This window comes from Rhizobium anhuiense bv. trifolii (assembly GCF_024346605.1).
GTDB lineage: Bacteria > Pseudomonadota > Alphaproteobacteria > Rhizobiales > Rhizobiaceae > Rhizobium > Rhizobium anhuiense.
This window is the reverse complement of record NZ_CP098804.1, coordinates 115344-230686: the sequence shown is the minus strand read 5'-3', so window position 1 is coordinate 230686 and position 115343 is coordinate 115344. Positions and strand designations below refer to the sequence as shown.

At 60.1% G+C, this 115343-nt stretch carries 100 protein-coding genes and 4 pseudogenes (1 of these 104 only partly in view); 46 read left to right on the top strand and 58 right to left on the bottom strand.

Annotated features, from left to right (window positions below):
• A protein-coding gene (locus tag NE851_RS32865) for a DUF4440 domain-containing protein (RefSeq protein ID WP_127430845.1) crosses the window boundary here: on the bottom strand, positions 1-166 show its 5' end (the start). Its footprint begins 293 nt before the window's first position; only the first 166 of its 459 coding nucleotides appear in the window; its start codon is at positions 164-166; the stop codon falls past the left edge of the window.
• Positions 167-310: 144 nt separating this feature from the next.
• On the opposite strand from NE851_RS32865, the gene NE851_RS32860 reads away from it, so the two are divergent.
• The 4 genes from NE851_RS32860 (at position 311) to NE851_RS32845 (ending at position 4620) form a co-directional block, all read left to right on the top strand.
• Positions 311-1486 (top strand): sensor histidine kinase, encoded by a 1176-nt coding sequence (locus tag NE851_RS32860; RefSeq protein WP_244604815.1) that lies wholly within the window; start codon positions 311-313, stop codon positions 1484-1486.
• Positions 1483-2145: a response regulator gene (locus tag NE851_RS32855; protein ID WP_127430846.1), complete on the top strand. Its 663-nt coding sequence runs from the start codon at positions 1483-1485 to the stop codon at positions 2143-2145. Before NE851_RS32860 ends, NE851_RS32855 begins: the two co-directional genes overlap by 4 nt.
• Entirely contained in the window at positions 2142-4082 is a 1941-nt protein-coding gene (locus NE851_RS32850; protein ID WP_063474028.1) for a sensor histidine kinase, read from the top strand. Before NE851_RS32855 ends, NE851_RS32850 begins: the two co-directional genes overlap by 4 nt.
• A gap of 70 nt (positions 4083-4152) precedes the next feature.
• Positions 4153-4620: a response regulator gene (locus NE851_RS32845; protein WP_047616656.1), complete on the top strand. Its 468-nt coding sequence runs from the start codon at positions 4153-4155 to the stop codon at positions 4618-4620.
• Between the two features lie 158 nt (positions 4621-4778).
• Here the strand turns inward: NE851_RS32845 and NE851_RS32840 are convergent, their stop codons facing one another.
• On the bottom strand, positions 4779-5246 hold the full coding sequence (locus tag NE851_RS32840; protein ID WP_063474027.1) for a nuclear transport factor 2 family protein: 468 nt from the start codon (positions 5244-5246) through the stop codon (positions 4779-4781).
• 137 nt (positions 5247-5383) lie between these two features.
• Here NE851_RS32840 and NE851_RS32835 point away from each other — a divergent pair, with 137 nt between their 5' ends.
• On the top strand, positions 5384-5755 hold the full coding sequence (locus NE851_RS32835; RefSeq protein ID WP_047616653.1) for a winged helix-turn-helix transcriptional regulator: 372 nt from the start codon (positions 5384-5386) through the stop codon (positions 5753-5755).
• 16 nt (positions 5756-5771) lie between these two features.
• On the opposite strand, the gene NE851_RS32830 is transcribed toward NE851_RS32835, so the two are convergent.
• The gene (locus tag NE851_RS32830; RefSeq protein WP_127430847.1) at positions 5772-6740 is read right to left on the bottom strand and encodes a zinc-dependent alcohol dehydrogenase family protein; all 969 of its coding nucleotides are present in this window, start codon (positions 6738-6740) and stop codon (positions 5772-5774) included.
• 53 nt (positions 6741-6793) lie between these two features.
• Between NE851_RS32830 and NE851_RS32825 the strand changes: the two genes are divergently transcribed.
• The 4 genes from NE851_RS32825 to NE851_RS32810 all read left to right on the top strand — a co-directional run bounded on the left by NE851_RS32825 (position 6794) and on the right by NE851_RS32810 (position 10848).
• Positions 6794-7210 (top strand): acyl-CoA thioesterase, encoded by a 417-nt coding sequence (locus NE851_RS32825; protein WP_127430848.1) that lies wholly within the window; start codon positions 6794-6796, stop codon positions 7208-7210.
• A gap of 30 nt (positions 7211-7240) precedes the next feature.
• Entirely contained in the window at positions 7241-8764 is a 1524-nt protein-coding gene (locus NE851_RS32820; protein ID WP_047616648.1) for a class I adenylate-forming enzyme family protein, read from the top strand.
• A complete protein-coding gene (locus NE851_RS32815) occupies positions 8742-9947 on the top strand; it encodes a thiolase family protein (protein WP_097543297.1) in 1206 nt (401 codons plus the stop codon). Before NE851_RS32820 ends, NE851_RS32815 begins: the two co-directional genes overlap by 23 nt.
• Positions 9948-10098: 151 nt before the next feature.
• Positions 10099-10848, top strand: a complete 750-nt coding sequence (locus NE851_RS32810; protein ID WP_063474022.1) for a sensor histidine kinase — start codon at positions 10099-10101, stop codon at positions 10846-10848.
• Between the two features lie 99 nt (positions 10849-10947).
• Here NE851_RS32810 and NE851_RS32805 read toward each other — a convergent pair whose 3' ends face one another.
• On the bottom strand, positions 10948-11406 hold the full coding sequence (locus tag NE851_RS32805; RefSeq protein WP_047616642.1) for a carboxymuconolactone decarboxylase family protein: 459 nt from the start codon (positions 11404-11406) through the stop codon (positions 10948-10950).
• Between the two features lie 397 nt (positions 11407-11803).
• Here NE851_RS32805 and NE851_RS32800 point away from each other — a divergent pair, with 397 nt between their 5' ends.
• The gene (locus NE851_RS32800) at positions 11804-12568 is read left to right on the top strand and encodes an SDR family oxidoreductase (RefSeq protein ID WP_254962615.1); all 765 of its coding nucleotides are present in this window, start codon (positions 11804-11806) and stop codon (positions 12566-12568) included.
• A 43-nt stretch (positions 12569-12611) separates the two neighbouring features.
• Positions 12612-13025: a cupin domain-containing protein gene (locus NE851_RS32795; RefSeq protein ID WP_063474020.1), complete on the top strand. Its 414-nt coding sequence runs from the start codon at positions 12612-12614 to the stop codon at positions 13023-13025.
• Positions 13026-13074: 49 nt separating this feature from the next.
• Here the strand turns inward: NE851_RS32795 and NE851_RS32790 are convergent, their stop codons facing one another.
• The 5 genes from NE851_RS32790 to cysE all read right to left on the bottom strand — a co-directional run bounded on the left by NE851_RS32790 (position 13075) and on the right by cysE (position 20577).
• Positions 13075-14358: a cystathionine gamma-synthase family protein gene (locus tag NE851_RS32790; protein WP_047616636.1), complete on the bottom strand. Its 1284-nt coding sequence runs from the start codon at positions 14356-14358 to the stop codon at positions 13075-13077.
• Positions 14359-14431: 73 nt separating this feature from the next.
• Entirely contained in the window at positions 14432-15511 is a 1080-nt protein-coding gene (locus NE851_RS32785) for a YihY/virulence factor BrkB family protein (protein WP_097543293.1), read from the bottom strand.
• A 1259-nt stretch (positions 15512-16770) separates the two neighbouring features.
• Positions 16771-17067, bottom strand: coding sequence for a hypothetical protein (locus tag NE851_RS32780; protein WP_125853679.1), 297 nt, complete (start codon positions 17065-17067; stop codon positions 16771-16773).
• A 1355-nt stretch (positions 17068-18422) separates the two neighbouring features.
• Positions 18423-19334: a protein-L-isoaspartate O-methyltransferase family protein gene (locus NE851_RS32775; RefSeq protein ID WP_097543292.1), complete on the bottom strand. Its 912-nt coding sequence runs from the start codon at positions 19332-19334 to the stop codon at positions 18423-18425.
• Between the two features lie 394 nt (positions 19335-19728).
• On the bottom strand, positions 19729-20577 hold the full coding sequence (gene cysE, locus NE851_RS32770; protein ID WP_097543291.1) for a serine O-acetyltransferase: 849 nt from the start codon (positions 20575-20577) through the stop codon (positions 19729-19731).
• Positions 20578-20945: 368 nt separating this feature from the next.
• Between cysE and NE851_RS32765 the strand changes: the two genes are divergently transcribed.
• Positions 20946-22244 (top strand): FAD/NAD(P)-binding protein, encoded by a 1299-nt coding sequence (locus NE851_RS32765; protein WP_254962614.1) that lies wholly within the window; start codon positions 20946-20948, stop codon positions 22242-22244.
• 99 nt (positions 22245-22343) lie between these two features.
• Here NE851_RS32765 and NE851_RS32760 read toward each other — a convergent pair whose 3' ends face one another.
• Positions 22344-22487, bottom strand: a complete 144-nt coding sequence (locus NE851_RS32760; protein WP_179867815.1) for a hypothetical protein — start codon at positions 22485-22487, stop codon at positions 22344-22346.
• A gap of 431 nt (positions 22488-22918) precedes the next feature.
• On the opposite strand from NE851_RS32760, the gene NE851_RS32755 reads away from it, so the two are divergent.
• The 4 genes from NE851_RS32755 (at position 22919) to NE851_RS32740 (ending at position 25988) form a co-directional block, all read left to right on the top strand.
• Positions 22919-23758 (top strand): transporter substrate-binding protein, encoded by an 840-nt coding sequence (locus NE851_RS32755; protein WP_097543289.1) that lies wholly within the window; start codon positions 22919-22921, stop codon positions 23756-23758.
• 118 nt (positions 23759-23876) lie between these two features.
• Complete coding sequence (locus tag NE851_RS32750) at positions 23877-24539, top strand: amino acid ABC transporter permease (RefSeq protein ID WP_047613797.1); 663 nt, start codon at positions 23877-23879, stop codon at positions 24537-24539.
• Positions 24540-24545: 6 nt separating this feature from the next.
• A complete protein-coding gene (locus NE851_RS32745; protein WP_254962613.1) occupies positions 24546-25205 on the top strand; it encodes an amino acid ABC transporter permease in 660 nt (219 codons plus the stop codon).
• 12 nt (positions 25206-25217) lie between these two features.
• Positions 25218-25988: an amino acid ABC transporter ATP-binding protein gene (locus tag NE851_RS32740; RefSeq protein WP_063474013.1), complete on the top strand. Its 771-nt coding sequence runs from the start codon at positions 25218-25220 to the stop codon at positions 25986-25988.
• A 190-nt stretch (positions 25989-26178) separates the two neighbouring features.
• Here NE851_RS32740 and NE851_RS32735 read toward each other — a convergent pair.
• Both NE851_RS32735 and NE851_RS32730 read right to left on the bottom strand, forming a co-directional pair.
• Positions 26179-26571: pseudogene (locus tag NE851_RS32735) on the bottom strand (PIN domain-containing protein).
• Positions 26568-26699: pseudogene (locus NE851_RS32730) on the bottom strand (prevent-host-death protein); the annotation flags it as partial. The pseudogenes NE851_RS32735 and NE851_RS32730, both read right to left, overlap by 4 nt.
• A 211-nt stretch (positions 26700-26910) precedes the next feature.
• Between NE851_RS32730 and NE851_RS32725 the strand changes: the two are divergent.
• The 5 genes from NE851_RS32725 to NE851_RS32705 all read left to right on the top strand — a co-directional run bounded on the left by NE851_RS32725 (position 26911) and on the right by NE851_RS32705 (position 30554).
• Positions 26911-27654 (top strand): GntR family transcriptional regulator, encoded by a 744-nt coding sequence (locus tag NE851_RS32725; protein WP_063474012.1) that lies wholly within the window; start codon positions 26911-26913, stop codon positions 27652-27654.
• A gap of 3 nt (positions 27655-27657) precedes the next feature.
• Entirely contained in the window at positions 27658-28443 is a 786-nt protein-coding gene (locus NE851_RS32720; protein WP_063474011.1) for a transporter substrate-binding domain-containing protein, read from the top strand.
• Between the two features lie 80 nt (positions 28444-28523).
• Positions 28524-29195: an amino acid ABC transporter permease gene (locus NE851_RS32715; RefSeq protein ID WP_047616948.1), complete on the top strand. Its 672-nt coding sequence runs from the start codon at positions 28524-28526 to the stop codon at positions 29193-29195.
• Positions 29192-29851, top strand: coding sequence for an amino acid ABC transporter permease (locus NE851_RS32710; protein ID WP_063474010.1), 660 nt, complete (start codon positions 29192-29194; stop codon positions 29849-29851). The genes NE851_RS32715 and NE851_RS32710 overlap by 4 nt, the downstream gene beginning before the upstream one ends.
• Positions 29829-30554: an amino acid ABC transporter ATP-binding protein gene (locus tag NE851_RS32705; protein ID WP_047613813.1), complete on the top strand. Its 726-nt coding sequence runs from the start codon at positions 29829-29831 to the stop codon at positions 30552-30554. The genes NE851_RS32710 and NE851_RS32705 overlap by 23 nt, the downstream gene beginning before the upstream one ends.
• Before the next feature lie 70 nt (positions 30555-30624).
• On the opposite strand, the gene NE851_RS32700 is transcribed toward NE851_RS32705, so the two are convergent.
• Positions 30625-30798, bottom strand: a complete 174-nt coding sequence (locus NE851_RS32700; RefSeq protein ID WP_244604819.1) for a hypothetical protein — start codon at positions 30796-30798, stop codon at positions 30625-30627.
• Positions 30799-30846: 48 nt separating this feature from the next.
• Between NE851_RS32700 and NE851_RS32695 the strand changes: the two genes are divergently transcribed.
• The 7 genes and pseudogenes from NE851_RS32695 (at position 30847) to NE851_RS32670 (ending at position 36113) form a co-directional block, all read left to right on the top strand.
• Positions 30847-31728 carry an alpha/beta hydrolase gene (locus NE851_RS32695; RefSeq protein ID WP_063474008.1) on the top strand — a complete coding sequence of 294 codons (882 nt, stop codon included), beginning with the start codon at positions 30847-30849 and terminating at the stop codon, positions 31726-31728.
• Positions 31729-31855: 127 nt separating this feature from the next.
• Entirely contained in the window at positions 31856-32521 is a 666-nt protein-coding gene (locus NE851_RS32690) for a class I SAM-dependent methyltransferase (RefSeq protein WP_063474007.1), read from the top strand.
• 465 nt (positions 32522-32986) lie between these two features.
• On the top strand, positions 32987-33433 hold the full coding sequence (gene fabZ, locus NE851_RS32685; protein ID WP_174824469.1) for a 3-hydroxyacyl-ACP dehydratase FabZ: 447 nt from the start codon (positions 32987-32989) through the stop codon (positions 33431-33433).
• Positions 33433-33513, top strand: a pseudogene (locus NE851_RS35470) (NAD(P)-binding protein); the annotation flags it as partial. The gene fabZ and the pseudogene NE851_RS35470, both read left to right, overlap by 1 nt.
• 243 nt (positions 33514-33756) lie before the next feature.
• On the top strand, positions 33757-35025 hold the full coding sequence (locus tag NE851_RS32680) for a GMC oxidoreductase (RefSeq protein ID WP_244604824.1): 1269 nt from the start codon (positions 33757-33759) through the stop codon (positions 35023-35025).
• 73 nt (positions 35026-35098) lie between these two features.
• Positions 35099-35404 (top strand): hypothetical protein, encoded by a 306-nt coding sequence (locus NE851_RS32675; RefSeq protein WP_244604820.1) that lies wholly within the window; start codon positions 35099-35101, stop codon positions 35402-35404.
• On the top strand, positions 35388-36113 hold the full coding sequence (locus NE851_RS32670; protein WP_063474004.1) for an SDR family NAD(P)-dependent oxidoreductase: 726 nt from the start codon (positions 35388-35390) through the stop codon (positions 36111-36113). The genes NE851_RS32675 and NE851_RS32670 overlap by 17 nt, the downstream gene beginning before the upstream one ends.
• A 17-nt stretch (positions 36114-36130) precedes the next feature.
• Here the strand turns inward: NE851_RS32670 and NE851_RS32665 are convergent, their stop codons facing one another.
• Genes NE851_RS32665 through NE851_RS32655 form a run of 3 tightly spaced genes read right to left on the bottom strand, consistent with a single transcriptional unit; the run spans position 36131 to position 39611 of the window.
• Entirely contained in the window at positions 36131-37384 is a 1254-nt protein-coding gene (locus NE851_RS32665; protein ID WP_063474003.1) for an acyl-CoA reductase, read from the bottom strand.
• Positions 37368-38408 carry a LuxE/PaaK family acyltransferase gene (locus tag NE851_RS32660; RefSeq protein WP_127430870.1) on the bottom strand — a complete coding sequence of 347 codons (1041 nt, stop codon included), beginning with the start codon at positions 38406-38408 and terminating at the stop codon, positions 37368-37370. Before NE851_RS32660 ends, NE851_RS32665 begins: the two co-directional genes overlap by 17 nt.
• A 6-nt stretch (positions 38409-38414) precedes the next feature.
• Positions 38415-39611: a DegT/DnrJ/EryC1/StrS family aminotransferase gene (locus NE851_RS32655; protein WP_127430871.1), complete on the bottom strand. Its 1197-nt coding sequence runs from the start codon at positions 39609-39611 to the stop codon at positions 38415-38417.
• 492 nt (positions 39612-40103) lie between these two features.
• On the opposite strand from NE851_RS32655, the gene NE851_RS32650 reads away from it, so the two are divergent.
• Positions 40104-40988 carry a glycosyltransferase family 2 protein gene (locus tag NE851_RS32650; protein WP_028758662.1) on the top strand — a complete coding sequence of 295 codons (885 nt, stop codon included), beginning with the start codon at positions 40104-40106 and terminating at the stop codon, positions 40986-40988.
• Between the two features lie 60 nt (positions 40989-41048).
• Here NE851_RS32650 and NE851_RS32645 read toward each other — a convergent pair whose 3' ends face one another.
• The 5 genes from NE851_RS32645 to NE851_RS32625 are packed head-to-tail and all read right to left on the bottom strand — an operon-like array spanning position 41049 to position 45170.
• Positions 41049-42431 (bottom strand): AMP-binding protein, encoded by a 1383-nt coding sequence (locus tag NE851_RS32645; protein ID WP_127430872.1) that lies wholly within the window; start codon positions 42429-42431, stop codon positions 41049-41051.
• Positions 42432-42671: a hypothetical protein gene (locus NE851_RS32640; RefSeq protein ID WP_007637453.1), complete on the bottom strand. Its 240-nt coding sequence runs from the start codon at positions 42669-42671 to the stop codon at positions 42432-42434. It lies immediately after the preceding gene.
• A gap of 9 nt (positions 42672-42680) precedes the next feature.
• Positions 42681-43334, bottom strand: a complete 654-nt coding sequence (locus NE851_RS32635) for an LbetaH domain-containing protein (protein ID WP_127430873.1) — start codon at positions 43332-43334, stop codon at positions 42681-42683.
• Between the two features lie 11 nt (positions 43335-43345).
• The gene (locus NE851_RS32630) at positions 43346-44320 is read right to left on the bottom strand and encodes a transketolase family protein (RefSeq protein ID WP_127430874.1); all 975 of its coding nucleotides are present in this window, start codon (positions 44318-44320) and stop codon (positions 43346-43348) included.
• Complete coding sequence (locus tag NE851_RS32625; RefSeq protein WP_097543278.1) at positions 44313-45170, bottom strand: transketolase; 858 nt, start codon at positions 45168-45170, stop codon at positions 44313-44315. Before NE851_RS32625 ends, NE851_RS32630 begins: the two co-directional genes overlap by 8 nt.
• 312 nt (positions 45171-45482) lie before the next feature.
• On the opposite strand from NE851_RS32625, the gene NE851_RS32620 reads away from it, so the two are divergent.
• On the top strand, positions 45483-47627 hold the full coding sequence (locus NE851_RS32620) for a TonB-dependent siderophore receptor (RefSeq protein ID WP_127430875.1): 2145 nt from the start codon (positions 45483-45485) through the stop codon (positions 47625-47627).
• Positions 47628-47873: 246 nt separating this feature from the next.
• Here the strand turns inward: NE851_RS32620 and NE851_RS32615 are convergent, their stop codons facing one another.
• Both NE851_RS32615 and NE851_RS32610 read right to left on the bottom strand, forming a co-directional pair.
• Positions 47874-48044, bottom strand: coding sequence for a hypothetical protein (locus NE851_RS32615; RefSeq protein ID WP_164735943.1), 171 nt, complete (start codon positions 48042-48044; stop codon positions 47874-47876).
• Positions 48045-48453: 409 nt separating this feature from the next.
• Entirely contained in the window at positions 48454-48657 is a 204-nt protein-coding gene (locus tag NE851_RS32610; protein WP_127430876.1) for a hypothetical protein, read from the bottom strand.
• 127 nt (positions 48658-48784) lie between these two features.
• Between NE851_RS32610 and gcvA the strand changes: the two genes are divergently transcribed.
• Positions 48785-49756, top strand: coding sequence for a transcriptional regulator GcvA (gene gcvA / locus NE851_RS32605; RefSeq protein ID WP_127430884.1), 972 nt, complete (start codon positions 48785-48787; stop codon positions 49754-49756).
• 259 nt (positions 49757-50015) lie between these two features.
• Here gcvA and fhuB read toward each other — a convergent pair whose 3' ends face one another.
• The 8 genes from fhuB to NE851_RS32565 form a co-directional block, all read right to left on the bottom strand.
• The gene (gene fhuB / locus NE851_RS32600) at positions 50016-51986 is read right to left on the bottom strand and encodes a Fe(3+)-hydroxamate ABC transporter permease FhuB (protein ID WP_127430885.1); all 1971 of its coding nucleotides are present in this window, start codon (positions 51984-51986) and stop codon (positions 50016-50018) included.
• Positions 51986-52864: an iron-siderophore ABC transporter substrate-binding protein gene (locus NE851_RS32595; protein WP_127430877.1), complete on the bottom strand. Its 879-nt coding sequence runs from the start codon at positions 52862-52864 to the stop codon at positions 51986-51988. The genes fhuB and NE851_RS32595 overlap by 1 nt, the downstream gene beginning before the upstream one ends.
• 13 nt (positions 52865-52877) lie before the next feature.
• Entirely contained in the window at positions 52878-53672 is a 795-nt protein-coding gene (locus tag NE851_RS32590; protein WP_127430886.1) for an ABC transporter ATP-binding protein, read from the bottom strand.
• Positions 53673-53964: 292 nt separating this feature from the next.
• A complete protein-coding gene (locus NE851_RS32585) occupies positions 53965-54813 on the bottom strand; it encodes a sugar phosphate isomerase/epimerase family protein (RefSeq protein ID WP_047613837.1) in 849 nt (282 codons plus the stop codon).
• Between the two features lie 11 nt (positions 54814-54824).
• Entirely contained in the window at positions 54825-55811 is a 987-nt protein-coding gene (locus NE851_RS32580) for an ABC transporter permease (protein WP_063473989.1), read from the bottom strand.
• Positions 55811-56839 carry an ABC transporter permease gene (locus NE851_RS32575; protein ID WP_254962612.1) on the bottom strand — a complete coding sequence of 343 codons (1029 nt, stop codon included), beginning with the start codon at positions 56837-56839 and terminating at the stop codon, positions 55811-55813. Before NE851_RS32575 ends, NE851_RS32580 begins: the two co-directional genes overlap by 1 nt.
• Positions 56832-58346 carry a sugar ABC transporter ATP-binding protein gene (locus tag NE851_RS32570; protein WP_097595421.1) on the bottom strand — a complete coding sequence of 505 codons (1515 nt, stop codon included), beginning with the start codon at positions 58344-58346 and terminating at the stop codon, positions 56832-56834. The genes NE851_RS32575 and NE851_RS32570 overlap by 8 nt, the downstream gene beginning before the upstream one ends.
• A 125-nt stretch (positions 58347-58471) precedes the next feature.
• Positions 58472-59455, bottom strand: a complete 984-nt coding sequence (locus NE851_RS32565; protein ID WP_047616953.1) for an autoinducer 2 ABC transporter substrate-binding protein — start codon at positions 59453-59455, stop codon at positions 58472-58474.
• 244 nt (positions 59456-59699) lie between these two features.
• Between NE851_RS32565 and NE851_RS32560 the strand changes: the two genes are divergently transcribed.
• Positions 59700-60758 (top strand): LacI family DNA-binding transcriptional regulator, encoded by a 1059-nt coding sequence (locus NE851_RS32560; RefSeq protein ID WP_047616954.1) that lies wholly within the window; start codon positions 59700-59702, stop codon positions 60756-60758.
• 279 nt (positions 60759-61037) lie between these two features.
• On the opposite strand, the gene gfa is transcribed toward NE851_RS32560, so the two are convergent.
• Both gfa and NE851_RS32550 read right to left on the bottom strand, forming a co-directional pair.
• Positions 61038-61604 (bottom strand): S-(hydroxymethyl)glutathione synthase, encoded by a 567-nt coding sequence (gene gfa, locus NE851_RS32555; RefSeq protein ID WP_254962611.1) that lies wholly within the window; start codon positions 61602-61604, stop codon positions 61038-61040.
• Between the two features lie 93 nt (positions 61605-61697).
• Entirely contained in the window at positions 61698-62804 is a 1107-nt protein-coding gene (locus tag NE851_RS32550; protein ID WP_063473983.1) for an alcohol dehydrogenase catalytic domain-containing protein, read from the bottom strand.
• A 139-nt stretch (positions 62805-62943) separates the two neighbouring features.
• On the opposite strand from NE851_RS32550, the gene NE851_RS32545 reads away from it, so the two are divergent.
• The 7 genes from NE851_RS32545 to pntB all read left to right on the top strand — a co-directional run bounded on the left by NE851_RS32545 (position 62944) and on the right by pntB (position 70352).
• Positions 62944-63294, top strand: a complete 351-nt coding sequence (locus tag NE851_RS32545) for a DoxX family protein (protein WP_097543269.1) — start codon at positions 62944-62946, stop codon at positions 63292-63294.
• A 56-nt stretch (positions 63295-63350) separates the two neighbouring features.
• A complete protein-coding gene (locus NE851_RS32540; RefSeq protein WP_052213400.1) occupies positions 63351-63968 on the top strand; it encodes a TetR/AcrR family transcriptional regulator in 618 nt (205 codons plus the stop codon).
• A gap of 403 nt (positions 63969-64371) precedes the next feature.
• Entirely contained in the window at positions 64372-65226 is an 855-nt protein-coding gene (locus tag NE851_RS32535) for a hypothetical protein (protein WP_254962610.1), read from the top strand.
• Positions 65227-65245: 19 nt separating this feature from the next.
• A complete protein-coding gene (locus tag NE851_RS32530; RefSeq protein WP_097543267.1) occupies positions 65246-65830 on the top strand; it encodes a YceI family protein in 585 nt (194 codons plus the stop codon).
• Positions 65831-66230: 400 nt separating this feature from the next.
• Entirely contained in the window at positions 66231-67358 is a 1128-nt protein-coding gene (locus tag NE851_RS32525; RefSeq protein WP_168333712.1) for an S-(hydroxymethyl)glutathione dehydrogenase/class III alcohol dehydrogenase, read from the top strand.
• A 23-nt stretch (positions 67359-67381) separates the two neighbouring features.
• Positions 67382-68956, top strand: coding sequence for a Re/Si-specific NAD(P)(+) transhydrogenase subunit alpha (locus NE851_RS32520; RefSeq protein WP_127431895.1), 1575 nt, complete (start codon positions 67382-67384; stop codon positions 68954-68956).
• Between the two features lie 22 nt (positions 68957-68978).
• Entirely contained in the window at positions 68979-70352 is a 1374-nt protein-coding gene (gene pntB, locus NE851_RS32515) for a Re/Si-specific NAD(P)(+) transhydrogenase subunit beta (RefSeq protein WP_127431896.1), read from the top strand.
• 476 nt (positions 70353-70828) lie between these two features.
• On the opposite strand, the gene NE851_RS32510 is transcribed toward pntB, so the two are convergent.
• From NE851_RS32510 to NE851_RS32480, 7 genes are read right to left on the bottom strand one after another with little or no spacing between them, the layout of a single operon-like run.
• Positions 70829-71149 carry a 2Fe-2S iron-sulfur cluster-binding family protein gene (locus NE851_RS32510; protein WP_127431897.1) on the bottom strand — a complete coding sequence of 107 codons (321 nt, stop codon included), beginning with the start codon at positions 71147-71149 and terminating at the stop codon, positions 70829-70831.
• A gap of 34 nt (positions 71150-71183) precedes the next feature.
• Entirely contained in the window at positions 71184-72425 is a 1242-nt protein-coding gene (locus NE851_RS32505; protein ID WP_097545355.1) for an NAD(P)/FAD-dependent oxidoreductase, read from the bottom strand.
• Between the two features lie 2 nt (positions 72426-72427).
• The gene (locus NE851_RS32500; protein WP_254962609.1) at positions 72428-72982 is read right to left on the bottom strand and encodes a cupin domain-containing protein; all 555 of its coding nucleotides are present in this window, start codon (positions 72980-72982) and stop codon (positions 72428-72430) included.
• The gene (locus NE851_RS32495; RefSeq protein ID WP_183903967.1) at positions 72975-73643 is read right to left on the bottom strand and encodes a 4-carboxy-4-hydroxy-2-oxoadipate aldolase/oxaloacetate decarboxylase; all 669 of its coding nucleotides are present in this window, start codon (positions 73641-73643) and stop codon (positions 72975-72977) included. The genes NE851_RS32500 and NE851_RS32495 overlap by 8 nt, the downstream gene beginning before the upstream one ends.
• Positions 73644-73664: 21 nt before the next feature.
• The gene (locus tag NE851_RS32490) at positions 73665-74594 is read right to left on the bottom strand and encodes an ABC transporter substrate-binding protein (protein ID WP_254962608.1); all 930 of its coding nucleotides are present in this window, start codon (positions 74592-74594) and stop codon (positions 73665-73667) included.
• Positions 74595-74622: 28 nt separating this feature from the next.
• Complete coding sequence (locus tag NE851_RS32485; RefSeq protein WP_254962664.1) at positions 74623-75642, bottom strand: amidohydrolase family protein; 1020 nt, start codon at positions 75640-75642, stop codon at positions 74623-74625.
• A gap of 5 nt (positions 75643-75647) precedes the next feature.
• Complete coding sequence (locus NE851_RS32480) at positions 75648-76838, bottom strand: cytochrome P450 (protein ID WP_254962607.1); 1191 nt, start codon at positions 76836-76838, stop codon at positions 75648-75650.
• Between the two features lie 226 nt (positions 76839-77064).
• Between NE851_RS32480 and NE851_RS32475 the strand changes: the two genes are divergently transcribed.
• The 5 genes from NE851_RS32475 to NE851_RS32455 are packed head-to-tail and all read left to right on the top strand — an operon-like array spanning position 77065 to position 81665.
• On the top strand, positions 77065-77856 hold the full coding sequence (locus NE851_RS32475; RefSeq protein WP_254962606.1) for an ABC transporter ATP-binding protein: 792 nt from the start codon (positions 77065-77067) through the stop codon (positions 77854-77856).
• A complete protein-coding gene (locus NE851_RS32470; RefSeq protein ID WP_028757721.1) occupies positions 77853-78563 on the top strand; it encodes an ABC transporter ATP-binding protein in 711 nt (236 codons plus the stop codon). The genes NE851_RS32475 and NE851_RS32470 overlap by 4 nt, the downstream gene beginning before the upstream one ends.
• Positions 78563-79444 carry a branched-chain amino acid ABC transporter permease gene (locus tag NE851_RS32465; protein WP_063474715.1) on the top strand — a complete coding sequence of 294 codons (882 nt, stop codon included), beginning with the start codon at positions 78563-78565 and terminating at the stop codon, positions 79442-79444. The genes NE851_RS32470 and NE851_RS32465 overlap by 1 nt, the downstream gene beginning before the upstream one ends.
• The gene (locus tag NE851_RS32460) at positions 79441-80436 is read left to right on the top strand and encodes a branched-chain amino acid ABC transporter permease (protein ID WP_097545350.1); all 996 of its coding nucleotides are present in this window, start codon (positions 79441-79443) and stop codon (positions 80434-80436) included. The genes NE851_RS32465 and NE851_RS32460 overlap by 4 nt, the downstream gene beginning before the upstream one ends.
• Positions 80433-81665, top strand: a complete 1233-nt coding sequence (locus tag NE851_RS32455; RefSeq protein WP_097545349.1) for an ABC transporter substrate-binding protein — start codon at positions 80433-80435, stop codon at positions 81663-81665. The genes NE851_RS32460 and NE851_RS32455 overlap by 4 nt, the downstream gene beginning before the upstream one ends.
• Positions 81666-81871: 206 nt before the next feature.
• Here the strand turns inward: NE851_RS32455 and NE851_RS32450 are convergent.
• The 12 genes and pseudogenes from NE851_RS32450 to NE851_RS32395 form a co-directional block, all read right to left on the bottom strand.
• Positions 81872-81979: pseudogene (locus NE851_RS32450) on the bottom strand (3-oxoacyl-ACP reductase); the annotation flags it as partial.
• A gap of 417 nt (positions 81980-82396) precedes the next feature.
• On the bottom strand, positions 82397-83047 hold the full coding sequence (locus NE851_RS32445) for a TetR/AcrR family transcriptional regulator (RefSeq protein ID WP_179867923.1): 651 nt from the start codon (positions 83045-83047) through the stop codon (positions 82397-82399).
• 302 nt (positions 83048-83349) lie between these two features.
• Positions 83350-84216, bottom strand: coding sequence for a formyltetrahydrofolate deformylase (gene purU / locus NE851_RS32440; RefSeq protein ID WP_097545346.1), 867 nt, complete (start codon positions 84214-84216; stop codon positions 83350-83352).
• A 10-nt stretch (positions 84217-84226) separates the two neighbouring features.
• Complete coding sequence (locus NE851_RS32435) at positions 84227-85129, bottom strand: methylenetetrahydrofolate reductase (protein ID WP_254962605.1); 903 nt, start codon at positions 85127-85129, stop codon at positions 84227-84229.
• Positions 85130-85285: 156 nt separating this feature from the next.
• Positions 85286-86668 carry an aminomethyl transferase family protein gene (locus tag NE851_RS32430; protein WP_254962604.1) on the bottom strand — a complete coding sequence of 461 codons (1383 nt, stop codon included), beginning with the start codon at positions 86666-86668 and terminating at the stop codon, positions 85286-85288.
• A gap of 397 nt (positions 86669-87065) precedes the next feature.
• A complete protein-coding gene (locus tag NE851_RS32425) occupies positions 87066-88505 on the bottom strand; it encodes an HlyD family type I secretion periplasmic adaptor subunit (RefSeq protein ID WP_047613891.1) in 1440 nt (479 codons plus the stop codon).
• A complete protein-coding gene (locus NE851_RS32420) occupies positions 88502-90646 on the bottom strand; it encodes a peptidase domain-containing ABC transporter (RefSeq protein ID WP_047613893.1) in 2145 nt (714 codons plus the stop codon). The genes NE851_RS32425 and NE851_RS32420 overlap by 4 nt, the downstream gene beginning before the upstream one ends.
• A gap of 43 nt (positions 90647-90689) precedes the next feature.
• Positions 90690-90995, bottom strand: coding sequence for a hypothetical protein (locus NE851_RS32415; protein WP_047613895.1), 306 nt, complete (start codon positions 90993-90995; stop codon positions 90690-90692).
• A 67-nt stretch (positions 90996-91062) separates the two neighbouring features.
• Complete coding sequence (locus NE851_RS32410) at positions 91063-92283, bottom strand: GTP-binding protein (protein ID WP_063474718.1); 1221 nt, start codon at positions 92281-92283, stop codon at positions 91063-91065.
• A 22-nt stretch (positions 92284-92305) separates the two neighbouring features.
• On the bottom strand, positions 92306-97717 hold the full coding sequence (locus NE851_RS32405) for a DUF4082 domain-containing protein (protein ID WP_097545344.1): 5412 nt from the start codon (positions 97715-97717) through the stop codon (positions 92306-92308).
• A 182-nt stretch (positions 97718-97899) separates the two neighbouring features.
• Positions 97900-99084, bottom strand: coding sequence for a GTP-binding protein (locus tag NE851_RS32400; RefSeq protein ID WP_028757508.1), 1185 nt, complete (start codon positions 99082-99084; stop codon positions 97900-97902).
• A gap of 99 nt (positions 99085-99183) precedes the next feature.
• Entirely contained in the window at positions 99184-106212 is a 7029-nt protein-coding gene (locus NE851_RS32395) for a DUF4082 domain-containing protein (RefSeq protein ID WP_368411040.1), read from the bottom strand.
• A gap of 565 nt (positions 106213-106777) precedes the next feature.
• On the opposite strand from NE851_RS32395, the gene NE851_RS32390 reads away from it, so the two are divergent.
• Together NE851_RS32390 and NE851_RS32385 are read left to right on the top strand one after the other, a co-directional pair.
• The gene (locus tag NE851_RS32390; RefSeq protein WP_174824524.1) at positions 106778-108088 is read left to right on the top strand and encodes a polysaccharide biosynthesis/export family protein; all 1311 of its coding nucleotides are present in this window, start codon (positions 106778-106780) and stop codon (positions 108086-108088) included.
• Between the two features lie 79 nt (positions 108089-108167).
• On the top strand, positions 108168-109676 hold the full coding sequence (locus NE851_RS32385) for an O-antigen translocase (RefSeq protein ID WP_097545106.1): 1509 nt from the start codon (positions 108168-108170) through the stop codon (positions 109674-109676).
• Between the two features lie 76 nt (positions 109677-109752).
• Here the strand turns inward: NE851_RS32385 and NE851_RS32380 are convergent, their stop codons facing one another.
• Genes NE851_RS32380 through NE851_RS32355 form a run of 6 tightly spaced genes read right to left on the bottom strand, consistent with a single transcriptional unit; the run spans position 109753 to position 115284 of the window.
• A complete protein-coding gene (locus tag NE851_RS32380) occupies positions 109753-110970 on the bottom strand; it encodes a DegT/DnrJ/EryC1/StrS family aminotransferase (protein ID WP_254962602.1) in 1218 nt (405 codons plus the stop codon).
• Positions 110967-111938: an NAD-dependent epimerase/dehydratase family protein gene (locus NE851_RS32375; RefSeq protein WP_029868052.1), complete on the bottom strand. Its 972-nt coding sequence runs from the start codon at positions 111936-111938 to the stop codon at positions 110967-110969. Before NE851_RS32375 ends, NE851_RS32380 begins: the two co-directional genes overlap by 4 nt.
• Positions 111935-112654 (bottom strand): acyltransferase, encoded by a 720-nt coding sequence (locus NE851_RS32370; protein WP_097545104.1) that lies wholly within the window; start codon positions 112652-112654, stop codon positions 111935-111937. The genes NE851_RS32375 and NE851_RS32370 overlap by 4 nt, the downstream gene beginning before the upstream one ends.
• Positions 112644-113747: a DegT/DnrJ/EryC1/StrS family aminotransferase gene (locus NE851_RS32365; RefSeq protein ID WP_029868054.1), complete on the bottom strand. Its 1104-nt coding sequence runs from the start codon at positions 113745-113747 to the stop codon at positions 112644-112646. The genes NE851_RS32370 and NE851_RS32365 overlap by 11 nt, the downstream gene beginning before the upstream one ends.
• The gene (locus NE851_RS32360; protein ID WP_029733100.1) at positions 113744-114781 is read right to left on the bottom strand and encodes a Gfo/Idh/MocA family protein; all 1038 of its coding nucleotides are present in this window, start codon (positions 114779-114781) and stop codon (positions 113744-113746) included. Before NE851_RS32360 ends, NE851_RS32365 begins: the two co-directional genes overlap by 4 nt.
• Complete coding sequence (locus NE851_RS32355; protein WP_047619763.1) at positions 114778-115284, bottom strand: acyltransferase; 507 nt, start codon at positions 115282-115284, stop codon at positions 114778-114780. The genes NE851_RS32360 and NE851_RS32355 overlap by 4 nt, the downstream gene beginning before the upstream one ends.
• Positions 115285-115343 lie beyond the last annotated feature (59 nt).

Below are 115343 nucleotides of genomic sequence, written 5' to 3'. Positions count from 1 at the left end.
CGACCTCCTGAGGGCTCAGCGTCGCAAGCGAGGTATTCCAGCGATCGAAGAGCTTGGCGATTTCCGCCTCGCTTGTCGGCGCACAGGCTGCGGTTTCGGCAGCCGCCGCGGCCGACTGGACCTGAACGAAACCGAGAACGAGAGCGGCAGCAATGATGGTACGCATTTTGACTTTCCTATGTGGCGGTTCCGGCGGACATCGCATCGGTCAACCGCATGACCAGCAATTTAAGTATCCTGAGCTGCCGCCTCATCTGCCGGGTGGCTTCGATCCGATCTGCCGAACGGCATAGATGACATTCCCGCCGGAATGACTATCGTGCCGGCGTCATTCATCTTCGGAGCAGTCCTGTTGGGCATGGAGCACGATACAAGTCCGACGCATTCGCCAAACGTTGCGGAACTGCGAGCCCTTTACCGGGCGGCGGAAGCGCGAGCGGCACGTCTGCGTTTCATCATCGAAGTGCAGAACCTGCTCGATGCCGCGGCATTCGAAACGGCTGCCCGGGACGTTCTGTCCCGGCTTGCCGACTTCGCAGGAGCATCGCTCGCCAGGCTCATTTTCCCGTCATTGCAGGGAGAGGCGCCCGTGCAGCTGACGGTGGGTAAGTCGACGAGCCCGGTAAGCGACACCATCCTGTTTGCCTCTCAGGACGGCTCCGATCTCTGTTTGACGATCTTCGGCTCGTCGAAAGCGCGCGCCATCGATGCCGACGACCGGCAGACATTGGAGGTGGTGGCCGGGCAGCTCGCCGACGCCTACAATCTCAATCGGCAGGCAGCGGAAAATCAGGCGCTTCTCGGCGATCTCCAGCGGCAGCGAAGTGAACTCGCGGCCCTTGTCGCCCAGTTGATCCAGGCGCAGGAACAGGAGCGGCAGCGCGTGGCGCTCGATCTTCACGACGGCTCGGCGCAACTGGCCACCGGCCTCAGCTACCGCCTGCAAGACCTTGCGGCCCGCATCGGCGAGGCGCATGCCCTGAAGCCCGAGATCGACCAACTCGCTGCATTGGCGCGCCATTCCGTTGCCGATCTCAGGGCTGCTATCGCCGATCTTCGCCCGCCCGAACTCGATGATCTCGGTGTCGCCGCGGCGCTGCGCACGCGTCTCGATGCGATCGACGGTCTCGAAGTGATCGCCGACCTCGATGCCGCCTCCGATCGCTGGCCGACATCGACCGGCATCATCTTCTACCGCGTCGCGCAGGAAGCGATCACCAATGTGATCAAGCACGCCGAGGCAAGGCGGCTAGTCGTGCGTCTCTTCGAGGACGGCATGGGCGAAGCGCATCTCGAAGTGATCGACGATGGCAAAGGCATCGGCGAATTGCGCCATCCCCAGATGCGGGGCGGGCGGCTCGGCATCGTCGGCATGCGTGAACGGCTGGCGCTGCTCGGCGGCCGCATCGAGATCGGGGCCGGATCTTCGGGCGGCACGCATCTCCGCGCCGCAGCCCCCCTTATGCAGGAGACGCCATCAGAATGACGGCATCGATCCTTGTCGCCGATGATCATGACATCGCCCGCGCCGGCCTTATCGCCATGATCGGCGGCCAGGACGATTTCCATGTCGCCTGGGACGTGCGCGACGGCGTCGAGGCGGTGGAGACCGCAGCTCAGCACAAGCCGGATCTGGCACTCCTCGACATCCGCATGCCGCGCATGGACGGCCTCGCCGCAACGAGGGAGATCCGGCGCGTGTCGCCAGGCACACGCGTCATGATCATCACGATGCATGACAGCCTGGATTATCTGGAAGCGGCGATCGAAGTCGGCGCCACCGGTTATCTGCTCAAGGATGCCAGCCGGGAAGACATTCTCCGCACGATCCGGTGTGTCCTTCAGGGGGACGCCTTCTTCGACGGTCCGCTCGTCGCCAAGCTGCTGCGCCGCGCTGCCACCAAGCCGCAGACCAACAGCAGCGCTTTGGAGACGCTGACGATCCGGGAGCGCGAAGTCCTGTCGAAAGTGGCCGAAGGCCTGACCAACAAGGAAATCGCCAGGGCGCTGAAGATCTCGCCCGGCACCGTGAAGATCCACGTCGAGCGCATCATCGGCAAGCTGGATGCCGGGGACCGGACGCAGGCCGCGGTCATGGCCGTGCGCGGCGGGCTCGTCGCAACATCCCGGGAAGAGCAGCCATGACCGCCACGCGCCGGCGGGCGTTGCGTTTCGCCGACCTTCCGCTCAGAGCAAAGGGCATCGTCATCATCACGGTGCCGTTGGCGCTGCTGCTGGCGGCGCTGGCCTCGGTCTTCGTGGCCGACCGGCAAAGCCGGATTGCCGAGGATCAGGTGCGGGTGACGCTGGAGATCCAATCGGGCATTCAGGAGATCCACGCCTCGATCGCCGAAGCCGCCACCGCGATGCGCGGTTATCTGCTGACCGGCAGAAGTGATTTTCTCGATCCTTTCGACCGCGCCGAGGATAGGCTGCCCGTCGTGCTCGACGAGGTCGGCGGCCGATTGCGGGATGGGGAGCAAAAGATGCGCCTCGACCGCATCCGCGCCCTGGTCGACGCGAAAGTCGACCGTCTCCAACTCCTGAAACAGGCCGATACCCTGCGCGCCGGCGGACGCGAGGACCTTGCGGCCAAGCTCATCGAGGGCAAGCAGGTCCTCGATGAGCTGAGACAGGAGATCGACGCGATGAGCCGGCGGGAGGCGGATCTGCTTCACTCGAGAACCGAGGCCGCGGACCGGGTTCGCACTCTGTCGCGAAGCCTGATGATCGCCGCCGGCTTTCTTGGTTTTGCCGGCGCGCTCGTCGCCGTCTTCCTGTTTTCGGCAAGCATCGTGCGCCGTGTGCATGCGCTGAAAGCCGAGGCGCATCGGCTGTCGCAAGGCGAGGTCGTGACGGTGGCGGACCCCTTCCGCGATGAACTGGGGAGCCTCGGACAGGCGCTCGAAGATGCGAGCGTCCTTCTGAAAAGACGCGAGGCCGATCTGACCGAGAGCGAGGAGCGCTTCCGGCAACTGGTCGAAGGCGTCAGCGACTACGGCATCTTCGGGCTCGATACGACAGGGCGGGTCGTGAGCTGGAATGCCGGCGCCGAGCGGATCACCGGTTATGGCGCCGAGGAGATCGTCGGTCAGCATTTTTCCCGCTTCTATCCCACCGAAACCAGAGATAGTTTTCCGGCAGAAGAGCTTGCCAAAGCGACCCGTCATGGGCGCACCGAAGCGGAAGGCTGGCGCGTGCGCAAGGACGGGTCACAATTCTGGTCGCACGTCGTCGTGACCGCACTCCATGACGAGGCGGGCCGGTTGCGTGGCTTTTCCAAGATCACGCGTGACATTACCGAGCGCAAGCAAATCGAAGAGGCCCTGCTTGCCGCCCGCGAGGATGCGATCCGCGCGAGCAATGCCAAGAGCGAATTCCTGTCGCGCATGAGCCACGAGCTGCGCACGCCGCTGAACTCCGTGCTCGGTTTCGCGCAGCTTCTGGAAATGGACGTCACCGATACCGAGTCCAAAGAGAGCGTCGCGCAGATCTTGAGGGCCGGCCGACATTTGCTCAGCCTGATCGACGAGGTTCTCGACATGGCGAGGATCGAGGCCGGGCGCATGGATCTCGCGGTCGAAGCACAGTCCGTCGCCGAGGTGATCGACGAAGCCGTGTCGCTTGCAAGACCGCTCTGCGGCAAGCAGCAGATCACGATCGAGGTCGTCGAGCCGGCCGAGCCGGATCTTTCGGTGCTCGCCGACCGACGGCGGCTGCTGCAGGTGTTCCTCAACCTTCTCTCCAATGCGGTGAAATACAATCGTCCCCAGGGAAGCGTAACCGTCAGCCACCGCGCGATGGATGGCGGCTATATCCGCATCGAGGTCAGCGATACCGGCCCCGGCATTCCGGCCGAACGGGTCTCCCGGCTGTTCACCCCGTTCGATCGGCTGGGAGCCGAACGGATCAGCCAGGAGGGAACCGGTCTCGGGCTGGCGCTGTCGAAACATCTGACGGATGCCATGGGCGGAACGCTCGGCTTCAGCAACCGGGAAGGCGGCGCCACGTTCCATATCGATCTGCCGCGCGTGCCGGCGTCGGTAGAGGCAAGGCAGGCTGCGATGCGAAGCCCACCTTAATGGCATCGCCTTTGATTTGGCCGCGCCGCTTGATATCAGTTCGGCATCGCTTCAACGAAATATTGGGTCCATGACAGATTCCACCGATATCGTGCGAGGATCGACGATCCTGATCGTCGACGACGAGCCCGCCAATGTCTCGCTGCTGGAGCGCATCCTCAAGCGCGAAGGCTTTACCGCGCTGATCAGCACCACCGAACCGCGCGAGGCCTTGCGGCTTTTCCGCGAACATCCTGTCGATCTCGTTCTTCTCGATCTGATGATGCCCGATCTCGACGGCTTCGCCCTGCTGGAGACCTTTGCGAGGCTCATTCCCGAAAACAGCTATCTGCCGATCCTGGTGCTCACTGCGGATGCGACCCTGCCGACGCGCAGACGGGCGCTTTCGCTCGGTGCGAAGGATTTTCTGACGAAGCCCTTCGATGCGATCGAGGCGGTGCTGCGCATCTTCAACCTTCTCGAAACACGTATCCTGACACTGGAACTCGCCAAACACGGACTGGCGACGCCGAAATCGGAGCGTCCGCGGATTGATTGATCGGAATCGATTGATGGTGCCAGTTATCTTGGCGTATGGGCGTCAGGCCATTGGCGAATGTTGACCCAGCAGCGCAGCGGAAATCGGCAGCAATGAAACGGCTGAACCAGGCGCGTGGCGCCAATGACGGGGCCGGCCGCAAGCCGGCCCCCTAGAATTCAGAACATCGTGTTCTTGTTGGCAGCCTCGCTCGGAACCGCCTGGATCACGTCCCAGTGCTCGACGATCTTGCTGTCCTTGACGCGGAAAATATCGACGATGGCCTGGCCGCGGTCGTCGGCGCCGTTCGTCGCATGCACATGCAGCCAGACGAGATCGCCATCGGCGGCGCTGCGGACGATCTCCGCCTTCGATTGGGCATTGTCCTTGAAGAAGCCGGAGAAGAAGGAAATCAAAGGTTTCTTGCCGTCGGGAACCTGCGGATTGTGCTGCCGGTAGTCGTCGGCGACGACCGAGGCGGCTTCCAGATCGTGCTTGTTGAAGAAGCGGTCGTAGAACTCCACCACCAGCTTCCGGTTGGCTTCCTCGACCTTCAAATCCCGCGAGGCCGATTCAGCAAAAGCGCCGGCCGGCGCGGCGACGCCCGCCAGAATGACGAGTGCGAAAAGCAATTTCCCGAGTGTCATGTATCAAGCTCCTTGGTATGGATCGGCGATCTGGTCTAGAAAGCAGACTATGAGAACTGGTCTATGAAACCTCGACATGTCGAGCAAGGAGGCAGGTTTTGGTGGCAAGGTCAGCCGATAGTGACCGAGGAGGCAGCATGCCCAGGGAAACGGACGAGCCGAAACAGCGGCCTGGGGCGGGATGCCCGATCAGAGGCGTGCTCGATCGTATCGGCGATCAATGGAGCCTGCTCACCCTCGAGGCGTTGGAAGACGAGAAGAAGCGTTTCAACCAGCTGCTGCGTGAGATCGGGGACATCTCGAAACAGATGCTCTCCAAGACGTTGAGGCATCTGGAGCAGGACGGCTTCATCAGGCGCACCGTCTATCCGGAGGTGCCGCCGCGCGTGGAATATGAGCTGACGGAGCTGGGGCAATCCTTTCTCATCCCCATGAAAGCCCTGATCGGATGGGCTGAGCAGAACCACACGGCAATCAAGAGCGCGCGGCAGCGATACGAAACCCCTTAGCGGGGAAATCCTCCTGTCAGGCGAGCAGAACCTTTCCGCCGGTCCGGAACGGAAGGGCGGATTGCAGCGCCTGGCCGACCTTTTCCAGAGGAAACACCTCCCGCACCTCGGTCGCGATGACCTTCGAGGCGATCTGCGCCGCGATCTCGGAATAGGCGCGCTGGACCTCGCTCATCGCTTCGGAATGGACCCATTCCCGCAGATGGCAATAGGAAAAGGCGATATCGGGATGGGAGGCCCAGAAGGATGCCGGAATGCTCTGACCCGAAAGCAGGCCGTAGTGCACGAAATGTCCGCCCGGCTTCAGCGCATCGGCGAGAACGGAGGCGCGCGCACCGCCGACGCAATCGAGCACCGCGTCGAGCCCGTGCCGGCCGGCGAGGCCGGCGGCGAGGTCGCTGTCCGCCCTGTCGACGATGACCGTCTCGAGGCGGCCGCGCAGACGCGCGAGCGAGGCTTCGTTGCGGACGATGGCGATAGGCGTGACGCCCACGGCATTGGCGAGCCCGATCAATACCGATCCGATCGAAGAGGCGGCGGCATTGATGGCGATGCGCATGCCGGATCTCAGGCCGATCTTATTGTGCAGCATCAGCCAGGCCGTCATCGGGTTGACGTAGCTGGTCGCCGCCTCGAAGTCGGTGAGCTCATCCGGAACGCGAAGGCACCAGCCGGAATCGGTATCCTTGAACTCCTGCCATCCGCCGGCGCTGCGCACCGGCAGCACACGTGTTCCCGGTGAAAGCCCATGAACCTCCTCGCCGCACTGTTCGACCACCCCGAACGCCTCGAAGCCCGGAATGAAGGGCAAGGTCGTGCGCCCGGCATAGGCGCCTGAGATGGTGATGATATCGGAGGGATTGATCGACCGCGCCAGCAGGCGCACCCGGACCTGGTCGCGCCGCAGCGGCGCCAGTGCTACCCGCTCGAGCTCGACGACCTCCTGAGCCGGCCCGAATTTTCGCACGACCGCCTGATATTGCATTGCATCCCCCACACACTCCCGGTTAGATCACGCCTTCGAATTTGGGTGATCGAATGAGTGTTGACGACAGGCCTTTAGCATCCTTCCGGGTCTCGATGCGAGACATCGACATTTATGGCCATGTCCACAACTCCGTCTATCTCGATTATTGCGAGGATGCGGTCGTCGAGTTCCTGCGGCACCGGCAAATTCTCAGCCATTTCCGCCATACCTCCTCCGGCGTTGCCTATCACGTGAAGAAGGCGGAGATCACCTTCCACAGCCCGATCGACGTCGATGACGTCGTCGAAGCGAAGGTCAGCATCGAGAAAATCGGGCGATCGAGCCTCTCATTTGCAATCGAACTCTTTCGCCAGCGCGACGGCGCCCATTGCGCATCGGCTGGCCTCGTCTGGGTATGCGTCAGTCTTTCCGACAGCCGCCCGACACCAATACCGGACGCGACCAAAACCGCTTTGTCTCTGGGTTAGTCGCCGATCAATCAAGCCCAGTGGGTATTTATGCCGATCCATGCGCAGCTTCTTCGACATGCAACGGAGACACCGGACAAGCCGGCGCTGGTGATTGACGGGCATTCCCTGAGCTACGGCGAGCTTTATTCCCGCGCCAAGGCAATCTATCGGTTTCTCCAGAAGCTCCCCCGCTCGAACCGCCGCATGCTCGATCTACCCGGTGTGGACAAGCTTGCCGCTCTCAGCCTCGGCAACCATATCGGCTTTGCCGAATATTTTGCAGCTGCTACCGCCTTCCCGACTGCTTGCGCGGTGATCGATCCGATGATGCCGCCGGAAAGGATCGAACGCATTGTCGAGCGCCTGGCGCCGGACGTGCTTGTTGTTGACGATGCTGCAGGCCCAAGCGCCGAAATCGGCCGCAGGTTCGGCATACCGGTGATCACGGCCAGTGCGGAGCCCTTCGACCTCGCCGCGACGGGAGACGACCTGCCTGTCGATACCGACGGAATCTTCCTGATCGGTTTTACCTCGGGCACCACCGCCGAGCCGAAAGCCTATTATCGCTCACGCGAGCAGTGGCGCCGAAGCCTCGACCGGGGGCGCGTCGTTTTCCAACTGGAAGACGCACCCTCCACCATGTGCCCGGGAGCCCTCGCGCATGGGCTGGCGCTTTACGCCCTGGTCGAAGCCTTGGATGCCGGGGCGACCTTCCATTCGGTCAGGAAATGGGAACCCGGCACGGTCGCGCGTATTCTCTCTTCCGCGCAGATAGAACGGATGGTTGCCGTGCCGACGCATATAGCGGGCATCGCTCGGGCCTGGTCGACGGAGCCCGCTTTGACATCGCTGCGCGACGTGCTGACCGCCGGCGCAAAACTCGATGTGAACGGCGTCGACTCCATGCGCCGCCTCTTTCCGAAGGCGCGCATTCGCGAATATTACGGCGCCTCCGAGATCGGCTTCATGACGGTCTCGACCCTCGTTGGCGGCGCAGTCGATTTTCCGATCGACCGGGTTGGACAAGCCTATCCCGGCGTCGAAATCTCCATTCGTGATCCGAATGAAAACGACGTCGGGAGCGACGTGCCGGGCACCATTTTCGTCAGAAGCGACCTGATCGCCGATGGCTATCTCTGGGGCGACGACGGTCAGGCGTTCCGGGTCACGGAAGCCGGAGCGACGGTCGGAGATCTCGGCGAACTCGATGCAAACGGCATGTTGCGGGTGATCGGCCGGGCGGGCGGCATGATGATATCAGGCGGCAACAACGTTTATCCTGCCGAAGTCGAGAGCGCGTTGAAAGCCTGCCCAGGGGTCGAAGATGCCGTTGTCTTCGCGCTACCGGACGCCTATCTGGGTCAGCGGATCATTGCTGTCGTCTCGGGAGAGATGAAGGACGCGAAAATCCTGGCCGATCATTGCGCGCGAGAGCTCGCCAGGTACAAGATCCCCAAGCAATTCTACCATATCGGAACCTGGCCGATGACGAGCAGCGGCAAGATCTCGAGGGGGCAAGTGGAGACATCAGTGGTTTCTGGAGGCGATCTTGTCTTACGCCTATCAGCCTGACGAGGATTGGCAGCCGGTCGTGGTTGCCGCTTACCGCACGCCGATCGGCCGGGCTTTCGGATCGCTTGCGACCGTCGCGGCGGAAGACCTGCTTGCGCCGATCATCCGTCGCATTGTTGCCGAAACGGGAATTGCGCCCGAAACCATAGACGACGTGCTGGTCGGCAATGCCGCAGGCGGCGGCGGAAACATCGCGCGGCTGGCAGCCCTCACCGCCGGCCTGCCCATGGTGGTTCCGGGTATGACGATCGACCGGCAATGCGGCTCGGGCCTGGAAGCGATCATCATGGCAGCCCGGCTGATCCAGGCGAAAGCGGGCTCGTGTTTTCTGGCCGGCGGCGTGGAGAGCGTCAGCACCGCGCCATGGCGCGTCGAAAGACCTAAGGCGAATGGGGCGCTGCCGCGCTTTTATGGCCGCGCCCGGTTTTCGCCTGAAACGATCGGCGACCCGGAAATGGGAATTGCCGCCGAAAACGTCGCACGTCAGTTCGGCATATCGCGCCAGCGACAGGATGAATTCGCCCTGCGCAGCCACCGGCTCGCCGTGCAGGCGGCCGAGGCGGGCATCTTTCGACCCGAGATCGTTGAAATTTCCACCAGCCACGGCCTGATAGAACGGGACGAGTGCCCCCGAGCCGCGACATCTCTTGAGGCGCTTGCAAACCTCCGGCCAGTGTTCCTGCCGGATGGTTCGGTGACGGCAGGCAATGCCTGTCCGCTGAATGACGGCGCCTGCCTGGTGCTTGTCATGAGCCGCGGAATGGCAAGAAGCATGGGCATCGACAAGGGCCTGGCCTTCATCGACAGTGCCGCTGCCGGTGTGGATCCCAACCTGCTCGGCATCGGGCCGGTCGCCTCGACCAGGAAACTCATGCGGCGTCAGCCCGGGCTCTCGCTCGCAGGCATCGATGCCATCGAATTCAACGAGGCCTTCGCGGCTCAGGTTCTGGCATCGCTGGATCAGCTCGAAATCCCGGCCGACGCGGTCAACAGGAGCGGCGGCGCGATTGCCTTGGGCCATCCATTCGGGGCCTCCGGCGCCGTCCTCGTGACCCGTCTATACAGCCAGATGATCCGCGACACCGGGGGAACCTTGATGACAGGCACGACCGGGCTTGCGATGATCGGTATCGGCGGCGGCATCGGACTGACTGCCATGTTCGAGGCTATTGAGCTTTCCTGAACCCAAGGGGCAACAGCGTCCGGCGCGAGACCATACGACGGTATTGCCTGCCCTCACCCTTGAACCAATCGACTACAGCCCGGCTCGTATCATAGCCTCCATCTGCTCGGGAACGACATGTCTGTCGATGGAGCGGATGAGGAGCAAAAGCATGTCGGATTCAGATACGAATATCCTCGCCGGTGAAGCTTACTTTTCTCACACGCGACCGGAAGCGATCTCCCTCAATGCAAATCCTGCGGATGCGATACTCGGCATCGTCCACGACTTGGGTAACCTGATCCAGGTCGCCACCTCCGCGCTGAACATGATGTCGCGCAGTCCCGACATCGAGATGGGCTCGACCCTGGTGCCGGTCTTCGCCAGTGCCAGGATCTCGCTTCAGCGGGCGGGAACGCTCGTTCAGCAGACGATGCGCCTTGCGAGTGACGGCAATGCCGCGGCCGAGCCAATCGACATCCGGGCTTGCCTGATGGAAATCGAAGCCCTGGCGAGAGCCACCTGGGACCGTGATATCGCGTTCGAGATATATGCGAGCGAGACACTTCCCATGCTCAGATGCAGCCGCGTGGGGTTGCAAAGCGCCATCATGAACCTGCTGCTCAACGCGCGCGACGCCATGCCGGATGGCGGTGTGATTTCGATCGCAGCCGCCGCCATCGACGGCGAAGGCGAAGGCGCCGGGATTGAATTGCGGATTTCGGACAACGGTCTCGGGATGACAGAAGATGTGCTGCACCGGGCGACCGATCCTTTCTTCACGACGAAAGCATCGGGGCTTGGAGGCTTCGGCCTGCCGATGGTCAAACGCTTCGCCCAGGAAGCACGGGGAAATCTCCATCTGGAAAGCGAGCCAGGCCGAGGCACGGTCGTGACGCTGCGATTGCCCGTCGAACGCTGATCCATCACTTTATTCCGGCAGATCCCGGCGAGCTGGAAAGAAACCAGTCAAATAGCCGGACGAAGTCTTTCGCCCGGCTCATTCGTCGTTCAACTGCTATCAGGCGGCGGCGCGTTTGTGATCCGCCGGATGCTGAAGCCGGAAGCCGATCGCCAGCCTATTCCAGGCATTGATCATCGCGACGCCGATCGAAAGCGCCAGAAACTCGTCATCCGAGAAGTTGGCGTGCGCCTCTTCATAAATATCATCCGGCGCATGGCTTTTGGTGATCTCGGTGAGAGCCTCGGCCCAGACGAGCGCGGCCCGCTCCCGAGTGGTGAAGAGCTGCGACTCCCGCCAGGCGTTCAGAAGCAGCAGCCGGTCGTCCGTTTCGCCGAGCTTCAGCGCGTCTTGGCGGTGCATATGCAGGCAGTGAGCGCATCCGTTCATTTGGGACACGCGCACTTTGACGAGCTCGAGCAACTTCGGATCGAAGCTCTTGGCAATCCAGGCTTCAACCGCCACGAGACCATCGATGCCGCTATTTCTATAAGCCATGAAGTTCAGACGCTTGATCATTCTTGTCTCCATCGTGAGAGGATTGATGGTGCAAGCCAAGGTTTGCAGGCCAGTGAATACGCCTTGCCCTCCAGGTCGGCTAGCTGCCCCGACGGTAAGTTCGGCCGATGCCTGTCGACGTGACACGTTCCTCCATTTCGGCCGGATGCATGGACCGCAGAGCCAGCTGCCCTACTGCGTTCGCATAGGGTGACAGCGACCGAGGGAGAATGGTTTGGGACTGCGATCAGGCGCATTCTCCAATCCATCGGTTTACCGGCCGCACCGGAGATCTTGCGTGCGACGGCGCCGACGAAGTCGCTTCGCTCATCGAGGAAGCGGTGGGCACGCCGAGCAGCTGCCTGCTCACCTTCAAGTCACCAGAGGATTATCCTCACCAAGGACAAGGAGACTACCCATGAAAATCGTCGTTATCGGCGGCACCGGCCTGATCGGCTCGAAGACCGTGGAAAGATTGCGCAACAAAGGGCACGAGGTGTTGGCGGCTTCGCCGAATTCGGGCGTCGACACGATCACCGGCAAAGGCCTGACGGAAGCGCTCGCAGGCGCACAGGTGGTGCTCGATCTCGCAAATTCACCCTCCTTCGAGGACAAGGCCGTTCTGGAATTCTTCCAGACCTCGGGCCGCAACCTGCTCAAGGCGGGGGCTGCTGCCGGCGTGAAGCATCACATCGCTCTGTCGATCGTCGGCATGGAACGGCTGCAGGGCAGCGGCTATATGCGCGCCAAGATGGCCCAGGAAGAGCTGACCAAGAGCTCCGGGCTACCCTACACCATCGTGCACTCCACACAGTTCCATGAATTCATGGCTGGCATCGCTCAGTCGAACACCGTCGGCCAGGCGGCGCATCTGTCGCCGGCCTATCTGCAGCCGATCGCCTCTGACGACGTCGCCGACGTCATGGCCGAGGTGGCGCTCGCCCCGCCTGTCAACGGCACGATCGAAATCGGCGGGCCGGAGAAAATCCGCCTTACCGACATCGTAACGCGTCTGTTCAAGGCGACGAACGATCCGCGCCAGGTGATCGCCGATCCGCACGCCCGCTACTTCGGCGTGGAGCTCGAGGACAATTCGCTCGTGACCGGCCCCAAGGCGCGGCTCGGCCGGATCCGCTTCGACGACTGGCTCAGCCGTCAGCCGGCCCAGAAAAAGAGCGCCTGATACCGGGCGTCCGACCCATTCCCATCAACGTAGGAGACCAGACATGCTCACCAAAATGATCTCGGCGGCGGCGCTCGCCGTTGTCCTTACCACAGGCACTCAGGCTCACGCGGCAGGCGGCGACGCGAAGGTAAGCGTCGTTTACGACCAGAAGCTCCCCAATGTTCCCGGCAAGAGCGTGCGGGCGGTGCTTGTCGAATATGGGCCAGGCGGCTCCTCGCCCGGCCATACGCATCCGGCTTCGGCCTTCATCTATGCCACCGTTCTCGAAGGAGCGATCACCAGCAAGGTGAATGACGGGCCGGAAAAAGTCTACAAGGCCGGCGAAAGCTTTCCCGAATTTCCCGGCGATCATCACAGCGTCAGCAAAAACGCCAGCAAGACAAAGCCGGCGCGCCTGCTTGCGGTCTTCGTGCTGAACACCGACGAGACGGAGCTGACGATCGACGACAAGTGACGCCATGCGTGATGCCCGGCGGCGCCGGGCATCACTTCCTCGCCGTGTCTCAGGCCGCCTGCAGCGCCAGTTCCAGGTCGGCAATCAGATCATCCGGATGTTCGATGCCGATCGACAGGCGGATCGTCGATTCCAACACACCGATGCGCTGGCGGACATCGGCAGGCACACCGGAATGCGTCATGGCGGCCGGATGGCTCGCAAGCGATTCCGTGCCGCCGAGGCTGACCGCGAGCTTGAAGATCTGCAGCGCGTTCAGGAATTTGAACGAAGCGGGCTGACCGCCGCGAATATCGAAAGAGAAGGTGGAGCCGGCGCCGGTGCATTGCGCCCTGAAGGTCCGGCCGGCCGGCGATTCCGGATCGTGGTAGGGCAGGTAGTGGACCTTCTCAACCTTCGGGTGATCACGCAGAAAATCGGCAACGGCCCGCGCGTTGTTGTTTGCCCGCTCCATGCGCAGCTGCAGCGTCTCCAGCGAACGGCCGAGCATCCAGCAGGAATGTGGATCGAGCTGCGTGCCGATCGCGCCGCGCAGAGCCTTGATCTGCTTGATCACTGCCTTGCGACCAAGAACGGCGCCGGCGATCAGATCGGAATGACCGCCGACATATTTGGTCAGCGAATAGAGCGAGATATCGGCGCCGTGCTCGATCGGCCGCTGGAAGACCGGTCCGAGCAGGGTATTGTCGCAGACGATGATCGGCATATGGCCCTGTCTTGCACCGATCATGTCGGCCACCCGCCGGATCATCGCGACATCGACCAGGCTGTTGGTCGGATTGGCAGGCGTCTCGATCAGGATGACGGAGACGCGGCCTTTGCCCATCGCCTCTTCCGCCGCCTTCTGCACCGATCCTTCGCTGACGCCGTCGGCAAATCCAACGGCGGCGGTGCCGAGGTTGAGGAAGGTCTTCGCCAGCAATGTTTCCGTTCCCCCATAGAGCGGTTGCGAATGCAAGATCGCATCGCCGGGCCGGACGAAGGCAAGCAGAGTGGTGGCGATCGCCGCCATGCCGGATGAAAACAGCACGCCGCTTTCCGTCCGTTCGTAGACGGCAAGCCTGTCCTCGACGATCTCGCTGTTCGGATGGTTGAAACGCGAGTAGACGAGGCCGGCCCCTTTCCCCTCGGGCGGCTCGCGGCGGCCCGACACATAATCGAAGAAGTCGCGGCCATCCTCCGCGGTATTGAACACGAAGGTGGAGGTGAGGAACACCGGCGGCTTGACTGCCCCTTCCGAGAGTTCCGGATCGTAGCCGTAGTTCAGCATCTGTGTTTCGGGATGCAAGGCATGATTGCCGATATGGGTTTTGGAAGGATGCGGGGCGGTCATCATCGTCTCCTGTTTCGGGACTGCAGAAACGGCAGAATACATCAAAACTATATGAGAGGAGCAATCATCGCGGTCAGCTCATGGTCTCGCCCAGAGTGTCCGCGACATAGGCGCCACGCGCTCCCATCGGCAGCGGCGTGCCCGTCGTCGTGTCCTTTGCGGTCTGATGCTCCAGTTCGGCGTTAAGCTCCCCTCCGACGATAAGAATGACGACGGAAAGCCAGATCCAGATGAGGAAGCCGATCAGCGCGCCGAGCGTGCCGTATGTCGCGTTGTAATTGGCAAAATGATCCAGATAGAAGGAGAAACCGAGGGACATGGCAGCCCAGGCGACCGTGGTCAGAACCGCGCCCCACGTCATCCACCGGAGCGTGGCAGGCTCGCGGCTGGGGCCGAAGCGGTAGACTGATGTGACCGCCACCGCGACGACCAGCAGAAGCAGCGGCCATCGCATGAGAAGAGCCATATGCTCCTTGAATTGATCGAGCCAGAGATAGGAGAGGACCACCGGCATGACCCCGACGAGCGCCACCATGACCACCATCAAAAGCATCGCGCACAAGGTGAAGCAGAGACCTATCAGGTTCAACCGGACAAGCCCCCGCTTCTCCTCCTCCTCATAGGCGACGTTCATCGCGTCGAAGATCGCCAGCGTGCCGCTATGCGTGCTCCACAGGGCGATGCCGAGACCGACGAAGAAGGTCATGCCGAGCGTGGCGTCGCGCCGGTTGACCAGTTCCTTGATCTGGTCGGCAAGAAGATCGAACGCGCCGGGCGGCAAAAGCGCGGCCAATTCGCGAAGGTGTTCGGATATGGTGATCGGATCGGCAACCAGCCCGTAAAGAGAGACCAAGGCCGCCATGGCTGGAAACAGCGCCAGCAACAGATAAAAGGTCACGCCCGCCGCAATCAACGTCACTCGGTCGGCGAGGACTTCGTGGAAGACACGCCAGAACACGTCGCGCAGACCGCTGAGAGGAATGGCCTCGGGCACACTGGCACTGCGGCCATGATCGTCACCCCGGTGGCCGGTATTCGCAGACGGGGCGACCGAACTGCGCTCTTTTGCCTGCATCAAGACAAGCGCGCCGATCCCCGCGGCCATCACTGTCGCGGCAATGGAGAGCCTCTTGAGGTGAAGCACATCGGACATGAGGATGTTCTCCGGTCTGGTGCTGACATAACGCAGGCCGCCGCTAAAGGATGCAAGCCGTTGCTTTCCTACGGACATTTGATGCGGGGGCGACGTCAGTCTGTTCCCAGGCGGGTCAGGCTGCAGGGGAATGGACACGAAAGCGGGAGCAATTCGGAAAGCCATAAGTCATTGATATCGCTTCAATCACATAAGACTACGGAAGCAAAATCGGACTTTGGTTTCGTTACCGCGTTGCCGGCTGCCTGTCCGAAAGGGCTGCCAACTAGGGTTTCTTGGCGGCCACGAGGCCATAGATTGGCGCTCGGCTCACATCCGGAGCGCAATTTGGTTCCAAAATCCACTCCCCAACATCCCGATTCCGGCACCTTTCGGCGACCGGCATCCGCAGATGAAGCGTTGATCACAAGCCTGGCAAAAGAATAGCGCCGGCGACGATGGCCTGCAATAGCCGCTTGCGTTTTCACCCGACAAATATCGGGTCAGAGCATCCACGACCGATTGCTTTCCCCCGGCACAGCTCACGACCAAGCGTCGTCGAGACCGAGACGCTGCCTGCTCACGGACACGATCTTGAAGGCCTCGTTGTCGCGTACCAGATTGTCGGCAATTGACAGAATACGCCCAGCGATCGACGAACACGCAAGCATCTGCGCAGCAAGAAGGCGAAGCCAGCTGCCCACTCAGGATGGCGAGCAGTTCGCAGCCTGGCCTCATTCAGCCATCGGCGCCCCGACTGTCGCCGGCGGCGCTGCTCCGGCAGTTCAGTATCAGGCGCCCGTGGGCACCCCCTTCGCACGGCGCAGGATCATCTCGAGGTATAGTGGCCAGGATTGACGCAGGTCTTCCCCAGACTGCCTGAGAGCAAGGGACTTCCCCATCAATACGCGCACCACTGTCGGGCGCTGCTCCATCTGCCATGGCGGCGCGGCCTTAGCGCCACATATGCCTATCCCACGAGAATGAACCGGGGGCTGCCGTTTCACACATGCATTCGGCTCGCCACCGCGGGCAAATCGCTGAACGTCACCGCAGCTTCATGTGCGCTAACGAAGGTCTCATCCGCGAACTGCCGATCCCCTGCCCCGCAATCCTTCCACTCAATCACATAAGGACCCGACTGCAGATGACAGCTGCGCCGCTGGACCGCATCACACCGAGACGGCAGCCTCAATGGCGGGACGGCAATCCCTGCGCCCGGACAACTGCCTGATGGACCCCGTTGTCCGCGGACAACGGGATGATCAACGTGATTCCAATCAGATCATTTGCGCGAACGGCCCCACAGCAATTGATGGCGCGACCGACGAGATACCCCTGATGTCACCTTGCCAGCCGGCATCCTGGACGCGCAGCACCATGACCGCCGTGGCGGCGCCGCCAGCCATCGCAGAGCGGCGCCTTGTCGAACAGCTTCGTGAATGTGCGCAAAGAATTTGGTAAAGATCGGACCAGCCGGCAGATCTGCCCGCTCGTTCCACAAGGGACGGAATGCGGCCCATTCGAAAAGCCGCGCAGTTGCCGGCGTAGTGATTTTTCTCGCCGAAGGCTTCCACGGATGATCGTCGGCTGGCTCAGCGACGAGGCGGAAACGAACTCATCCACCGCGGGGTGGGAAGCCACTGGACCAATTAACAAGGCCGAAGCGAAAGTGGCTTGATGACAGCGGCAGCATCCGCATGCGGTGGAAGCCGATGGGCCGGTCCCTGCCGCAAATGACCAGTGTAAGGTGGTCAGTTTGGCGACCGCTTGTCGAATATTCGATCAATGCACCCATCAGCTGGACGGCGATGCGTAAGGTCACGCGCTCGACCGAGCGAAAGGCCCAACCAAGACAGACCAAGAGAGGATCGTCATCGTCGACCACCGAGCCGCCCTCACCTTCGCGCACCCCGGCGCTTGAGGCGCAGCAATGCGATCACTGATGCTCTCACCGATCGCTTCACCCCGGACCGAGCCGACCTCCGTCGTCTCGCAGCGAAGCGCAGCCCTTCCTCCGGCATCGCACCTCGGCTGGTTGTCCGCGGACAACACCATGCCAGCCCCATCACCTGCGAGAAAAGCTGCACCTGCCCGACCGCCTTCGTCCGCAGCGTGATCCACATAAAGAGCGGCGCAACCGCCAGGCTTGAATTTGCCGCATTGCGGCACTACCTCGTGACGGACTGAAGCGCTTAACCCCTCCGAGCAGCTTCGGTCCGACGGACAGCATCTCTCCTCCCCGGCTGTCGGTCACAATCGAAGCCCGGCGCATCTCTCCCGCGCCGGGCTTTTGTCGTTTTGGCCGCCTTCCGTCGCCGGCGAGTCAGCAACGCTTCCCAATTTCTCCATTCTTGTGGACGCTCCTCAAGCGATAGGCCGTGAACCGGTGAAGCCGGCGGAAGCGACTTAGTACCCGTCGCCTGCTGATCTTCACTGGCATCTGAACGCCGCCTTCCCAGAGGAGCCTCGAATGCCTCGGCGAGACCGCGCGCGCTCGGATCGGCCAGCAGCTCGTCCGTGGACGCGCCGTATCCAGATCCATACGGACCAGAGCAATCCCGCTTCGTCCTCCGCGGACACGGCCGTGGCTCGGACACCTCGGCGCACTTGGCCAATCTCAAAGGCACCGGCAGTAAAATCTCACCGGCAAGCATTCCGGCGCCAGGGCAGGGGAGACCGTGACGCGCCTGCACTCAGCTTAGGGAGGGTGAGTCAGACGTCGGCACTCCAAGCTTTGTCATCACCCATGCCGTCCTAGGCAGAGTGTTTGGGTGTGGCGATACCATTGCCGGCCAGAAGTGTGACCGGCTGATTGCGCCGCCAAAGGGCAGGGCGGCATCGAGGGCGTTTATCTCCCGGCACGGCGATGTGCTGCATCGCTCCCATTTCTCACGAAGATGGAGCGGTCGACTCGGGCGGAACGGATGTTTCAAACGTCGTCATAACAAAGCGCCCATTGGTCGCCGATATACCAGCAGCGTCCAATCCGCGGATCCGCCTTCCACAGCAGGCTTTTGACGAAATCGATACCGCCGCGCTTGAACGCGGCCGTCAGCGCTTCGATTTCGTTCTCGTCGATCGTCAACCCGCCCTCGGCGCAGACGAAATAAGCCGTGCTGATCCACCGCGCCGCAAATCCATTCGCGCCGCGCTCGATGCGAAGCGCGGCGCCGTGGGATGCGTGACGGCCGCCATTCGACGGTCGGCCCTGGCGCGGCACGCCAAGCGGCAGCACTAGGCGCCCTCCAGGCCGCAGCCCTTCGATCCAGGATGCCGCGGGACGCGCGACGGCGAAATTCACATAGATCGCATCCACCTCTTGCTGCGGCCATTGAGTGCCATCGGCGATGATGACGCTGACATTGGCTCGGTCGGCAAGCGCCGTTTGAGCGTGGCCGGCCAGCTCGGCGTCCATCTCGACGGCATAGACATGACCGGCAGCACCGACCAGCTCCGCGAGGATGGCGCTATAATAGCCGGTGCCGGCACCGATATGGACGATACGATCGCCGACCTTGACGTCCAGTTCGCCCAGGAGCCGGGCATGCAGTGAGGGACTGCCGTTGTTGACGCCCTTGTCGGGCTGCAGGGCGAATAACACATCCTGATAGGCCAGAACCAAATCGGAGGAGGGGAGGGGGCGATATCCGCCACCCAGATTGGCGATCTGCCATGGCGGAGCACCGAGAAATTTCTCGCGTGGCACAGCGGCAAAGGCAGCTTCGATCCGCGGGTTCGTCATCCCGGCGGTCGCCGCCACCTGATGGGCATAAGCGCGGCGGATCACCGCAAGGTCGTCGGCCGTGAACATTGCACTGGGCATGGGCAAATCTCCGGACATGGCTCCGATCTGTTCTGTTTTACGTCTTTGCGGCGCCAGATCCATCACTAGCGGTATTGGACCCCTAGCTATAGCGTGAGGGAGGCACTTCCATCCCATTCCGTAGTAGCGGAACTAATTGGCTAATTAAGTTCATTATACCGATAAATTAATTATATTTTCAGTGAACTGCAGAGATGCGGGATATTTATGCGCCGTCGCCGAACTGGCCGTAGAGACAATGCGGTTGATAGTCGCTCTGCGCTTTTATTTATCGGTCAATCCGGGGCAGGGGAGACAATGACGGCCGATGCCCTTTGGGACCTCCGCCTTCGCGATCTCCCGTCGAATCCCTTTCGGACCGCCGCGCAGTAGGGATGCTCGATCCAGGACAGCGTATATCCGCACCGCGCCCTTAGATCATATACTCCGGTTCGGACACGGTTTGGTCCATGGTGATACCCGGCAGGTTGAAGTGACGCCTGCCCACCTGCTTTGCCGGAATGCCTGCGACCGATGTGTAATCGGCAACGGCATTCACGACCACGCTGCCTGCACCCACCTTGGCGCCGATGCCAATTTCGATATTGCCGAGGATCTTGGCTCCCGCTCCGATCAGAGCGCCGCGCCGCACCTTCGGGTGCCGGTCACCGGTTTCCTTACCCGTTCCTCCCAATGTGACGTTCTGGAGGATCGATACATCGTCTTCGACGACAGCCGTCTCGCCGATGACCAGGCCGCTCCCATGATCGAGCATGATGCTCCGGCCCATCTTTGCGGCGGGATGAATGTCGACGCCGAAAACTTCGGAAATGCGGCTTTGAATATGGCGCGCCAAATGGAGGCGGTCATGGTGCCATAGCCAGTGGGCAACGCGTTGGCCCTGCAGAGCCACAAAACCTTTGAAATACAGGAAGGGTGTCAGGATTTCCGTGTTCGACGGATCACGCTCCTTGATCGCCGTCAGATCCGCCGCTGCATCGGCGACAATATTGCGATTGCCGATGAACGCCTGGGCAATCACCGCCAGCAGCTCGTCATGGTCGAGGTCGTGATTGGCCAGTTTGATCGCGACCCGCTGGGCCAGCGCCTGGGCGAAACTCGCATGATAAAGCACGGCGGAATTCATGGCGCGCGTGAGTGCTGCATCCTTGGCCGACGCATTGACGGCCTCCGCGCAAAGAGCCTCCCATATGGCGGCAACCTGAGGCGAGGGGGATGGCTCGGTCGACAGATTGCTCAAGCTGACCAGTGGAACCGTCATAGCATCTTCCTTCTACAGGCGAACGTCGTGACGTCCGGCATGAGGTTAGGTGAATCCGGCCCTCGATAGATGGTCTATAATTACGTGGATCTTCGCAGCAGCTCCAAAATTCCTCTCTTTTTTCGTGAGAAACGGGAAATTATTTCCAAGTTGCCGCATCACCCGTCACCGGTGCTCCGGAAGGCTTGAAGCGAGCAGCCGCAAGAAAGCCAAGGCTCGCCAGACGCCAAAGCCGGGCCGTCATCACTTGAAGTCGAATAGTGCTTGCGTTCCGGATATAAATTTCTATGGTTTTAGTAGAGAATTATGCAGCCGGTCGGTTCTGATGGATACCGAACGGAGCGATCCAACGCAGAAGGAGCCGATGAATGACTCTTCTCTCGTCACGTTCTTCGAATTCGGAGAGCCGAGATGCCGACCATCTCGCAAGGATTGCGATCATCGGCCGGGGCTTTACCGGGATCATGACCGCAATCGCTCTTTTCAAGAGAGTCGATCGGCCCTTCCATCTGGTGATGTTCGATCCGCGCGCGAAGATCGATATCGGCGAGGGCATCAGTCAGCCCGCATCGACGGTGCTGACCAGCCGCGTTCGCGACCTTTCCGTCGATCCCGGACTCCCGGACGATTTTCGCCGCTGGCTGGAAACGAATGACACATGGCGCGATCGCCTGATCTCGGATCCTGCCGGTCTCGAACACGCCTTTGTACCCGGAGATATTTTCAGCACCTATGTGTATAAACGCTTTTCCGAAGCCCTGACGCTTCGGCCTGATGTGATCGTCCAGTTTGGCTCGGATGCGGTCACGGCGATCGACAGGCATCTGGACGGGGGATATTCCGTTTGCCTTGGAGGAGAGCAACGAACCCGCTTCGATGCCGTGTTTCTCGCGACCGGTTACGGCATGCGGGACAATACAGACGTGGCGCCTGCCGGCGGAGTGCGAAGCGCCGTCGTGATCGGCGGCGGCATCCACGCGGTCGACAGGGCGCTCGGCTTGCTGGCGGATGCCAAGATTTCCCATGTCACGTTGATCTCGGAATCGGGCTTCCTGCCTCAGTCGCATGCTCCCGCCGCCGTCGGAGCTGTTGTCACCGACCAACCCATGCCGCGGACGCTGCGCGGCGCGTTCCGTTTCCTGCGTGAAGCCGCCAGCAAAGCCGATCTGGAAGGTTCGGGATGGCAAGGCATTATGAACGGCTTTCGTTCACGTGCGCGCGATCTTTGGGCGGGATTGACGCCGGAAGAGCGAGCGCGGTTCAAACGCCACGTGAAGGCCATTTACGACAGCCATCGCAACCGCTTGCCGCCGGAGCACTATCAGCGCCTGCATCATGCGATCGCCAGCGGCGCGATCGCCGTCAGGAAGGGCAAAGTGAATTGCATCGCCACCAACGGCGTGCTGTTTTCAGCGCCGACCGGGCTCGAGGTCCTTCCCGCGGATCTGACGATAGACTGCCGGTTCCGGCCGTCCGGGACCGATAGCCCGCTGGTTCGCTCGCTTATCGTTGCAGGCCTTGCAACGCGGGACGAACTCGAGATCGGTATCGTTGTCGACGAATGCGGGCGGACCAAGGCGAGCGCGTTGCACGGGCTGTTTGCGATGGGGCCGCTCGGCCTGGGCAGCCTTCCGGATATCGATCTGGTGCCTCAGATCGTCTTGTAGAGCCATGCGGCTGCGTCGTTGCTCAACAGCCGGATCGGCGAAACGGCCAAAGCGCGGCACGTCGCCAAAACCTTTGGCGACGCGTGAACGTTATCTGCGTCAGGCCGTTCGCGATGCCTGGATGGCTGTCGGTGACGCAAGCGGCGGCAGCTCCGGATTGGAGCGGAAATCCTCTCCGACATAATCGGTATCGATTGGCATCATAGAGCGCGTGACGATCTCGATGAACTCGGCGGCGCTCATAACATTCCTCCGGCTCGGCAGCATCTTTCCAAAATCAACGTGCCTTGCGAGCGGCAGCGGCGTGGATTCATTGGGGAAGGGCGGGAGCCTCCGGGCCAGCTCGATCTAGCCGCGACCATATGGCGAGAAGGCGCAAGGCAGCCGGATCGCGAGGCGCCGGCTCCAAGGGCTGCATCTTCGACCTCCTTCAACCCGAAAATGAAACCCGCCAATGACCGCCAAGTCGCTGGCGGCAAGGTCATGGCGGTGAACCTCTGAAACAAGAGGGAAATGCTGCACTGCCGAAAAAATCGCCACGCGCGCCACTGCGCGTTTTTTCGGCATGCCCCATTGACAATTTCTCCTTGATGGCACTTGATAAGTCCATCCAATAAAATAGACATGTGTCCGGTATATTGGATTAACTGGAAACATCCATTAAGGGGAACGCCATGACCATTTCCTTTCGCACCGGCGTGATGTCGCTGATCGCCGCCGCCCTGTTGTCCACGCCTGCGCTGGCCGAAGGCAGCAAGCTCGATGAAGTGCTGGCCCGCGGCCACCTCGTCCTCGGCACGGGCAGCACCAATGCACCCTGGCACTTCAAGAGCGCCGACGACAAGCTTCAGGGCTTCGACGTCGACATGGGCCATATCATCGCCAAGGCTCTCTTCGGCGATCCCGAGAAGATCGAGTATGTGAACCAGTCCTCCGACGCCCGCATCCCGAACATCACCACTGACAAGGTCGACATCACCTGCCAGTTCATGACCGTTACCGGCGAGCGCGCCCAGCAGGTTGCCTTCACCATTCCTTATTATCGCGAAGGCGTGGGCCTGATGCTGAAAGCGGACGGAAAATATGCCGATTACGCCGCCCTCAAGGCAGCCGGCTCCTCCGTCACCATTTCCGTCCTTCAGAACGTCTATGCCGAGGCCATGGTGCATGCCGCCTTGCCGGAGGCGACCGTCGATCAGTACGAATCCGTCGACCTGATCTACCAGGCGCTGGAGTCGGGACGTGCCGATGCAGTCGCCACCGACCAGTCGTCGCTCGCCTGGTACATGACGCAGAATCCGGGCCGCTATAAGGATGCCGGCTACGGCTGGAACCCGCAGACCTATGCCTGCGCCGTCAAGCGCGGCGATCAGGATTGGCTGAACTTCGTCAACACCGCCCTGCACGAAGCCATGACCGGCGTTGAGTTCGACTTTTACGCCAAGTCCTTCAAGACCTGGTTCGGCAAGGATCTGACGCCGCCGCAGATCGGCTTTCCCGTCGAATTCAAGTAACATCCATGCGGAGCGGGACTTGCTCCCGCTCCGCTCGATTAAAGAGTGAGAGTGTGACGTCGTCCGAAAACTGTTCGCACTTTTCGGCATCACGCTCTGATCTGAAAGGGCAGCCCGTATGGGTTACACTTTGAATTTCGCGGCCGTCTGGCGCAATTTCGATTTTCTTTTGAGCGGGCTTGCGCTCAGTCTCGGCCTCGCGGTGATCTCGATCCTGATCGGAGCCGTGATCGGTCTCGTCGTGGCCTTCGCACTGACCTCCAAGAGCCGCTTTGCGGTCGTGCCGGCCCGGGCCTATGTCACCGTCATTCGCAACCTGCCGATTCTCGTCCTGGTGCTTTTCGCCTTTTTTGCGCTGCCGCAGATGGGCCTGCGCCTCGACAAGATAAAAAGCTTCGTCCTGGTTCTATCCCTCTATTCCGGCGCCTATCTGGCCGAGGTGTTCCGCGCCGGACTGCTGTCGATTCCCAGAGGACTGACGGAAGCGGGCCTTGCCATCGGCCTGACGGGCATGCAGATCCGCAGTTCCATCATCGCGCCGCTGATGCTGCGCAACGTGCTGCCATCGCTGTCTTCGACGATCATCTCGCTCTTCAAGGACACCTCGCTCGCCGCCGCCATCGCCGTGCCGGAACTGACCTTTGCCGCCCGCAAGATCAATGTCGAGAGTTTCCGCGTCATCGAAACCTGGATGGTCACATCGGCCCTCTATGTCGCGACCTGTTTCCTCATCGCCGCCGTGATGCGTTTCGTCGAACGCCGTCTGGCCCTGCCGAGATAGACCCTGATGTCCCACACCTTTCTCGAACAACTCTGGATTGCCCGCTACGTCATCATGAACGGCATCGGCGTGACCGTGTCGATCTCGCTGCTGGCCATCCTCGCGGGCTCCGGGCTCGGCGTTTTCGTCGGCTTGGCGCTCGTCTACGGCGGCGTCATTTTGCGTCTGGTCGTGCGCGCCTATACCGATATCATCCGCGGCACGCCGGTGCTCGTGCTGGTGCTGGCGAGCTACTACGTCTCCGCCGCCGTCGGCCTCGATCTCGGGCCGTTCTCGGCAGGCGTGCTCGCCCTTGCTATCTTCTGCTCCTCCCATGTCGGCGAAATCGTCCGTGGAGCGCTTCAGGCGATCCCGAAGGGACAAACCGAAGCCGCCAAGGCGATCGGCCTGACCTTTACCCAGACCTTCACCTCGGTGCTGTGGCCGCAGGCCATGCGCCAGTGCCTGCCGGCCTGGGTGAATACGGCGGCCGAGATGGTGAAGGCCTCGACGCTGCTCTCCGTCATCGGCGTCGCGGAGCTTCTCCTGCGTACGCAGGAAATCATCTCCCGCAATTTCATGAGCCTCCAGTTCTATTTCCTGGCCGGTGGTCTCTATTTCATCATCAACTATGGCATCGAGCACTTCGGCAAATATGTCGAGCGCAAGACCGCCCTGCCGTCCTGAGGAGTTCCCCCGATGGCCAAGACCATTCTCGACATCAAGGGTCTGCGCAAGACTTACGGCATCCACGAAGTCCTCAAAGGCGTCGATTGCGCCGTGGAGGAAGGCGAAGTCATTTCCATCATCGGCTCGTCCGGCTCCGGAAAGACCACCCTGCTGCGCTGCATCAACATGCTGGAGGAATTCCAGGGCGGCACGATCAGCCTCGATGGCGAGGAGATCGGCTACCGCGCGGAAGGGACAACGCGACGACGCAAGAGCGAGAAGGAGATTGCACGACAGCGCGCGCTGACCGGCATGGCGTTTCAGCAGTTCAATCTCTTCCCGCATATGAGCGCCGCCGAAAACGTCATGCTCGGCCTCGTCAAGGTCAAGAAAATGACGAAGCCGGACGCTCGCGCCATCGCGGAGAAATGGCTCGATCGTGTCGGCCTTGCCGCCCGCGCGAACCATTATCCCGGACAGCTTTCCGGCGGCCAACAGCAGCGTGTCGCGATCGCCCGCGCCATCGCCATGTCGCCCAGGCTGATGCTGTTCGATGAGGTGACCTCGGCACTCGATCCGGAACTGGTGGGCGAAGTGCTGCAGGTCATCAAGGGGCTTGCCGCCGACGGCATGACCATGCTGCTCGTCACCCATGAGATGCGCTTTGCCTATGACGTTTCGTCACGCGTCATCTTCATGAACCAGGGCGTCATCTGCGAGGAAGGCAATCCGAAGGAGATGTTCGTGCATCCGAAGACCGAACGGCTGGCGGAATTCCTCAAGACCTCGAGTTTCAACTAGAGCAATTCCAGCAAAAGTGCGAAGCGGTTTTGCGCCCGGAATTGCGTGAAAACAAAGAGATAGAGCATTTCCATGATTCGGAGAAAACCGGAAATGCTCTAATGCATGTCGCCCAAAGGTGCGTAGCGGTTTTGGGCAAACGATTTGCATAAATAAAGAAAAATCCCACGGCGCTCCGCTCTGCGGATCGTCACGGGCGCTCGGTCCAAGGATCGACAAGCTCGATCCCAAAGCCCTCTAATCCTTTATATTGCGGGCGGCGAGGGTGAGATCATGAGTAATCGCGGTGGCGGCAATCAGGCCGTCCATTGACGACAAGCCGCGTCCGCTTCGCTTTGCGAACCCCATCAAGTCGCCCCAGCCTATCGCAACCGGCTGGCAGGTCCTGGGCAAGCCATTCGGCCAGCACGTCGCGATTCCGACCGCTTGCCATCAATGCAACGCCACGCCGGATCTCCGCGATCGATACGACGCTGATGAAAGAGCGATCCTCATCGAGACTGTCCAGCCATTGCAAGGCATGTGTATCGGGACGCGGCCGTGTCACCTCGGAAAGCACATTCGTGGCCGGCAGAAGTCTCACAGCTGGAGATCACGCGGTTCGTCGCGCTGCCGTTCGAGATCCAGATCGGCGCCACGCAAAAGCGATTGCATCAGAAACTCTGCAAGGGCTCCCTTGCGCGCGGTCTTCCGCTGCCATTCCCCGGCCGAACCGGTCTTGCCGCAAGCAGCTTTTCGAGAGTGAAGGGGCTTTGTGGGCTTTGGGCGGCCGGCGCCGATCCGGATTGACAACGAGTTGCCGACACTCGCTCAATTTACGTTCAGTCTGCATTCCCAGGGTGCAAATTCCAGCCGCCGAATCCGAGATATCCTGGAAATCCTGAACGCAGAATTTTGGCACGCGCTTTGCTTTCTGTCTTGTATGCAAGATAGCCAGACATCCGAGACCACGCAGAAGACCATCGAGGAAACGATCGTTTCCGGGATTCTGTCAGCCAAGATCCGGCCCGGTACGCGGCTCAGCGAAAACCAGCTGGCAACCCTTTTCGGCGTGTCCCGCACCCGCGTTCGCGAAGCCATGATGCGCCTGGAAACACGCGGCATCGTACATGTCAGTCCGAGACGGGGCTGGTTCGTCGTCGAGCCGTCTGCCGAAGAGGCGATCGCGGTCTATGAGGCGCGGCGCGTCATCGAGGCCGGATTGCTGCGCAGCATGCGCGTGCTGACAGACGAGGGACATAAAGCTCTCGACGCGCATTTGAACGAGGAAAAAAGCGCCATGGCTGCCGGCGACCGCCAGCGCCTGACCTATTTGATGGGCGATTTTCACATCCGCATCGCAGAATTGAGCGGGAACGCCATCATCGTCGACATCCTGCGCGATCTCACCGCGAGGACGATCCTCATTTCGATGCTCTATCAGTCTGAATTTCATGCGACACAGTCTCACGACGGGCATTGCCGCATCTTCGAAGCGATGCAGGCGGGCGATTTCGGCAGAGCTGCGGAGCTCTCCGTCGAACATCTCGACGAAGTGGAAATGGGCCTCGACCTCACCGCGCGTCCGGATCCGCTCTCGGAACTGCGCAATTCCCTGTCCCTTCCTCCCAGAGCCGTATCCCCAACCGTCAGACCCAAAAAATCACAACTTCAAAGGAGCAATTGAAACATGCTGACAAGACGATTCTTCTTCGCAATCGCGACCCTGGCTGCAACCTTCGGCTTCGGCTCGGCGTCCTATGCCGATGCTCTCGCCGACATCACGGCGCGCGGGACGCTGCGTGTCGCCGTCCCGCAGGATTTCCCGCCCTTCGGTAGCGTCGGCACCGATATGGCGCCGATGGGCTACGATATCGATGTAGCCAATCTCATTGCCGAAAAGCTGGGCGTCAAGACCGAACTCGTGCCGGTCACCAGCGCCAACCGCGTCCCCTATCTGCAGACGAACAAAGTCGATCTGGTCATATCGAGCCTCGGCAAGAATGCGGAGCGCGAAAAGGTGATCGATTTCTCGGCAGCCTATGCCCCCTTCTTCAATGGCGTGTTCGCGCCGGCCGATCTTTCGATCGCCAAGGCGGAGGATCTTGCGGGCAAGAGCATCGGCGTCACGCGCGGCGCCGTGGAGGACCTCGAACTGACGAAGATCGCGCCGGCCGATGCGACGATCAAGCGCTACGAGGACAATAACGGCACCATCTCCGCCTTCCTGTCCGGCCAGGTCGACACCATCGCCACCGGCAACGTCGTGGCCGCTGCGATCCTCGCTAAAAATCCTCCCAAGCGCCCTGAGCTGAAGTTCCTCATCAAGAATTCGCCCTGCTACATCGGCCTCAACAAGGAGCAGGCGGCGCTTCTGGAGAAGGTGAACGGCATTATCGCCGCCGCCAAAACCGATGGATCGCTCAACGCCATATCGCAGAAGTGGCTCGGCGCTGATCTCCCGTCGGATCTCTAAGGACCCGGTCTTACCAACGTCATCCCGCGCCCGCACGCGGGATGACGTGACGCTCGGTCACCGCAAGAGGGGACAATTCCTTGAGCTATCATTTCGAATTTGGCTGGCTGCTGCAATATTACCCTGAGATCATCAAGGGCATACTGGTCACCCTGGAGCTTATCGCGATCGGCGGTGTGCTCGGCATTGCCCTCGGCATCTTCTGCGCCTGGGTGCGCGCACTCGGCCCGGCCTGGCTGAAACCTGTCGTTGCGACCTATGTCGAACTGATCCGCAACACGCCCTTTCTGATCCAGCTCTTTTTCATCTTCTTCGGTCTGCCGTCGCTCGGCCTCCAGCTTCCCGAACTGACGGCCGCCAATCTCGCGATGGTCATCAACCTCGGCGCCTATAGCTGCGAAATTATCCGTGCGGGCATCCAGGCGACCCCGAAGGGCCAGTTCGAGGCAGGCGAGAGCCTCGCCATGACGCGCTTCGAAACCTTCCGCCATGTCGTTCTCGTGCCGTCACTGCAGCGCATCTGGCCGGCGCTATCGTCGCAGGTCGTCATCGTCATGCTCGGCTCATCGGTCGTGTCGCAGATCGCCGCCGAGGATCTGACCTTTGCGGCGAACTTCATACAATCACGAACCTTCCGCGCCTTCGAGGCCTACATCGTCTCGACATCAATCTATCTCGTCCTGGCAATCCTGCTCCGGCAGCTGCTGGGAGTGGTCGGCGGGTTCATTTTCCCGAGGAGGGCGGCACGATGATCGAGTTCACACTCTGGGACATCCTGCGCAACCTGCTGCTCTCCACCCGCTGGACGATCCTGCTTTCGCTCGTCTCGTTCATCGGCGGCAGCGTGGTCGGACTGGGGCTGCTGTTCCTGCGCATCAGCAAGCGCAAGGCATTCAGGGCAATCGCGAAATATTATATCGAGCTCTTCCAGGGCACGCCGCTGCTGATGCAGCTCTTCATCGCGTTTTTCGGCCTCGGCCTCTTCGGGATCGACGTGCCGGCCTGGCTTGCCGCGGGTTTGGCGCTCATCCTGTGGAGTGCTGCCTTCCTCGCCGAGATCTGGCGCGGCTGCGTCGAAGCGGTCGCCAAGGGGCAATGGGAAGCCTCCGCCAGCCTTGGCATGGGACGGCTGCAGCAGATGCGCTACGTCATCTTGCCCCAGGCGCTGAGGGTCGCCATACCGCCCACCGTCGGTTTCTCCGTTCAAATCGTCAAGGGTACGGCGCTGACCTCGATCATCGGCTTCGTCGAACTGTCGAAAGCCGGCACCGTGGTCACCAATGCCACCTTCCAGCCCTTCACCGTCTACGGGCTCGTCGCCCTCATCTATTTCGCCCTCTGCTGGCCTTTGTCGAAAAGCAGCCAGATCCTGGAAAGGAAGCTCAATGTCGCTCATCGAAATCACTGAAGTCCGCAAGAGCTATGGAACCACCGAGGTGCTGAAGGGCATCAATCTCGATGTCGAGGCTGGCGAAGTCATCGCCATTATCGGCAAGAGCGGCTCGGGAAAATCGACCCTGCTTCGCTGCATCAACGGCCTGGAGACCATCACCGACGGCTCGATCTCCGTGGCCGGCGCGCAGCTCCTCGATGACGAAGTGCATCTGAAGGCCTTGCGCCTCAAGGTCGGCATGATCTTTCAGCAGTTCAACCTCTTCCCGCACCTGACGGTCGGCGGCAACGTCATGCTGTCGCAGACCGTGGTCAAGAAAACCCCGAAGGCCGAAGCCGAAGCCACCGCCCGCAAGATGCTGGAGCGGGTGGGGCTGGGCCACAGGTTCGACGCCTATCCGGACGAGCTCTCGGGTGGCCAGCAGCAGCGCGTCGCCATCGCCCGCGCGCTCGCCATGCAGCCTGCAGCCCTTCTCTGTGACGAAATCACTTCCGCGCTCGATCCGGAACTGGTCGCCGAAGTTCTGGCCGTCGTGCGCGAGCTTGCCGCCGAGGGCATGACACTGCTGATGGTAACCCACGAGATGAAGTTCGCCCGCGACGTCTGCAACCGTGTCGTCTTCATGCATCAGGGCCGGGTCCACGAAGCAGGCCGGCCGGAGGAAGTCTTCGCCAATCCGCAGACGGCAGAGCTGAAGCAGTTCCTCGGTGTCAGTTAAGAAACGACGACATGCTCTCGCTTATGCCGGCCGGCGTCGTCGGCCGGCAGGATGAGAACGCACTGAGCCACTAGCGTAGCTCTTCATCCAGTTCCGCGTCGACGGCATCCAGAGCCGAAAAGGGCAGCATTTCTCCGCGCCGGGATTCCTCTTCCGCCCGCAACAGCGAGCATAGGGCATAGCGGCCATCTTCTTCGCGTGCCATATCTTCGCGAATAAGGGCGTCCAGATATTCACTCGGCATCGTGTACTGGCTCTTCCCGTTGGCGCGCATATCGACAAGGCGATTCTCATGACCATTCCTTCCAGCGTCTATTCAATGCCCGGAACGTATTTTTTCGATCTGGCTCCTGTCGCGGGCGGCGAGCCCTATCGCATATTCCTGTCCATTCCGGCAGAGAGACCACCAGCGGAAGGATGGCCGCTTCTCGTGTTGACCGACGGCAACGCCACTTTCCCCTTCGCGGTCGCCAGCTTGGTCACGCAGGCACCTTATCCCACGGGAACGAATGTCGGCTGGGGGGTGATCGCGGCGATCGGCTACCCCTGCGACGCGCCCTATGATCCACTCCGCCGGTCTTGGGATCTAGGGCCTCCGCCGGTCAAATCCTATCCGCCCTTCGTTGAGGGCGGTCCGCCGGTTGTCATCGGAGGGACCGGCAAGCTGCTCGATTTCATCGAGCACGAGCTTATACCGCGGATTGCAGAGATGGTGATCCTGGATCCCATGCGCCGATCGCTTTTCGGACATTCCTTCGGCGGCCTCTTTACTCTCTATGGCCTGTTCGAGCGTCCAAGTCTGTTTGCCAATTGGATTGCCGCCAGCCCAACCATCTATTGGGAGAACAGTGAAATTCTCAAGAATGAGGCGAACCGCCAAGTCATACCGGGAAAGGCATCCTTCCTGCATTTGTCCGCCGGAGAACACGAAGGCGATGAGCTGGCACCCTTCCAGTACCGGAACGAGGATGCCGCGACACGTCTGGAGAAGAGGAAGATCGAGCGGACCGTCCTCCTGGCGCGGGAGATGGCGGAGCGATTAAACGGCACCGCCGACGGATTGCGTACCGAATTCGAGCTGTATGCCGGCGAGACCCATATGTCGGTTCTTGCGGCGGCCGTCAATCGCGCGGTGAGCATTGCGTTCGCCGTCCAGGATTTGGCCGACAGATAACGCTCTCTGCAAAGGCTTCATCGGCGAAATGGCCTCCCCTCGGGAGTTGGTGGGGGCACTCCATATTGACAGAATCAGAGCAATAACACATCGAAGAAATGGTAAAAATCTGGCAGGGGACTGGGTAATGGATAGTCTAATAACGCTGATGACGGACCCTGCAGTGCGGGCACGCGTCGACAACGAATGGGATAAGCTGGAGACAGATTTTGCCGCAGCTTATGCCGCGATGCCAGTCAAGTACATGTCCCGAACAGAATTGTCCTTTCATTCCTACGTGAAGCTTTTGGGATTTCTCAGTATCGACGTGGCCTCACTCGAGGGAGACATCGTTGAGATCGGCGTCTGGAAAGGCAAGTCTCTCGCCTTTATGCAAAGGCTTTCGTCGCCTTCGACAAAACTCGTTGGAATCGATCCATTCGAATTGCCAGGACAACTTCAAGAAGTCGATTATTTTCGCAATGTTCTTTATAGAACCTGCATTTTGGTAAGAGGCTACTCGCAAAATGCCATCGAGCGCACGCTTCAGGCCACCAAACGGTTCAAGATTTTGCATATCGATGGCGGTCATGCCAGCGAGAATGTATGGGCAGATTTCCTTCTTTATGAGCGATTTGTCGTACCTGGTGGGTATATCGTCTTCGACGACTATGGCGATTTTGCCCATTCACCAGAAGTAGGACCCGCCGTAGATAGAATAGGTGCAGCGGGCCTTTTCGAAAATTATGATGTTTTGGGTCAATTGCCGGAGTACGAGAGCAGCTATGTCCTGCGAAAGCGAAAGGGCGAGTGAAATTCCCCGCTTCTCGAACGCCGGCGAGCATTCTGTCTTTACCCTCAGCCAGCTTTCGCGAGCTGCCTAAGACGCCTTAACACTTTCAATCCTCGCATCGGCCCGAAAATCGATTCCGATTTTCGGGCCGATGCGCTGGTAGGCGCACCATTGCAATCCATGACATCGACGGTTATCGCATTTTCGGTATAGCTGACGGCACTCCGGAAGCATGAGTTCGTTTGCTTTGATAAGCCGTTGTTCTCGTTCTCAATGAGAGCCACACTGGCTGGTGAAACCAGCCTATAGGCGCCTTTGCAGCGCAAGTTGGGCGGGGTTTCTGCGCAAGCCTGCGGCAGGGTTGGCTTGCTAAGTCGCAGTACGCCTTCACTTCGCGAGTCAGATCCATGAACATTGCTTATCCAGGATCGTGCTGCCGCATATGCTGAATTTAGCTGTCAGACAGGAGTAAGAACATTGGGATTCATGTTGAACGCGGAAGCGCTGAAGGATTATCAGCCAAATCGATATCCTTTCCTGATGATCGACTGCGTCACCGATGTCGAGCCAGGTAAATATGCAAAGGGCTACAAGAACCTCTCCAACAACGAGTGGTATTTTCCCATCCACTTTCCCGGCCGTCCGAACATGCCCGGCGCGCTGCAGCTTGAGGCGATGGCGCAGATGCTCACCGTCGCGATCACCACGCAGGAAGGGCTGAAGGGGATGGTCACTCATGCGCTTCAGCACACGGTGCGGTTTCGCAAGGAAGTTCTGCCGGGAGAGTGCCTGCAGATCGAAGCTTACGTGGACAGCTGGCGACGCGGCATATGTAAGGGTCACGCGACGGGCTATACCAACGGCACGATCGCTTGCGAGGCCGATATGTTGATTACGATACCGGAAATCCTAGAGCAGTTTCTTCCGAAGTAATGGACCGTTTCCACTTCATCATTGTCGGAGCCGGGGCCGCGGGAGCGGCAGCGGCCTGGCGGTTGACGTCGAAGGGATATCGGGTGCTGTGCCTTGACCGCGGCCCGCGGATGGAGCCCTCCAGTTACCCATCCACAGGCCCGGACTGGGAGATCCGAAAGAGGGCGGAGTTCAACCCAGCAATTGCAGAACGGCAGAACCGTTTCGATTACCCGGTTGATGACGCAGATTCCCCGATTGCGGTATGCAACTTCAACGCTGTTGGTGGTTCAACGGTGTTGTATTCCGGTCATTTTCCACGGTTTCTTGAGCCTGATTTCTCGTTGAAGACCAATGAGGGCCTCGGTGAGGACTGGCCGCTGAGCTATGCCGAACTGATGCCGTATTTCGCATTGAACGAACGGCAGATGGGCATGTCCGGTCTCGTCGGCGATCCCTATTATCCGCACATCGAGGAGGCGCTTCCGCCTGTGCCGCTTGGCGTGGCGGGTGCCCGGCTCGCTCGGGCGTTCAATGAAAAACGCTGGCACTGGTGGCCAAGCTTTGCCGCAATCGCCACGCGGGACAAGGGCGGGCGCAGTGCCTGTCTCAACCTTGGCCCTTGCAACACGGGCTGCCCGCAAGGGGCCAAGGCGAGTGCCGACAATACCTATCTGACGGATGCGTTGAGGCAAGGACTAACGATTGTTCCCGAATTCGCTGTGTCGCGCGTCCTTGTCAAGGACGGTGTGGCCTATGGTGTCGAGGGTTTTGATGCGAACGGCGAGCGCCATGCGTTTCACGCCGACAACATCATCCTTGCTTCAAGCGCTATCGGTACGCCGCGCATTCTCCTCAACTCGAGGAATGCCGAGCGCCCGACAGGGATCGGCAATACGATGGGTCTCGTCGGCCGCAATCTGATGATCCATCCGCTTGGTTATGTGGAAGGCATCTTTGCCGAGCGGATGGACACGGACGCCGGCCCGCAGGGGTGCATGCTTTACAGCCTGCAGTTTTACCGTTCGCAAGAGGCGGGGCATAAGCTTGGTTATATGATGCATGCATTGCGGGGGACAGGCCCTGTCGAGACGGCGATGTCTGCGCTCGGCAAACGCAAGCTGCGTTTCGGGAGCGATATCTATGGCGATTTCGATGCGCTCTACGGCAAGCAACTCGTTGTGGCGATCATCTGCGAAGATCTGCCGGAGGTGGAGAATAGGATCGAGCTGGACGAAACACGACAGGATCGTTTCGGAGATCCGGGCATCAAGGTTCACTACAAGCTGCACGAAAATACGAAAAAGATGATGGTGCGCGGCATGACCCGCGGGCGCGAACTCATGGCGGCGGCGGGAGCCGTGAGAAGCTCGGCCTATGGCCCGGTCCGCAACACCGGATGGCATCTGCTCGGAACCGCGCGGATGGGCGACGATCCGCAGCACTCCGTCGTCGATCCATCCGGAAAAGTTCACGATACCGACAACCTCTACGTGATCGACTCCAGCGTCTTCGTCACCGGTTCCTGCGTTAATCCTGCCAATACCATTCAGGCAGTTGCCCTTCTCCTTTCGGATCGTATCGATGAACGTGTCAGACAGACCATTCTATAAACTGCTGGCAAGGATGTTTCCCGGTGAACCAGAAAGGTCGGTCCCGGCATTCGATGCAATTGCGGCCGCGCGCTTGGAAGAGCGGTTTGCCGGTCTGGCCGAGATTGATGCATTGATTCTGAAGGAGACGGAGGCCGCATGGCCGGAGGACGTCAATGTCTTGCTCAAGGCGCTGCGAAGTGGCGCACCGGATCTGGTCGATCATTTCACAGAGCAAGCGGTGGTCCTCTATTTTTCGACGCCGGCCGTTTCCAGGGCACTCACCGGCAAACCGGTTCCGCTTTTCCCGAACCGGACCGTCATGGACGATATCGACTATGATCTCCTGGAACCGGTGATCACCAATTGCGGAGGGCTTGCAGATGCCGAACGATCCTGAACGCGTTGCGGTCGTAACAGGCGGCAGCAGAGGTATAGGTCTCGCCGTTGTTCGCAAGCTGGTCGGGGACGGTTTTTCAGTCGCTGCCTGCAGCCGCCATCCGTCTCCCGCACTTCCGACGGGGGATGAAGGCGATGTCCGCTTCTTCCAGCTCGATCTCGCCGACCCGAATTCGGTGAAGGAATGTGCCCAGGCACTTCACCGGCAATACCAGCGCATCGATGCGCTGGTGAATTGCGCTGGTGTCGCTGCGGGCGGGCTGTTTTCGATGGCTTCGATCCAGGATCTGAAACGGATATTCGACGTCAATTACTTCAACCAGATTCTGTTTTCTCAATATGTGGCGAAGAGAATGGTACGCGCGAAGGCGGGCTCCATCGTCAATATCGCATCGACCGCCGGACTGCTTTCAGACGCGGGAACGCTCGCTTATGGGGGCAGCAAAGCTGCGCTGATCCACGCCACAAAGGTGATGGCGACCGAGCTGGGGCCATTCGGGATTCGCGTCAACGCCATTGCGCCCGCGGTGGTCGAAACCGATATGGCTCTTCAGATGGACGAGAAAGCAAGAACAGCGTTGGATGAGCGATCGGCATTGCAGGAAGTGGTCGAAGCGGCCGACGTGGCCGAACTTGTCGCCTATCTGGTGTCCGATGCATCATCAAAGATGACCGGACAGATCCTGCGGCTGGACAGGGGGCTGCATTGAATCGCGAGCTGAACCGCTCAGGTCTGGAAACTCGCTAAAGCCGTTGCGGATATTGCTGCATTCTCGCGCCCTTCCACTATTTCGATGCGCCGGGATAGAAGCGACAGAATGTCCTTGCCATCCCAGAAGGGGTTGATATCGAGCGCCTTGCCGATAGGGACGATGCGGTCGATCGCGTGATTGGCAGAACCCGACTGGAGAGCGAGGAAGAGCGCCTGCGGTTGCAGTCCGAAATAGGTCAGTGTCTGTTCCTGCGGGCGAAGAAACGCTGCGATGTCGGAAGGCGCCTGGACGTCAATTTCTGCAAACTGGCCGAAGCGCAGCCGCGTTTCCTTCGGCAAGGATTGGCCGATGCACCAGATATCCGGCGAATAGCGGTTGAGCGCCAGGGTTCCCCCGGTCGTGCGTATTGCATTCATCAGGTCGAGAAACTTGTCCAGTCGTGCGACCGTATCCAGACGAAAGTCCTGGCGATGCAGCTCTTCGTCGAGATGATGCCAGAAATCGACCTTGGCTTTGGCGATCGCGGCCGGTTCCCCAAGCCAGAAGATCTGACTTGGCGAGGAGCAGGCATTCTGGTCGACCAGATAGGTGTCGTTGAAGAAATCTCGCGCCAGTTTCGTCTTCTGTTCCGTCTCAAGCGCGGAATAGGCGCTGGCGTCGATCGCGGCCGATGATGTCCGGTCCGGAAAATAAAGCTCGACGGATCGAGGCTTCTTCGGCAGCGAGCGGAATTCGGCGACGGTCGCGTCGCCTCCCCAAACTGTCAGGCCATCAACCGCTGCAACGATCTCCTTGAGCTTGGCACTTCCCCGCGCCGTCTGGATGAATACATTGCCAACTGCGATCGATCGGAATGTTTCCGACTCTGCAGCGCCGTCGAATGCCCGCAAGAAGATATCGTTCTGTGGAAACGCCTTGCTCGGCATGCGCACAATGTTCGAATTGCCGGACAGCATGCCGAAGACCAACGAGAAGGCGAAATTGACGGGAATATTGGATGGCGCGATATGGGCCACAGTACCCCATCCACTGCGATATTCTGCATCTCGATATTGCTGCGAGAGTGTCCGCAGATTCGCCTTGCGGCAGAAATAGGCGAAGGTAACGAGGTCCGGATAATGCCGGGCATCGTTGTCCTTCATCAGACGACGGGAAAGCTCATGCAGAAAATCGACAACCCGCTCATCGAAGAAAGCGTGGCGTGACGAAAGATCGAATTGCTTCAGCCAGTCGCCCGCTTCGAACCTGTCGTCACGAATTATAGGCATCGCTGCATCCTCGAATTTCCGCCTTCTGCAGTCGGCCGTTGATTTTGACGATCGTGTTTCGATTGCCGCAGGAGCAGGATGCGCCGTCGAGCGTGAAGCCGACATCCTCCGTCAGCAACGAGTGGCCCGGATAGCTCTTCTGGATGGAGGAGAAGACCTGGATAAGGCCTTCCCGGCCGTGCGGGAGCGCATCGAGCGACGAAGTATCGCGAATGAGGGCATCGGAGCCGGGTGCGGCATGCATATTGCCGTGTTCGCACTCCATGAAGATCGTACCCGTTTGCTCGACCATGCCGTAATAATTCCGTATGTCGCTACAGCCGGTCCATTCGCGGACCTCGTCCTTGAACATCGCATCCGAGATCTTCTGATCGGCGAGTTTCTTCCATCCGCCGCCGTGCAGCAGGAAACTGTTTGACAGGTTGAGCCGCACATTCTGGCGGCGCAGCATCTGAACAAAGTTCAACCAGACGATAGAAGTGAAACCGAAGATGAAGATGCGGTTGTCGCGATTGCTTTCGGCGAAGGCCTGCACGCGATCGATGTCGACGGAAAGTTCGTCGTCGAGCGCGAAATCGCGTCCTCTTGAGAACATGCTGAAACCATTGATCGCCGCCGTGCGCGCGGAAAATTTTCGGCGGTCGGCAACAGTGTTCTCCGCATCGATGACAAGCATCGGGAAGCGGCTTTTCGAGAAGGCGATCGAGAAGACCTCGACGAGCTTGCGCGATTGTGCCTGTGACGTTTCCTTGTCGAGATAGATCCTTGAAACCTGTCCGGTCGTGCCGGACGAGGTCATGATTTTGACGACCTCACTATCGGGGACGCTTTTGAGGTCGAAGTTCTTGAAGGCCCGGACTGGCAGATAGGGTGTTTCGGCGAGCGACGTCGCCGCGCGGTCGCCGAACATCGTGTGCACATAATGACCGTAAAGATCGCAATATGCCTTGTGGTGCTCGGTCAACGAATTGATTTCGTTCAGGAACACAACAGGATCATTGGCGAATTGGTCGTCCATGGCCATGGCGTTTCAGCCTCTTCGTCCCATGGCTGCCGTGGCAAGGTCGGCCGTGGGCAGCGACGCCGAGTGATAATCCTCGTAGGTGGCGATCATGACATTGAATATCCGTGCCAGATCGCTGGCGGTCAGCGCGCCGAAGAACGGCAGGCAAAGGACCTCCTTCGCCGCCTGGGTCGCCACCGGCAGGTTGGAGGCCTGCGCGGAAGGCAGGTTCCGGTAGTGCGGGGCATCGCTGCAAAGCGGGTAGAAATATTTGCGCGCGAGCACGTTCTTTTCGCGGAACCTGCTGTAGAGGATGTCGCGTGTGAAGCCGGATTGATCGGGATCGATGCGTACCGGCAGATATTGATAGCTCGGCGTGACACCGGCCTGTGGCTCGAGGATGGTGACGCCGCGCATGGCGGAGATCAACGTGCGGTATTGCTCGAGCAATGACCGGCGACGTTCCCATTCATCCTTCACCATGTCGAGTACGGCAAGGCCGACGCCCGCTTGCAGTTCGTTCATTTTGCCGTTGAGGCCGGCGAGCAGGATTGTTTCTTCGTTGGCAATGCCAAAATTCCGCTGAAGGTAGATGGTACGCTGAAGTTCCGCATGCGGTGAAATCAGCGCACCGCCTTCGACGGTATGAAAAAGCTTCGTTGCGTGAAAGCTGTGCATCGTGATGTCGCCGAAGAGGCTGATCGGCTTCCCATCGACACGCGTGGCAAAGGCGTGAGCAGCGTCGTAGATGACTTTGATGCCGTGCTTTGCCGCGAGCGCATCAATGGCCTTCACGTTGCATGCAATGCCGTAGACATGAACGCCGAGGATGGCGCAGGTGCGGTCCGTGATAAGGTTTTCGATCCGAACCGGGTCGATGGTCAGCGTGACGGGATCGATATCGCAAAATACCGGCGTCAGTCCGCAGGCATCGATGACGTGTACACTCGCCGGAAAGGTGAAGGGCGTGACGATGACCTCGCCGCCGGCAGGCAGGTCGAGGCTTTTCAGCGCGATCTGCAGGGCGACGGTGCCGTTATTGAACAGGCTGACGAATGGAACGTCGAGAAAGTGGGCAAGCCGTGATTCCAGTTCACGGTGCTGAGCACCCATGTTGGTCAGCCAGGCGGTAGCCCAGATGTCGGCGAGGGTACGGTTGACCGTTGCGAGATCGGGAAGGAGCGGCTTCGTTACTGGAACAATGGGTAGTTCGTTCGCCGTCATTTCACTGCTCCATATCACGATATATGCCACAAGGCGGAAACCGGGCCTTGATTGTCTCCGCAGACTAGGGGGGTTAGCTTTCTCGTGGCTTGCGCGCGGGGTGCCGGACGGTGAGCAAGAGGGCAAAAGACTCGCACAAGGTTAAATTGGAAAAATCGGCGGCGAGATGGTTTGAGATGGGCCGTTTCCGCGCAGAAACCGCTTCCGAAAGTGCAGTCCGCCTGATGATCTCACACGCTTCGAGTGGTCGCCGTATCGTCGTCAATGAGGCGCCCGTGGAAAATGCCGCAGCGAGCTGCTCTTCGACAACAAGCGTTTTGAGCAGACAACGACTGCCGGAAATCAGGGCACCGGCCGTGCCGCCCCATCGACAGTCGCCAGGCATCGACTTCATCCGACATTGAATCTCGTGCTGGGGAACTGCGCGCGCCGCGCCAGCGTCATGCCACTTCCAACCGCTCACGGGTGAGACAACCGCAAAAAGGACCAGCAATGCCCCGAGTATCGATCTGCATCCCCGCCTACAAGCCGGATTTCTTTGAGCAAGCCTTGAAGAGTGCCATCGGGCAAAGCTATGGCGATACGGAGATTATCGTTTCAGACGATTGCCCAACGGATGCAATCGCAAATATCTGCGAGCGATATCAGCAGCATCTCTCCTATAGCCGAAATCCGAAGCCGAGCGAGTTTTCCAATGTCATCCGGCTGGCCAATCTTGCGAACGGCGAATACATCAAGTTTCTGTTCGATGATGACATTATCAACCCATTCTGCGTTCAGTTCCTGCTCGAGACACTGGAGGAGAGCCGCCATCTCGGCACGAGGCTCGCCTTTTCGCCGCGTTACCTGATCGATGGGAAAAACCGCATCACGTCGCTGGTCAATCACTTCGGCATCGCCGACCAGGCAAAGGTCATCGACGGCGGCGCCTTCATCCGTGTGACAGCTGTCAATCACATGAACCTGATTGGTGAGTTCTCGAGCGTGATGTTCCGAAAGGAAGATTGCTTCGACGAGAACGGCGCATTCCGCCTGTTTCGGGTCGATGAGGATGGGATCTTCCGCGGCATCCTTGATCTATCGGCATGGATCGATCTCGCCAAACGTGGCCCGATCATCGGACATCCGCATCCGCTTTCCTATTTCCGCCAGCATGCCAATTCGACCTCAAATCACGAGATCAATCCGCTCTTCATCAACGGCATTCTTTACTATGAGGAAGTGATGAAGATGGCCTTCGAAAAGGGCTATATGACAAGAGAGGATCTGCCGGCCTCCATGCGCCGTCTGCTCGAGCATTACGGCTACTGGCAGAACGCTTATCCGCAGTTGAGGGCCCGGATCGTCGACTTGCAAGCCATGCTGGCGAAGCTCTGATATTGCCGATAACCTGCTGCAGGACAGATACGGCTCTGCCGCCTTTGATTTCGCAGAGGTCTACAGGAAACGCTCGGACAGCGTAACGTAGTCCGGCTTTCCGGCGGAGGTGAGCGGTAGGGTTTCGGAGACAACCACCCTTGCAACAGACGGGTGGAAATTGAAGTTATCCTTCAACGCCATCTGCGCTCGCTCCGCATCCGGCTCCCTGATGCAGACCATCAGCCGGTTTTCGGCACCGATGACGATGCAATCAAGTCCGCCGGACTTCAGCACGGACTCCGCATGATCGAGATTGACTGAAATTCCGTGCAGTTTGATGAAACGCTTCTTACGGCCCACGATTGTGATGAACCCGTCCTCATCGATTTTGGCATAGTCTCCGGTATAAAGTTTACCGTGGAATTCGTCGCCCTTTTCAAGGTCTTGCGCGGAGGTCGCATACCCCATCGACACGTTCTGGCCGACATAGAGCAGTTCACCTTCGCCGATCGGCTCGCCCGTTTCCGCGATCAAAGCTCGACCGCCGGGCAGCGGAATGCCGACGCTTCCCAGCTTCTCGATCGCCTGGCCGGGGGGGACATAGGAAATGCGCGGCGCAGCCTCGGTCTGGCCATACATGGTAAAATAGCGCACGCCATGATCGGCGAAATACTGCCAGAAATGGCGAGTCAGTTCCGGTGCCAGGCGCCCGCCGGCCTGCGTCACGCAGACGAGATTGCCAAGGCAGGCCTCGCTCAGGCGAATGCGCCGCAATGTTTCGAATGTGAAGGGCACGCCGGCAAGGTCGGTAACCCTCTCCTCTTCGATCATTTGCCAAATGCTCCTGTCGAGGATGGACTTATCAGTCAACACCATGCAGGCGCGCGCGAAGATCGTATTGTGAAGAACGGAAAGCCCGTAGGAGTAATGAAATGGCAGAAGGCTGACCGTAATGCGTTCTCCGGTCATGCCGAGATATTCGACGATCGAACGCGTGCAGGCATCGATATTGTTGGCCGTCAGTCGCACGCATTTAGGGTCGCCTGTCGAACCCGAGGTGGGGATGAGCAAGGCAAGATCTTGATGCAGCGTCGTGTTTACGACCGACGACCGCTCGAACAGAGCCTTTGTGCCCAATCGCCCGTTTGGCGCATAGTCTTCCAGCGCCATCTCTGCGGGAGCGACGATGTAACGGGGGCTATAGGCTCCAACGGTGCGTTCCAGCGAGTGACGGGTCAGTTCACCGTCGACCAGCATGGGCACGAGGCCTTTCCGCAAGGCTCCCAGATAGGCCGCAACGGTTTCGGGCGACCGATCGCACAGAATCAGTACGATCGCCCTGTCGGCCTTGGAGAATAGCGCATCTCCGAGTCCGAAAACGTCGTTGTAGCAGTAGCGGCGTCCATCGGCGATCAGGAACGTCCTGTCATCGGCGCCATCCGAGAGGCTTTGCCAGAACATTCAGAACGACACGCCGTATTTCTCGAGCGTCTTCAGGCCGGTCTTGTACGAGCCGAAATCGACCACGTCGTCCATATCAAGCATGATGTCGAACGTATCCTCAAGAGATGCGATAAGCGCCATGTGACCGACCGAGTCCCAAGCGCGGATGCTCTGATACTGGAGGCCGTCGCTCAAATCCTCGGCGCCAATACCGAACGTTTCGATGAAAGCGGCATCGTATTTTTCTTTGTTGCTCATGTCTTGCTCCTACTTGAACACTTTTTTGTCTTCGTTCCTGCGAACGACGCGCGCGGGATTGCCCAGCGCAATGACTTCATCCGGAATGTCGATATGCACGACCGATCCCATGCCGACGATCGACGAGTGTCCGATTTGCACGCGTTCCTTGACGAGTGCGCCCATGCCCAGATAACTCAACGTCCCGACTTGCGTGCCGCCGCCCAGATTGACCATGGATGAGACGACGCAGTTTTCTTCTACTACAATGTCGTGGCCAAGGATCGAAGCTGTATTGACGGCAACGTTTCGACCGATCTTTGCCGTCGCCTGAATGGAGACATGCGGCGCGACGATCACGCCGTCGGCAATCTCCGCATACTCAGAAATGAAGGCATCGGGGGAGAAGATCGATTGAAGCACGAGGCCCAACCCTTCCACCTTCTCGAGCAGAGCTTTCCGGGCAAAAGGTTCCCCGACTGCGATCGTTACTTTGGCGCCGGGAACGTGATCCCCCACGGCGACGACCGGAAACCCAAGCACCTCAGTCGCCGTCGGATGATCGACGATGAATGCACAATGGTGCGGTTGCTGCAGGCCTCGGCGGATTGCCGATTGCAGTATGTCCATGGTTTCAATGCCGAGGCCGCCCGCCCCGTAGATGTACCAATGATCCAGACTCATGCTTCGATTTCCTATTGCAACAACTTTTCCTGCAGGAAACCGGCGATACCCTCGCCATCCAAGCGCGCAGCCTTCAGCATGAAGGCATAGTCACCAGTCTCGACGAAGCGATCCGGAATGCCGTGCGTCACGATGCGCGGAAACGGCATGCCCGAAGCATTGTAGTGATCAAGGATTGCGCTGCCGAGACCGCCAACCGTCGTGTGCTCCTCGATGACGAAAACCGTGCTGGCATGGCGAGCGACGTCAGCCAGTGCGACCGCATCCAGCGGCTTGATCGTATGCATGTTGAGGACGCCGACTTCCAGACCGGCTTCACTCAGCTTTTCAGCGGCCAGAAGGCAATGCCCGACCGTGGTGCCGCTCGAGATCAGCATCACCTCGCGTGGCGGCGTCAGCCAAACGGCCTTGCCGATTTCGAACGTGTAGTCTTCCGTATAGACGACCGGTGCATTGGGCGTGCCGGTCAGGCGGATATAGACCGGTTGGTCGAAGCCGACACAAGCCTCCAACGTCTTGTAAATTTCCGAGCAGTCGGCCGGCGATATGATCGTCAGGCCCGGCACAGTACGCATGACCGCGACATCCTCCAGGCCGAAATGGGAGTTGCCGAGATAAGCCATCGCCAGACCGCTACCAAGTGCGACGAGCTTCACCGGCTCGCCCATATAACCCATGTTCATGCGCACCTGTTCGCTTGCCCGCATTGAAGCAAAGGGCGCAAACGTCGAGGCGAACACGTCGAACCCCATGCGAGCGAGACCGGCAGCGCAGCCCACCATGTTCTGCTCGGCAATACCGGTATTAAGGAATTGGTCCGGATATTCCTTGGAGAATCGGTCTAGACCGGAAGACCGCCCAAGATCGGCGCTCATCGCGATAATGTTCTCGTTTTCGGTCGCGAGCGCTGTCAGCGCCTGGCCATAAACAGCCCGCGGCCCGATGCGCGACCATGTGCGTGCATTACGGCTCGACAACTCAACCACGGAATTCTCCTTCCGTTTCCAGCTCCGACCCAGTGCTCTCGCCGAGCGCCTTCAGGCACTCTTCATAGACAGTTCCCGTGATGCGATTGTGATGCCAATCGTTGTTATTCTCCATGAATGACAATCCCTTGCCTTTCACGGTACGGGCGACGATGGCGGTCGGTATATCCGCGACCTGCTTTGCCTGCTGGAGTGCCGACAGGATCTGATGGTGATCGTGGCCATCGACATTGATGACGTTCCAGCCGAAAGCTTTCCAGATGTTCGTCAATGCAATTCTATTGCTATAGGTGGCATTCGGCCCGTCGTTGCGGAACCCGTTCTCATCAATGATCGCGGTAAGGTTGCCGACGCCCATTTCCGAAGCGGAAGCGGCGCTCTCCCAAACGGACCCTTCATTGCATTCGCCGTCGCCGAGAAGCACATAAACACGACGGTCTTGTTTGCGCTTGCGCATACCAAGGGCGATGCCCATGCCATAGGCAAGGCCCTGGCCCAAGCTGCCATTGGAGCTTTCGATGCCGAGCGCAACCTTCTTTACCGGGTGAGCGATCAGATCGCTGCCGTTTGTCTGAAAGGTCGCAAGCTTTTCGGCGTCGAAATAGCCGAAGTGATGCAGCACCGCCAGATAGCCCAGCACTGCATGCCCCTTGCTAAGAATGAAGATGTCGCGACCGTCCCATTGAGGTTCATGGGGGCGATGCGAAAGCACGTCGCCGAAGAGCGTATTCAACAGCTCTACCATGCTCAGGCTACCGCCGATGTGCGCCGACTGTCCGCACCGAAACGCGGTGTCGACGATTATACGACGAACCCGCGCACAGGACTCCTCGAAGCTTGTATTGATCATCAGGCTAGCTTGCATCTTTCGGAAGCGGTTTAGATCGGAATGGTCCATCTCAAACCATCCCATTGCCGATCCTTCCAATTGAAGCTTGTGCGGGTCTGTTGCCGCTTCGTTGCCCGCCCCCAAGCCCGATCGAGACTGCCGGGCGCGCGGCCCGTGTTGCTCCAAAACCTCAAGGTTCGACTGGGTGCAAAGATGGTCACAAACCGTGATTATTAAGTTGACTCCAATTCTCCTGTTTGAGTAAACGCAACCTTAGCAGTGGCCGGAGGGGCGGCCGTCACACTGCCCGATATTGGTCTGACAGGGGATAGTATGACAGTGGGACTACAGGGAAAGTTGCGCATGTTCACAAGCCGATTGGTTGCGAGCAGCGCGTTGATAACGGTGTCGTTCGGATCGGCAGGCATCGGCTGGGCACAGGACAATTCGGCCGAAGAGGCGACGCAATTGGCCCCGATCGTCATAACGGGCAAGTCGGATCGTGTGGTTGGCCCGGATCGCACCATCGTCGCCAAGAATACCGCCACCGGCACCAAAACAGACACTCCGGTCATCGATGTCCCGGCCTCCGTATCGGTGGTGACGCAAAAGGAGTTGGAAGAGCGTCATGTGGACAATCTTCAGCAGGCGGTCGCTTATACTGCCGGCGTCTTTTCGGATGAGTTCGGCAACGACGACCGGTACGATTATATAAGAATTCGCGGCTTTGATCAGACGGCGCTCGGCACCTATCGGGATGGTCTGGCGGCGCGTATTCCCGCGTGGTTCACGGCCAGCCGCCTTGAACCCTATGGTCTTCAGCGCGTCGAGATCCTGAAGGGATCGACTTCGACCCTCTTCGGTCTCAACGGTCCGGGAGGGCTGGTCAATGCGATCACCAAGCGGCCCTTGGATGAGAAGCATGGCGAAGTTTACACCTCCTATGGTGATGGCACCAAGGAAGTAGGCGCGGATTTCGGCGGGCCGATCGATCCCGACGGCGTGTGGAGCTACCGGCTTACCGCACTTGTCAAGGACGGTGATCAGGGCTGGGATCATTCGAACGACGACCGCACCTACGTTGCACCGGCCCTGACGATCAAACCGGAAGAGGGGACCTGGCTCACCATCCTGACCGACTATTACAAACGCGATGGAACGGGCGCGCGCGGATTTCCCACGGACGCCGATATCGATATCGACACCTTCCTCGGCGAGCCGGACTTCAATCGCTTCAATACGGAGCAGGCCGACATCGGCTATCAGTTCGAACACGAGATCAATGAAAATCTGACCTTTCGCTCGAATGCCCGCTATACGCATCTCGAGCTCGACTATGCCGAAGTCTATGGCGCATCACTGGATCCGACCGCCGATCGAACGGCGTTCTCGGTCGACGGCATGTCCAACCGTTATGCCATCGACAATCAGCTGCAATATGATGCGACATGGAACGGGATCGACAGCAAGACGCTGGTCGGCGTCGATTACACCAACGACAATACGCGCGAGAACATCCTGTTCGGGACGGCCGGACCGATCGATATCAACGACCCCGTCTATTGCGGTCTCTCCTGCATCAATCTCGGCCCGTACGTGAACTGGCGCGTCAAGCAGCAGGCGGTCGGGATCTACGCACAGGAGCAGCTGACCTTCGACGACCGATGGATCGTTACCCTGGGCGGACGATGGGACCATGTCCACACGACTGCGGATTACCTCGACAGCGGGACAAGCGACGACGACACGGCGTCAGCCTTCACCAAGCGTGCCGGGCTGACGTATAAATTTACGCCGAATCTCGCAGCCTATGCGAACTATTCGGAAAGCTTCCAGCCGCTCGTCGCGCAGACCGCAAACGGATACACCGTGACGGGCTCGCTGAAGCCACAGGAAGGTGAACAATACGAGATTGGCCTCAAATATCGCCCTGATGGGTTTGATGGCCTCTTCACCTTGGCGCTGTTTGATCTTACCCAAACGAATGTGCCGAGCTATGTCACCCCTCTGGTTCAGGAGCAGATCGGCAAGGTGGGTGTGCGCGGCATCGAACTCGAAGGCAAAGCCGCAATCAACGACAGGCTTAATCTCACGCTTGCTTATTCCTATTGGGACGCCGAAATCCGCGAGGACGGCACCGGCGGCAACATCGGTAACCGGCCTTCACGCGTGCCGCGGCACTTGGCATCCGCCTGGCTCGACTACACGATGCCCGGAGACGGAAAGCGCGGCGACCTGACGCTCGGCGGCGGTGTGCGTTATATCGGCCAGTCCTATGGGGACGATGCAAATACCGTGTCGGTTGCCGCCTACACGCTGTTTGATGCCGCGGTCAGCTACAAGGTGACCGAGGACGTGACGCTTGCCGTCAACGCGACGAACCTGTTCGATCGCAAATATATCGCCAGCAGCTACTACGGAACTGAGTTCTACGGCGATCGGCGCAAGGTCGTCGGCACGCTGAAGTATTCCTGGTAAAGGTGACGGACGCCGCCTTGTCCGATCAAGGCGGCGTCCGCAATCTGAACGTCGAAGTTATAAGGATCGCTGCGCTGTAGCCAGTGTTCCAAGGCATCTATACCGAACGCCATGGTGAATGCTCAACTTTCGATGAACGGCCGCCCTTACCGTCTTTGACCATAGAAGCTATTCGCTATCGGTGCTGCCAGCGCCCTATCGTCGGAAGAAGCCGAACATCGCACCGGTATCCTGCTGGTGTCTGCCTCATGACCGGGGGCAGTAAGGCTTGCCCTCCGTCTGGTGCCAGCGCAGGCGCTTAAACCAGCTGTAGGCAGTCGCATCCCGCATCTTGGCGAGATCGAGCACCGTCAGCGTTCGGCACTCTGGCGAGAGCAGGAAATGCTGGCCCTTGGGCGTGTCGTCGGGGTTCGCCACGGCTCAACCACTCCGCCATCCGGAAGGCGGCTGGGCGTATTTCCAAGCCCCCGACCAACACACTGACGGTCGACACCTCGGCGCGGGAGCGATGGGCAATGGCAGCGGTGGCGATGAGGGTCATGTTCAGACTCCAGAGGTCGACGGCAGGCACAGCAGATCGGCGGACGAAAAGGCCGCGGGAGATCAGAGCTGTATTTGTATCATCCTGAACATGATCCAGGTTCTTATCTGGACTTCGCGTCGAGGTCGACCGAAGGAGGTCTAAATGGTTATTTTTGGCGAGAGATCGAGAGCCTTTTGCTGGATATCCGTGCGACCCGCGATTGCTTTCGGCCCATTGCAGGCATGTGGAAATGAATGCCCGGATGTCGGGGCTTTCTTCCCAGAAGCCCATTGGGGCCTGATTTCAAAACTCGAATTCACATTTCGTCAGATGAGGAATGTTCTGCGGGTTGATGCCTATGTCCTGTAGGCGTTGCTCAGTAAGACGACGCAAGTCTCGCTTGAGGTAATGCAGTGTCCGCCGCCGGCGCGTTTCATCGTTGAATCGACGCACCAGATCGTGCATTTTTGAATTAAAAAAATTGATGGTAACTTTGGTCGAGTTCATGTGGCATATTCCTTGCCGTTATCGCGGCGACCTGATATTTCTCGAATAATTGGCATACTCGCATATTGAATGCGAGCAGGGAAACGAGTATTCTCGTTCAGAATTTCAAACTTTCTTTGAAGCAAAAATGAGCATAATTCCTGGAATGCGGGCGCTAAGAGCGCTTGATGCCTCGGGGCGACATCTGAACTTCAGTCGAGCGGCCGACGAACTTGGCCTGACCCCGGCGGCGGTCAGCTACCAGATCAAGGAAATCGAGGACCAGCTCGGCCTGTCGCTTTTCAAGCGCACCAATCGCTCGATCCGCACGACGGAGGCTGGATTGATCCTTTGCCGCGCATCCGGTGACGCGCTCGAACTCATGAAGCGTGCCGTCGCACAGGCCCGCAGGAGCGAGCGCGGCTCCCGCCACCTGAAAATCACCGTCGATCCGGACTTTGCAGTCAAATGGCTGATGCAGCGGCTGAAACGCTTTCGTGGCGCTTGGCCGGAAATCGACCTGCGCTTTGATATCTCCCCCGAGGTGCGCGACTTCGAGCTGGACGACATCGATATCGGCATTCGCTTTGGCACGGGAAACTATCCCGGCCTTTGCGCTGATCGATTGTTTGATGACGTTGTCGTGCCCGTATGCAGTCCTCGGCTACTCGCGTCCGAGAGGCCCATTCGAACGCCGACTGATCTGCTTGATCACACCTTGGTCCATATCGAATGGGAGCGACAGGGTGTCGCGTGGCCGAACTGGTCGACGTGGATGGCGGCTGCCGGTATCGACGCCTTCGACGACAGTCGTACGGTTGCGCTCGCCACGTCATCGGAAATGCTTCAAGCCGCGATCAGCGGGGATGCTGTGGCACTTGTGGACCTCACCACTGTCGCAAACGATCTGGCCGAGGGGCGGCTTGTCCGGCTTTTCGATCTTGGCATCCCGATTCCGTCCGAACTCGCCTATTTCCTCGTGTATCCGCAGGAAACGGCTTCCGATCCCCGTGTCGTCGCCTTTCGCGAATGGATTCTTGACGAAGCGGAACAGATGCCGGGTCAGGAATCGCGAACACCTGCATCCGATGAAAAGGGGCGCGGGACCAGGGAGGCTTAGGCAGCCCAAGCCGTGCATCGAATTGCCCAACCAGAGGCAACATGTCCGAAGTATTCACACCCTCTACTCTGAAAAGCGTCACTCTCCGCAATCGCATTGCCGTTCCGCCGATGTAGGCTCCGTGGCAACGTTGTCAATAACCCAATCAACGTCAGCGGCATTCATGGGAATGCTGGCCTGAAATTCTGTTTTGATTCAGAGGCGTAAGGCGCTTTTGGTGGTCTTTGCTACCTAATGCCGGGTCTTCCTGTGGCAACCCTCAGCCGACACCGCGCTTGCGCATCATCAGCATCAGGAACGGTGCTCCGATGAGTGCGGAAACAAGACCGGCCGGGATCTGATAGGGCGATACGATCGTGCGGCCGACAAAATCGGCGGCAACCATAAGCCCCCCGCCGATCAAAGCGGCACCAACCATTTGCGGCAGCGCGCGTGTCAGTCCCGCCTCCCGCGCCAGGTGAGGTCCCATGAGGCCGATAAATGATAAGGGGCCGACCGTCAGCGTCGCGGCAGCCGTCAACAATCCTGCGAGGCCAAAAAGCGCAAATCGCGATTTCGCCAATGGTACGCCGACCGCCGCCGAAGGCGACGGCCCAAGGGGAAGTATGTCAAGCCAGCGGCGGGCGGCGAGCGCAACGGCAATCAGCACAGCGCCGAGCGCTGCCTCCGTTGTCGCGGTCGACCCTTCGATGAGGTAGGTGGACCCGCTCATCCACCGCATCAGCAGAACGGCTCTCGGATCTCCCGTCGAGCTCAACACGCCGACGACGGCATCGACCATCGCGCTTAAGGCAATGCCCGCAAGCAGGACCCGCTCGGGAGCGAAGGCCGATCGCCGGGAACTGGCGAAGATGATGGCAAGCACACTGATCGCACCGGCCACGGCAAACGCAAATTGACCGGAAAATCCGGGAGCGACGGCAAAGAGGGCAATCGCAACGCCGAAGGTCGCGCCGGCACTGATCCCGAGAACTTCGGGACTTGCCATTTCATTTCCGGTCAACCGCTGAAGGATCGAGCCCGCGACCGCAAGCATCGCGCCCGATGCCAGAGCGGCGAGGATTTTAGGTATCCTGATGGCAAGGACATCGTACGAGAATTCGCCGGAAGCGAAGGCCCAGCCGCCATTGACGTCACGTCCGAGAAAAACGCTGACCATCAACAGCATAAGCAGGCCGGCAGCAGCGATGACGACCGGTGCGGTTCCATCCCATCGACGTGACCGTCCGAACGCCGGCGATTGCTGCAATCGATGACGGATCTTCAGCCGCGGCAGGAGCGCGAGGAGCAGCGGCGAACCGAAGATGGCCGTTACCGCTCCCGTCGGCAAGAAATCACCAAGCCCGCCTGCGACCAGTTGCAGAACAGAGTCTGCGAAGAGAAGCAGCCCGGCGCCGATCAGGGGAGACCAGAAGATGAGCTGAGCGGGACGTCGTGCTCCGGACAATCGTGCAATCGTCGGCGCGACCAGTCCAATGAAACCAATGACCCCGACAGCGCTGGTGACAAATGCAGCAAGCGCGACAGCAAGGGCGACGACAATGAAACGCAGACGGACCAATCGGACGCCGAGTGCCGTGGAACTGCTCTCGCCAAGATCGAGCAGCGAAAGCGGTCTGATCACGAAAGTGCAGACGATGGCGACGACGCCCAACTTCCAAAGAAGCGACACGGGAATGACCCAGCTTTGCTGTGCCAGCGAGCCGGCGCCCCAGATGAACAGGCTCGAGAGGTAGCGCTGGTTCAGATAGATCAGGATCGCAGAGAGGCCGCCACACCACAGACTGAGAACCAGCCCCGACAGAACAAGCGAATAAGGCGAAAAACCGCGGCGCGCGCCAAGGCTGACGACGATCACGGCCGCGGTCGCACTGCCGATCAGAGCGACAAGATCACGGCCGGCGCCGAGCAGGTCCGGGAGAAACAGCGATGTTACCACCAGCGCCAGGTTTGCTCCGGCCGACACGCCGAGAGTGGTAGGGTCGGCGAGCGGGTTTCGCAAAACCTGCTGAAACAGCGCACCAGACAAGGCAAGCATAGCGCCGACAATGAGCGCCGTCGCAAGGCGGGGAAGCGTCGAATAGTACAATACCATTCGCGTGACATCGTAATTCGGTAGCGCCATTTCAGACAGCGCAGGAGCGGCAAGAAACCACGATGCCACGCCTCCACCGCCAATCAGGAGAAGGAAGACTAATGCTGGCCCGATATTGTCGCGGCGGGATATCATCATGCTTCTTTTTCCAGAAGATCTGTCAAAAGGCCCACGAAGCGCATGGCCTCGTTCACCATGCCAAACATCAGGGCCGGCGGCAGAATCGACAGGTGGCCGGGACGCGCAAAGGCCAACCTGTTCCACAGCGGGCTCTGAGCGAGTTTCGGAAGAACGTCCGGAGGAACGGGGTCGAAGGCGATCAGACGCGCATCTGGATCGGTGATCTTGGAGAGCTCTTCAATGCCGATCGTTTCAAAACCCCAATAATTCGACTCTCTGGTCCAGGCGTTCCGGACACCGATGCGCTCGAGCACATTGTGGAACAGCCCGGGACTCGAATAGATGCGGACATGGCGGGCATCCATGAAATTCACCAGGGCGACCGGCGGCAGGTTCTTGTCCGCCAGGCGGCTGCGGCATCGCTCGAAGAAGGCGTCGGAGCGCGCGAGGAACTGCTCCGCCTCATTCTGACGACCAAGCTCAACGGCCAATTTGCGCGTCGCCGCAATGGCAGCGGGAAGAATAGCTCCAATGCCCGGCACAAAGATTTCCAGCCGAACGACTTTCGCCACCGACTGCAGCTTGGGCAAGAGCTCATCGAGGTAGGGGGTGGTTAGGATGATATCGGGCTTCAGCGCGACGAGAATTTCAAAATTGACCTCGAACGCACTGCCAATATCGACGACGGATTCTGGCATTCGCGGCTCGACAACCCATCTGTCCCAATCGGCGAGGTCCGAGATCCCGACCGGAGACAATCCGAGGGATAAAAGCGTGGACGCAAGACCGTAGTCGAGGCTGACGACCCTTGGGCCGATCGGTTGCGCAAACAGCGGAGCTGGAATGACCGAGGCCGCCGCGAACTGCAGAAGGAAGCGCCGCGAAACACCCATTGAACGCCCAACCTCAGCAAACATAGGCGAGCGGGTAGGGCAGGGTGGGCGCGGAGATCACATCCATGTCGATCCCATAGATCTCCTGCAACGTCTTCGGCGCGAGGATCGCGCTCGGTGTTCCGCTGGCAACCACGCCACCGCGTTTCAATGCGTGGATCCGATCGCAGAAACGCGCGGCCATGTTGATGTCGTGAAGAACGATGACGACGCTCCTTCCGCCCTCATGCGCCAAGCGTCGCACAAGTGAGAGCACCTCAATCTGGTGGGCAACATCGAGTGCCGCCGTCGGTTCATCGAGCAACAGGCAGCGGGCATCCTGAGCGATCAGCATGGCGATCCAGGCTCGTTGCCGCTCACCGCCCGACAGTGTTCCGACGATACGATCGGCGAACTTCTCGATATGCGTCGCTTGAAGAGCCTCCTCGACTTTCCCTTCATCGTCCTTGGTGAAGCGGCCAAGCGCTCCGTGCCACGGATAGCGACCGCATCCCACAAGCTCGCGGACGGTCATGTCCGATCCGGTCGTGACATCCTGGGGCAGATAGGCGACCGAACGAGCGAAGGCGCGTTCGCTATACGTCCTCAGATCCCTGTTTCCGTAAGAGATCGATCCGGCGCTCGGCACGAGCTGGCGCGCCAGCATTTTGAGAAGGCTGGATTTGCCGGAGCCGTTATGGCCGACCAGGGCCACGACTTCTCCGCCCGGAAATGTCAGGCTTACGTCGCTGAGAATTGCGTTCCCCTCGATCGAAAGGCCTATATTTTCGGCGACAAAAGTTTCGGCCGCTCGAGGCGGATCTTGCATCGGGGGGACTATGGCCACGTGACATCCTTTAACCGGGTGATAGGTCGGTACTAAAGATGAGAGCAGCAATCAACTATTTTCGCTTCTTTCGACGCGGCTGCCCTGCTGCTCGTCACCAGCATGCGGCCGCACGCCTTTCGCCACTTGATCAGCCTGGTCTTTCGAAGGAAGAACCAGGCTGACAAGATGACCTTTGCGACGCCGCGCAAGGGTCCACGGCACTTGAACGGCAGGGGGCCTACGACAACGGTAAGGGTCACCACCGGAGTGTTCAAGTGACCCGGCAATCCGCTCAGATCAGCCCGTATTGTTCCGCCTTGTTGCGCAGAAATGGCAGGCCATTGCCCATGACCTCTTCCATATCGCGTGCAACGGGGCGCCAGACGGCCAGGCCATAGGCTACCTCAGGCGGCATGTTGATGAAGCTCTCCATGGCAAGTCCGCCCTTGAAACCGATTGCGGCGAGCGCGGCATAGATCGCATCCCACGGAATGTTGCCGTAACCCGGCGTGCCGCGGTCGCTTTCGGAAAGATGGATGTACTTCAGGTGGTCGCGGGCGATCAGGATGCCGTTGGCTGCGCCCTTCTCTTCGATATTCATGTGGTAGGTGTCGAGGTGGACGAAGATGTTATCCGCGCCGACACGCTCCACCATGTCGACGGCCTGCTGCGCCGAGTTGATCAGGTGGTTCTCGTAGCGGTTCACGGCCTCGACGCCAAGCTGAATGCCGTACTTCCTGGCGTGTTTTGCCGCGGCGTCGAGCACCTTGGCGATGTTGTCGTATTCGCCCTGCGTCGGCGGCACGCCGGTGCGTTCGCCGATGCCACCGAAGATGACGCCGGACAGGGCTTCGGCACTCATTTCCGCGGTCTTTTCGATCGCAACCTTCAGATGCTCGATCGCCGCATCCGGGCGGATGGAGGCCCAGGCATGCTCCGGCAGGCCGAGCGAGCAGACGGCGCGCAGCTTGTTCTTTTCAAGCAGGTCGCGAGTGTGTTTGGCATCGACGGCAGGCGCGTTGAGCAGCGCGATCTCGATGAAATCCATCTTGTAGTGCACGGCTCCGGCAATCGCCTTCTCGGCGCCTGCGCGGTCCCAGTTCATGGTCCACATGCTGGTGTGAACGCCGAAACCTTCCATGGTCGTATCTCCTATTTCATGATTCTGATGAACTTGGCCGAGAACCACCGCAGCACCATCACGACGATGAGCAGGATGCCCCAGACGGCAGTGGTGAGATGCTGGTTGGCGCCGAGCAGGTTGAGCCCCGAAGAAAGAAGCTGCAGCACGATGAGCGCCACGAAGACGGGCAGGACTCGGCCGAAGCCGCCAAAGGGATTGATGCCGCCGAGGAAGCAGGCGAGCACGGTGATCAGCAGATAGGATTCGCCGTGGCCGACGCGCACCGAATTGAAGCGCGCAAGCATGATGATGCCGGCAACTGCAGCCATCACCCCGGAGAGCATATAGACCAGCACCAGGATCTTGCGGGTGTTGATGCCGGAATAGCGGGCAGACTCGATATTGGAGCCGATCATGTAGGTTGAAAAGCCGAGCTTGGAGCGCGAGAGCAGGACGTGGCTGGCGATCACGCAGGCGATCAGGATCAACAAAGGTACCGGGATGCCGAGAATGCTGCCGTGGCCGATGGGAGCGATGAAGGTGGGGAAGCCCGAGATATCGCCGCCGCGCGTCAGGAACTCACCGAGGCCGCGCAGGAAGATCATCATCGACAGCGAAACGAGGATGGGGTGGGCGCGGGTAAAGGCGATGACGAGTCCCATGACCAGGCCGCTTGCCGCGCCGACGGCAAGCGCCAGAACCGAGCCGAGCAGAAAGGCGCCCGGACCGGCGTCGATGCCGCCATTGGCCTGCAGCGTCCAGGCGAGCGTCAGGCCGGCGATGTTGGCGGTGAAGGTGATCGCAAGGTTGAGGCCGCCGGTCAGGATCGGCATCAGCATCGCAAGCGTCAAGACGCCCAGCTCCGGAAGCTGAAAGGCGACCGATCCGAAGGTCGCGCCCGTCAGGAAATGGGGCGAAGCGAAACCGAAGACGACAAGCACCGCCGCCAGCGCGGCGAGGGGACCGGCCATGTCGGCGCCGAAGATGGCGTTGAAGCGGGCGGCGAGCGCGTTCATCAACTCTCTCCCCTTTCTGCAGGTCTGTCACCGGTCGATTTGCGGGTCGCAAACACCGGCACCAGATTGCCGATGCGAGCGCTCGACAAAGTGATCGCAACGAGGATGATCGCGCCGACGATCATCTTGAAGGCGAAGGGCGAGACGCCCATCAGGTTGAGGCCGTTCTGGGTGATCGAGACGAGCAGCACGCCCAACACGCAACCGAGCACGGAGCCCTTGCCGCCGCCCAGCCGCGCACCGCCGAGCACCACTGCGGCCAGGACATCGAGCTCGCGGCCATAGAGTGCGCTCGGAACGACCTCCTGCGCATAATGCGCCTGCATCAGCCCGGCGATGCCTGCCATCAATCCAAGCCAGCCGAAGGCGATGAACTGCATGGCGCCGATATTGATGCCGAAGCGGCGCGCGCCTTCCGGATTGTCACCGAAGGCATAGAGCTGCCGGCCGGTCGTCGTGCGGGTAATGAAGAACCAGGTGGCGAGCGTGCAGACGACCATGACCACAACAGGCAACGTGATCTCAGCCCAGCTCCCATCGGCCATTTCGCGCTCGTAGATGATGACGCGGCTCGTCAGCCAGTCGGGCAGATTGTAGATCGACACACCCTTGGTGAAGAACATCAGCAAGCCGAAATAGACGTTGAAGGTTGCGATCGTCGCGACGATCGAGATGATGCGAAAGCGGTGGATCAGGAAGGCGTTGATCACGCCGAGCACGATGCCGATGCCGGCCGCAATCAGGAAGCCGGATATCCATCCACCCCCGCCGATCCTCTCGAGCGCAAGTGCAGTGACGTATTGCACGATCGAGGCGGCGACGGCGAAGGAGATGTCGATCCCGCCTGATATCAGCACCACGAGCAGGCCAACGGCAAAGATAATGTTGACCGCGCTGATATTGAGCAGGTCGAAGACATTGCCGAGCGTCAAGAAACGGTCGGTCATGAAAGCCAGGACAATGCTCATCGCGATGATGACGGCGATGAGCACGAATTCAGTCGTATGGGACAGGAACAGCTTACGCATAGACCGCCGCCTCCAGGTCCTTCAGTGTGGTCGCGCGCGGATCATGCCAGCCGGCGATGCGGCCCTTTTCCATATGGATGATCCGATCGGCGTTGAAATAGACCTCCGGCACCTCGTCCGAAATCAGGATGATAGCCAGCCCCGCCTCGGCGAGACGCGCAACGATTTCGAAGATACCGGCGCGTGCGCCGACATCGACGCCGACCGTGGGCGCATCGAGGATCAGCACCTTGGGATCGGTGGCGAGCCATTTGGCGATCGCGACGCGCTGCTGGTTGCCGCCCGAAAGCGTCGAGATCGCATCGTCCTGCTTGCCGATCCTGACGCCGAGATCAGCGATCCAGCGCGCGACGAGCGAGCGCTTCTTTTCCGGCGAAATGAGCCGCCGGCCCAGGATGCGGTTGAGCGAGGCCATGACCAGATTGTCGGCGATGGATTGCGGCTGGTTGAGACCGAGCGAAAGGCGGTCTTCGGAGAGATAGGCGACACCTGATGTGATCGCCTCGCGGTTGGAGGCAAAGCGCACCGGCTTTCCCTCCAACACGATCGTTCCGGCAGCGGGCCGGCGCATGCCGAACAGCGTAAGCGCAAGTTCGGTGCGCCCCGAGCCAAGCAGGCCGGTTATCCCGAGCGTCTCGCCACGGCGCAGATCAAAGGAGATGTCGTCGAACTCGCCAGGCCGGGAAAGCTTGCTGACCGAGAGCACCACCGGGTTCTGCGATACGTCGCGGGCGAGAACATTCTGGTCGAAGGTGCGCCCGGTCATCAGCTCGGTGATCTTAGACTGGGTCATGCCCTCCACCGGGTAGACCCCGACCAGCGCGCCATCGCGCAGCACCGTGATGCGCGAGGAGATATCCAGCACTTCCGCAAGGCGATGGCTGACGAAGACCACGGCAACACCCGAAGCCGACAGCGTGCGCACGATCGCCAGCAGATGGTCGGTCTCAGACTGGGTGAGCGAGGCGGTCGGCTCGTCCATGAAGACGATCCGGGCCTCTCCGACCAGCGCGCGGGCAATGGCGACGATCTGACGCTGCGCGATGGCGAAATCCTTGAGAGGCCTGTCGACGTCGAGGGTGACGCCAAGCCGGGCGAGCGCCTCCTCGGCTATTCCGCGGATCGCGGCATAATTGACGAAGCGCGGGCGCGAACCGGAAAGGGTCTGGAAGGCGATGTTTTCCGCCACGCTCATTTCCGGAAAGAGCGCGAGGTCCTGCCAGATGATCTGAATGCCGCGGGACTGGGCCATGCCTGGCGTCATGTGGGATATCGTCTCGCCGTCAAAGACGATCTCGGCGCCGTCTGCAGGCCGATAGACGCCTGATATCACCTTGATAAGGGTGCTCTTGCCGGAACCGTTCTCGCCGGCGAGGCAATGCACTTCGCCGGGCAAGACTTCGAAGGAGACGTTTTTCAGCGCCTTCACACCGCCGAATGTAATGTTGATGCCGCGAAGCGAAAGAAGCGGCGGGGCCTTCACACCATCATCCGTTGCCATGCTCATGCCGGTTGCCTGTCCAGTCGAATGCCATGAAAGGTCAATGGTCCAGCCATGGCCGGATACCGCTCTTTTCCCGAACGTCGGGCCGGTCCATGTCGACCGGCCCGACACCCGGGGAGGGGGCCTCTTCAGAGGCCCATTGCGGCCAGGTCGTCGACCGTATCCTTGTTGATCGGCAGCAGCTGATCGACGATGATGTCGTTGCCAACCGGCTTGATCACGCCGAGACCCGGAATGTCATCACCTTCCTTGACGCTCTCGCCCTTGATCAGGCGATCGGCGAGCGTGACGAAGACTTCGCCGGCCTGCTTCGGATTCCACATGAAGCCGCCCGATATCGCGTCGGACTTGATCAGCTTCTGGCCCTGGCCGGGCGAGAACGGACCGAGCACGAAGATTTTGCCCGTCTTGCGGCGTTCTTCGACAGCGCGCCCGGCGCCGATTGGACCCTGGCTGCCGAAGGCAAGGAAGCCTTTCAGATCCGGATGGGCGGCAATAAGGTCGAGCGCCGTCGAGCGGCTCTTGTCGACGTCTTCCGCGACGCCATAGCGATCGCCGACGAGTTTCATGTCCGGATAGTTCGCCTTGATATAGGCGATTGCGGCGTCCGCCCAGGCATTGTGCAGCGGGACGGTCAGCGAACCGACGAAGACGGCATATTCGCCCTTGCCGCCCATCTTTTCGGCGAGCAGCTTGCCATGGGCCTCACCAAATCCGGTCGACGATGCGAGCTCGAAATTCCAGTCGGCGCCCTTCTGCGAGGGCGATTCATGCGTAATGACCTTGATGCCGGCGGCTTGCGCCTTGGTGAGCACGGGCTCGAGCACCTTGGCATCGTTCGGGACCACGCCGATGACCTTGACGCCCTGGGCGATCAGATCCTCGATGGCGCGCACCTGCAGCGCCGGGTCGGCACTGGTCGGGCCGATCATGAAGGCATCGACCCCTAACTTCTGGCCCTGTTCCTTGATGCCGGCTTCCATCGCGTTGAACCAGGGAATGCCGCCGATCTTGACGACAATGCCGACCTTCGGCGCGTCCTGTGCAAACGCGACCACCGCCCCGGCAAGCGACAGCGATGCGGCAAATGCCGCTACGATAAGGCTCCTCATCCTCACTCCTCCTCAAAGGTCGCTCATGCGAACGACGACCACCGGCCGGCTTCACGGCAGGTTGCTCCTGGTTGTTTCATGGCGAGGGAATACCCTTGCCTCCCGTCTCGCCTCCTCCGGCGAACCATCCTGCACAATCGATCTTTCTTTTTTGCACAATCGATGGTGCAATAACTATCGATCAAGGTGGGGCTTTCGTCAAGAGGGGTTTGTTTCTAAGGGAACGATAGAGGAAAGGCTGGGAATGACGGACATCAGCAAGAAAAAGGCGACAATCTACGATCTCTCGATCCTATCGGGCGCGTCGCCTTCCACCGTGAGCGCCGTGCTGAACGGAAGCTGGCGGAAGCGGCGTATCAAAGAGGCGACAGCCCAGCTCATTCAGAAGCTGGCGAACGAGCACGGCTATAAGGCAAATCTGCAGGCGCGTGGCCTGCGGTCGTCCCGCTCCGGCCTCGTCGGTCTTCTCCTGCCGGTGCACGACAACCGCTATTTCTCCTCTATGGCGCAGTCTTTCGAGGCGCAGGTCCGAAGCCGCGGCCAGTGCCCGCTCGTCGTCAGCGCCTGTCGCGACCCGGAGGAGGAGCGGCAGGTCGTCGAGACGCTGATCTCCTATTCTATCGACGAGCTGTTCATCGCCGGCGCGACCGATCCGGATGGCGTGCACAAGGTCTGCGAAAAGGCGGGGCTGAAGCACGTCAACATCGATCTGCCGGGCACGCTGGCGCCGTCGATCATCAGCGACAATTATGAAGGTGCGCGCATGCTGACACAGGCGATCATCGAGCGCGCACAGGAGGATGGCCCGCTTTCGCCCGACGATCTGTACCTGTTCGGCGGCCGCAACGACCATGCCAGCCATGAGCGAATTCGCGGTTTCCGCGACGTAAAGCGCGCCCTGCTGGGCGCGGATCCGGACATCTGCATCCAGCCGACCGGCTATTCCCCCGCCATGACTGCCCGCGCCTTCGAAGCCTTCTACGAAGGCCACGGAAAGCTGCCACGCGCATTTTTCGTCAATTCCTCGATCAATCTCGAAGGGCTGATGCGCTTCCTCGCGCTGCATCCGCACGAGACCTTCGCCGATATCATCGTCGGCTGCTACGACTACGATCCCTTCGGCTCCTTCCTGCCTTTCCCCGTCTTCATGATCCGGCAGGATAGCGAGGCGATGATCACCAGGGGGTTTGCGATCCTCGATGCGGATCGCGGCCCGGCAATCACGCATCTGGTGCAGCCGACACTCGTGCCGCCGCGCACGGCGCTGATCGGCCCACTCGATGCGTTGAAGGATATCGAGTAATGCGTCCTGTCTCGTTCGAGGTGACGGCCCCGAATTCTTTGATGCCTGATCGCCAGACACGACGCCGTCATCACGTATTCAAGTCGCTATCAATCCCATCCGCTCGTCTCCCAGATCTCGTTCAGACTCGGGGAGAGTGACATTCCAACTTTTGCAGAAACAGGACGCTTCATCCTTGAACCCACCCCCGCTAGAACAATTTGCGGCATAAGCTGAATTATGGAACTTTTCTGAACTGGCTCCGGTTGGGAGCCGGACCGCTGTCCGGCTCTTTGCGATCTAAGCCGCCAGGACACCGCTCTTCTTTGCCGTCCACGTGGCGATGTAGTCCATCAGACCAGGTGAGAGGCAGTCATAAGGCGCAAGATCCATCTCGGTGAGACGCTCACGGATTGCATCCATCTTCGAGGGGTCATAGCCAGCCTCGATGATTGAGGATACGAAAGCGGCAAATCCGGGTTCCGCCCATCCTTCTTCTTCGAAACGCTCAGGATGGACGAAGGATAAGCCCTTGAACGGATGATCCCGGTCCACCGGCCCATACATATGGATACCGCACTCCTTGCAGGCGTGTCGCTGGATGAGGGCTGTTGCGTCGACGACCGTGAGCTTATCGCCGTTCTCAACGACTTCCACGGCTTCCGTGGGTACCACTGCAACAATCGAGAAGTTTGCGCCTACCGGTTTCCAGCACTTGGTGCAGCCGCAGGCATGATTATGGGCGATATCGCCGTTGATCTTCACCTTTACAGGGTTCGTCGTGCACTCACATACGAGAGTGCCTCCAGCGAACGGGCCGCCGCCCTTTTTCAATCCCCCATCGACATAAGGGTGTATGGTTGCCATTGCTTCTTTCCTCCTATTTGGCCAGACAACTGTGCCCGGCTTTCAGATCGGCAGGTGGCCGATCAGCGATTAGGCCGCTCGATTGGAACTCCGCTACAGTTCGACAGCGTAGTAGGTGAAGCCGCCTTCGTCCTTTCCGACACCAGAAATGGCTTCATTGATCCTCTCCAGCGGCCAAACCATCGGTGACATGACCGACATGTCGATGATCCCTGCTGCGACCATCGCCGCAATCTCCACCCCTTCTGCGGCCGTGAACCAAACCGAGCCGATCAATTCCATCTGCTCGTCCATCCACCATTTGACGTCGACGGGCAAAGCCCCAGACGTGCCGCCGATATTGACGACGCGCCCTCCCCGTTTGACGCCACCCATGGCGTCCAGCATGGAGTCGAGCGGCGCCTTGGCGCCGAGCGTATCAAGCATCAAGTCCGCGCCGCTCCCGTTAGTCTGCTCCTTGACGAAAGCTCCCGAGGATCCCTTCACGTTCGAGAACGTGACGATCCGGTCCGGCGCGATCGCTTTCAGCCGCTTGAGCAATGTCTCGCCCCTGGCCACGGCGTAGATTTTGGCAACGCCCATCGCCAATGCGAACAGCGTTGCACCCAAGCCTAGCGTCCCAGTGGCGCCGTTGATGATCAGAGTCTTGCCCATGAGCGGACCGCATTTTTTGAGCGCGGCATAGGAGGTGCCGAGATAGCCCATACGGGAACCCTGGACGAACGTCATATTGTCGGGGATTTTGATGACCTGAGCCTGCGGTGCGAGCATGAATTCGCCGAACCCGCCATAAGGATAACGGGCGAACATATCCATGCTTTTTTGGTTGTAGCCGAAGTAACCGCCAAGCGTCCAATATTCGCAGGCCTGCGGCTTGCCCGAAGAACAATGATGACATGCACCACAGAAGCGGCCGGGATTCACGTACACCCTGTCGCCCGGCTTAATGCTGACCACTTGGGGACCGACCTCGTGAACCACTCCACTTGGATCGAGGCCATGAATCGCGGGCCGTGGCGGCAATGGCATCTGCGGATACCAAGTCTCCCAGTTGGCCAGAACATTCGCGAGATTCGGAACCATTCCGCAGGCTTTCACGCGGACGATCACGTCACTTCCGGTGGCCTTCGGACGCTCGACCTCATCAATGCTCATCGGCTGACCCACGGCATGAAGCCGGGCGGCACGCATCAGTTCCATTGGTATTCCTCCCAAACTCAAAGATTGCGTCGTATTGACATCCTATATGGATTGTGAATACCGTTTAGTATCTGAAAAGGCAAGCGGGGAATGGCAACTATCCTCGCCGACCCGGCGGAGCCGGCGTCAAGGAGGAGAAATGGATTTCGTTTTGGTTGACTGGCTCCGCATTCTCTGCGGCGTCTGGTTCATTCCGCATCTCATCGGCAAGGGCCTGCACTATGAGAAAGCCGGGAGTACATTCGAAGCGGCGGGTTTCAAGCCCGGAAGACTTTTCGTGGGCCTTACCATGGTTGCTGAGGCATGTGCCGCAGTGGGCATGACTTTTACTATCTACCCCAGGGTTGCAGCCGTCGTAGGTGCCTCGGTATTGCTCGGGGCCGGCTACGCGGTCGTGAAGATCAACGGCATGAACTGGCGCTGGCAGAAGATGGGGCCGGAGTATCCGATCTTCTGGGCACTCATTTGTCTGCTAACGGCTCTTGTATGATCACTGCATTTTGAGGTACGCCTCGGTGTCTGGATACGCGAGAACGGGAATTGCGAATGGCACGGCTGACACGTGAGCAAAGTCAGGCTCGAACGAAAGAGAAGCTTCTAGCGTCGGCGTATGAAGTCATGGCACGCTACGGTTACGCTGGGGCTTCGATTGAGCGGATCGCCGAGGAGGCCGGTTATTCGAAAGGAGCGTTCTATTCGAACTTTGCCAACAAGGAAGACATCTTCCTCCAACTCCTCGCCGGCAATGCCGGTGGCGACGTGGTCCAACTGACGGAACTTCTCGGGAAATGTGATGACCCGATGGACCTCATCGACGTTCTCGCAACGTGGGCGAACAATCGCGGAGATGACCGCAAGTGGGGGATGTTGGCGATCGAGCTGCTGCGCATGGCACAGCATGATCACACGCTGGGAGATCGTCACATCAAGCTTTTCCGGGATCAATGGGAAGGCGTAGGTAAGATCCTCATCGACAAGTTGGATCTCGTTATGCAGCCTCCTGCGAGCCCATTCTATATCGGCGGTATCGTTCTCGAGCTCACCTATGGCGGTATTTCGAGCTTCCTCAAGGACGGAGCGCCTGGGGACATGGTCCGGGTCGTCTTGCGAGACATGTACCGCTCGTCGCGGGCAACCACGCCCGGTGTCCCTGCAAAAGCCTGACAGAGGCCATCTGCCGTCGACATGAGAAACGGGCGGCTCTGCCTTAGTCGTCCCGCACGCACTTGACCTGTCAACATTCTGTTGATCGTCGAAGCTGCGGCGCTGCGGGGGGAAGCACCCACATTGCGCCTATAGCAAGCTTGACATCTAAAAATTCAAAGACTAGGTTTCATTCAAAGTCTATTTGGTATGTGAAAACCATACGGTATTTAAGCTACAGACTGCGGCGACCGCTGTTGAGGAGCATGCGGGCTATGGGGGGATTATGAGCAAAGGTAAGATGACAGTGAGCTGTCGAAGCACGCAAGCCGGAGGCTAAGGCACCGGTTTTGTCGGCGCCGGGTGCCACGCGTCAGCGTGCTGGCGCTGCAGGATATACATCTCGCAATTCGGAAGACTTCGCATGTTTGGATTTGGCAACTCCCCGCAGGAGGCGCTGGCCGCGTCCCTGCTCGCCATGGTGCTCGTCGGCATTATCGCGTCGGGCCTGATGCGCTGGCGCCGCCTGATGCGCCCCACTGACCTCCTAATGCCTGCTGCATTGCTGGCAGCCTATTGGCTCGTCTACAACAAAGTGCCGGCTTTTCCGCCTGTCGGGGCGGTCAACAAGGTATTCTATGTGATTGTTATCGGGACGGCAGTCGGGTTCGCGGTCGAGATCGCCGCCCAACGCGCGGTTCGAGTTGTGTCCCTTTTTCAGCCGGTGGCGGCCGCATTCTATATTGGCCTGCCCCGCTTGGGAGTGGCGACGTGGGAAGTGGCGGCAGCTGCAACGGCTGGCGTGGCTATAGTGTGGCTCGCCTTGGGCGGGGCGTCGGTTCGCGCGGAGGATGACGTAAAGCGGGGCGGCGTCGTTGCCGTGCTCGCGCTCGGCTTCGCGCCGATTGCCCTTCTGGGTGCATCGTCCTCTTCGTTTCAGCTCTGTCTGATGCTCGTAGCAGGTTGCCTGGGAATTCTCCTGATACACATCATCAATCCCGTTTTCCGCTTTGGCGGCGCCTCGGCGACCGGCGCATTGGGTGGACTGATTTCCGTCGCTTACACCGTGGTATTGATCACGCGCAAAGCCGATCCCATCGCCATCGCGATCCTCGGCCTCTGCGTTGTGCTGCCAGTGTTCTCGGAGGGTATCTGCCGGCTGCTTGCTGTATCTCGGCAGTTTCCGCGCCTTTTCGTCCATATCGCCCTGGCTGCGCTTCCGGCCGCGTTGGCGGTCGTTGTCGCGTTCCTGGACTATGGATCGAGTTTTCCAGTTTAACATGAGGAGGAGAATGAAAATGAAATACAGACTTGCAGCTTTGTTGCTTTCGATGGCGTCGCTCGCCGGAACAGTGTCGCCCGCCTGGGCCACCAAATTCGACATCGACCCGGTCCATTCAGGGATCGCGTTTTACATCGATCACCTCGGCTTCTCGAAAGTGATTGGCGTCGCGCAGGAATTCTCAGGCGCTTTCGAATTCGATGCCACGAAGCCCGAGGGAAGCAGCCTTGATGTCAAAGTCGCGGTCGGTTCGATCTCGACGAACAACAAGCAGCGCGACGGCGACATACAGGGCGCCGATTGGTTCAATGCGACGGAATTTCCGGAAATCACCTTCGTCGGCAAGGAATTCAAGAAAACCTCCGACACCACGGGACAAATTATTGGCGACCTAACCATTGCCGGGGTCACCAAGTCCGCTGCCCTGGATGTCAAGTTCAATAAGGAAGGCCAGAACCCGTGGGACAAAAGCCACGTGGTCGGCTTCAGCGCGACAACCAAGGTGAAGCGGAGCGATTTCGGCATGAAGGCAGCGCTCGGAATGATCGGTGATGAGGTCGAGCTCGTGATTCAGGTGGAAGGCCGCGAGCACCAAGGCTGATCAAACAATCCGGACCGTAGAGTCCCTTCCCGAAAGGATACCGTCGCCACAAAGCGACGGTATTTTTCCGTATGGGCGCAACCCTTATGCCGTCCGGCCTGAGATAGGCAGCCGAGTTGGTTTTTCCGGCTTCTCAGATACTTTTTGGTATGCAAATACGAAATGGTATGTTAACGAGAGATAGCGCTTGCTGGAAGGCAGGGATAAAGCCGTTAGCGCGCATCGGGAGGATCTTTACATGCGTTCGTTTGCAGTCCTCGTTTGTGGTGAGGCCGCGCCGCCAAGCTCGACCGTATCCGGAGTGACAACGGCCGATCAAAATCTCCCTCATTCATCTGCGACGTAACACTCGCACTCAGGCCGCGCCGCGGCAAATTTCGTAACAATCGAAAGGAAACCCATGGACGTTCGCGCCGCCGTTGCCGTTCAGGCCGGAAAACCGCTCGAAGTGATGACTGTGCAGCTGGAAGGGCCGCGGGCCGGCGAAGTGCTGGTCGAGGTCAAGGCGACGGGCATCTGCCACACCGACGATTTCACTTTGTCGGGCGCCGATCCGGAAGGCCTGTTTCCGGCCATCCTCGGCCATGAGGGCGCCGGCATCGTCGTCGATGTCGGCCCGGGCGTCACCTCGGTCAAGAAGGGCGACCACGTCATTCCGCTCTACACGCCTGAATGCCGCGAATGCTATTCCTGCCTGTCCCGCAAGACCAATCTCTGCACCTCGATCCGCGCGACCCAGGGCCAGGGGCTGATGCCGGATGGCACCAGCCGCTTCTCGATCGGCAAGGACAAGATCCATCACTATATGGGCTGCTCGACCTTTTCGAACTTCACCGTGTTGCCGGAGATCGCCCTTGCCAAGGTCAATCCCGACGCCCCCTTCGACAAGATCTGCTACATCGGCTGCGGCGTCACCACCGGCATCGGCGCGGTCATCAACACCGCCAAGGTCGAGATCGGTTCGACGGCGATCGTCTTCGGCCTTGGCGGCATCGGTCTCAACGTGCTGCAGGGCCTGAAGCTTGCCGGCGCCGACATGATCATCGGCGTCGATATCAACAGTGATCGCAAGGAATGGGGCGAAAAGTTCGGCATGACCCACTTCGTCAATCCGAAGGAGGTCGGTGACGACATCGTGCCCTATCTGGTCAACCTGACCAAACGCAACGGCGACCTGATCGGCGGCGCCGACTATACCTTCGACTGCACCGGCAACACCAAGGTGATGCGCCAGGCGCTGGAAGCCAGCCATCGCGGCTGGGGCAAGTCCATCATCATCGGCGTGGCCGGCGCCGGCCAGGAGATCTCCACCCGTCCGTTCCAGCTGGTCACCGGCCGCAACTGGATGGGCACCGCCTTCGGCGGCGCCCGCGGGCGCACCGACGTGCCGAAGATCGTCGACTGGTACATGCAGGGCAAGATCCAGATCGATCCGATGATCACCCACACCATGCCGCTCGAAGACATCAACAAGGGCTTTGAGCTGATGCATTCCGGCAAGAGCATCCGCGGCGTCGTCGTGTACTGACAAATCGCATTATGGGGAGTGACATGTTTATAGGTTCGCCACGAGAGCGGTTCGAGGGGGAAGCACGCGTCGCGATGACGCCGGACAGCGCCACCCAGCTTCAGAAACTCGGATATCACTGTGCCATCGAAACGGGCGCCGGCAAACTTGCCGGCTTCTCCGACGACGCCTATCGCGCAGTTGGCGTTACGGTCGTCGACAGCATTGACGCACTTTATGCAAGCGTAGACGTCATCGCTCAGGTGCGGCCGCCCGAAGCGAACGACCTAGCAAGGCTTTCGGCAAGCAAGACGCTGATCTCCTTCTTCTATCCTGCGCAAAACAAAGAGCTTCTCGAGCAGGCGAAGACGACCGGCGCAAACGTGGTTGCCATGGACATGGTGCCGCGCATTTCGCGCGCCCAGAAGATGGACGCGCTGTCTTCCATGGCCAACATCGCCGGCTATCGCGCCGTGATCGAGGCCGGCAATAATTTCGGCCGCTTCTTCACCGGCCAGGTGACCGCGGCCGGCAAGATCCCGCCAGCCAAAGTTCTGGTCATTGGCGCCGGCGTCGCCGGTCTGGCCGCCGTCGGCACCAGCATCTCGCTCGGCGCCATCACCTATGCATTCGACGTTCGACCGGAAGTGGCCGAGCAGATCGAATCGATGGGTGCCGAATTCGTCTTCCTCGACTTCAAGGAACAGCAGCAGGACGGCGCGGCGACGGGTGGCTATGCATCGCCGTCGAGCCCCGAATTTCGCGAAGCGCAATTGAAAAAGTTCCGCGAGATCGCGCCGGACATCGACATCGTCGTCAGCACCGCGCTGATCCCGGGCCGCGACGCGCCGAAGCTCTGGCTTGCCGACATGGTCGCCGCGATGAAGCCGGGCTCCGTGGTCGTCGACCTTGCGGCGGAACGCGGCGGGAATTGCGACCTGACTGTTCCGGATCAGAAGATCGTTTCTGAGAACGGCGTCACCGTCATCGGCTATACCGATTTCCCGAGCCGCATGGCCGCGCAAGCCTCGACCCTCTATTCGACGAACATCCGCCATATGATGACGGACCTGACGCCGAAGAAGGATGGCGTTCTCGTCCATAACATGGAAGACGATGTTATTCGCGGAGCCACTGTGGCGTTCCAGGGCGAGATCACCTATCCGCCACCGCCGCCGAAGATCCAGGCGATTGCAGCCCAGAAACGACAAGAAAAGCCCAAGGAGTTGACGCCGGAAGAACGGCGTGCAGCAGAAGCTTCCGCCTTCAAGTCGGCAACGCGGCAGCAGGTCGGCCTGCTCGTCGTCGGCGGTGTTCTCATGGCGCTTATCGGCGCCTATGCACCGTCGGCCTTCATGGGCCACTTCATCGTCTTCGCGCTTTCCTGCTTCGTCGGCTTCCAGGTCATTTGGGGTGTTAGCCATTCGCTGCATACGCCGCTGATGGCCGTGACCAATGCGATTTCCGGGATCATCATCATCGGTGCGTTGCTGCAGGTCACTGCAGGCGGCTGGCTGGTGACCGCCCTTGCCGCCGTTTCGGTGGCGATCGCCACCATCAACATCGTTGGCGGCTTCATGGTCACGCGGCGCATGTTGAACATGTTCCAAAAGTCGTGACGCCAGCCCGGGGTATAGAACTATGTCTATCGGTATCCAGACCGCGGCTTACATCGCCGCATCCGTTCTCTTCATCCTTTCGCTCGGCGGTCTTTCCGGTCAGGAAAGCGCCAAGCGCGCCGTATGGTACGGCATATCAGGCATGGCAATAGCCGTGCTCGCGACCATTCTTGGGCCGGGCGTCGGGCTTTCCGTCGTCCTGATCATCATGCTTGCCTTTGGTGCTGTCATCGGCACGTTGTTGGCACAGCGCGTCGAAATGACCGGCATGCCGCAACTCGTGGCGGCGCTACACTCCTTTGTGGGCCTCGCTGCGGTACTGATCGGCGTCAACTCCGACATGACGGCACATGAGTTCGCCACCAATGCGGAAAAGATCATCCATGAAGTGGAAATCTTCCTTGGCGTGTTCATCGGTGCGGTAACCTTCACCGGCTCGATCATCGCTTATGGCAAACTTTCTGGCCATATCGGCGGCAAGGCACTTATCCTGTCCGGCCGGCACATATTCAATATCCTGATGGTGCTCGGGTCGTTTGTGCTGATGATCGGGTACATGAATGGCGCAGGTGCATGGACCCTCTACCTGATGACGCTGATCGCCTTTGTCATCGGCGCTCATCTCGTCATGGCCATCGGCGGCGCCGATATGCCGGTCGTGGTTTCGATGCTCAACTCCTATTCCGGCTGGGCGGCCGCGGCGACGGGCTTCCTGCTCGGCAACGACCTGTTGATCGTAACCGGAGCTCTCGTCGGCTCGTCGGGCGCGATCCTCTCCTACATCATGTGTAAGGCGATGAACCGCCAGTTCCTGTCGGTCATTCTCGGCGGCTTCGGCAATGCCTCGGCCCCGACGATGGTCGTCGAGGGCGAACAAGTTGCCATCGATGCCGAAGGTGTTGCCGCAGCGCTCAACGATGCCGACTCGGTGATCATCGTTCCGGGTTACGGCATGGCGGTTGCGCAGGCCCAGAGTGCGGTTTCGGAACTCACTCGCAAGCTGCGCGCCGCCGGAAAGCAGGTGCGCTTTGCGATCCATCCGGTCGCAGGTCGGCTGCCCGGCCACATGAACGTCCTGCTGGCGGAAGCAAAGGTCCCTTACGACATTGTATTGGAGATGGACGAGATCAACGACGACTTCCATGAAACCGATGTCGTCATCGTCATCGGCTCGAACGACATCGTCAATCCGGCGGCACAGGAAGATCCGAACTCGCCGATCGCAGGCATGCCCGTGCTCGAGGTCTGGAAAGCCAAGCAGGTTTTCGTCTCCAAGCGTGGCCAGGGCACCGGCTATTCCGGTATCGAGAACCCCCTGTTCTTCAAGGAAAACACCCGCATGTACTACGGCGACGCCAAGGAGTCGGTCAACGGCCTGCTTCCGAAGCTGGCCTGAGAGCTTGATGATCTCCGCTTCCGACTGGAGACATTTTCTCAAAGAAACATGTGCGCGCCAGCCGTAAGCCCGTCACGGCAGGCTCGCCGTTGTGCGCTCGGCCCCTCCCAAATTCGTCCGACCATGACCATGCGATAGCGAAAGTGGCAATCGACATATGGATACGGGTTGCGCGACAAAGGATTTGGGAGCAGGGCCGCTGGCGATCTCGAAATCTGGCCCGATTGAGGGGCGCGGACCGCCTCCCCAGTCGTCAGCGCGCGACAGCGCTGAGACGGGTACGCCCACATGCGGTTAAGGCGGCTCGAACGATCTACCCTGGATGGCGAAGTATGGCACAGGGCCAATTGCAGGCTGAGCCGATCGAATAAAGGGATGTTGGGTCGTCAGGTTCGTCCGCCGGGCATTGACTCGTTAGCCCGGCAGCATTGGCAAATAGTCCTCGAGATCCGCCCGTGATGCGAGCGGATCTATTGTTAATCTTCGGGGGCGATGCGAACGACGATTCCACTGAGAGTCTCGTCAAAGGGGATCTGACAGGAAAGCCGCGAGTTCTCTTGGCGGTAGTCGGAGCCTTCCAGCAACTCACTCTCGTCGATCGAGGGCTCTGCCAGAGTTGCGCTCTTCGGTAGCTCCTCGACGTAGAGGTGGCAGGTGGCACAGGAAAGGCACCCGCCACACATTGCGAGCAGCTCATCAAAGCCCGCGCCTCGGATGTTCTCCATCAGCGACGCGCCCACCCTTCCCTCGAAACTATGCAGCTCTCCATCTCGCGTACGCACTGATATCATAGACATTTTTTCCTCCACTTTCATTCGGACCTCGAATGCCTCACAGCACTTCTGGGCCAAGTTCCTTGAGTTGTTTCGATGTGTCCGCCAAGGCGTCGCGGTCGATCCTCGCTGAGCTATCGACAAGCTTTCGTCCTTGCACGTAGTCGCGGGATGCATTGACGCAATCGAGGGCCAGAACCGCCCCGTCCTTCAGATAAATAACGCTGAAGCTCCGACTGGAGGGATTGCCGCGCGTCACCACGCTGTCAAAGCCGTAGTTGAGACCGATGGTCTGCATTCTCAAATCGTATTGATTGGACCAGAACCAGGGCGTTGCATCGTAGGGCTTGAGTTCGCCGCAGATCGCCTTCGCGGCAGTCGTCGCCTGATCCGTCGCGTTCTGCACAGATTCAATGCGAATACCGCGGCCATGTCTAAGCCGGGCGCAGTCTCCAATGCAGTAAATGTCCGGCAGGGATGTCCGGCATAACTCATCGATATCCACACCGTTTGAGCCTTCCGCGCCCGCCTCGATCAGTGGGCCGGCCGAAGGGACAATGCCTATACCGACCACGACGATATCGGCTGGGATCTTCTCGCCGGTCGCAAGCACCACGTTCTTGACGCGGCCGTTGGAACCTTCCAGCGAACCGACACCGCAGTTGAGGCGGATGTCGACGCCATGTGCGCGATGCTCAGCTTCGTAGAACCTCGATACCGTTTCCCCGGCCACGCGCGCGAGCACGCGGTCGAGCGCCTCGACCAAAGTGACCTCCTTGCCGATCTCTCGGAACACGGCTGCCGCTTCGAGACCGACATAACCGCCGCCGACGATCACGATCCTTTCGGCGCCGGGAAGGCCTTCGACGAGCGCGTCGCAATCTGCCTTGTTGCGTATATAGCAGATTCCGGCCAACTCGCTGCCTGAGCAGGAAAGCTTCCTCGGTTCGCCACCAGCCGCCCACACGAGCCTGCCGTAGGAGAAGCGTTCGCCCAGGTCGGTGACGACGACATGGGCTGCCGCATCGACGGTGGTCACACGCCTGCCCAGCATCAGTTCCACCTGCCGGGAGGTCCAGAAGTCCCCCGGCCTCAGATGCATCCTTTCGAAGGATTTCTTGCCTGCGAGATATTCCTTCGAAAGCGAAGGGCGGTCGTAGGGAACTTCCGCCTCAGCGCCGATCAGGGCAATGCGTCCGGTGAACCCGGACTGCCTGAGCGCCGCCGCTGACTGTGAGCCGCCATGTCCGCCGCCGACGATGATGCAGTCGAAGAAGCCATTGTGATGCTCCTGCGTCATTGTCACGACCTTCTTTCAGCACCGATGAGGACGAAGCACATGGTCGCGGGCTTGTCGCCCTTGTTGCGCCAGGCATGGCGCGTGCCGCATTGGACGACGACGTCGCCCTGCTTCAGCAGCGTTTCGGCGCCGTCATCGAGTTCAAGCCACACTTCACCGTCGAGTACGATGTCATAGTCGATGGTATCTGTAGTGTGCATCCCGGGTGCATCAGGCTCGAACGCCTGGATCAGGCCGGGGATGTGCATCGCCTGTTCCTCAACCGCGGCCGCTGGATCGATGGTTGCGAATACCGAGTCTGGCGGAAAGACGACGATCATCAGCTTCGTCTGGCCCGGTTCGGGGGTGATCAGGATTTGCGGCGGCGCCTGCTCCGCATGACTTTGCGGAAGGCTGGGTTTAGCCGAAGTTGCATAAAGGACCGAGGTAAGGTGGCCCGGCACAGAGCCGTACACATGGGCATTGGGTGCGGGGCCGTCGCTGATGAACACTGACCTGCCGTTACTAATCCCTGTGACGACGCGCCGGGGTATGCGCAGTTGCGTTGCCCTATTCATAGATCAAGCCCTTCGCCTCAAGCTGCGGACGCATGTTGTTAATGTCGAGGCTCAGTTGGCCTCTCTCGTAGAGACCGCGCTTTTCGTCTTCCATTTTCTGGCGTTGGCGCGCTTTTTCGAGGACCATCGCGGCCTCATCGCGCTTGACGACACAGACGCCATCGTCGTCGGCGACGATGACATCGCCGGGTTCGATGTAGGCTCCGGCGCAGACCACGGGGACTTGGACGTTCGCGAGCGTCTCCTTGACCGTGCCTTGGGCCGATATTGCCTTCGACCAAACGGGAAAGTTCATGGACCGCAGGTCAGCGACATCGCGTACGCCGGCATCGATCACGAGTCCCAGAATTCCGCGAGCCTTGCACGATGTCGCGAGAAGATCGCCGAAATATCCGTCCGTGCACGGCGAAGTTGGTGTGACGACCAGGATGTCGCCAGGCTGCGCGACCTCAAGCGCGACATGGATCATCCAATTGTCACCCGGTGGCACCTCGCATGTGAGCGCCGTGCCACCGATGCGCGAGCCCTCGATCACGGGGCGCAGATGCGGGGCCAGCAATCCCTTCCGGCCTTGCGCTTCATGGACTGTAGCGACGCCGAGCTTACCCAAGGCTTCGCATGTCTCGCGATCCGTTCGCGGTGTCTTGGTCATTACCTTCATTGGGAACCTCTCGAGATGGAATCAAACGTGATTCAACCAGCCGACCGCGCCTTGGAGGAAACTGCGATCAAACACGCCTGCGGCGCTGGATCTGGCTGATCCGTCAAGCAGGTTGGCGCGGATCATCAAGTCGACCGTGGTATCCATGGCACGTTGCGGAATGGACAAATCGCCGGGCCACATACCCATGTCGCGCATGTAGTGGAGGCCGCGCGAGGCGAGTTCGGTGTCGTCCTTCGTGGTAATGCGCTGGAAAATCGGAAGCGTGATTTCTTCGCGGCTCGGGTCGTTCGTGATCGAATAGGCCTCGAACAATGCCTTGAGGAAACGGCCGACCACATCACGGTTACGATCCAACCAGCTTTTGCGGCCAATGACAGCGGCGAAGACGATCTCGGGGATGACATCATTGATCTCGCCGATCAGGTTGTAGCCATCACGTTCAGCCAGGAAATTCCATGGCGCGGGCTGCGGGGCGCAGTCAATTTCCCCCGTCTGCAGGGCTTCCCAGCGCTTGGTGTGGATGCCGGCGAGTTCGAATTCGTAGTCGCCGGGATACCGCAGGCCTTCCTGGGACAGCAGCATCTGGGTGTAGATCGCCGTGCCCTCTGTCAGCGACGACGTGCCGACCTTTTTGCCCTTGAGGTCCTCGATCCTCTTGATCGAAGGCTGAGCGACCAGCGACATCGGCAGGCGATTGGAATTCGAGGCGATGACCCTGAGTTCGCCGCCTTTGACGAAGTTCGAGACGGCACCTTCAGGTGGCGTTATCGCAAGATCGGCCTCGCCTTCGACAACCGCGGTGGTCGCCTTGTCGACGGTGCCCATCTTCTTGTATTCGATCACCAGCCCGTGCTTGGCGAAAATTCCATGCTCTTCAGCCACGAAGACCGGGAGCCAGTTGAACCCTTGCGCCCCGCCCGCGAGGCTGAGACTTTGGCTGGAAGCCATATGTTTTCTCCCTGACAATTTCGAGGCTTCAAAGGCCGCGCTTGCGCAACCGCTCATCCAGAAGCGGATAGACCCGACGTGCGTTTCCTTCGAAGACCGCGTGTCTTTGTTCGTCATCAAGCGTGAGCTGGTCGATGTATCTCTTGGTGTCGTCGAACGGGTGCCCCGTCTCCGGGTCGATCGCTTTCACAGCACCGAGCAGCTCGGAGCCGAACAGGATGTTCTTGGTGTCGACGACGCGGAAGAGCGTGTCGATGCCCGCCTGGTGATAGACGCAGGTGTCGAAGAACACATTGTTCATGAGGTGCGTGTCGAGGCCCGGCTTTTCGAGCATGATCGACAGGCCGCGATAACGGCCCCAGTGATACGGCGCAGCCCCGCCTCCGTGCGGTATGATAAGCTTGAGTTCCGGATGGCGCTCGAACAGTTCTCCCTGAATCAACTGCATGAATACCGCCGTATCCGCGTTGATGTAGTGCGCACCCGTCATGTGAAGGCACCGCTCGCAGGAACTCGAAACGTGGATCATCGCGGGGACCCTGAGGGCGACCATGGCCTCCCACATAGGGTCCCACCATGGATCGTAGATCGGCGGCGAGCTCCAACGTCCGCCTGACGGGTCGGGGTTGAGATTACAGCCCACAAAGCCGCTTTCGACGCAGCGCTCCAACTCCTCGATGACATCAGACAGGTCGCCATCAACTGTTTGGGGAAGCTGGCAGACGGCTGCGAAATTATCCGGGAACATGTCGACGATCCGGCCGACATTGTCGTTCGACAGGCGCGACCATTCCTTGGCGACCGACGGTCCCGGCACGTGATGACCCATGCCGGAGGCGCGCGGGCTGAGAAGCGTCACGTGCGAACCGCGCTCGCGCTGAATTTTAAGCTGGTTCGCCTCGATAATGTCGCGCAGTTGCTTGTCGTGTATCCCCGGATAGATCGGCGGCTCGGAGGACTTGCCTTCCGCATAGGCGACTTGCGCCGTTCGGAAGGCATGGTGCTCTGGTGGTTCCGTCGTGAAGTGGCCGTGGCAGTCGATGATCAAAGACATCATCCATTCCACTTCGCAGGAAGGTCGGAGATGCCACGGAACCGCCAGCCCTTGCCTGTGATCTCCCGCGAAGTATCGAGACGAAGATCGGGCAACTGCCGGAACACCTCGGCAAGCGCAATCTCACCCATCGCACGCGACAGGAAGTGGCCGGAACAGAAGTGCGGACGGAAGCCGAATGACAGGTGCTGCTTCTTCTTGCGGAACATGTCGAAACGGTCGGCATCTTCGAAACGCGTCTCATCGCGGTTGGCCGACCCCATGACAATAGCGACGGATGCCCCCTCTGGGATGACCGTTCCGGCGATCTCGAAATCTTCCTTGGCGATGCGCGGTGTTACGCCGATCGGGGCGATCCAGCGCAAGCCCTCATCGAAGGCGCGCATCGCGTTTTCCTGCGGCTGCTCGGCCATAAGCTTCGCCTGGTCGGGATTCGAAAGAAGACCCGTGCAGGCATTCGCCGCCGCATGCCCCGGCTCCTGGAGACCGCCAAGGATGATGACGCGCATGGTCGGAGAAATCTCCTCCCAGCTGCGAACCTCGCCCTTTGCCATGCCGCCATACATGACATGGCTGAGCAGCGAGTGGTTGGGCTTTGATAGGCACGCCTGGTAAAGATCGCCCATCTGCTTGTCTATGTCGGCGAGCGCGTCGTCCAGTCGCTTCCATATGGCCGGATCATTGCTGACGTTCTGCAGGCCGAGCGCCATCGCGTGAAACCACTCGACGAGGGTTTCGTTTGGCGTCTCCGTCAGGCCGATGACGTCGCCAATGCATCGCACCGAGATTGGCTCGAAGAGTTCCGTCGTCAGGTTCGCTTCGCCATTCTTCTTGATGGAGTCGATGTAACGCTGCACGACCGGGCGTGTCAGACCTTCGACGAACGAGCGCACGCGTTCCTGCGTGAGATTTTCGTCGATACCCTGGCGGAGGCACTGGTGATCTTCACCAGACATGGTCAGGACGTTCGGCATGCCCATGACGCGAGCTTCCGGACGGTCCGCTGAGGCCGACGGTCCAAACACCTTGTCGTTGCCGCCGATCGTGCGGCAGTCGTCGAACCGCGTAATGAAATATTCTTTCGTCCCTTCGAAGAAGGCCACAGGCTCCTCGGCGCGTAGCCTCGCGTAGACGGGATAGGGATCCCTATAGAGATTTTCGCCCGTCAGTTCGGTGTGCGTTCCCGTCATTGATTTCCTCCCTCACCCGCGTCGCGGGGTCTTCGCCAATCCGCCACCATGTTCTCCAACCCGGCGGCATGCATTTTCAGGACGTTCCTTTGGAGCAATCGCCACGCGATTGATGCTTGACATACCGAAACGTCTTCGGATACTGATAGGTATCCAAAGCGAGGTTGGCTGTCAACAAGAGAAATCGACAGGCCGTGGAGAGACCGCTTCGGAAGGGAGGAAATCAGTGAGCAACAGCAGCATCGCCGAGGTGCGCCTTGTGCTTGAGGCGCGGGATGTCTCCGTGCAGTTTGGCGGCGTCAAAGCCCTGACCAATGTGTCGGTTTCCGTGAAGGCAGGAGAAATCTGTGGCTTGATCGGGCCGAACGGAGCAGGCAAATCGACATTTCTCAACGCGGCGACCCGGCTCGTAAATTACACAAGCGGATCGATCATGCTTGGCGGTCAGCCACTCGAAGGCGTCGGTTCACGCGAGATGATCGGAATGGGCATCGCGAGGACCTTCCAGAACCTCGGCATCTATGGCTCGATGACCGTTCTGGAGAATGTCATGCTCGGGGCGCATCACCGGTTTGGCGGCAAGTTCGCTCAAGCGATCTTCGCTCCATCTCGGATAAGGGCGAAGGAACGGTCTGCACGCGAGAAGGCTATGGCGGTGCTTGAAGAGGTCGGCATGGTCGAGCTCGCCGCGCGCGCGGCCGGATCGCTTTCCTATCCCCTGCAGAAGCGTATGGAGATCGCTCGCGCGCTTGCCGCCGAGCCTAAAATTCTTCTGCTTGACGAACCCGCCGGCGGACTGACGCACGGCGAGGTCCACGAATTTGGGTCGCTCGTCGATGGCATCCGACGCAAGCGGAACCTCTCCATTCTTCTCATCGAGCATCACATGGGGCTGGTCATGAGCCTTTGCGACCGGATCGTTGTCTTGCATCTGGGTCGTAACTTGGCCGAAGGCACCCCTTCCGAAATCAAGTCCAACGACGCGGTGATTGCCGCCTACCTCGGGAAGGCGGCATGACACTGGATCTCAAGAACCTCTCCGTGTTCTACGGCAAGACGCAGGCACTGTTCGACTGTTCTTTCTCAGTGGGAGAAGGCGAATTTGTCGCCCTGCTCGGCTCCAACGGGGCTGGGAAGACGACGCTGCTGCGTGCCGTTTCCGGACTGCTCCCCTTCAAAGGCTCGATTGCCTTTTCTGGAATGGCGCTCGACAAGATCGTCGCGCAGAAGCGCCTTGCGCTCGGCATTGCTCACATACCCCAGGGGCGCGGGACTTTCTCCGAGTTTACGGTCGATGAAAACCTCTCCCTCGGGGCAACGATCGTGTCGAACCGATCACAAGTGAGAGAGGACAAGGACCGCTGGTACGAGACATTCCCGCGTCTGCGTGAACGGCGCGATCAGCTTGCGGGAAACCTTAGCGGTGGGGAACAGCAGATGCTGGCTGTCGCACGCGCGCTCATGTCTCGTCCGAAGCTTCTGATGTGCGACGAGCCATCGCTCGGGCTCGCCCCTTCGATCACTCAGGAAATCCTGGCGATTTTCAAGACGCTCAACAAGGATCACGGCATGACGCTGCTCGTGGTCGAGCAGAATGTCGACATCACCCTTCAATATGCCGACCGGGCCTTCGTTATCGAGGCCGGCCAGATTGTGGCGAGCGGTGCGGCAAACGAGCTGATCGCCAACGAAGACATCAAGAAATCTTACCTGGGAGTTGCCTGATGAGCCTCTTCTTCCAGCTCGTCGTCAGCGGCCTGACCACGGGCGCAATTTACGCGGCGCTCGCCCTGGCGCTCGTCCTCATCTTCAGGGCAACCAACGTCGTCAACTTCGGCCAGGGCGAGATGGCGACCTTTTCCGCCTATGTGGCCTGGCAGTTGATGCAATGGGGTGCGCCGCTCTGGCTCGCCGTCCTCGCGAGCCTCATTATGGCGTTTGCTATTGGGATTGTGACTTTCCGCTTGATTATCCGGCCGATGATGAGCGCTCCCGTGGAGGCGGTCGTCGTCATCACCCTTGGCATCCTCGTCCTCTTCCAAGCGGCGTGCATGTGGATGTGGGGCGCCGAACAACTCTCGTTCCCAAGCCTCTTCCCTGACGGCGGTTTGGATATCGGCGGCGTTCGCGTGCTCGCTTCCGCCATCGGCACGCTAACGATCCTTTTTGTTATCGCTTTGGCGATGGGCTTTATCTTCCGGTTCACCAGGCTTGGCCTATCGATGCGTGCGGCGGCTTTCGACCATGCCCGAAGCGTACTTGTCGGCGTTAATGTCGAACGCATGCTGATGTTGGGCTGGGGCTTTGCCGCCATTATTGGGGCACTTGCCGCAATCCTGATTGCCCCTCGGCTCTTCCTCAGCCCGACGATGATGACGCCAATCCTCTTTTACGGGCTCGCTGCAGCAACGCTCGGCGGCTGGGACAGTCCGCTTGGCGCAATCGTTGGCGGCCTCGCCGTCGGCGTCGCCGAGAGCTTGGGTGCCAGCTACCTCTCGTTCGTCGGCGCCGACATGCGCATCGCCGTGCCGATCGCCCTCACGCTCATCATCCTGCTCGTCAAGCCCGTCGGCCTGTTCGGATCCTACAAGGTGACAAAACTATGAATGACGGATTCCGCGCGGCGACTCTCAAGTTCGGTCTCTTTGCGATCGTCGCGATCCTTATCCCAGTCTTTGTGCCGGGATACGCACTTCAGCAGGTGGCGATCGCGATCGCCTACGCTATCGCCATTTTAGGTCTGAACCTGCTAATGGGGTTCGCCGGCCAAATTTGCCTTGCGCAGGGAACGCTGTTCGGCGTCGGCGCTTACGTGACGGCGATCCTCAATGCCACCTACGGCATCTCGCCGCTCGTAACGTTGCCTGTCTCTGCAGCCGTGGCGGCCGTCGTCGGGCTTGCCATCGGCCTTCCGGCACTCAGGCTTCAGGGCTTGCAGCTTGCCATCGTGACATTTGGTATCGCGGCCGCGTTCCCGCAATTGCTGCTCAAGATGGGGAGCCTGACGGGTGGAGTGTCGGGGCTTCCGATCGATGCCCTCGAACCTCCGAGCTTCATGCCGGACAATCCCGAGTTGTGGCTCTACATCATATCGCTCACTTGCGCGGGGATCGGAGCCCTGCTTGTCTCGCTAATGCTCTTCGGCGACAACGGGCGCGCGCTCAGGGCACAGCGGGACAATCCACAGATTGCCCAAGCGCTCGGCATCAACCTGACACGTACTCGCCTTTGGGCATTTGCCGCAAGTTCGGCGCTCGCGGGACTCGGCGGCGGAGTGTTCGGGATCATCAGTGGTTTCATCAGCCCGGAGTCGTTCCTGGCAATCCTGTCCATCAACATCGTGATCGGCAGCATTGTCGGCGGCGCTACCAGTATCGTCGGAGCATTTCTCGGCGGTCTGTTCATGGTCTTCGTCCCGACCTGGGCATCTGACATCAACCTGAGCCTCGGCAACCTGATCTACGGCCTCGCGCTCATCCTGATCATGATGGTCGCGCGCAATGGGGTCACTGGCTTCATCGAAAAATGGCTCTCGATGACTTTTCGGAGGATGGCGAGTAGCCGACGCCAAATTGAAACAAGGGAGGAACTGATATGAGATTTATTTCTATGCTGAAAGGGAGCGCAATGCCGCTGGCTGTCGCGGCACTGCTCGCGGCAAGCAACGCCAATGCTGCGGAATCGTCGCCGGGTGTTACCGACGACACCATTAAAATTGGTGTCACGGGACCACTGACTGGACCGGTCGCGGTCGTCGGCGGTGTCGCCGAAGGCATACGAGCGCGCGTCGAGCAGGCCAACGCCGAAGGCGGCGTTAAGATGGGCGACGGCAAGACCCGCAAGATCGATCTCATCATCGAAGATGATGGCCTTGATCCCCAGCGCACCTTGGCGAATGTCCGCAAGATGGTCGAGAAAGATCAGGTATTTGCTCTCGTCGGCACCGCGGCGACGCCAAACAATCTGGCGATCGGCCGTTACATCACGCAGAAGAAAGTCCCGAACGTTTTCATGTATTCCGGTGTCGTCTCCCTGAACGCACCCGAGTGGGAGGTTGGCTTCGTACCGTCGTTTTCAACCGAAGCAGACTCATTTGCTGCGTATCTTCAGATCAACAAGCCCGACGCAAAGGTGGCGTTCCTGTATCTGAACACGGAGACGGGCCAAACCTTCATGAAGGCCTTCGATAGCGCAATCGACGGAACGAACATCAAGGTGATCGAACGCCAGCCGGTGACATCGCAGGACCCCACTGTCGAGACCCAGCTAAATACTCTGAAAGCTTCTGGCGCTGATACATTGGTTATTATCGCCGCGCCCCGCCAGGGGGGCGAGGCCATCCGTTTCCAGTCCGAAAGCGGTTGGAAGCCTTTAACCCTGGTCACCAACTTGTCATCGGCGTATCCGGTTCTCCAGTCAGTCGGCCTGGAAAATGCCAAGGGTATCATCACCTCCGACTTCCTAAAGCCGATCACCAGCAATCAGAAATCCGGTGACGAAGGCGTCGATCACTATCTCGACGCCATAAAAGCAGCCAAGGTGAACTTCGTCTTCGCCAATACGATTGGCCAGACCGGATATGCAATTGGCGACACGCTCGTCCAGTCCCTCGAAAAGCTCAAGGACCCCACCCGCGAAGAGCTGATGAAGGTCGTTCACAACATGGACGGTTGGAAGAACCCATTGCTCCAAGAGGGCATCACAATGACAACCAAGGAAGGATCCGACATCTACCCCGTGGAGGCACTCCAGCTATACCAGTTCGATGGCCAAGAATACGCACCGCTCGGTGGCGTCTTGGACTTTGAAGGCAAAACATACGAATAGCTCCCTACCAGTGGGTGCCGGCAACCGGCGCCCACACAGGTGAGGCAGATTTGGCAAGCATGGGCGGCAAAATTTACCCGGTCCCATAGTTGAACGACGAGCGCGGGAATTGTCGACATCTTCGCGGCAGGACGGCGCTCTTGGTCGTCATGCATTCGTACGTCCCGATTGGTACTAAGGAGCAGGCCTGGAATTCACTCGTCAGTCGGATAACGGCCCTGCGTGAGATTGAACACCGCCGTCAGGTTGACGATGATGCTGGAGGTGCACTCCTCCTTGTTGATGACGCGGGCGTCGAGAACCTTGCTGGCGCTGCGGAGGCGTGATGCGGCTCCCTGCGGAAGGGACAGATGGCGATCTTCAACCCGACGGGCGACGTAACCGGCAAAGCCCGCATCATCGAACGAACCTTCGACGGTGACCCGAACCCCTCGACACTCTCGGTGCAAAAGCTCCTCTTGGTTCCATGTTGGATGCGATGGGGACGCCGTTGTTTCGCGTTCGCAGGCGCTACCGCGCAATTGACATACCGCGCGGTCACCTCGCCTTGGCATTCCACCTGTTCATTTGAACACGGCTTACTGATCGCAGCGTGGATATCTGCCCATCCCCAAATGGGGCGGCAACTCTTCCTCCAACTCGTCAACGCGCTGCGAACTCAGGCCATGACCCGCACATCCTCATCACCCGTCAAAGCCCCGCTCCAACCTCGCTGCATGCTGCCCTAAAATTCAAGGCACTTGGAGTGGCAAATCGAGCAATTCGATCGCCACACAGTCGTCGATGATGGAAGGCGGCACCTGAAAGGCTGACAGAATTTGGCGCACGACCTTTTCAGGATGATCGTGCTCCTGCTCTTGCCGGAGAAGCGTTGTCATCGACGCGAGAACGGTGCCAATCATCATATCTCGCCCGATCGTGACGCTTTGCAATTTGAATTCGCCCGACTCGATGCCCTCCTGAACGGACGCCGTTGCGTATTGGAACGTATCCGAACCGAAAATGGGCCCGACACTGGAAAGGTTGACCATCGCCCAACCCCAAGAAGGATCTTGGCGCGCGCGATGCAGGTAATAACGGATGGCCAGCGCAACCCGCATCGCGCAGATAGGAAGTGTTCGCATGAGCTCTTGCACTGCAACGTTGAACTCATGGCTCATTTCATAGGTGAGCACCTCGAACAGCTCGTCAATGTCAGAGAAATAGTTGTAAAAGGTCCCCCGCGAGATGAGGGCGATCCCACACACTTCTTCGATACGCGTTGACCTCCCGTTTGGACGGCCAAGCAGATGAAACGCCGCTGAAAGGATAGTCGCCCGGGTACGCGCACGCTTCTCCACGCCGATCTGCGCACGCCGTTCCGGGCTTATTTTCGTCGCCATGCCTGCTCGATTCCTCATTCAATCGCAGCGTATATAGGCCGGTCATGTCACGAAACCATTTTCAGAACAATGCATGGGATTTTTGGAAATCTTACCGATCAGCTCCGTTCGAAGCATGAGAAAATACTGTTTTGATGCAAGCAGTTCTGCCGACATCGGGACGTAAACTGCCTGCGATCAAGATGTGCGACATCGTGCCATGAACCTGCTTTCGACGGCCGCAACAGTTGCCGCCTTCGGAAGGATTGATCATGACGCCTTACGTTTTAAGCGCCAAAGCCTGGATCTCGCGGATGACCCTCCTACGGGAAGACCACAGTCTTCAGGCCATTGAGCATGACACGGGTTTCAAGATGCAATTTGACGGCCTTGGCGAGCACTCGGCTTTCAATATCGCGGCCGGTCGCGACAAGATCCTCCGGGCCCATGGCGTGATGCACACGCTCGACTTGCTGCTCGATGATCGGCCCTTCGTCCAGATCAGGAGTGACATAATGCGCCGTGGCTCCGATCTGTTTGACACCCCTTTCAAAGGCCTGATGATAGGGCTTGGCTCCCTTGAAGCTTGGCAGGAAAGAGTGATGAATATTGATAATCCTTCCGAACAGGCGGCTCGAAAGCTCCGTCGACAGAACCTGCATATAGCGCGCCAGGACGATCAGATCCGATTGCGCATCGCTCATCAGCGTCAGGAGCTTTTCCTCTTGTTGAGCCTTCGTATCGCTGTTTACCGGCAGGTAATGGAAAGGTGCGCCCTCACGCTCCGATGTCGGGCGGCAGTCCTCATGATTTGAAACGATTGCCGCAACCTCCGCGTTCAACCAGCCAACCCGGATTTGGTAGAGCAGATGTAAGAGCGCGTGATCGAATTTCGAAACCATGATGATGATCCGCGGCTTCCGTCCGACGTCGATCAACTCGAGCTTCATGGAAAACCGTTCAATCGGAGATTTCAGTGCACGACGAACCATGGCCTCCGTGACCGCTGTCGGGACAGAAAACGCGATGCGCATGAAAAAGGTGTTGGAGACACGATCCCAGAATTGATTGGAATCGGAAATGTTGGCGCCGAGCGCTGCAAGTTCAGAGGTCACCGCGGCGACGATTCCAGGCTTGTCTTGACATGACAAAGTCAAGACGAAGTTCTGCTGCTCGGAGATTGTTTTCATTGCATAAAGCCTACTTCGATATGTGACTTGCCAGAAAGTCTCGGATCCATTCGGCCGTTTTTCCAACACCGCCGAATGGATAGAAATGCAAACAAACTGATCCGTGCTTGCTAGGATCGAGCCTTCTTATGAACTCCGCCACAAGCGCATCCGGGCCGGCGGTATTCAGAAGTTTCCGGATCGAGAGCCCGTATTTCGCCATGACTTTCGTGGACGCGCCGACGCCGCAGATCGTGGCGAAGCGTAACAGGGTTTTCACACTGGCAGGCCCCGGGACACCAATGCGTATGGGTGCTGTTATGCCCGCCTGGCGAAGGCGCCCGATCCATTCGATGACCGGTTCGGCATCGAAGGAAAACTGCGTCGTGATGTCATATTCCAGCCCAGCGGCGGTCAGGAGGGCATGTTTTTCCTGCAGCACCTCGAAAAGCACCCCGTTACGGATCTTTGGATGCCCTTCCGGATATCCGGCTATGCCGACCTTCCTGATTCCATGCTTGGACAACAGTCCCGAACGAATGATGGCCAAAGAATCCTCATATGGCCCGACAGGCACGTCAGGATCGCCGGCCACGATAAATAGACGATCGACGTTCGCCACGCTCACAAACAACGCCAAGAGACGATCCAGTTCTGCAGCCGAGCCCAAACGTCTGGCGGAAATATGTGGCACCGGATGAAAGCCGAGCTCTTTCACCGTTGCCGCGGCTGCAAGGCGCGCGTCATGATTTTCATTGGGAATGAAGGCAATTGAAACGCATGTGGCCGGTGCAAGCAGTTTGCTCACATCTTGGAGGCCGGCAATGTCTTTTCCTGTGATTTCGAATGAGTATCCGTCAATCAATGCTGCGCGTGGCGACATCACCGGTCGCACGGCAAGGGCGTCTTCCGCCATATCGATATTATGCATCATGCGATGGCCCCTATAGACGTCTTCGGAAATTGTCGACGATCCCCAGCTGGATCGCACAAGGGATGCGTACGGCAGACTGCCGCGGTCCCGCTGAGGGCCACTGGGCAGTGCTGCCGTTCACCATGAAGCTTGCTTTGAGCGCCAAGCGGCTTGAGGTTACTGCTGGCCGGTCTTGATGACTTTTTCGAAGTAGGGAGCCGGAACTACCTTGGCGCGAATTTCGCGGAGCTGGTGCGTGCCGACCGGAAGGCGCTGGGAATTTGGCTCACCCCAAAGCACTGTGACTTCCGTACCGGGTTCGGCGTGCTCAATATCAACGAGCGAGAGCGAGATGACCCGATTGGCATTGGCGGAATAGGCAAGCCATTGCGATATGCCGACGCGTTTGTCACCTTTCATGATCGCGTCCGACTGGAACGTCGCATACATCGGATTTGGCAGCTTCATGAACATACCGCCGTTGTCCGGATCGATCAGCGACGAGTTCATGCATGCCATGACGTCGTCGTTGTTCCATTCGAGCGTCACTTTCTTTCGCTTCGGATTGGCGACCCTTTCACGCAGGGCTTCCTTGCCAATGAAATCGTGATTGAAGTCGATCAGCGACTTGTAACCGACTTCAACCGGATCGACGTAGTAGTCCTCAATCTTGTCGGACAGGAAGCTGCCGCCGAGCGAGGCGACCGACTCCAGAAAGTACTGGTTCAGCCATTCGCGGTAGGGCTTCATTTCGGCGCTGTGATAGATGGCCGGAAGCGGCATTGGCATCCAGCCGGATTCCTGCGCGGTGGTCGAATAGGCCATCGCTCCAATCTTGCGCATGCCATATTTTTGCCCGACCTCGGCAAAGGCGGCGCGAATCTCGTGCTGAATGTCCCAAGGCCCGTAGATTTCGTAGCCAGGCTCGCCTGCCATGCCATGGCGAAGGGCACGAACCGCGTGACCAGCAATCTGGAATTCACCGATATTGAAGAACTTGATGTCCGGCAACGTCCCGTCCGAAACCTCACGCACCAAGGGAAGCGCGTTGGGGCCCTGGATCTGGATACGGAAGACATCGCGCGTTCCCGAACGGATCGAGAAGTTGTCGTCCCGCACCGCGGTCACATTCATGCCGCTGATTTCGGCGTTGTACTGCACCCAGTCACTGGCAAAAGGGGCGCCGACGATGCGCAGAAATTCCTCTTCCTCGCGGAAGACAATGGCATCGCCGATCATATAACCGTCGTGGCCGGCCAGCACCAGTTGTTTGCCGCGCAAAACCGGGAAGGAATCGAACTTGTTGGTCGCCAGCGTGGAAAGAAACTTTACGGCGTCCGGACCGCGAAGATGCAGTTCCGTCATGTGGTAGGAAAGCTCAAGCAGCGCAACGCTATCCTTCCAGGATCTCACCTCATCGCGCCAATTGGTGAACTCCGGTGGAATAACCGGGAATGTGTAAGGCCCGATGTTGGACCCACGAAGCAATTTTACCGGACCTCCGGCGTCATTGACAATGGACTCCAGGTTCTTGAGTCCCACGCTTGGTGCGATATTCATGTTCAGCTCCTCCCTGATACTGAAAATAAACTGCTAATATTTCGGCAAGCTTTAAACACGCAGCAACGATTTCGCTTCAAAACCCCACTATTGTTGCAGCCCAGCGCTTGGCGCCGGGCGATCGCTTTGCGACGCGGCTCCAAGCTCCCAGGACGACATCGCTCTTTCTTCAACGCCAAGTGGAATCTAGCTAACGGCCATGATCCGCTTTCAACTCTATACATTCATAAATTACACATACTGTCAATTTGATATTTTGTTCAATTTGAAAAATCTGCAGCGACCCTTTGAAGGGATTTGAACCCTATGTGGAATAACAATGATTTAGGGAACGACAGAACTATCTGCCTAAAAGCTCGCTCGGGATCTCGTTCGGGGCGAACTGAGCTGTGGCGCCCTACGGTTCGCGTATTGCGTTGTCGAGGCCACGCAGCAGCGGATACAGGAAATAGGAGATCACCGTGCGGTTGCCGACCTTGATTTCCGTGGTCACAGTCATGCCGGGAAGCAGCCGCACCGGCACATCTGTGGCATTCAACCGGGTATCGGCAAGCAGGATGCGCGCCTTGAAGAAGGGGGCGGACGGCTGGCTCGGGGTGGCGGTCTGTTCCGGTTGGCCGGTGAGGAAAGTGTCCTCGCTGATCGTTCGCACTTCGCCCGTTGCCGTGCCGTATTTCTGGAAGGGATAGGCGTCGAGCTTGACGCGGGCTTCCTTGCCGACGACCACGCGGCCGATGTCGCGGGTGTTGATCGAGACTTCTGCTTCCAGCGGCACGTTGATCGGCACCAGCGTCACCACCGGCTCGGCCTCGCGCACGACGGAACCGACCGAGCGCTGGGCAAGATCGAGCACGACGGCATCGGCGGGTGCAGTCAGCGCCACCATGTTACGGCGCAGCTCCATCTTCTTCAGCTCTTCGCCGGTCATGTCACGCTGGCCGCGCAGGTCCACCAGCTGCTCCATCGCGGCGCGGCGGAAATCCTCGATGAAGGCCTGGCGGTCGGCGCTCAGTTTCGCGTAGGCGTGGACCGCCTCCTCGGCCTTGCCGCGCACCGCGGTGATATCGGCCTCCACATCGAGGCGAGCGTCGCGCGAGCCGAGCATGGTGAGCAGCGAACCGCTTTCCTTATCATAGAGCTTCTTTCGCGTGGCCTCGATCTGCGAGAGGTTGTCGCGCCGGTCGTTGAGCACGGCCTCCTGATTGCGGTTTGCCGCAAGTGCGGACGATTGGCCGGCGATCTGCTGTTCGAAATTCTGCAGCTGCGCCGTGTAGAAGGCCCGCCGCTGGGCGAAGAGCTGCAGCTGCAGCTGCTCATCCTGCGTGTTGCCGGCGATCTTCGAATAGTCTTCGCCGGTAAGCTCGGCCTCCAGGCGCTTCACCTGGGCGTCGAGAGCGGAAAACTTCGCCCTCAGTTGGCCAACATCGGCCTGGCTGAAGGTGGCGTCGAGCGTCGCCAGCGTTTGGCCGGCATGCACCACCTCGCCGACCTTGACGTCGATCGTGCGGATGATCGAGGTTTCGAGCGGCTGGACGACGATAGTGGGCTGTGTGGTGACGAGCTTGCCGGGCGCAATCACCACCTCGTCGATGGAGGAGACCGAGGCCCAGGTGATCGCTGCGGCAAGCAGTGCTGTCACGCAATACAGCGTCATGCGGGCAACGCGCGGCGGCGCACGTTCTTCGAGCTCGACGGCATCGGACTGGAACTCGGCAATTGCCGGTGGCAGCGGTGGGCGGGCGATGAGTTCCCTGCCCTTCTCCGGCTCCTTGTCTGATGGCCCCTTGCCCGAAGGGACCGGCAGGTTCTCGCTGGGTTTTCTGCTGTGCGCGTTCATGCGACCTGCCTCATCTGCTGGGCCCACAGGTGGCGATAGGTCATGCAGCGCGATACAAGCTGATCGTGCCGGCCGATATCGGCGACCTTGCCACGCTCGATGACGAGAATGGCATCGGCATCGACGAGCGTCGAAAGCCGGTGCGAGACGATGATGACGGTGCGGCCGGCGGCGATGCGGCTCAGATTCTCGCGGATGATCGCCTCGCTGTCGGGGTCGAGGGCGCTCGTCGCCTCGTCGAAGATCAACAGCTTCGGATCGGTGATCAGCGCCCGGGCAATGGCAAGCCGCTGCTTCTGGCCGCCTGACAGATTGGAGGCGTTTTCCTCCAGCATCGTGTCAAAGCCGCGCGGCAGGCGCTCGATGAACTCCTCGGCGCCGGCGATACGGGCAACTTCCATGATCTCCTCGATGCTGGCATCGGGCTTGGCGGCGGCAATATTCTCGCGCACCGAGCCGCGGAACAGGAAACTATCCTGCAGCACGACGCCGATGCTCGTTCTCAGATGCACGAGGTCGATCTCGCGGCTGTCATAGCCATCCATGCGCACGAGGCCTTCCTGGCTCTGATAGAGCCCCTGGATCAGCCTTGTGATCGTCGTCTTGCCCGAGCCGCTTTTGCCGACCACCCCGAACAAGCAGCCCGCCGGAATGGCGAAGGAGACATTGTCGAGCGCCGGCGCGCTATCCGGGCCGTAGCGGAAGGTGACCCTGTCGAATTCGATGCGGCCCTGTAGATTCGGCCGAACACCTCGCCCGCGGCCCGCCTGCTCCGGCCGCTGGTTCATGATCTCGCCGAGCATGCGCACGGAGAGCGCGACTTCCTGATATTCGTGCACCATGGTGACGATCTGCACCAGTGGTCCCGAGACCCGGCCGGCGAGCATATTGAAGGCGACCAGCGCGCCGATCGTCATCGCGCCACTGAAGACATCGAGCGCGCCGAGGCCGATGATCGCGACGCTCATCAGCTTCTCCAGCAGTCCGGTCATCGCCTGGGCGATGGTCGAGATCTTGTCGACCCGGAAACGCACGGAGATCGACTGGGCCGAATAATCGTCCCACACCTTGCGCTGGCGCGGTTCCAGCGCCAGCGATTTGACGGTGCGCATGCCGTGCACGGTCTCCACCAGCAATGCCTGGCGGTCGCCTTCGGCTTGATAGAGCGCCTGCAACCGGCGCTGGAACGGCCCGACGAGCATCATCACCACCAGCCCGACGAGGGCTGCGAAACCGAGCACGACGAGCGTCAGCTTGACGCTGTAGAGAAGCAGGATCGGCACGAAGACCAGAAGCGAAACGCCGTCCAGGAGTGTGAGAAACAGCCGGCCGGTCAGGAATTCGCGAATGCGCCCCGTCTGCTGCATATGCTTGACGAGAACGCCGGCGGAGGCCTGCTCGAAGAGCGCGATCGGCAGGTTGAGCAGATGGCCGAAGGTGCGAGTCGCGACGCGGATGTCGATCCTGTTCGTCGCATAGAGCAACAAATAGCGGCGCAGGAAAGTGAAGGTCGCGTCGAAGACGAGCGCGATCGCAATGCCCGCCGTGAGAACCGTCAGCGTCGCATAGCTCTGATGCACCAGCACCTTGTCGATGACGAGCTGAAAGAAGATCGGCGTCGTCAGCCCCAGCCCGTAGAGCACGAAGGCGGCGAGCGCGACATCGCGGAAGAAGCTGCGCTGCTTGATGATCTCGGGGACGAACCAGCGGAAGCCGAAGGGCCGGTCCTCATCGGACATGCGATAGTTGCGCTTCAGCAGGATCACCGATCCGAGCCAGGCCTTGGCGAACTGCTCTTCGCTGAGCATCATCACTTCGGCGCGTGATGCCAGCGGGTCGAGAACACGGATTCTCTCGTCCTCCCCGCTCCCGACAGCGCCGGCGATGACCACCCAGTTGCCGTTCGTCAGCTCAGCGAGCACCGGGAACGCCTCGCCAAGTTGGAACAGGGATCGCCAGTCGAGCGTCAGATGCTTTGCCCTGAGGCCGGCATCCTTGGCCATGCGCAGCAGCTGCCGCAAGGCAACAGGATCGTTGCCGACGGCATAATCGTGCTGCAACCGTTCAGGAGCAAGGTCGACGCCGTGATGACGCGCGACCAGCGCAAGACAATGCAGGTTGGTATGCAGAAAACCAGTCATGGCCCACCTGAAACAATACGAGACCGAGGCAATATTTGTTTTATCAGTTGAAGTTCGGCGAAGCGTTCGAAGCGCCGGCCTGCACCGACTGGATATCGGCAGCCGCCGCCGACATATCGCCGATGCGACGGACCGCACCAGCTTCGACCAACCCGCCAAGCGCCTTCTGCATGAGATCGACCGCATTGGCGAAGGCATCGACCGGCATGATGATGCGCTGGCGGAAAACCGGCTTCGGATTGTTGTTGGCGTCACGCTCGGTGGCCGAGAGCGACATCAGGTCGATCCGCACGATCGTTCCGGTGATGGTGATTTCGCCGATGCCATCTGCATAAAGTTCGTTGCTCATTGTTCTCTCCTCCGGTTGATAATCAAAACGTCTTCCTCTTTGGGCGGCTTACGTCCATTGGGATGCTCTAACTATTTGAATGGGCGTGCTGCCAGGCCGGAAACGGGTCCCGTAGCCGGGCGGCGGTCTGCGGATCGAAGCCTGTCTCCTCACCGGTCAGGCAGTCGTCGAGCGCGGTGCGGATTGCGTCTTCGTCGAAGCCGGCGCCGATGAAAACCAGTTCCTGGCGGCGGTCGCCCCAGATCGCGTCCCAATGCCGGTCGATGAGTTGGCGGAACTGCTGAAAGCGCGGCCATTGCGCCTTCGGCACGGAGGCCCACCAGAAACCCTTGGTGTCGATGCGGCACTGCGTGCCGGCAATCGACAGCAGGCCGATCTCGTCGGGCCTTGTCGCCAGCCAGAAATGGCCCTTCGCCCGGATGAGGCCCGGCCATTTTCTGTCGAGGAAATCGCTCAGCCTGGAGGGATCGAACGGCCGGCGGCTGCGATAGACGAAGCTCGAAATGCCGTATTCCTCGGTCTCCGGCACATGCTCGCCCCAACCGAAGAGTTCCTTGTGCCAGAGCGGATGGCGGGCAGCTCTCGCTTCGCTGAAGAGGCCGGTATTCAAGATGGCGTCGAGCTTCAGCCGGCCGAAGCCGGTCTCGATGACGCGGGCATCGGGGTTGAGTGCGGCAACGATGCGGCGAACCTCGGCAAGCGCTGCAGGCGGCACATCCTGCGCCTTGTTGATGACCACGACATCGGCGAATTCGATCTGCTCGACGAGCAGTTCCACCAGCTTGCGCTCGTCGTCTCCGTCCCGGCTCTCGCCGCGATCGCTCAGGAACTCCGCGCTCGCATAATCGACCAGAAGATTGACCGCATCGACGACGGAAACCATCGTGTCGAGCCGCGCGACGTCGCAGAGGGCTGCCCCGCTCTCGTCGCGGAAGGAGAAGGTGGCTGCGACCGGCAGCGGCTCGGCAATGCCCGTGCCCTCGATCAGCAGATAATCGAAGCGGCCGGCGGCGGCCAGCCGGCGCACTTCGCTTAAGAGATCGTCGCGCAATGTGCAGCAGATGCAGCCATTGGTGAGCTCCACCAGCGTCTCGTCCGTCCGCGACAGGTTCGCTCCCCCGTCGCGCACGAGATCGGCGTCGATATTCACCTCGCTCATGTCGTTGACGATGACGGCGACCCGACGCCCCTCGCGATTGCGCAGGACATGGTTGAGGATCGTCGTCTTGCCGGCGCCGAGAAAGCCGGCAAGGACCGTGACCGGAAGTCTGTTGTCTGCACTCGTCATCGATACTCCCCGCTCGCTTCTTCTACGCCGCGAGCTGCGGTCTGAACGCTACGTCCACATAGTAGTTTGTGCTGTTATAGCTGGCACTTGGGAACAAGCCGCTCGCCCCATAGGCATAGACGCCGTTGTTGCCGCTGAGCGCCCTCAAATCGCCGTTCGTCACATCGGCGCTGAAGTAATTGCCGGTCGCCGAATAATTGCCGTTGGTGCTATAGGAAACGACATAGGTCGTATCCGCGGCGACCTCGACCTGCTGGGTGAGCGTGGCGGTCTGCCAGCCGCTTGCCGTTTCGTTGCCGAAGCTGACGCTGCCGAGCAATGTGCCCGAGGCGGTCCAGAGATAGCCGTTGTGCGGGCCTGTATTGTCTGCCCCCTTGTAGAAGCGGATGCCGGTAACCCAGCCCGCCGTATCCGCCTGGAATTTCATGCCGAGATTAACCGGCTGGTTGTCGTTGACGGAGACGATCGAAGGCGTCGCATCGGCGGCAAAGAGGTTCTGCTCCGGCCCTCCCGTCTGGCCGCCGTTGATGGTGAGCGCAACCTGCGCCGACGCCGTGCCGCCCTTGCCGTCTGCAATTGCGTAGCTGAAGCTTGCCGGTCCCGAATAGCCTGCCGTCGGCGTGAAAGTCACCGTCTTGGCCTGGGCGTCATAGGCGACCGAGCCGTTGACCGCGCCGCTGACGCCGGTGATGACAAGCGGATCACCATCGGCATCGGTGTCGTTTGCCAGGAGCACTGAGGCCTGGATGGTGATCGGCGTGCCGGTATTGGTCGACAAGCCGCTGTCATTGGCGGCGACCGGAATCGCATTCTGCGCGCCGCCCTGTTGATAGAGCACGTCGACCCAGTAATTGCTCGCATTGTAGGAAGCGGTCGGAAACAGGCTGCCCGAGCCATAGGCATAAAGGCCGTTGCCGCCACTCGCCGCACTCGACGGGGCCGTCAGCGCGCCGTTCGTATGGTCCGTCGTGAAGTAGTTCGCCGTTGCGGAATAGAAGCCGTTCGAATGGTAGCTCGCCACATAGGTGGCGCCGGCCGTAACATTGATCGGCTGGGTGAAGTAAACCGTCTGCCAGCCGCTCGCCGTCTCGCTGATGAAGGTGGCCTGGGCCAGAACCTGGCCGCTGGCCGTCCAGAGCGAGCCGACATGCGTGCCGGTATCCTGGGCGCTCCTGTAATAGGTGAGCCCGGTGATCTGGCCGCTGGCGGAAGCGATAAACTTGACGCCGAGTTCGACCGAGTTGGCGTCATTGGCGGCGGCAACACCCGACGTGTCGGCGCCGGTGAACAGGCTTGACGTCGTTCCTCCCCCGGGCGGCGTGCCGACAGTGAGGCTGACGGTGGCCGACGCTATGCCGCCATATCCATCCGCGATCGAATAGGAGAAGCTCGCCGCACCCGTATAACCCGCCGTCGGGGTGAAAATGACGGACTTGGTCTGGCTATTGAAGGTCACCGTTCCGTTGACCGCAGCATTGACGCCGGTGATGCTGAGCGGGTCGCCATCGCCATCGCTGTCGTTTGCAAGCAGGCTGGCTGCGGCAATCGACAGCGCCGTGTTGGAATAGGTCGTGTAGCCATTGTCATTGGCGGCGAACGGCACCGCATTGCTTGTCTGGTTGTAGACGACATCCACCCAGTAGTTCGACGACTGGTAACTGGAGCTTGGGAACCCCGTGCCATTTCCGAAGACGCCGTTACTGCCGGCGAGCGCCGTCAGCGCGCCGTTGGTATGGGCTGACGTGAAATAATCTGATGTCGCCACATAGGAGCCTGTCGTGTGGTAGGAGGCGACATAGGTCGTGCCAGCCGCGATATGCACCGGGTTGGTGAATGTCGCGGTCTGCCAGCCGCTCGCCGATCCGCTGTCGGCGAAGCTGACGGTCGCGACCAGCGTGCCGTCGGTCGTCCAGAGGGAGCCGGTATGGGCGCCGGTATCGCCGGCAGCCTTGTAGTAGCGGATGCCGGTAATCATGCCGCTGGACGAAGCGACGAACCTCATCCCAAGTTCGAGCGACTGACCTTCGTTGAAGCTTGCGCCCGTCGGCCCTTCGCTTGATTTAAACAGCGTTTCCCCGGCAGGGCCTTGGTTTACGGTGAGGCTGACGTTGCCCTGATCCGTGCCGCCGCGCCCGTCCGACAGCGTATAGGTGAAGCTTGCCGGCCCCGAATAATTGTTGCTCGGCGTGAAGATGACGGTGCCGTTCTGCTTATTGAGCGTCACCGTACCGTTGACGGCATTGCCGACCGCCGAAATCGTCATCGCATCGCCATTGGGATCTGTATCGTTTCCGATGAGCGAGGCGATCGAGACGACGAGGCTGTCGTTGCGGGTGATGGCCAGCCCCGCGTCGTCGGTCGCAACCGGCGCGCTGTTGGGGCCGGCATCGAAGACCACGTCGACCCAATAGTTGGTGCCGGTACCGGGGCTCTGGCCGGGGAATGTGCCGGCATTGTCGCCATAGGCATAGACACCACCGCCATCGACGGCCTTCAGCGCGCCGCTGGCATAGGGGCTGGCGAAATAATTCTCGGTGGCGGAGTAGAAGCCGTTGGTGTGATAGGAGGCCATATAGGTCGTGCCGGCGGCAATCTGGATCGGGCTGGAGAACATCACCGTCTGCCAGCCGGAAAGCGGTTCGCCCACCGACACGCCTGATGCCAGCAGCGTTCCGTTGGCGCTCCAGAGGCTGACGACATGGTCGCCGATATTGTAGAAGCCCTTGTAGAAGCGGATGCCTTCCACGTAGCCTGCCGTCGTCGCCTGGAAGCGCAGGCCGAGCTCGACGGAATCGCGATCGATCGCCATTTCGACCGCGGGCTTTTCCGCAAGCGTCCATAGGCCCTGCGTGCCCGGCAGCGTGACGGTGACCTGCTTGCCGGCAGACGGCGCCTCCATATTGACGCTGTCGTCGACGGCGCGCGACATGATCGTATAGGTGCCGCTCGCCTGGACGACCCAGTTATAGCTCCAGCTCTCGCGGCCTGACGCCTTGAACCAGTGCTGGCCGCCATCGGTGGAGACTTCGACGCCGGCGATGATGCCGCCGCCGAAGTCCTGGGCCGTGCCTGTGATCGTCACGCGCTGCCCTTCGACGAAGCTTGCGCCTATGATCGGCGAGCTGATCGACGAGGTTGGCTTCAGCGTGTCGGTCGACTGTGTCGCAAGGATCAGGCTCGCATCCAGCGTCGTCGGCTGAATGCCCATGTCCGCGAACATGTTGACCATCGCCTGCTGCACGTTGCGATCGGTTGACGTGGCCGGGCCTTGGTGGTTGTCACTCAGCCCCCAGGACCAGAAGACGGTGCCGGCGCCGAAGACCAGCGCGCCGCTTTCTGCCCGGTACATGGTTAGGCTATGGGTCGCCACCGCATCGCCGACCGTGGTGCCGTAATCGCGCAGATAGGTGCTCACCGCGATGGAAGAGAGCGACAGGTTGATGAGGCCATCCGGACGGAAGCCGTTCTCGACATCGGAATCCCACTCATAGCCGAGCAGGTTCTGCACCAGATTGTAGGTTTCGCCTTCATTCAGCTGGGAGACATCGGTATTGCGCCAGAAGCGCAGGTTCGAATAGTCGTAGGGAATGGAGATCGTATCCTGGCGGTAGCTGTCCACCTGGAACATCGTGCCCGTCAGCGCATTCTCCGGCTGCTGCCCCGGATCGGCATAACGCGGATCGCGCCAGGTGCCGGTGCCGACATTGCTCGGATCCGTGCTCGTGCCCCAGGTTTCCTTGTAGCAGACCATGGTGCGGTAGGCCTGACCGCTGCCGTCGATGCTGCTTTCCCAGCGGACCTTCCAGTAGCACTCGTTGCCGCTCCAGAAGGCGAGGTTGACGCCGGCATCGCGCGCAGCCTCGACATTGGCGCGCTGTTCGGCAGACCAGTATTCGTCATGCCCGACGGAGAGATAGGCATCATGGTTGAGCAGCAGCGTGCCGCTGCGCGCCGCATCGACGCCGGAAATATAGGAAACGTCGTAGCCGTTCTGCTCCAGCCACGAGATGGCGGAGGATTCGACGCCGAAGATGTAGTCGTGCGAGCCGCCGATCGGGCTCGTATTGGTGATGATCGGCCGGTTATAGCTGACCGCCGAGGCCCGACCGATCGCGGTCAGCCCGCAGCTGCAGTTCGGCGGCAGGTAGCCGATCATGTCTGCCGGGTCGACGGGCACTTCGCCGTAGTAGAGGCTGGCGCCGCCCCAGGCATTATAGGCCTGCCATGTCGTGTCGGACGTCTGGAAGACGATATTGCTGGTCGAGGCGTCGTCGCGCACGACGAAGGGGATGATGCTTGCATCCTCGGTGCCGTCTTCGCGCACCAGCTTGGCAAAGTAGACGCCGGAGACCGCGTCCGTCGGAATCTGCCAGCTCGCCGAAACCGACCAGTTGCCGCAATCGATAAGGCCGAGCGACATGTCGACGATCGGATGCGGCTGGATCTGCGCCGTTGTCAGCGATTTCTCGATCGAGTCGACCTTGCGTGCGCCGGCCCCGCCATAATAGCCCATGCGGTAGATATCGATGCGGTAATGGGTGGAATCGGTGGCGATCTTGAAATCGACCGTCTGGCCGATATTTGTGCTGATTTCGGTGGCGAAGCCCTGGATGGTGCCGCCGCCGTCGCCTTCAAGACCCCACTCGCTGATCGGGTTGCCCTGCTTCAGGTTTTCGAGCGCGATCTTGTTGGGCGTTACCGTCGCGACCGACGCCGCCGAAGTCGCTGCCACCGAAGTTGCCGTCGCTGGCGTCGCCAATGCCGTCGCGGCGGCGGTCGTCTCAGCAGAAACGTCCTGGCTCGGCTCCACCGAGATGGATGCTATCGAGGCCTGAAGGCGCAATGAAGTCGTGCCGACACTGCTGGAAGAACTGGCCGGCGCCGCCGTCTTGGCGCTGCCGGTATCGGCATCGCCGGTAACACCCGTCAGCGCCGGAGCGGCAGGCAGTGTCGCAGCCTCCTCATACGGGTCCGGGCCGAGCACGGTGCGTTCGGATGACGTCGTCGTCTGCAACACCGTCGCAACCGACGCCGTCTTGGCAGAGGTGTCCTGCGCGCCGCCGTCGCCTGCAGGCGCGGGCATCGCCGTCGGTGGTATCGAGGCAGTTTGCACGCCGCCCGATGAGATCAGCGCGGCAGGCTGCATGATATTGCCGGTAAAGGAAGACGGACCGGTGAAGGAGGACGGGAGGGCGGCGCCGTCGAGATTGGCGAAGCTGCCGTTACTGGCAAAGCTTAGGGAACCATCGGTACTCGTGGAAGATACAACCGTCGCGGTTCCCAGCACTGCGCTCCAGGTTGAGGGTGCACGACAGATACTCAACGCTCCACCAAATGTACTCAAATACTCACGATTACTGACATGAATTCTCCGCATCAGCGGCGTCCCCTTCCGCATCGGCCCGCCCTTCGGCCGCCATAGCAAGAGCTTCATTCTGGCACCTTTGCCAAGGGAATGTACGACAGCAATCTGGGGTATGAGGGAGGTATCCCCTACGCCCATATGATGACCCTCAACGCATACCAGCCGGGCTACTTCCAAGTGGCTGACGCTGGTTGAAAAGGCATTCTGGGCGGTCCGGCTGGTCGAGCCGGTTTTTAACTCGAGCGCCCGTGCTACCAGGCCGGAAACGGATCTTCGAGGGCGGCCCAGTCGCGCGGATCGGCGCTGGCGAGGCATCCGTCCAGTGCGGTCCGCACACCTGTCTCGTCCATATCAACACCGATGAATACGAGCTCCTGCCGACGGTCGCCCCAAGCGCTGTCCCACCGGCTTTCGATATGCTGACGAAACTGCTGATGGCTCGGCCAATCCTGCCGGGGCACGGCCGCCCACCAGAGCCCCATCGGCTCGCAGCGCCGCTGCACCCCGGCCGCCGACATCAGGCCCACATGACGCGGGCGTGTGGCAAGCCAGAAATGGCCTTTGGCGCGGATTACCCCCGGCCAGGGCTCGTCCAGGAATGCTCGAAACCGCCTGGGGTCGAAGGGACGCCGCGTGCGATAGACAAAACTCGATACCCCGTATTCTTCCGTCTCCGGGACATGGTCGCCCGGGCTGTACAGCTCCTTGTGCCACAACGGGTGGGCGGCGGCTTTTGCTTCATCGAAGAGGCCCGTACTGAGGATGGTTGCAAGAGAAACCTTGCCGAAATCCGTCTCCACCTGGCGCGCATCCGGGTTGAGCGCAGCAACTATCTTGCGGACTTCCGCGCGGATCTCTTCGGTCGCGTCCGAGATCTTGTTGATCACGACAACATCGGCAAACTCGATCTGATCCACCAGCAGGTCGATGAGTGTGCGCCGGTCCTCGCCGTCGCGCTGCAGGCCGCGGTCGGCAAGCAGATCGGCACTGCTGTAGTCGGCTAACAGGTTTGCAGCGTCGACCACGGTGACCATTGTGTCGAGGCTGGCAAAATCTGCGAGGGAGACGCCGTTCTCGTCACGGAAGGAAAAGGTTGCAGCGATAGGGCATGGCTCGGCAATGCCGGTGCCTTCGATCAACAGATAGTCGTATCGCCGCTCTTCTGCCAGTCGCCGTACTTCCGTCAGCAGGTCGTTGCGCAGGGTGCAGCATATGCAACCATTGCTGAGCTCGATCAATGTCTCCGTCGTATGCGACAGGTTGCAGCCGCCGTCTCGAATGAGACTGGCGTCTATGTTCACTTCGCTCATATCGTTGACAATGACAGCGACCCGCAGGCCCTGACGATTATTCAGGACGTGGCTAAGAAGCGTCGTCTTACCAGCGCCGAGGAAGCCGGCCAGCACGGTTACCGGGAGCCGCTCGATCCTGTTCATCGGCATTCCTTGAATGCGGGCGGTCGAAGCGCACTTCGCCGCGACCAGCATTTGCGTATGAGCCTCATTCGAAACCGGTCCGTAACCTTGTCCTTTTTTTCACGCGACGAGCTGTGGTCGGAAGACAACGTCGGCATAGTAATTCGCCGAATTGTAGGTGTCGGTCGGGAAGAGACCTGCGGTGGCGGATCCGCCATACGCATAGACACCGTTGCCGCCGGCGACGGCACTTGATTGGGCCGTCAATGGACCATTGGTGACCGCATTCGCGAAGAAGCCATCAGTTGCCACGTAAGCGCCGGTGGTGTGATAGGACGCAATATAGTTGGTGTTTGCGGTAATGGTGACGGGCGTCGTGAAGTTCACCGTCTGCCAGCCGCTCGCCGTGGTGTTGCTGAAGGTGGCGGTGGCAAGCCTGGTGCCGGTCGTGGTCCACAGGTCGACGACGTTCTGGCCGTTGTCATTGGCGCTGCGATAGAACTTGATGCCGGTGACATCACCGGCGACGTTCGACTGGAACTTGACGCCGAGCTCGAGCTGCTGACCATCGTTGAGGTTCGTCTGGGTCGGCGTGCTGGAGGCGTTGAACAGGCTGTAGGTCGTTGGCGCCGCCGATGCGGCGATGTTGAAGGTCTCGTTGGTCGAGAGGCCGCCGAGATCGGTCGCCGTCACCCTGACGCCGTAGGTGCCTGCTGTCGTCGGCGTGCCGGAGAAGGTCCGCGTCGTGGCGTTGAAGGCCAACCAGGCGGGCAGCGCCGTGCCATCGGCAGCCGTTGCCGTATAGGCCAGCGTCTCGGTGCTGTCGACATCGGTGAAGGTGGTCGTCGGCAGCACGAAGGAGAAGGCCGAGCCGACGGTGGCGTTCTGGGTCGTCGTCTGGACGGCCAGCACCGGTGCGTCGTTGGCGCCGTGGATGGTGACGGTCAGGTTGGCCGTGGCGGTGGCGCCGCCAGTGTCGCGCATCGTATAGCTGAAGACATCGCTCAGCGTGTTGGTCGACTGGCGCAATGCCTGGACGGCCGCATTGGTCTCGTTGACGGTATAGCTATAGACGCCCGATGCGTTGAGCACGAGACTGCCATAGGTGCCGTTCAGCGCCGAACCAAGCGTGCCTGATGTCGCGCCGAAAACGACGGCCGTGACCGTCTTGGTATCACCGGCATCCGGATCGGTGTCGTTGGTCAGCACGTTGCCGCTCGCAACCACACCACCCGAACCATTGGCGACACCACCCTTCTCCGTCGCATCCCCCGCATCGGCAACCGCCGTCGGCGCCCTGTTGCCAGCCGTCGATACGGCGATGCTGAAGGTCTCGTTGGCAGCAAGGCCGCCGAGGTCGGTTGCCGTCACCCTGACGCCGTAGGTGCCGGTTGCCGTCGGCGTGCCGGAGAAGGTCCGCGTCGAGGCGTTGAAGGCCAACCAGGCGGGCAGCGCCGTGCCATCGGCAGCCGTTGCCGTATAGGCCAGCGTCTCGGTGCTGTCGACATCGGTGAAGGTGGTCGTCGGCAGCACGAAGGAGAAGGCCGAGCCGACGGTGGCGTTCTGGGCCACCGTCTGGACGGCCAGCACCGGCGCGTCGTTGGCGCCATGGATGGTGACGGTGAGGTTGGCCGTGGCCGTGGCGCCGGCAGTGTCGCGCATCGTGTAGCTGAAGACATCGCTCAGCGTGTTGGTCGACTGGCGCAGCGCCTGCACGGCGGCATTGCTCTCGTTGACGGCATAGCTATAGGCGCCCGATGCGTTGAGCACGAGACTGCCATAGGTGCCGTTCAGCGCCGAACCAAGCGTGCCTGATGTCGCGCCGAAAACGACCGCCGTGACCGTCTTGGTATCACCGGCATCCGGATCGGTGTCGTTGGTCAGCACGTTGCCGCTCGCAACCACACCACCCGAACCATTGGCGACACCACCCTTCTCCGTCGCGTCCCCCGCATCGGCAACTGCCGTCGGCGTCGTGTTCGGTGTTGTCGATGCCGGACGGAAGACCACATCGGCATAGTAATTGGCGGCGTTGTAGGTGGCATTCGGGAAAATGCCAGTGGTGGCGGATCCGCCATAGGTGTATACGCCGTTGCCGCTGGCTGTCGCCGTCAGCGGGCCGCTGGTCACTGTGGCGGTAAAGAAATTGTTGGTTGCCACGTAGGCACCAGTCGTGTGGTACGAGGCGACATACGTGGTGTTTGCGGTAATGGTGACGGGCGTCGTGAAGTTCACCGTCTGCCAGCCGCTCGCCGTGGTGTTGCTGAAGGTGGCGGTGGCAAGCCTGGTGCCGGTCGTGGTCCACAGGTCGACGACGTTCTGGCCGTTGTCGTTGGCGCTGCGATAGAACTTGATGCCCGTGACATCCCCGGCGACGTTCGACTGGAACTTGACGCCGAGCTCGAGCTGCTGACCATCGTTGAGGTTGGTCTGGGTCGGCGTGCTGGAGGCGTTGAACAGGCTGTAGGTCGTTGGCGCCGCCGATGCGGCGATGTTGAAGGTCTCGTTGGTCGAGAGGCCGCCGAGATCGGTCGCCGTCACTCTGACGCCGTAGGTGCCTGCTGTCGTCGGCGTGCCGGAGAAGGTCCGCGTCGTGGCGTTGAAGGCCAACCAGGCGGGCAGCGCCGTGCCATCGGCAGCCGTTGCCGTATAGGCCAGCGTCTCGGTGCTGTCGACATCGGTGAAGGTGGTCGTCGGCAGCACGAAGGAGAAGGCCGAGCCGACGGTGGCGTTCTGGGTCGTCGTCTGGACGGCCAGCACCGGTGCGTCGTTGGCGCCGTGGATGGTGACGGTCAGGTTGGCCGTGGCGGTGGCGCCGCCAGTGTCGCGCATCGTATAGCTGAAGACATCGCTCAGCGTGTTGGTCGACTGGCGCAATGCCTGGACGGCCGCATTGGTCTCGTTGACGGTATAGCTATAGACGCCCGATGCGTTGAGCACGAGACTGCCATAGGTGCCGTTCAGCGCCGAACCAAGCGTGCCTGATGTCGCGCCGAAAACGACGGCCGTGACCGTCTTGGTATCACCGGCATCCGGATCGGTGTCGTTGGTCAGCACGTTGCCGCTCGCAACCACACCACCCGAACCATTGGCGACACCACCCTTCTCGGTCGCATCCCCCGCATCGGCAACCGCCGTCGGCGCCCTGTTGCCAGCCGTCGATACGGCGATGCTGAAGGTCTCGTTGGCAGCAAGGCCGCCGAGGTCGGTTGCCGTCACCCTGACGCCGTAGGTGCCGGTTGCCGTCGGCGTGCCGGAGAAGGTCCGCGTCGAGGCGTTGAAGGCCAACCAGGCGGGCAGCGCCGTGCCATCGGCAGCCGTTGCCGTATAGGCCAGCGTCTCGGTGCTGTCGACATCGGTGAAGGTGGTCGTCGGCAGCACGAAGGAGAAGGCCGAGCCGACGGTGGCGTTCTGGGCCACCGTCTGGACGGCCAGCACCGGCGCGTCGTTGGCGCCATGGATGGTGACGGTGAGGTTGGCCGTGGCCGTGGCGCCGGCAGTGTCGCGCATCGTGTAGCTGAAGACATCGCTCAGCGTGTTGGTCGACTGGCGCAGCGCCTGCACGGCGGCATTGCTCTCGTTGACGGCATAGCTATAGGCGCCCGATGCGTTGAGCACGAGACTGCCATAGGTGCCGTTCAGCGCCGAACCAAGCGTGCCTGATGTCGCGCCGAAAACGACCGCCGTGACCGTCTTGGTATCACCGGCATCCGGATCGGTGTCGTTGGTCAGCACGTTGCCGCTCGCAACCACACCACCCGAACCATTGGCGACACCACCCTTCTCCGTCGCGTCCCCCGCATCGGCAACTGCCGTCGGCGTCGTGTTCGAGCTCGGCGTGGTAAACATCACATCGACCCAATAGTTCGTCGACTGGAACGTGCTCGTGGGGAATAGGCTGTTGCTGCCATAGCGGTAGACGCCGTTGCCGCTGGCCGGCGCCGTGAGCGACCCGCTCGTTACGTTCGAGGTGAAGTAGCCGGTGGTCGTGGAATAATGACCGCTATTCGTGTGATAAGACGCCGTATAGGTTTGTCCGACTGTCAGTGACACCGGGCTGGTGAAATAGGCAGTCTGCCAACCGCTGACCGACTCATTCGTGAAGGTGAGGGTCGCAAGCCGCGTGCCGGTGCTCGACCATAATGAACCGGTATGCGTGCCAGTATCCAGGTCGCCCTTGTAGAAACGAATGCCGGTGACGGTGCCTGCCACGGAGGTCTGGAATTTGACGCCGAGTTCAACGGCTGAGCTATCGTTGGTGTTGACGACCGCCGGCGTCGCGGCGCCGAAGAGAGAGGTGTAACTCGGCCCGCTGACGGTGACCGTGCGTCCCGCCGAGGGTGTTTCCAGGTTGATGTTATCGTCGACGGCGCGAGATCGGATGGTGTATGTGCCCGCTGTCTGCGGCGACCAGGTATAAGTCCAGTTCTCATCGCCCGTCGCCGGATGCCAGCTTGCCCCGTTGTCCGTGGAAACCTCGACGCCGGCGATGACCCCGCCGCCCGTATCGGTGGCGGTACCTGTAATCGTGACTGCGGAGCCAACGGTCGCCGTTGACGGCACCGTGATGATGGAAGTCGGTGCAACATTGTCCGACGAAGCGGTTGCCGCGACGAGCCCGGATTGCAGCGTCCCGGGCTGAATGCCCATATCGGCAAGCAAGTTGACCATTGCCTGCTGCACGCGCGGGTCCGTCGGCGTCGCCGTGAGATCGTGGTTGTCGCTCAGGCCCCATGTCCAGTAGACCGTGCCGGCGCCGAACACCAATGCACCGCTGGGCGCGCGATAGAGCGTCAGATTGTGGGTCGAGGTCGCATTGCCGGTCGTGTTTCCGTAATCGAGCAAGTAAGTGCTGACCGGAAGCGTCGTCGACGACAGCTTCACGAGGCCGGCCGGATCAAAGCCGTTGTCTACAGCTTCGTCCCATTCGTAACCAAGATAGTTCTTGGTGAGCGTCGCCGTCTGGCCAGGCTGAAGATTGGCGACGCTGGTATTGCGCCAGAAACGCAGATTGGCGTCGTCATAGGGAATAGTGATCGCCTGGAGATTGCTGCCGACATCGTCGACCTTGAACAACTGTCCGGTCAGTGAGTTTTCCGGGTTTCCGCCGCCGATAGCGGGTGGGCTGAGACGCGGATCCCGGAATGTGCCCGTCCATTCGTTGGAAGGGTCGATGCTGGCGGTGGGCGACCAGGTCTCCTTATAGGAGATCAGCGTGCGATAGGGCGTGCCGTCGGCGCTGTAGGCATTGCCCCAACGGGTGCGCCAATAAACCTCGTTGCCGCTCCAGAACATCAGGTTGACGCCCGCATCGCGCGCGGCTTCGACATTGGTTCGCTGCTGTCCAGACCAGTATTCGTCGTGCCCGGCATCAACATAGGTTTTGTGATTGAGCAACAGGCTGCCATAACGGTCGACGTCGACACCCGACAGGTAGGAGACGTCATAGCCGTTCTGTTCCAGCCAGTAGATGCCTGCATATTCGGCGCCGAACAGATAGTCCTGCGGACCGGCATAGGTGCCGACCCCGCCGCGGGTCGCAATCGGCCTGTTGTAGCTGACCGCATAGGCACGACCCGCCCCCTGGCCTGTCGCCGGACCATTGCCGCCATAGAAGTTAGCGCCACCCCAGCCGTTATAAGCTTGCCATGTCTCGTCTGCAGTCTGGAAGACGATGTCGCTGTGGCTGTCGTCATCCCGCACGATGAACGGGATTTGATTTTCGCCAAAGGTGCCATCCTGTCGCACGAGCTTGGCGATGTAGACGCCCGAGACGGCATCATTGGGTACGGTCCACGACGCCGAGACTGCCCAGTTGCCGGCATCCACCGTGCCGGTCGAGGCGTTGCGCAACGGATTGGGCTGCGTCTGCAAACCGGTATGCTGCATGGTCGCGACCTTGCGCGCGCCCATGCCGCCATAATAGCCGAGCCGATAGATGTCGATCCGATAATTGGTGGAATTGGTATTGATCTTGAAGCTGACCGTCTTGCCGTTGTCGACGCTGATGTCGGTCGCAAACCCCTCGATGTTGGAGCTACCGGCACCGTCGATGCCCCACTCACTCTCCGGGTTACCCTGCTTCTGGTTTTCCAGCACGATCGCGTTGCTGGCCGCCGCCGCCGCGGCCGCCAGATTTTGCGTTGCCAACGACCGCTGTGTAGAAGGTGGCGTTGTCACCGAGCCGGAAAGGATGCCGATACCCTTGGATGTGGACGTGCCCGTTCCGATTTCTCCGCCACCGGGCAACGATCCGTTCAAGATCGTCGAATCCGTCCACGTTGCGGTCCCGCGCCAGCCCGAGAGCGGGGACAAATCACGGTCGAGAAGCGGATCGCTGACCGAGGCGCCTATGGCCCGTTTGATCGTCTGCACATAGTCCGGGCCCTCGGTCAGCTTGGTTCCCGACAATTGACCGTCCTGTTGAAGCAAGGCGCCGCCATGCGCCCAATCGAGAATCCGCGTGGGGGAGGTAAAGTAGCCGCATCCGCACACACCAAAGGGCATGCCAAATGCCAGCGAATTAGCGCCGGCATGCTGGGCTGTCGCCTGCGCTGACGGGCTCGATTCGAGAATGACGACCTTGCCCGAGTGCGCACGCTCAGCCGCCACCGCAGCAGAACCCTGCCCGGAAACCGTCGGTGCAGGGCTTTGCGGCAGATACGGAGCCAGAGGATCGTCGCCTATGGAGCTCATTCCAGCATAGGTGCGATAAAAGGGCGATGCGGCCCCGAATGCAACTCCGTTCGCGTCCCGCTCGAAACGCGCAAAACCAAGCGTGTAGGCGGGCAACCGTGACGCGGCAGTATCAGCGCTTCGCCCCCCCGTTTCGAGATTTGTCGCGACAGTGTTGGCCATGGGCGGCTGCGCGCGGGGGATATCAGCTCGACCGTCCGCGTCGCCGATCACGCCCTCTCTCCGTCCAACGTCATGCTCATTGAGCTCCACGTTGTTGTCGGGATTGTCGACAAGCGTTCCATCATGCTTGCTTCCATCCGCGGTTTGCACGGATGTCGCAAGTTGAGCACTATCCTCGCGCCTTTCGGCAGGCTTGCGCGGCTTTCCCTCTCCGCCGACGGCCAACCATCGGGGAACCAGCGAATCCAACAGGAGGGAGCGCGAGCTCCAGCGGCGAGCGTTGCGATACATGGCGGGCACCTCTCGCGTGATTTTCAGGATCGAATCTATGAGGATCGTTTGATACGAGACCCTGAATTATAGCCGAAAAATGAGAGGGTATATCCTACGCCTTTCGCTCTACATGCGGCATCCTTTGGGCAAACGGCCGCGTTGCGTCGCCCACGTGATGGATGGGACGCGTGAGGTCGCGAAGATTCGCCCTTCCTGTGCAAGGCTCGAAGCCGCGGCGGTGGTTTCACCATCGCCGCATGGTGGCGCCAATGCTGGCCCTCCAAGCAGGAGACCACGTACCGGACCGTTCGTGCGATAGCATAGGCCGTTGGGCCTGTTGATTTTTTCGAGGCGATGCCTCTGTGTCGCGCAGAAGATATGTGCTTCTGCTCGATTTAGGCTTATGCACCCTCCCCACCCTATCAATTGTGATTAGGCAAAGTAAACGACCTCCACCTTCCTCAAGGCTTCGCCACACTGCACACTAGCGATGTGGTTTCGGGCTTGGCGTCCGGCGTTCGAACAGCGCTTAAGGCATCGGACCAGCGTCCGTTGAAGGATGTTTTGAAGGCGAGACATGTACATGAATCTATCGCACCGCGTCCCTCACCTGTTCTTTCGAGCAACGTCTGTCATCAGTGCACTCGTCTTTCTTGCCGGAGCTGCGTCACCGGCTCTCGCCGATAGCGCCCCTTTGGCTCCACAAACGAAAATCCGCCTGACGGTCGTCCAATGGATGCCGTCCAAGGGCCAGTTTGAGCGATGGGATGCGATTGGCGGCGAATATACGGTTTCGGATGCAGGTGAAGTCTCCCTGCCCTTTCTAGGGTCGCTGCCGGTTGGAAATCTGGACAGTGCCAGCCTGACCAGCGAGATTGGCAAGCGCCTTCAGGCAAAGATGGGTTTGGCCCAGACACCTGCGGTGACCATCGACGTTCTCGACTATCCGGCCATTTACGTCGTCGGAGACGTGATGGCGCCGGGAGAATACAAGTTTCACTCCGGCCTCAGCGTCCTGCAATCCCTGGCCATGAGCGGCGGCCCGTTGCGGGCTGCGGCACAGCAGCAAACGGAGACGATCAAGCTTGCCGGCGAGCTACGAGAAATCGACCATTCGCTGCTACGCAGTTCGGCAAAGCTCGCGCGGCTGCAAGCGGAGATGGCCGGCGCGAAAGAGATCGTCTTCGATCCGCCGCCCGCTGCCGATCGGCAATATGCCGAGAGTATCCATCAGGAGGAGCAGGTCATTTTTCAGGCCCGTGCAAACGCGCTCGCCAAGCAGTCGGTGGCCCTCGTCGAATTGCGCAATCTCTTGAATGCGGAAATCGATACATTGGAAGAAAAGCTGAAAGGCTCGGATGACAATATCCAGTCGGTCGAGGAGCAACTGACGAGCGTGAAGACGCTTGTCCAGAAGGGCCTCACGATCACCTCACGACAGATGGATCTGGAACGATTGCTCACCAACTATCGCTCCGACCGGCTCGATCTGGTCACCGCCATCATGCGGGGCCGCCAGGCGATCAACGAGACGACGCGCAATCTCGAGGGACTTTCCGACACTCGTCGGAGCGAGGTCGCTTCCGAAGTGCAGGCGGAAAAGGCCACTCTCGATCAGCTCAAATTGAAGCGCGACACCACGCAACAACTGCTTCTCGGAGAGCTGTCGACCGGCATCAACGTGAATAACCGCGATGAGGAACTCCCGCTGACCTTCATCGTGAGCCGGCGGGACAAGGGACAAGTCAATCAATTCCAGGCATCCGAAACGACGGAATTGGCGCCGGGCGACGTGGTCAGGGTAACCAAGCCCCGTATCACGGATGCGCCGTCCGAAGACGCCGCTGCGCTGCCTGTTCAGACAGAGGCTAATATCAGTCAGGTAAGCCGGTGATCCGCGAAAGGCATGTGCCGCAATCGGCCCTGCGGCGGGCGATTGAACGCCGGCACCGGATAACGGGCATGGGCATCCGATGACTTTGCGCATGACCCCACCCAGCAGCCAGACCTACACCCAGATCCTCAAATCGACGATGCTGATGGGCGGCTCTTCGCTCGTCAATGTCGCACTCAGCATTATCAGAAACAAAGCCATGGCTGTTCTGCTCGGGCCGGAAGGCGTGGGACTGATGGGCCTCTATGGATCGATCCTCGATATCGCGCAGGCGATTGCCGGGCTTGGCGTGGGCAGCAGCGGCGTGCGCCAGATTGCCGAAGCTGCGGGCACCGATGACGCAGAAATGATCGCACGATCAGCAACAGTGCTGAGACGCATATCGATGGTGCTCGGATTGTTTGGTGCGCTCCTTCTCGCCGCATTGGCATTCCCGGTTTCAAATTTCACTTTCGGCGGCTACCAGCATGCCGGTGGCATTGCATTGCTGTCGCTGGCAATCTTCTTTCGACTGGTCTCCGCAGGGCAGACTGCATTGATCCAGGGCCTGCGCGGCATTGCCGATCTTGCCCGTATCAACGTGCTTGCCGGGCTTATCGGCACAGCTGTCAGCATCCCGCTGATCTATCTGTTCGGCCTGCAGGCGATCGCACCGTCCCTCGTGGTCATTGCGGCTGCCTCGATCCTTCCGACCTGGTGGTACAGCCGGCGGATCTGCCCTCATCCCTCGCCAATGCCCACGCGCCAGTTCGGTCGGGAAGTGTCGGCACTGCTCAGGCTCGGCTTCGTCTTCATGGCAAGCGGGCTTCTGACCTTCGGCGCGGCTTATGCCATCCGCCTCATCGTGCTGAAGGAGGGCGGTGTCATGGCGGCTGGATTGTACCAGGCGGCCTGGGGCCTTGGCGGTCTCTATGCCGGCTTCATCCTGCAGGCGATGGGAACGGATTTTTATCCGCGCCTGACCGCGGCGGCCGACAACAATGCCGAATGCAATCGGCTGGTCAATGAACAGGCGGAAATCAGCATGCTGCTCGCTGGCCCCGGCCTGCTCGCCACCCTGACGCTTGCGCCGCTCATGATGAGCCTGTTCTATTCGGCGGAATTTCAGGGGGCAGTCGATCTTCTGCGCTGGATCTGCCTTGGAATGATGCTGCGGATTATTTCCTGGCCGATGGGTTTCATCGTCGTGGCAAAGCGTACCCAGGCGATTTTCTTCTGGACGGAGGTTGCGGCGGCGGTCGTGCATGTGGGGCTTGCCTGGCTCTTCGTATCGCTGCTCGGCACGCAGGGAGCCGGTATGGCGTTTTTCGGCCTCTATGTCTGGCACAGCATGCTGATCTATGTGATCGTGCGGAAGCTGACCGGTTTTCGCTGGTCCGCCGCCAATCGCAGACACGGGCTGCTTTTCTTGCCCGCATCGGGACTGGTATTCCTGATGTTCTCGATTTTGCCGCTATGGCCGGCGACGGCGATTGGCTTCGTCGCCGTCGCTCTCTGCGGGCTCTACTCGCTGCGCATGCTGATCGACCTGCTTCCGCCGGAGTCCGTGCCCGCAACCATCCGCGGATGGATCACGAAATCTGCATAACGAAACAATGCGCGTATCCGGAGATACGCGCATTGTTTCGTTATGCAGATTGTTTTTACCTCAGGCAAATGCGGGTTCAGGCGACAGCGACATCCATGGCACGTTGCACGCTGGCGGCTCCGACGGTCGCTTCCGCAAGGGCTGCGCGCAAGGCTTCGACGACCCGGTCCATGTCAGACACGGTCATCTGGGCATAAAGCGGCAGGATTATCGTTTGCTGCTGCGCAGATACGCTTCGCGTCAGGCTCGTGGCAACGCGGTGGGAGGTCTCACCGGAATAGGCTCCCTCCAGATGAATGTTCATCACACCACGCCGAGTCGAGATACCCTGATTGAGCAGGGTCTGCATGACGGCCCGCTGGTCGACCGTATCGGGCAACCTCACACAGAAGCTCTGCCAATTGCTGCGAGCCCAGCGCGGCTCGGCCGGCAGCGAAAGCCCGACAATCGTCGACAGACGCTCGCAATATTGCTCGGCAAGCAGCCTGCGCTGGGCAACCAATTCCGGCAGGCGCCGCAATTGCTCGCGTCCGACGGCCGCCTGAAGATCGGTCATCCGGTAGTTGTAGCCCAACTCATCATAGTCTTCGAAGATGACTTGTTTGGAGCCGTGACGAACGGCATCGGTGACGCTCATGCCATGCTGGCGCCAGAGCCGGAACTTCCGGTCATATTCGGGATTGGCCGTCGTCAACATGCCGCCATCGCCTGTCGTGACGACCTTCCTGGGGTGGAAGGAGAAGCAGGCAATGTCGCCATGCGCTTTGCCGATCTTTTCCCAACGACCGTCCCACAGGATTTCGCTTCCGGACGCACAGGCTGCATCTTCGATAACCGGTATCGAGTGGCGCTTGCCGATCTCCACGATGGCGCGGAGATCGCAAGGCATGCCGAGCTGATGCACGCAGAGAATTGCCCTGGTGCGAGGCGTGATTGCTGTTTCGATCAGGCTGGGGTCGATGTTGTAACCATCCGCTTCGATGTCGACGAAGACCGGCACTGCATCACAGTATCGAATCGCGTTCGCCGTTGCGATGAACGAATGGCTGACTGTGACGACTTCATCGCCGGTGGATATGCCAACAGCCTTCAGGGCCAGATGCAACGCGGTCGTGCAATTGGACATGGCGCAAGCATGCGCGGCGCCCACAAAGGCAGCGAATTCACGCTCGAAAGCCGCGACTTCCGGCCCCTGCGTCACCCATCCCGACAGAATAACGCGGCGCGCAGCCTCAGCCTCTTCTTCCCCGAGGACGGGTTTGGCAACCGGAATTATGGATTGAGATGAGCTCATGCAGCCTGCCCTCCTGCGCTTGTCTGCTTTTGCCACCAGGCAACGAGATCGCGAAGCCCTTGCTCCATGGAGATCTCCGCCTTGAAGCCGAGGAGCCGTTCGGCCTTGCTGATATCGGCAAGGCGACGGGTCACGCCGTTGACCGTGCGGGCCTCTTTGTGCTGCGGTTCGAGCGAGGAACCCATGATGTCGCTCAGCATCTTCGCGAGTTCCAGTAGACTTATTTCCTTGCCGCTCGCGACGTTGAACACTTCGTCCGTGACATCGCTTTTCGCGGCCAGAATGTTTGCCCGGGCGATGTCGCGTGCATCGACGAAGTCCATCGTCTGGCTACCATCCCCATAGATGAGGGGCGGCATCCCGGCCACCAGGCGTTCCATCCAACGGATCAGAACTTCCGTATAGGCGCCGTAAACGTCCATGCGCGGCCCATAGACGTTGAAATAACGGAGCGCGACATAGCGCAGGCCGTACATCTCCGCAAAACTACGCAGCAGCCCCTCGTTGAATGTTTTCGCCGCGCCGTAGATCGTCCGGTTATTGTACGGATGGTGCTCTTCGGTCGTTGGAAAACTCTCGGCAAGCCCCAGAACGGAGGCGGAAGAGGCAGCAACTACTTTCGATACGCCCGCCTTGACGGCGGTTTCGAGAACGTTGAACGTCCCCTCCGCAAGGACATCGAAAGCCAGTCGAGGCTCTTCGGCGCATTGCGTGATGCGGATGGCGGCCTGATGAAAGACGATGTCGACGCCTTCGAAGACTTTTGCCAGAAGCGCTCTGTCGCGGATATCCCCGTCGATGATCTTAACAGGCGCGCTTGTTATCGCCGAGCTGAGATTGTCCCGGCGCCCGCGCACGAAATTGTCGAGGACGATGATCTCGCGAGGTTTTTCCAATGCGACAAGATCGGCAATATGCGAGCCGATCAGACCGGCCCCGCCGGTAATGAGCACCCGTTTGTCTCTCATGATCTTCCCTCACGCGACATGTTCGTCATCGGATCATTATCCGAACGCCAACGTATGAATTTCGCAGGTACACCTGCGGCGACCGAGAACGGTTCGACGTCGGAAACGACAACTGCCCCCGCTCCAATGATCGCCCCCTTCCCGATGGTCACGCCGGGAAGAATGGTCGCGTTCGTTCCGATATCGGCCTCTGCGCAGATGCGTACCGGCTTGATTTCAAGATCCGTGCGAATGATCGGCACATCCAAGGGCAGTGCCGTGTGGGTCGAGCCAAGCACCTTGGCGCCAGGTCCCCACCCGACAGAATCCTCGATCACGAGATCGCGAGCGTCGAAATAGGCCATCGGCCCGATCCAGACATTATCGCCGATCTTGCACCGGCCGTCGAAACGACCCTGGATATAGGCCTGAGCCCCGATGAACACCCCATTGCCGATGTCGAACGTCTCGGGATGTTTGAAACCGGCACCGCCTGCAACTTGCAATCCTGTGCCACAGCTCCGCGCGATGGCTTGCCAGATGGCTTTTCGCATCAGAGTATCGATGACACCGTCACCGGCCGCGAAACGACCGTAGAGCTCAATCAGGCCGGCGCGCCCGTATGACTGCCTCAGTTCTTCGGCCAGCCCGGCCTGATAGGCAGGGTCCGCCGGCCTTTCATGACGGCCGTGGACCGCCTGCACGATCCGGGCCTCGCCCGCACGATCAACTGACATAGGCGTTCTCCAGCGCGGCGGCCACCTGGTCGACGTGCCACGCCGGCATCTCCGGATAGATCGGCAGCGAGAGGACCTCCCGTGCGGCGGCTTCCGAGTTTGGGAAATCGCCGGCCTTGTAACCAAGGTCGGCATGGGCCTTCTGCAGATGCACTGGGATCGGATAGTGCAGCCCGGACTGAATGCCCTCCGCGCTCAATACGCGCTGAAGCTGGTCACGATCGCGGCTTCTGATAGCATAGACGTGATAGACGTGGCGCCGGTCGGAGATTTCGACAGGAGTCCTCAAATTCGCCGAACCGCCAAGCAGCAACGAGTAGCGGCGTCCATGGGCGCGCCGCGCTTCGGTCCAGGCTTCGAGATGCCGGAGCTTGATGCGCAGGATCGCACCTTGAATGGCATCCATGCGGTAGTTGAAGCCCTTCAGCAGATGGTGATAGCGCTGTTCCTGACCCCAGTCGCGCAGCATCCGCATCGTCTTGGCCTGATCGTCGCTGTTGGTGACGACGATACCCCCCTCGCCGCAGGCGCCGAGATTTTTGCCGGGATAGAAGCTGAAGCAGCCGGATGTGCCGATACTGCCGGCGCGCGCGCCTTTGTATTGCGCTCCGTGCGCCTGGCAGGCGTCCTCGATGACCGGGATCCGGTAGTGGTCGGCAATCGCTTTGATCGCGTCCATATCGGCCATCTGACCGTAGAGATGGACGGGAATAATGGCCTTGGTTCGGGCCGTAATCTTAGCCTCGAGTTGCGCCGGATCCATCGTCAGCGTCACGGGCTCGACATCGACGAATACCGGTCGTGCACCTGCGTAGCAGATCGCCGATACGGTCGCGACGAAGGTAAATGGCACGGTGATGACTTCATCGCCGGGGCCGACGCCTGCCGCGAGAAGCGACAGATGCAGGGCACTCGTCCCAGTGTTGACGGCTATCGCATGTTTGACGTTGCAATAGTCCGCGAATTCCTGCTCGAGGCGGGCGACCTCCTCGCCCAATATGTATTGCCCCGAGGCCAGGACACCGAGCACGGCGGTGTCGATTTCGCTCTTGATGGATTGATATTGTGCTTTGAGATCGAGGAACGGGATCATGCAATGCGCCTCGCCTCTTCGAGCTCGATGATACGACCGCGCTGGGCGAGCGACCGGCTTGCGGCTTCAAGGATGCGAACGACCCGCAGCCCGGCTTGGCCATCCGTAATGGGCCGCGAATTTTGCTCGATGCACTCGACGAACTGATCCAGTTCGCGTTTTAATGCCTCGGTCATATCGAGCTTGGGCGCCCACATGTCGCCGCTGCGGTACCCGACCATCATCTGATGCACCTTCTCGCCGTAGGCCTGAGAATTTGGGTTCAGCGTGATGCCCTTGTCGTAAACCTTGATCTTTTCGCTGGGCTCCAGATCGTCGTAGACGACCATCTTGTTGCTGCCGCCGATCAGGGTGCGGCGCACCTTGACCGGCGCCAGCCAATTGACGTGGATGTGGGCGATCAGCTTGCTTTCGAAGAAGAGCGTCAGATAGGCGATGTTCTCAGGCTCGCCGAGCACATGGCTCATGCCCGTCGCCGAAACCGCCACCGGCCTTTCCTGCACAACATGGTCCAGGATAGAGAGATCATGCACCGCGAGGTCCCAGATAACGCTGACATCGTGCTGGAAGAGCCCCAGATTGACCCGGACCGAGTCGTAATAATACATGTCGCCCAAGCCGCTTTCGACGAGTTCGCACATCTTGCGGACGGCGCCGGTGTGGACGAAGGTATGATCCACGGCCAGCACGAGGCGTCTGCGCGCCGCTTCTTCGACCATCCGTGCGGCTTCCTCCGTCGTCGATGCCATCGGCTTTTCGACGAAGACATGCTTTCCGGCCATCATCGCCTGCATTGCGAGCTTGAAATGGGTCGAGACCGGCGTTGCGATGGCGATTGCATCCACCTTTGGATCGCGCAGAACTTCCTCGAACTTGTCGGTGATCGTTACTGCTGGATACCGGCTTTTAACAGCCGCCAACCGTTCGACATTCAGATCACAAACTGAAACGAGGTGCGCGCCGGCCGCTTCCGAGATGTTACGAACCAGATTCGGACCCCAATACCCATACCCGACAACAGCGATGCCGATCATTTCATTCCTCCCAACGCATACATGTCGACTGCCCCGTCATTGACGCGACCGATCACCCTGGCTGGAACGCCCGCGACAATGGCGCCATCAGGCACGTCCTTTGTTACAACCGCACCGGCGCCGACCTGGGCAGCCTCTCCGATGGTCACGCCAGGCAGAATGGTGGCGTTGCTGCCAATCGATGCGTGGCGCTTGACCAACGTCGGGATGAGGATCCAATCGGCCTCCGTCTGCAGGCTGCCATCCGGATTGACGGCGCGCGGGTACATGTCGTTCGTAAACATCACCCCGTGGCCTATGAACACGCCGTCCTCCAGCGTCACGCCCTCACAGAGGAAGGAATGGCTGGAGATCTTGCAGTCTTTTCCGACGATGACGTTCTTCTGAATCTCGACGAAGGTGCCGATGCGCGTTCCTGCGCCGATCGTGCAGCCGTATAGATTCACCAGATCTGGATGGTGGATGATGCTGCCGTCACCCAGCTTGACGTTTGATGCAATCATCCCTGCAAAACCCCTACTCCTGAACAAGCCCAGATTCTCAGTTGAAACAACAATCGCTT

Coding starts and splice junctions, on each gene's coding strand:
- NE851_RS32860 (WP_244604815.1), top strand. CDS start 311: ATGACTATCGTGCCGGCGTCATTCATCTTCGGAGCAGTCCTGTTGGGC.
- NE851_RS32855 (WP_127430846.1), top strand. CDS start 1,483: ATGACGGCATCGATCCTTGTCGCCGATGATCATGACATCGCCCGCGCC.
- NE851_RS32850 (WP_063474028.1), top strand. CDS start 2,142: ATGACCGCCACGCGCCGGCGGGCGTTGCGTTTCGCCGACCTTCCGCTC.
- NE851_RS32845 (WP_047616656.1), top strand. CDS start 4,153: ATGACAGATTCCACCGATATCGTGCGAGGATCGACGATCCTGATCGTC.
- NE851_RS32840 (WP_063474027.1), bottom strand. CDS start 5,246: ATGACACTCGGGAAATTGCTTTTCGCACTCGTCATTCTGGCGGGCGTC.
- NE851_RS32835 (WP_047616653.1), top strand. CDS start 5,384: ATGCCCAGGGAAACGGACGAGCCGAAACAGCGGCCTGGGGCGGGATGC.
- NE851_RS32830 (WP_127430847.1), bottom strand. CDS start 6,740: ATGCAATATCAGGCGGTCGTGCGAAAATTCGGGCCGGCTCAGGAGGTC.
- NE851_RS32825 (WP_127430848.1), top strand. CDS start 6,794: ATGAGTGTTGACGACAGGCCTTTAGCATCCTTCCGGGTCTCGATGCGA.
- NE851_RS32820 (WP_047616648.1), top strand. CDS start 7,241: ATGCCGATCCATGCGCAGCTTCTTCGACATGCAACGGAGACACCGGAC.
- NE851_RS32810 (WP_063474022.1), top strand. CDS start 10,099: ATGTCGGATTCAGATACGAATATCCTCGCCGGTGAAGCTTACTTTTCT.
- NE851_RS32805 (WP_047616642.1), bottom strand. CDS start 11,406: ATGATCAAGCGTCTGAACTTCATGGCTTATAGAAATAGCGGCATCGAT.
- NE851_RS32800 (WP_254962615.1), top strand. CDS start 11,804: ATGAAAATCGTCGTTATCGGCGGCACCGGCCTGATCGGCTCGAAGACC.
- NE851_RS32795 (WP_063474020.1), top strand. CDS start 12,612: ATGCTCACCAAAATGATCTCGGCGGCGGCGCTCGCCGTTGTCCTTACC.
- NE851_RS32790 (WP_047616636.1), bottom strand. CDS start 14,358: ATGACCGCCCCGCATCCTTCCAAAACCCATATCGGCAATCATGCCTTG.
- NE851_RS32785 (WP_097543293.1), bottom strand. CDS start 15,511: ATGTCCGATGTGCTTCACCTCAAGAGGCTCTCCATTGCCGCGACAGTG.
- NE851_RS32775 (WP_097543292.1), bottom strand. CDS start 19,334: ATGTCCGGAGATTTGCCCATGCCCAGTGCAATGTTCACGGCCGACGAC.
- cysE (WP_097543291.1), bottom strand. CDS start 20,577: ATGACGGTTCCACTGGTCAGCTTGAGCAATCTGTCGACCGAGCCATCC.
- NE851_RS32765 (WP_254962614.1), top strand. CDS start 20,946: ATGACTCTTCTCTCGTCACGTTCTTCGAATTCGGAGAGCCGAGATGCC.
- NE851_RS32760 (WP_179867815.1), bottom strand. CDS start 22,487: ATGAGCGCCGCCGAGTTCATCGAGATCGTCACGCGCTCTATGATGCCA.
- NE851_RS32755 (WP_097543289.1), top strand. CDS start 22,919: ATGACCATTTCCTTTCGCACCGGCGTGATGTCGCTGATCGCCGCCGCC.
- NE851_RS32750 (WP_047613797.1), top strand. CDS start 23,877: ATGGGTTACACTTTGAATTTCGCGGCCGTCTGGCGCAATTTCGATTTT.
- NE851_RS32745 (WP_254962613.1), top strand. CDS start 24,546: ATGTCCCACACCTTTCTCGAACAACTCTGGATTGCCCGCTACGTCATC.
- NE851_RS32740 (WP_063474013.1), top strand. CDS start 25,218: ATGGCCAAGACCATTCTCGACATCAAGGGTCTGCGCAAGACTTACGGC.
- NE851_RS32725 (WP_063474012.1), top strand. CDS start 26,911: ATGCAAGATAGCCAGACATCCGAGACCACGCAGAAGACCATCGAGGAA.
- NE851_RS32720 (WP_063474011.1), top strand. CDS start 27,658: ATGCTGACAAGACGATTCTTCTTCGCAATCGCGACCCTGGCTGCAACC.
- NE851_RS32710 (WP_063474010.1), top strand. CDS start 29,192: ATGATCGAGTTCACACTCTGGGACATCCTGCGCAACCTGCTGCTCTCC.
- NE851_RS32705 (WP_047613813.1), top strand. CDS start 29,829: ATGTCGCTCATCGAAATCACTGAAGTCCGCAAGAGCTATGGAACCACC.
- NE851_RS32700 (WP_244604819.1), bottom strand. CDS start 30,798: ATGCCGAGTGAATATCTGGACGCCCTTATTCGCGAAGATATGGCACGC.
- NE851_RS32695 (WP_063474008.1), top strand. CDS start 30,847: ATGACCATTCCTTCCAGCGTCTATTCAATGCCCGGAACGTATTTTTTC.
- NE851_RS32690 (WP_063474007.1), top strand. CDS start 31,856: ATGGATAGTCTAATAACGCTGATGACGGACCCTGCAGTGCGGGCACGC.
- fabZ (WP_174824469.1), top strand. CDS start 32,987: ATGTTGAACGCGGAAGCGCTGAAGGATTATCAGCCAAATCGATATCCT.
- NE851_RS32670 (WP_063474004.1), top strand. CDS start 35,388: ATGCCGAACGATCCTGAACGCGTTGCGGTCGTAACAGGCGGCAGCAGA.
- NE851_RS32665 (WP_063474003.1), bottom strand. CDS start 37,384: ATGCCTATAATTCGTGACGACAGGTTCGAAGCGGGCGACTGGCTGAAG.
- NE851_RS32660 (WP_127430870.1), bottom strand. CDS start 38,408: ATGGCCATGGACGACCAATTCGCCAATGATCCTGTTGTGTTCCTGAAC.
- NE851_RS32655 (WP_127430871.1), bottom strand. CDS start 39,611: ATGACGGCGAACGAACTACCCATTGTTCCAGTAACGAAGCCGCTCCTT.
- NE851_RS32650 (WP_028758662.1), top strand. CDS start 40,104: ATGCCCCGAGTATCGATCTGCATCCCCGCCTACAAGCCGGATTTCTTT.
- NE851_RS32645 (WP_127430872.1), bottom strand. CDS start 42,431: ATGTTCTGGCAAAGCCTCTCGGATGGCGCCGATGACAGGACGTTCCTG.
- NE851_RS32640 (WP_007637453.1), bottom strand. CDS start 42,671: ATGAGCAACAAAGAAAAATACGATGCCGCTTTCATCGAAACGTTCGGT.
- NE851_RS32635 (WP_127430873.1), bottom strand. CDS start 43,334: ATGAGTCTGGATCATTGGTACATCTACGGGGCGGGCGGCCTCGGCATT.
- NE851_RS32625 (WP_097543278.1), bottom strand. CDS start 45,170: ATGATCAATACAAGCTTCGAGGAGTCCTGTGCGCGGGTTCGTCGTATA.
- NE851_RS32620 (WP_127430875.1), top strand. CDS start 45,483: ATGACAGTGGGACTACAGGGAAAGTTGCGCATGTTCACAAGCCGATTG.
- NE851_RS32610 (WP_127430876.1), bottom strand. CDS start 48,657: ATGAACTCGACCAAAGTTACCATCAATTTTTTTAATTCAAAAATGCAC.
- gcvA (WP_127430884.1), top strand. CDS start 48,785: ATGAGCATAATTCCTGGAATGCGGGCGCTAAGAGCGCTTGATGCCTCG.
- fhuB (WP_127430885.1), bottom strand. CDS start 51,986: ATGATATCCCGCCGCGACAATATCGGGCCAGCATTAGTCTTCCTTCTC.
- NE851_RS32595 (WP_127430877.1), bottom strand. CDS start 52,864: ATGGGTGTTTCGCGGCGCTTCCTTCTGCAGTTCGCGGCGGCCTCGGTC.
- NE851_RS32590 (WP_127430886.1), bottom strand. CDS start 53,672: ATGCAAGATCCGCCTCGAGCGGCCGAAACTTTTGTCGCCGAAAATATA.
- NE851_RS32585 (WP_047613837.1), bottom strand. CDS start 54,813: ATGGAAGGTTTCGGCGTTCACACCAGCATGTGGACCATGAACTGGGAC.
- NE851_RS32580 (WP_063473989.1), bottom strand. CDS start 55,811: ATGAACGCGCTCGCCGCCCGCTTCAACGCCATCTTCGGCGCCGACATG.
- NE851_RS32575 (WP_254962612.1), bottom strand. CDS start 56,839: ATGCGTAAGCTGTTCCTGTCCCATACGACTGAATTCGTGCTCATCGCC.
- NE851_RS32570 (WP_097595421.1), bottom strand. CDS start 58,346: ATGAGCATGGCAACGGATGATGGTGTGAAGGCCCCGCCGCTTCTTTCG.
- NE851_RS32565 (WP_047616953.1), bottom strand. CDS start 59,455: ATGAGGAGCCTTATCGTAGCGGCATTTGCCGCATCGCTGTCGCTTGCC.
- NE851_RS32560 (WP_047616954.1), top strand. CDS start 59,700: ATGACGGACATCAGCAAGAAAAAGGCGACAATCTACGATCTCTCGATC.
- gfa (WP_254962611.1), bottom strand. CDS start 61,604: ATGGCAACCATACACCCTTATGTCGATGGGGGATTGAAAAAGGGCGGC.
- NE851_RS32550 (WP_063473983.1), bottom strand. CDS start 62,804: ATGGAACTGATGCGTGCCGCCCGGCTTCATGCCGTGGGTCAGCCGATG.
- NE851_RS32545 (WP_097543269.1), top strand. CDS start 62,944: ATGGATTTCGTTTTGGTTGACTGGCTCCGCATTCTCTGCGGCGTCTGG.
- NE851_RS32540 (WP_052213400.1), top strand. CDS start 63,351: ATGGCACGGCTGACACGTGAGCAAAGTCAGGCTCGAACGAAAGAGAAG.
- NE851_RS32535 (WP_254962610.1), top strand. CDS start 64,372: ATGTTTGGATTTGGCAACTCCCCGCAGGAGGCGCTGGCCGCGTCCCTG.
- NE851_RS32530 (WP_097543267.1), top strand. CDS start 65,246: ATGAAATACAGACTTGCAGCTTTGTTGCTTTCGATGGCGTCGCTCGCC.
- NE851_RS32525 (WP_168333712.1), top strand. CDS start 66,231: ATGGACGTTCGCGCCGCCGTTGCCGTTCAGGCCGGAAAACCGCTCGAA.
- NE851_RS32520 (WP_127431895.1), top strand. CDS start 67,382: ATGTTTATAGGTTCGCCACGAGAGCGGTTCGAGGGGGAAGCACGCGTC.
- pntB (WP_127431896.1), top strand. CDS start 68,979: ATGTCTATCGGTATCCAGACCGCGGCTTACATCGCCGCATCCGTTCTC.
- NE851_RS32510 (WP_127431897.1), bottom strand. CDS start 71,149: ATGTCTATGATATCAGTGCGTACGCGAGATGGAGAGCTGCATAGTTTC.
- NE851_RS32505 (WP_097545355.1), bottom strand. CDS start 72,425: ATGACGCAGGAGCATCACAATGGCTTCTTCGACTGCATCATCGTCGGC.
- NE851_RS32500 (WP_254962609.1), bottom strand. CDS start 72,982: ATGAATAGGGCAACGCAACTGCGCATACCCCGGCGCGTCGTCACAGGG.
- NE851_RS32495 (WP_183903967.1), bottom strand. CDS start 73,643: ATGAAGGTAATGACCAAGACACCGCGAACGGATCGCGAGACATGCGAA.
- NE851_RS32490 (WP_254962608.1), bottom strand. CDS start 74,594: ATGGCTTCCAGCCAAAGTCTCAGCCTCGCGGGCGGGGCGCAAGGGTTC.
- NE851_RS32480 (WP_254962607.1), bottom strand. CDS start 76,838: ATGACGGGAACGCACACCGAACTGACGGGCGAAAATCTCTATAGGGAT.
- NE851_RS32470 (WP_028757721.1), top strand. CDS start 77,853: ATGACACTGGATCTCAAGAACCTCTCCGTGTTCTACGGCAAGACGCAG.
- NE851_RS32465 (WP_063474715.1), top strand. CDS start 78,563: ATGAGCCTCTTCTTCCAGCTCGTCGTCAGCGGCCTGACCACGGGCGCA.
- NE851_RS32460 (WP_097545350.1), top strand. CDS start 79,441: ATGAATGACGGATTCCGCGCGGCGACTCTCAAGTTCGGTCTCTTTGCG.
- NE851_RS32455 (WP_097545349.1), top strand. CDS start 80,433: ATGAGATTTATTTCTATGCTGAAAGGGAGCGCAATGCCGCTGGCTGTC.
- NE851_RS32445 (WP_179867923.1), bottom strand. CDS start 83,047: ATGGCGACGAAAATAAGCCCGGAACGGCGTGCGCAGATCGGCGTGGAG.
- purU (WP_097545346.1), bottom strand. CDS start 84,216: ATGAAAACAATCTCCGAGCAGCAGAACTTCGTCTTGACTTTGTCATGT.
- NE851_RS32435 (WP_254962605.1), bottom strand. CDS start 85,129: ATGATGCATAATATCGATATGGCGGAAGACGCCCTTGCCGTGCGACCG.
- NE851_RS32430 (WP_254962604.1), bottom strand. CDS start 86,668: ATGAATATCGCACCAAGCGTGGGACTCAAGAACCTGGAGTCCATTGTC.
- NE851_RS32425 (WP_047613891.1), bottom strand. CDS start 88,505: ATGAACGCGCACAGCAGAAAACCCAGCGAGAACCTGCCGGTCCCTTCG.
- NE851_RS32420 (WP_047613893.1), bottom strand. CDS start 90,646: ATGACTGGTTTTCTGCATACCAACCTGCATTGTCTTGCGCTGGTCGCG.
- NE851_RS32415 (WP_047613895.1), bottom strand. CDS start 90,995: ATGAGCAACGAACTTTATGCAGATGGCATCGGCGAAATCACCATCACC.
- NE851_RS32410 (WP_063474718.1), bottom strand. CDS start 92,283: ATGACGAGTGCAGACAACAGACTTCCGGTCACGGTCCTTGCCGGCTTT.
- NE851_RS32405 (WP_097545344.1), bottom strand. CDS start 97,717: ATGAAGCTCTTGCTATGGCGGCCGAAGGGCGGGCCGATGCGGAAGGGG.
- NE851_RS32400 (WP_028757508.1), bottom strand. CDS start 99,084: ATGAACAGGATCGAGCGGCTCCCGGTAACCGTGCTGGCCGGCTTCCTC.
- NE851_RS32395 (WP_368411040.1), bottom strand. CDS start 106,212: ATGTATCGCAACGCTCGCCGCTGGAGCTCGCGCTCCCTCCTGTTGGAT.
- NE851_RS32390 (WP_174824524.1), top strand. CDS start 106,778: ATGAATCTATCGCACCGCGTCCCTCACCTGTTCTTTCGAGCAACGTCT.
- NE851_RS32385 (WP_097545106.1), top strand. CDS start 108,168: ATGACTTTGCGCATGACCCCACCCAGCAGCCAGACCTACACCCAGATC.
- NE851_RS32380 (WP_254962602.1), bottom strand. CDS start 110,970: ATGAGCTCATCTCAATCCATAATTCCGGTTGCCAAACCCGTCCTCGGG.
- NE851_RS32375 (WP_029868052.1), bottom strand. CDS start 111,938: ATGAGAGACAAACGGGTGCTCATTACCGGCGGGGCCGGTCTGATCGGC.
- NE851_RS32370 (WP_097545104.1), bottom strand. CDS start 112,654: ATGTCAGTTGATCGTGCGGGCGAGGCCCGGATCGTGCAGGCGGTCCAC.
- NE851_RS32365 (WP_029868054.1), bottom strand. CDS start 113,747: ATGATCCCGTTCCTCGATCTCAAAGCACAATATCAATCCATCAAGAGC.
- NE851_RS32360 (WP_029733100.1), bottom strand. CDS start 114,781: ATGATCGGCATCGCTGTTGTCGGGTATGGGTATTGGGGTCCGAATCTG.
- NE851_RS32355 (WP_047619763.1), bottom strand. CDS start 115,284: ATGATTGCATCAAACGTCAAGCTGGGTGACGGCAGCATCATCCACCAT.